The 114,646-nt window shown below is 62.3% G+C and carries 102 protein-coding genes, 4 tRNA genes and 1 pseudogene (1 of these 107 cut by a window edge); 50 read left to right on the top strand and 57 right to left on the bottom strand.

Annotation, left to right across the window (positions count from 1 at the left end; translation table 11 throughout):
* The 8 genes from recF to rnhA form a co-directional block, all read left to right on the top strand.
* Positions 1-731, top strand: partial view of a DNA replication/repair protein RecF gene (gene recF, locus ACZM22_RS00535; protein WP_483267287.1) — the 3' portion only. It extends 373 nt beyond the left edge of the window; the window shows 731 of its 1,104 coding nt (coding positions 374-1,104); its start codon lies off the left edge, out of view; the stop codon is at positions 729-731.
* Positions 731-994 carry an extracellular matrix regulator RemB gene (gene remB, locus ACZM22_RS00530; protein ID WP_483267286.1) on the top strand — a complete coding sequence of 88 codons (264 nt, stop codon included), beginning with the start codon at positions 731-733 and terminating at the stop codon, positions 992-994. Before recF ends, remB begins: the two co-directional genes overlap by 1 nt.
* Positions 995-997: 3 nt before the next feature.
* Positions 998-2,932, top strand: a complete 1,935-nt coding sequence (gyrB, locus tag ACZM22_RS00525) for a DNA topoisomerase (ATP-hydrolyzing) subunit B (RefSeq protein ID WP_489542758.1) — start codon at positions 998-1,000, stop codon at positions 2,930-2,932.
* Positions 2,933-2,947: 15 nt separating this feature from the next.
* Positions 2,948-5,440 (top strand): DNA gyrase subunit A, encoded by a 2,493-nt coding sequence (gene gyrA / locus ACZM22_RS00520; RefSeq protein ID WP_489542757.1) that lies wholly within the window; start codon positions 2,948-2,950, stop codon positions 5,438-5,440.
* Positions 5,437-5,778 (top strand): hypothetical protein, encoded by a 342-nt coding sequence (locus ACZM22_RS00515; RefSeq protein ID WP_489542756.1) that lies wholly within the window; start codon positions 5,437-5,439, stop codon positions 5,776-5,778. Before gyrA ends, ACZM22_RS00515 begins: the two co-directional genes overlap by 4 nt.
* 2 nt (positions 5,779-5,780) lie before the next feature.
* Positions 5,781-6,461, top strand: a complete 681-nt coding sequence (gene tsaA, locus ACZM22_RS00510; protein ID WP_489542755.1) for a tRNA (N6-threonylcarbamoyladenosine(37)-N6)-methyltransferase TrmO — start codon at positions 5,781-5,783, stop codon at positions 6,459-6,461.
* Between the two features lie 189 nt (positions 6,462-6,650).
* Positions 6,651-6,818, top strand: a complete 168-nt coding sequence (locus tag ACZM22_RS00505; RefSeq protein ID WP_489542754.1) for a hypothetical protein — start codon at positions 6,651-6,653, stop codon at positions 6,816-6,818.
* Positions 6,815-7,252: a ribonuclease HI gene (rnhA, locus tag ACZM22_RS00500; protein WP_489542753.1), complete on the top strand. Its 438-nt coding sequence runs from the start codon at positions 6,815-6,817 to the stop codon at positions 7,250-7,252. Before ACZM22_RS00505 ends, rnhA begins: the two co-directional genes overlap by 4 nt.
* Before the next feature lie 186 nt (positions 7,253-7,438).
* Here the strand turns inward: rnhA and nadE are convergent, their stop codons facing one another.
* Both nadE and gpr read right to left on the bottom strand, forming a co-directional pair.
* Positions 7,439-8,209 (bottom strand): NAD(+) synthase, encoded by a 771-nt coding sequence (nadE, locus tag ACZM22_RS00495; RefSeq protein WP_483267280.1) that lies wholly within the window; start codon positions 8,207-8,209, stop codon positions 7,439-7,441.
* A gap of 66 nt (positions 8,210-8,275) precedes the next feature.
* Positions 8,276-9,172, bottom strand: a complete 897-nt coding sequence (gene gpr, locus ACZM22_RS00490) for a GPR endopeptidase (protein WP_489542752.1) — start codon at positions 9,170-9,172, stop codon at positions 8,276-8,278.
* A 200-nt stretch (positions 9,173-9,372) separates the two neighbouring features.
* On the opposite strand from gpr, the gene rpsT reads away from it, so the two are divergent.
* On the top strand, positions 9,373-9,636 hold the full coding sequence (gene rpsT, locus ACZM22_RS00485) for a 30S ribosomal protein S20 (protein ID WP_483267278.1): 264 nt from the start codon (positions 9,373-9,375) through the stop codon (positions 9,634-9,636).
* 132 nt (positions 9,637-9,768) lie between these two features.
* Here the strand turns inward: rpsT and ACZM22_RS00480 are convergent, their stop codons facing one another.
* From ACZM22_RS00480 to ACZM22_RS00460, 5 genes are all read right to left on the bottom strand, one after another.
* On the bottom strand, positions 9,769-9,948 hold the full coding sequence (locus ACZM22_RS00480) for a hypothetical protein (protein WP_483267277.1): 180 nt from the start codon (positions 9,946-9,948) through the stop codon (positions 9,769-9,771).
* Positions 9,949-10,018: 70 nt separating this feature from the next.
* On the bottom strand, positions 10,019-11,752 hold the full coding sequence (locus ACZM22_RS00475; RefSeq protein WP_484438692.1) for a peptidoglycan DD-metalloendopeptidase family protein: 1,734 nt from the start codon (positions 11,750-11,752) through the stop codon (positions 10,019-10,021).
* Between the two features lie 152 nt (positions 11,753-11,904).
* Positions 11,905-12,750 (bottom strand): HAD-IIB family hydrolase, encoded by an 846-nt coding sequence (locus tag ACZM22_RS00470; RefSeq protein WP_489542751.1) that lies wholly within the window; start codon positions 12,748-12,750, stop codon positions 11,905-11,907.
* A gap of 5 nt (positions 12,751-12,755) precedes the next feature.
* Positions 12,756-14,123, bottom strand: coding sequence for a PSP1 domain-containing protein (locus ACZM22_RS00465; protein WP_489542750.1), 1,368 nt, complete (start codon positions 14,121-14,123; stop codon positions 12,756-12,758).
* A complete protein-coding gene (locus ACZM22_RS00460; protein ID WP_489542749.1) occupies positions 14,120-14,971 on the bottom strand; it encodes a DNA polymerase III subunit delta' in 852 nt (283 codons plus the stop codon). The genes ACZM22_RS00465 and ACZM22_RS00460 overlap by 4 nt, the downstream gene beginning before the upstream one ends.
* A gap of 264 nt (positions 14,972-15,235) precedes the next feature.
* Here ACZM22_RS00460 and ppdK point away from each other — a divergent pair, with 264 nt between their 5' ends.
* The 3 genes from ppdK to ACZM22_RS00445 all read left to right on the top strand — a co-directional run bounded on the left by ppdK (position 15,236) and on the right by ACZM22_RS00445 (position 20,212).
* Complete coding sequence (ppdK, locus tag ACZM22_RS00455) at positions 15,236-17,866, top strand: pyruvate, phosphate dikinase (RefSeq protein ID WP_489542748.1); 2,631 nt, start codon at positions 15,236-15,238, stop codon at positions 17,864-17,866.
* Between the two features lie 280 nt (positions 17,867-18,146).
* Positions 18,147-19,676 carry an ASKHA domain-containing protein gene (locus ACZM22_RS00450; protein ID WP_489542747.1) on the top strand — a complete coding sequence of 510 codons (1,530 nt, stop codon included), beginning with the start codon at positions 18,147-18,149 and terminating at the stop codon, positions 19,674-19,676.
* The gene (locus tag ACZM22_RS00445) at positions 19,673-20,212 is read left to right on the top strand and encodes a DUF2284 domain-containing protein (RefSeq protein WP_489542746.1); all 540 of its coding nucleotides are present in this window, start codon (positions 19,673-19,675) and stop codon (positions 20,210-20,212) included. Before ACZM22_RS00450 ends, ACZM22_RS00445 begins: the two co-directional genes overlap by 4 nt.
* 251 nt (positions 20,213-20,463) lie before the next feature.
* Here the strand turns inward: ACZM22_RS00445 and ACZM22_RS00440 are convergent, their stop codons facing one another.
* The 3 genes from ACZM22_RS00440 to ACZM22_RS00430 all read right to left on the bottom strand — a co-directional run bounded on the left by ACZM22_RS00440 (position 20,464) and on the right by ACZM22_RS00430 (position 23,627).
* A complete protein-coding gene (locus tag ACZM22_RS00440; RefSeq protein ID WP_489542745.1) occupies positions 20,464-20,985 on the bottom strand; it encodes a hypothetical protein in 522 nt (173 codons plus the stop codon).
* A gap of 53 nt (positions 20,986-21,038) precedes the next feature.
* Complete coding sequence (lepA, locus tag ACZM22_RS00435) at positions 21,039-22,847, bottom strand: translation elongation factor 4 (RefSeq protein WP_489542744.1); 1,809 nt, start codon at positions 22,845-22,847, stop codon at positions 21,039-21,041.
* Between the two features lie 117 nt (positions 22,848-22,964).
* A complete protein-coding gene (locus ACZM22_RS00430; RefSeq protein ID WP_489542743.1) occupies positions 22,965-23,627 on the bottom strand; it encodes a helix-turn-helix domain-containing protein in 663 nt (220 codons plus the stop codon).
* 142 nt (positions 23,628-23,769) lie between these two features.
* On the opposite strand from ACZM22_RS00430, the gene ACZM22_RS00425 reads away from it, so the two are divergent.
* A complete protein-coding gene (locus tag ACZM22_RS00425; RefSeq protein ID WP_483267267.1) occupies positions 23,770-24,069 on the top strand; it encodes a putative quinol monooxygenase in 300 nt (99 codons plus the stop codon).
* A gap of 3 nt (positions 24,070-24,072) precedes the next feature.
* A complete protein-coding gene (locus tag ACZM22_RS00420; protein WP_489542742.1) occupies positions 24,073-24,837 on the top strand; it encodes a TatD family hydrolase in 765 nt (254 codons plus the stop codon).
* Between the two features lie 63 nt (positions 24,838-24,900).
* On the opposite strand, the gene metG is transcribed toward ACZM22_RS00420, so the two are convergent.
* Positions 24,901-26,865 carry a methionine--tRNA ligase gene (gene metG / locus ACZM22_RS00415; RefSeq protein ID WP_489542741.1) on the bottom strand — a complete coding sequence of 655 codons (1,965 nt, stop codon included), beginning with the start codon at positions 26,863-26,865 and terminating at the stop codon, positions 24,901-24,903.
* Between the two features lie 249 nt (positions 26,866-27,114).
* On the opposite strand from metG, the gene buk reads away from it, so the two are divergent.
* On the top strand, positions 27,115-28,206 hold the full coding sequence (gene buk / locus ACZM22_RS00410; RefSeq protein ID WP_489542740.1) for a butyrate kinase: 1,092 nt from the start codon (positions 27,115-27,117) through the stop codon (positions 28,204-28,206).
* Between the two features lie 65 nt (positions 28,207-28,271).
* On the opposite strand, the gene ACZM22_RS00405 is transcribed toward buk, so the two are convergent.
* The 10 genes from ACZM22_RS00405 to ACZM22_RS00360 all read right to left on the bottom strand — a co-directional run bounded on the left by ACZM22_RS00405 (position 28,272) and on the right by ACZM22_RS00360 (position 37,559).
* Positions 28,272-28,928, bottom strand: a complete 657-nt coding sequence (locus ACZM22_RS00405; RefSeq protein ID WP_489542739.1) for a hypothetical protein — start codon at positions 28,926-28,928, stop codon at positions 28,272-28,274.
* A gap of 109 nt (positions 28,929-29,037) precedes the next feature.
* Positions 29,038-30,039 carry a putative glycoside hydrolase gene (locus tag ACZM22_RS00400; RefSeq protein ID WP_489542738.1) on the bottom strand — a complete coding sequence of 334 codons (1,002 nt, stop codon included), beginning with the start codon at positions 30,037-30,039 and terminating at the stop codon, positions 29,038-29,040.
* 14 nt (positions 30,040-30,053) lie between these two features.
* Positions 30,054-30,491, bottom strand: a complete 438-nt coding sequence (rpiB, locus tag ACZM22_RS00395) for a ribose 5-phosphate isomerase B (protein WP_483267263.1) — start codon at positions 30,489-30,491, stop codon at positions 30,054-30,056.
* Positions 30,492-30,512: 21 nt separating this feature from the next.
* The gene (locus ACZM22_RS00390; RefSeq protein WP_489542737.1) at positions 30,513-31,322 is read right to left on the bottom strand and encodes a histidinol-phosphatase HisJ family protein; all 810 of its coding nucleotides are present in this window, start codon (positions 31,320-31,322) and stop codon (positions 30,513-30,515) included.
* A gap of 8 nt (positions 31,323-31,330) precedes the next feature.
* Positions 31,331-32,479, bottom strand: coding sequence for a molecular chaperone DnaJ (dnaJ, locus tag ACZM22_RS00385; RefSeq protein ID WP_489542736.1), 1,149 nt, complete (start codon positions 32,477-32,479; stop codon positions 31,331-31,333).
* A gap of 65 nt (positions 32,480-32,544) precedes the next feature.
* A complete protein-coding gene (gene dnaK / locus ACZM22_RS00380; protein ID WP_483267260.1) occupies positions 32,545-34,392 on the bottom strand; it encodes a molecular chaperone DnaK in 1,848 nt (615 codons plus the stop codon).
* 53 nt (positions 34,393-34,445) lie between these two features.
* Positions 34,446-34,637: a PspC domain-containing protein gene (locus tag ACZM22_RS00375; protein ID WP_483267259.1), complete on the bottom strand. Its 192-nt coding sequence runs from the start codon at positions 34,635-34,637 to the stop codon at positions 34,446-34,448.
* A gap of 13 nt (positions 34,638-34,650) precedes the next feature.
* The gene (gene grpE / locus ACZM22_RS00370) at positions 34,651-35,223 is read right to left on the bottom strand and encodes a nucleotide exchange factor GrpE (RefSeq protein WP_489542735.1); all 573 of its coding nucleotides are present in this window, start codon (positions 35,221-35,223) and stop codon (positions 34,651-34,653) included.
* Complete coding sequence (hrcA, locus tag ACZM22_RS00365; protein ID WP_483267257.1) at positions 35,220-36,260, bottom strand: heat-inducible transcriptional repressor HrcA; 1,041 nt, start codon at positions 36,258-36,260, stop codon at positions 35,220-35,222. The genes grpE and hrcA overlap by 4 nt, the downstream gene beginning before the upstream one ends.
* Positions 36,261-36,413: 153 nt before the next feature.
* Positions 36,414-37,559, bottom strand: a complete 1,146-nt coding sequence (locus ACZM22_RS00360) for an AI-2E family transporter (protein WP_489542734.1) — start codon at positions 37,557-37,559, stop codon at positions 36,414-36,416.
* 147 nt (positions 37,560-37,706) lie between these two features.
* Here ACZM22_RS00360 and ACZM22_RS00355 point away from each other — a divergent pair, with 147 nt between their 5' ends.
* Positions 37,707-39,209 (top strand): carboxypeptidase M32, encoded by a 1,503-nt coding sequence (locus ACZM22_RS00355; protein ID WP_489542733.1) that lies wholly within the window; start codon positions 37,707-37,709, stop codon positions 39,207-39,209.
* Positions 39,210-39,252: 43 nt separating this feature from the next.
* Here the strand turns inward: ACZM22_RS00355 and ACZM22_RS00350 are convergent, their stop codons facing one another.
* Complete coding sequence (locus tag ACZM22_RS00350; protein ID WP_489542732.1) at positions 39,253-40,431, bottom strand: hypothetical protein; 1,179 nt, start codon at positions 40,429-40,431, stop codon at positions 39,253-39,255.
* Between the two features lie 464 nt (positions 40,432-40,895).
* Between ACZM22_RS00350 and ACZM22_RS00345 the strand changes: the two genes are divergently transcribed.
* The 3 genes from ACZM22_RS00345 (at position 40,896) to ACZM22_RS00335 (ending at position 43,606) form a co-directional block, all read left to right on the top strand.
* On the top strand, positions 40,896-41,468 hold the full coding sequence (locus tag ACZM22_RS00345; RefSeq protein ID WP_489542731.1) for a 4'-phosphopantetheinyl transferase family protein: 573 nt from the start codon (positions 40,896-40,898) through the stop codon (positions 41,466-41,468).
* A gap of 100 nt (positions 41,469-41,568) precedes the next feature.
* Positions 41,569-42,603: a Gfo/Idh/MocA family protein gene (locus tag ACZM22_RS00340; RefSeq protein ID WP_483267252.1), complete on the top strand. Its 1,035-nt coding sequence runs from the start codon at positions 41,569-41,571 to the stop codon at positions 42,601-42,603.
* 76 nt (positions 42,604-42,679) lie between these two features.
* Positions 42,680-43,606 (top strand): ROK family protein, encoded by a 927-nt coding sequence (locus tag ACZM22_RS00335; protein WP_489542730.1) that lies wholly within the window; start codon positions 42,680-42,682, stop codon positions 43,604-43,606.
* Between the two features lie 51 nt (positions 43,607-43,657).
* Here ACZM22_RS00335 and ACZM22_RS00330 read toward each other — a convergent pair whose 3' ends face one another.
* Positions 43,658-44,434, bottom strand: a complete 777-nt coding sequence (locus tag ACZM22_RS00330) for a GntR family transcriptional regulator (protein ID WP_489542729.1) — start codon at positions 44,432-44,434, stop codon at positions 43,658-43,660.
* A gap of 231 nt (positions 44,435-44,665) precedes the next feature.
* Positions 44,666-45,676, bottom strand: a complete 1,011-nt coding sequence (gap, locus tag ACZM22_RS00325) for a type I glyceraldehyde-3-phosphate dehydrogenase (protein WP_489542728.1) — start codon at positions 45,674-45,676, stop codon at positions 44,666-44,668.
* A 307-nt stretch (positions 45,677-45,983) separates the two neighbouring features.
* Here gap and ACZM22_RS00320 point away from each other — a divergent pair, with 307 nt between their 5' ends.
* The 8 genes from ACZM22_RS00320 to ACZM22_RS00285 all read left to right on the top strand — a co-directional run bounded on the left by ACZM22_RS00320 (position 45,984) and on the right by ACZM22_RS00285 (position 55,465).
* Positions 45,984-46,880, top strand: a complete 897-nt coding sequence (locus ACZM22_RS00320; RefSeq protein WP_489542727.1) for a sensor histidine kinase — start codon at positions 45,984-45,986, stop codon at positions 46,878-46,880.
* A 158-nt stretch (positions 46,881-47,038) separates the two neighbouring features.
* Positions 47,039-48,115 (top strand): tRNA 2-thiouridine(34) synthase MnmA, encoded by a 1,077-nt coding sequence (gene mnmA / locus ACZM22_RS00315; RefSeq protein ID WP_489542726.1) that lies wholly within the window; start codon positions 47,039-47,041, stop codon positions 48,113-48,115.
* A 167-nt stretch (positions 48,116-48,282) separates the two neighbouring features.
* Complete coding sequence (locus ACZM22_RS00310; RefSeq protein ID WP_489542725.1) at positions 48,283-50,061, top strand: oleate hydratase; 1,779 nt, start codon at positions 48,283-48,285, stop codon at positions 50,059-50,061.
* A gap of 208 nt (positions 50,062-50,269) precedes the next feature.
* The gene (locus ACZM22_RS00305; protein ID WP_489542724.1) at positions 50,270-50,467 is read left to right on the top strand and encodes a hypothetical protein; all 198 of its coding nucleotides are present in this window, start codon (positions 50,270-50,272) and stop codon (positions 50,465-50,467) included.
* 181 nt (positions 50,468-50,648) lie between these two features.
* Positions 50,649-52,187 (top strand): L-lactate permease, encoded by a 1,539-nt coding sequence (locus ACZM22_RS00300; protein ID WP_489542723.1) that lies wholly within the window; start codon positions 50,649-50,651, stop codon positions 52,185-52,187.
* A gap of 30 nt (positions 52,188-52,217) precedes the next feature.
* Entirely contained in the window at positions 52,218-53,165 is a 948-nt protein-coding gene (locus tag ACZM22_RS00295) for an L-lactate dehydrogenase (protein ID WP_489542722.1), read from the top strand.
* Between the two features lie 12 nt (positions 53,166-53,177).
* Complete coding sequence (locus ACZM22_RS00290; RefSeq protein WP_489542721.1) at positions 53,178-54,239, top strand: branched-chain amino acid aminotransferase; 1,062 nt, start codon at positions 53,178-53,180, stop codon at positions 54,237-54,239.
* A gap of 284 nt (positions 54,240-54,523) precedes the next feature.
* On the top strand, positions 54,524-55,465 hold the full coding sequence (locus ACZM22_RS00285; protein WP_489542720.1) for a helix-turn-helix domain-containing protein: 942 nt from the start codon (positions 54,524-54,526) through the stop codon (positions 55,463-55,465).
* A gap of 61 nt (positions 55,466-55,526) precedes the next feature.
* On the opposite strand, the gene ACZM22_RS00280 is transcribed toward ACZM22_RS00285, so the two are convergent.
* Positions 55,527-56,177, bottom strand: a complete 651-nt coding sequence (locus tag ACZM22_RS00280; RefSeq protein ID WP_489542719.1) for a substrate-binding domain-containing protein — start codon at positions 56,175-56,177, stop codon at positions 55,527-55,529.
* Positions 56,178-56,198: 21 nt separating this feature from the next.
* Entirely contained in the window at positions 56,199-56,435 is a 237-nt protein-coding gene (locus ACZM22_RS00275; protein ID WP_489542718.1) for a LysR family transcriptional regulator, read from the bottom strand.
* A gap of 176 nt (positions 56,436-56,611) precedes the next feature.
* Here ACZM22_RS00275 and ACZM22_RS00270 point away from each other — a divergent pair, with 176 nt between their 5' ends.
* Positions 56,612-57,790, top strand: a complete 1,179-nt coding sequence (locus ACZM22_RS00270; protein ID WP_489542717.1) for a trans-sulfuration enzyme family protein — start codon at positions 56,612-56,614, stop codon at positions 57,788-57,790.
* Positions 57,791-57,853: 63 nt separating this feature from the next.
* Here ACZM22_RS00270 and ACZM22_RS00265 read toward each other — a convergent pair whose 3' ends face one another.
* The 8 genes and pseudogenes from ACZM22_RS00265 to ACZM22_RS00230 form a co-directional block, all read right to left on the bottom strand.
* On the bottom strand, positions 57,854-58,231 hold the full coding sequence (locus ACZM22_RS00265) for a VOC family protein (protein ID WP_444101918.1): 378 nt from the start codon (positions 58,229-58,231) through the stop codon (positions 57,854-57,856).
* Positions 58,232-58,243: 12 nt separating this feature from the next.
* Positions 58,244-59,647 (bottom strand): amidohydrolase family protein, encoded by a 1,404-nt coding sequence (locus tag ACZM22_RS00260; RefSeq protein ID WP_489542716.1) that lies wholly within the window; start codon positions 59,645-59,647, stop codon positions 58,244-58,246.
* On the bottom strand, positions 59,640-60,449 hold the full coding sequence (locus ACZM22_RS00255; RefSeq protein ID WP_489542715.1) for a VOC family protein: 810 nt from the start codon (positions 60,447-60,449) through the stop codon (positions 59,640-59,642). The genes ACZM22_RS00260 and ACZM22_RS00255 overlap by 8 nt, the downstream gene beginning before the upstream one ends.
* 18 nt (positions 60,450-60,467) lie before the next feature.
* Positions 60,468-61,235 (bottom strand): VOC family protein, encoded by a 768-nt coding sequence (locus ACZM22_RS00250; RefSeq protein ID WP_444101921.1) that lies wholly within the window; start codon positions 61,233-61,235, stop codon positions 60,468-60,470.
* Complete coding sequence (locus tag ACZM22_RS00245) at positions 61,232-62,215, bottom strand: ABC transporter permease (protein WP_489542714.1); 984 nt, start codon at positions 62,213-62,215, stop codon at positions 61,232-61,234. The genes ACZM22_RS00250 and ACZM22_RS00245 overlap by 4 nt, the downstream gene beginning before the upstream one ends.
* Positions 62,215-63,117, bottom strand: a pseudogene (locus ACZM22_RS00240) (ABC transporter permease). Before ACZM22_RS00240 ends, ACZM22_RS00245 begins: the two are co-directional and overlap by 1 nt.
* Positions 63,118-63,365: 248 nt before the next feature.
* Entirely contained in the window at positions 63,366-64,436 is a 1,071-nt protein-coding gene (locus ACZM22_RS00235) for a BMP family lipoprotein (protein ID WP_489542713.1), read from the bottom strand.
* 74 nt (positions 64,437-64,510) lie between these two features.
* On the bottom strand, positions 64,511-66,049 hold the full coding sequence (locus tag ACZM22_RS00230; RefSeq protein WP_489542712.1) for an ABC transporter ATP-binding protein: 1,539 nt from the start codon (positions 66,047-66,049) through the stop codon (positions 64,511-64,513).
* 279 nt (positions 66,050-66,328) lie between these two features.
* Between ACZM22_RS00230 and ACZM22_RS00225 the strand changes: the two genes are divergently transcribed.
* From ACZM22_RS00225 to ACZM22_RS00195, 7 genes are all read left to right on the top strand, one after another.
* Positions 66,329-67,228 (top strand): LysR family transcriptional regulator, encoded by a 900-nt coding sequence (locus ACZM22_RS00225; protein ID WP_489542711.1) that lies wholly within the window; start codon positions 66,329-66,331, stop codon positions 67,226-67,228.
* A gap of 608 nt (positions 67,229-67,836) precedes the next feature.
* Entirely contained in the window at positions 67,837-68,394 is a 558-nt protein-coding gene (locus tag ACZM22_RS00220; RefSeq protein WP_176922305.1) for an RNA polymerase sigma factor, read from the top strand.
* Positions 68,391-69,884 (top strand): hypothetical protein, encoded by a 1,494-nt coding sequence (locus ACZM22_RS00215; RefSeq protein ID WP_489542710.1) that lies wholly within the window; start codon positions 68,391-68,393, stop codon positions 69,882-69,884. Before ACZM22_RS00220 ends, ACZM22_RS00215 begins: the two co-directional genes overlap by 4 nt.
* 754 nt (positions 69,885-70,638) lie before the next feature.
* A complete protein-coding gene (locus tag ACZM22_RS00210; protein ID WP_489542709.1) occupies positions 70,639-70,779 on the top strand; it encodes a hypothetical protein in 141 nt (46 codons plus the stop codon).
* Positions 70,780-71,191: 412 nt separating this feature from the next.
* Positions 71,192-72,106 carry a tyrosine-type recombinase/integrase gene (locus tag ACZM22_RS00205; protein WP_489542708.1) on the top strand — a complete coding sequence of 305 codons (915 nt, stop codon included), beginning with the start codon at positions 71,192-71,194 and terminating at the stop codon, positions 72,104-72,106.
* Entirely contained in the window at positions 72,096-72,284 is a 189-nt protein-coding gene (locus ACZM22_RS00200; protein ID WP_489542707.1) for a helix-turn-helix domain-containing protein, read from the top strand. The genes ACZM22_RS00205 and ACZM22_RS00200 overlap by 11 nt, the downstream gene beginning before the upstream one ends.
* Positions 72,285-72,374: 90 nt before the next feature.
* Positions 72,375-73,580, top strand: coding sequence for a tyrosine-type recombinase/integrase (locus ACZM22_RS00195; protein WP_489542706.1), 1,206 nt, complete (start codon positions 72,375-72,377; stop codon positions 73,578-73,580).
* 83 nt (positions 73,581-73,663) lie between these two features.
* Here ACZM22_RS00195 and ACZM22_RS00190 read toward each other — a convergent pair.
* Positions 73,664-73,739: transfer RNA gene (locus tag ACZM22_RS00190), tRNA-Val, on the bottom strand.
* A gap of 111 nt (positions 73,740-73,850) precedes the next feature.
* Here ACZM22_RS00190 and ymfI point away from each other — a divergent pair.
* Positions 73,851-74,585 carry an elongation factor P 5-aminopentanone reductase gene (ymfI, locus tag ACZM22_RS00185; RefSeq protein ID WP_489542705.1) on the top strand — a complete coding sequence of 245 codons (735 nt, stop codon included), beginning with the start codon at positions 73,851-73,853 and terminating at the stop codon, positions 74,583-74,585.
* A gap of 46 nt (positions 74,586-74,631) precedes the next feature.
* Here the strand turns inward: ymfI and ACZM22_RS00180 are convergent, their stop codons facing one another.
* The 3 genes from ACZM22_RS00180 to ACZM22_RS00170 form a co-directional block, all read right to left on the bottom strand.
* Complete coding sequence (locus ACZM22_RS00180; RefSeq protein WP_484440354.1) at positions 74,632-75,387, bottom strand: XRE family transcriptional regulator; 756 nt, start codon at positions 75,385-75,387, stop codon at positions 74,632-74,634.
* Positions 75,388-75,843: 456 nt separating this feature from the next.
* Positions 75,844-75,928, bottom strand: a tRNA-Tyr gene (locus ACZM22_RS00175).
* Positions 75,929-75,937: 9 nt separating this feature from the next.
* Positions 75,938-76,013: transfer RNA gene (locus ACZM22_RS00170), tRNA-Thr, on the bottom strand.
* An 87-nt stretch (positions 76,014-76,100) separates the two neighbouring features.
* Here ACZM22_RS00170 and ACZM22_RS00165 point away from each other — a divergent pair.
* From ACZM22_RS00165 to ACZM22_RS00155, 3 genes are all read left to right on the top strand, one after another.
* Positions 76,101-76,334: a hypothetical protein gene (locus ACZM22_RS00165; RefSeq protein WP_483267614.1), complete on the top strand. Its 234-nt coding sequence runs from the start codon at positions 76,101-76,103 to the stop codon at positions 76,332-76,334.
* Positions 76,315-76,602: a sigma-70 family RNA polymerase sigma factor gene (locus ACZM22_RS00160; protein ID WP_483267615.1), complete on the top strand. Its 288-nt coding sequence runs from the start codon at positions 76,315-76,317 to the stop codon at positions 76,600-76,602. Before ACZM22_RS00165 ends, ACZM22_RS00160 begins: the two co-directional genes overlap by 20 nt.
* A gap of 75 nt (positions 76,603-76,677) precedes the next feature.
* Positions 76,678-77,565: a YitT family protein gene (locus ACZM22_RS00155; RefSeq protein ID WP_489542704.1), complete on the top strand. Its 888-nt coding sequence runs from the start codon at positions 76,678-76,680 to the stop codon at positions 77,563-77,565.
* Positions 77,566-77,776: 211 nt separating this feature from the next.
* On the opposite strand, the gene ACZM22_RS00150 is transcribed toward ACZM22_RS00155, so the two are convergent.
* From ACZM22_RS00150 to ACZM22_RS00135, 4 genes are all read right to left on the bottom strand, one after another.
* Positions 77,777-77,852, bottom strand: a tRNA-Gly gene (locus ACZM22_RS00150).
* Positions 77,853-77,937: 85 nt separating this feature from the next.
* Positions 77,938-78,573: a hypothetical protein gene (locus ACZM22_RS00145; protein ID WP_489542703.1), complete on the bottom strand. Its 636-nt coding sequence runs from the start codon at positions 78,571-78,573 to the stop codon at positions 77,938-77,940.
* A 23-nt stretch (positions 78,574-78,596) separates the two neighbouring features.
* Positions 78,597-80,837, bottom strand: a complete 2,241-nt coding sequence (locus ACZM22_RS00140) for a DNA gyrase subunit A (RefSeq protein WP_489542702.1) — start codon at positions 80,835-80,837, stop codon at positions 78,597-78,599.
* A 13-nt stretch (positions 80,838-80,850) separates the two neighbouring features.
* Positions 80,851-82,851, bottom strand: coding sequence for a DNA gyrase/topoisomerase IV subunit B (locus ACZM22_RS00135; RefSeq protein WP_489542701.1), 2,001 nt, complete (start codon positions 82,849-82,851; stop codon positions 80,851-80,853).
* A gap of 177 nt (positions 82,852-83,028) precedes the next feature.
* Here ACZM22_RS00135 and ACZM22_RS00130 point away from each other — a divergent pair, with 177 nt between their 5' ends.
* Complete coding sequence (locus tag ACZM22_RS00130; protein WP_489542700.1) at positions 83,029-83,322, top strand: hypothetical protein; 294 nt, start codon at positions 83,029-83,031, stop codon at positions 83,320-83,322.
* On the opposite strand, the gene ACZM22_RS00125 is transcribed toward ACZM22_RS00130, so the two are convergent.
* Together ACZM22_RS00125 and rpsO are read right to left on the bottom strand one after the other, a co-directional pair.
* A complete protein-coding gene (locus ACZM22_RS00125; RefSeq protein WP_483267621.1) occupies positions 83,315-85,465 on the bottom strand; it encodes a polyribonucleotide nucleotidyltransferase in 2,151 nt (716 codons plus the stop codon). The genes ACZM22_RS00130 and ACZM22_RS00125 overlap by 8 nt on opposite strands.
* Before the next feature lie 177 nt (positions 85,466-85,642).
* Positions 85,643-85,909, bottom strand: a complete 267-nt coding sequence (gene rpsO, locus ACZM22_RS00120; protein WP_022135710.1) for a 30S ribosomal protein S15 — start codon at positions 85,907-85,909, stop codon at positions 85,643-85,645.
* Positions 85,910-86,156: 247 nt separating this feature from the next.
* Between rpsO and ACZM22_RS00115 the strand changes: the two genes are divergently transcribed.
* The 5 genes from ACZM22_RS00115 (at position 86,157) to ACZM22_RS00095 (ending at position 91,500) form a co-directional block, all read left to right on the top strand.
* Entirely contained in the window at positions 86,157-87,086 is a 930-nt protein-coding gene (locus ACZM22_RS00115; RefSeq protein WP_483267622.1) for a DUF4340 domain-containing protein, read from the top strand.
* A 162-nt stretch (positions 87,087-87,248) separates the two neighbouring features.
* A complete protein-coding gene (locus tag ACZM22_RS00110; protein WP_489542699.1) occupies positions 87,249-87,929 on the top strand; it encodes a response regulator transcription factor in 681 nt (226 codons plus the stop codon).
* Entirely contained in the window at positions 87,926-89,125 is a 1,200-nt protein-coding gene (locus ACZM22_RS00105; protein ID WP_489542698.1) for a sensor histidine kinase, read from the top strand. The genes ACZM22_RS00110 and ACZM22_RS00105 overlap by 4 nt, the downstream gene beginning before the upstream one ends.
* Before the next feature lie 12 nt (positions 89,126-89,137).
* On the top strand, positions 89,138-90,730 hold the full coding sequence (locus ACZM22_RS00100) for an N-acyl-D-amino-acid deacylase family protein (RefSeq protein ID WP_489542697.1): 1,593 nt from the start codon (positions 89,138-89,140) through the stop codon (positions 90,728-90,730).
* Positions 90,727-91,500 carry an inositol monophosphatase family protein gene (locus ACZM22_RS00095; RefSeq protein ID WP_489542696.1) on the top strand — a complete coding sequence of 258 codons (774 nt, stop codon included), beginning with the start codon at positions 90,727-90,729 and terminating at the stop codon, positions 91,498-91,500. Before ACZM22_RS00100 ends, ACZM22_RS00095 begins: the two co-directional genes overlap by 4 nt.
* A 54-nt stretch (positions 91,501-91,554) precedes the next feature.
* Here ACZM22_RS00095 and ACZM22_RS00090 read toward each other — a convergent pair whose 3' ends face one another.
* Both ACZM22_RS00090 and ACZM22_RS00085 read right to left on the bottom strand, forming a co-directional pair.
* Positions 91,555-92,847: a metal-dependent hydrolase family protein gene (locus ACZM22_RS00090; RefSeq protein WP_489542695.1), complete on the bottom strand. Its 1,293-nt coding sequence runs from the start codon at positions 92,845-92,847 to the stop codon at positions 91,555-91,557.
* Positions 92,848-92,851: 4 nt separating this feature from the next.
* The gene (locus ACZM22_RS00085) at positions 92,852-93,802 is read right to left on the bottom strand and encodes a DMT family transporter (RefSeq protein WP_489542694.1); all 951 of its coding nucleotides are present in this window, start codon (positions 93,800-93,802) and stop codon (positions 92,852-92,854) included.
* 431 nt (positions 93,803-94,233) lie between these two features.
* Here ACZM22_RS00085 and ACZM22_RS00080 point away from each other — a divergent pair, with 431 nt between their 5' ends.
* Positions 94,234-95,154 (top strand): LysR family transcriptional regulator, encoded by a 921-nt coding sequence (locus ACZM22_RS00080; protein WP_489542693.1) that lies wholly within the window; start codon positions 94,234-94,236, stop codon positions 95,152-95,154.
* A 79-nt stretch (positions 95,155-95,233) separates the two neighbouring features.
* Positions 95,234-95,719: a DUF4358 domain-containing protein gene (locus tag ACZM22_RS00075; RefSeq protein ID WP_489542692.1), complete on the top strand. Its 486-nt coding sequence runs from the start codon at positions 95,234-95,236 to the stop codon at positions 95,717-95,719.
* Between the two features lie 153 nt (positions 95,720-95,872).
* Here the strand turns inward: ACZM22_RS00075 and ACZM22_RS00070 are convergent, their stop codons facing one another.
* The 4 genes from ACZM22_RS00070 to ACZM22_RS00055 are packed head-to-tail and all read right to left on the bottom strand — an operon-like array spanning position 95,873 to position 100,745.
* Entirely contained in the window at positions 95,873-97,120 is a 1,248-nt protein-coding gene (locus ACZM22_RS00070; RefSeq protein ID WP_489542691.1) for an ABC transporter permease, read from the bottom strand.
* A 13-nt stretch (positions 97,121-97,133) separates the two neighbouring features.
* A complete protein-coding gene (locus ACZM22_RS00065) occupies positions 97,134-98,741 on the bottom strand; it encodes a hypothetical protein (RefSeq protein ID WP_484438659.1) in 1,608 nt (535 codons plus the stop codon).
* Positions 98,734-99,420: an ABC transporter ATP-binding protein gene (locus ACZM22_RS00060; RefSeq protein ID WP_483267634.1), complete on the bottom strand. Its 687-nt coding sequence runs from the start codon at positions 99,418-99,420 to the stop codon at positions 98,734-98,736. Before ACZM22_RS00060 ends, ACZM22_RS00065 begins: the two co-directional genes overlap by 8 nt.
* Positions 99,417-100,745 carry an efflux RND transporter periplasmic adaptor subunit gene (locus ACZM22_RS00055; RefSeq protein ID WP_489542690.1) on the bottom strand — a complete coding sequence of 443 codons (1,329 nt, stop codon included), beginning with the start codon at positions 100,743-100,745 and terminating at the stop codon, positions 99,417-99,419. Before ACZM22_RS00055 ends, ACZM22_RS00060 begins: the two co-directional genes overlap by 4 nt.
* Before the next feature lie 294 nt (positions 100,746-101,039).
* Between ACZM22_RS00055 and ACZM22_RS00050 the strand changes: the two genes are divergently transcribed.
* The 3 genes from ACZM22_RS00050 to ACZM22_RS00040 are packed head-to-tail and all read left to right on the top strand — an operon-like array spanning position 101,040 to position 107,821.
* The gene (locus tag ACZM22_RS00050; RefSeq protein ID WP_489542689.1) at positions 101,040-105,803 is read left to right on the top strand and encodes a nucleotidyl transferase family protein; all 4,764 of its coding nucleotides are present in this window, start codon (positions 101,040-101,042) and stop codon (positions 105,801-105,803) included.
* Between the two features lie 28 nt (positions 105,804-105,831).
* Complete coding sequence (locus ACZM22_RS00045) at positions 105,832-106,776, top strand: lactate dehydrogenase (protein WP_489542688.1); 945 nt, start codon at positions 105,832-105,834, stop codon at positions 106,774-106,776.
* Between the two features lie 13 nt (positions 106,777-106,789).
* The gene (locus tag ACZM22_RS00040; protein ID WP_489542687.1) at positions 106,790-107,821 is read left to right on the top strand and encodes a flavodoxin family protein; all 1,032 of its coding nucleotides are present in this window, start codon (positions 106,790-106,792) and stop codon (positions 107,819-107,821) included.
* 120 nt (positions 107,822-107,941) lie between these two features.
* On the opposite strand, the gene sufU is transcribed toward ACZM22_RS00040, so the two are convergent.
* The 7 genes from sufU to ACZM22_RS00005 all read right to left on the bottom strand — a co-directional run bounded on the left by sufU (position 107,942) and on the right by ACZM22_RS00005 (position 114,390).
* Positions 107,942-108,385: a Fe-S cluster assembly sulfur transfer protein SufU gene (gene sufU / locus ACZM22_RS00035; RefSeq protein WP_489542686.1), complete on the bottom strand. Its 444-nt coding sequence runs from the start codon at positions 108,383-108,385 to the stop codon at positions 107,942-107,944.
* The gene (locus tag ACZM22_RS00030) at positions 108,375-109,589 is read right to left on the bottom strand and encodes an aminotransferase class V-fold PLP-dependent enzyme (RefSeq protein ID WP_489542685.1); all 1,215 of its coding nucleotides are present in this window, start codon (positions 109,587-109,589) and stop codon (positions 108,375-108,377) included. Before ACZM22_RS00030 ends, sufU begins: the two co-directional genes overlap by 11 nt.
* A 1-nt stretch (position 109,590) precedes the next feature.
* On the bottom strand, positions 109,591-110,487 hold the full coding sequence (locus ACZM22_RS00025) for a SufB/SufD family protein (RefSeq protein WP_489542684.1): 897 nt from the start codon (positions 110,485-110,487) through the stop codon (positions 109,591-109,593).
* 19 nt (positions 110,488-110,506) lie between these two features.
* Positions 110,507-111,913 carry a Fe-S cluster assembly protein SufB gene (gene sufB / locus ACZM22_RS00020; protein WP_489542683.1) on the bottom strand — a complete coding sequence of 469 codons (1,407 nt, stop codon included), beginning with the start codon at positions 111,911-111,913 and terminating at the stop codon, positions 110,507-110,509.
* 14 nt (positions 111,914-111,927) lie between these two features.
* Positions 111,928-112,674: a Fe-S cluster assembly ATPase SufC gene (gene sufC, locus ACZM22_RS00015; protein WP_489542682.1), complete on the bottom strand. Its 747-nt coding sequence runs from the start codon at positions 112,672-112,674 to the stop codon at positions 111,928-111,930.
* A gap of 136 nt (positions 112,675-112,810) precedes the next feature.
* Positions 112,811-113,917 (bottom strand): hypothetical protein, encoded by a 1,107-nt coding sequence (locus ACZM22_RS00010; RefSeq protein WP_489542681.1) that lies wholly within the window; start codon positions 113,915-113,917, stop codon positions 112,811-112,813.
* Complete coding sequence (locus ACZM22_RS00005) at positions 113,914-114,390, bottom strand: RNA polymerase sigma factor (protein WP_484424731.1); 477 nt, start codon at positions 114,388-114,390, stop codon at positions 113,914-113,916. The genes ACZM22_RS00010 and ACZM22_RS00005 overlap by 4 nt, the downstream gene beginning before the upstream one ends.
* Positions 114,391-114,646 lie beyond the last annotated feature (256 nt).

The following is a 114,646-nucleotide window of genomic DNA, read 5'->3' as shown; positions in this document are numbered from 1 at the left end:
TCCGGGCGGGAGCGGCGGAACGGCGGCGGTTCATGGATCAGTCCCTGTGCCAGCTGCGGCCACGCTACGCCGAGGCGCTGGCGGAGTACGGCAGGCTGTATGACCACAAGACCCGCATCCTGCGGGACAGCGAGGAGCACCCCCACTTGCTGGATATGCTGCCGGACTTCAACGAGCGGCTGTGCCGCGTGGGCGCGGTGCTCATCGGTTATCGGGCGCGGTACTGCGCGGCGCTGGCGGACTATGCCGGTCAGGCCCACGGAGAATGCTCCGGTGAAAAGGAGGAGCTGACGCTGACATATCAGACCGTCAGGACCGTGACAGACCCCTTTGGGCCGCAGATGGACATCTATCAGGCCCTGCGGCAGCACATGGAGGACCACGCGGCGGCGGAGCGGGCCAGCAGACTGTGTCTCTCCGGCCCCCATAAGGACGATCTGGAGGTACTCATCAACGGCCGCAGCGCCAGACAGTTTGCTTCCCAGGGACAGGTGCGGACAGCGGCGCTGAGTCTGAAGCTGGCGGAGCGGGAGATCCATAAGAACGCCGTGGGCGAATACCCCGTGATGCTGCTGGACGACGTGCTCAGCGAGCTGGACCCCAGGCGGCAGGAGTATGTGCTCAACCGGATACGGGGTGGGCAGGTGTTCATCACCTGCTGCGAGAACGACCGGCTGGATACCATGCTGCGGGGCCGCGTGTTCCATATCCGGAACGGGGAGGTGCTGTGATGGCGTACCTGCATATCGGACAGAACGTGATGCTGGAGGACAAGCGCATCATCGGCATCTTCGATCTGGACAACACGTCTACCTCTAAAATCACACGAGAGTTTCTGAATACGGCGGAGCAGGACAGCGTGGTGCAGACCGCCTGCGAGGACATCCCCAAGTCCTTCGTGGTGTGCGACCACCCCTACCACCGGCAGATCATCTATATATCCCAGCTGAATTCCCAGACGCTGCTCAAGCGCACTCAGGGGAAAGGAGAATAACATATGGCAGATATGGAAAAGACCGTCGCCGCCAACGAATACAACGCGGCGGAAATTCAGGTGCTGGAGGGACTGGAGGCCGTCCGCAAGCGGCCGGGCATGTATATCGGCTCCACCAGCGCCAGCGGCCTGCACCATCTGGTGTACGAGATCGTGGATAACTCCATCGACGAGGCGCTGGCTGGCTTCTGCACCGACATCACCGTCACCATCAACGAGGGCAACACCATCACCGTTACCGACAATGGCCGCGGCATCCCCGTGGACATCCAGGCCCAGACGGGGCGGCCCGCGCTGGAGGTGGTGTTCACTGTGCTGCACGCCGGCGGCAAGTTCGGCGGCGGAGGCTATAAGGTATCCGGCGGCCTCCACGGCGTGGGCGCCAGCGTGGTCAACGCCCTGTCGGAGTGGCTGACCGTGCAGGTACACAAGGACGGCAAGATCTACGAAATGCGGTTCTCCCGGGGACACATCACTCAGGAGATGCGGGTCGTGGGCGAGACGGATCACACCGGCACCACCGTCACCTTCAAGCCCGACCCCGAGATGTTCGACACGCTGGACTACGACTACGAGACGCTGCACACCCGCATGCGGGAGCAGGCGTTCCTGAACGCCGGCCTGCGCATCACCATCACCGATGCCCGGACGGGACAGGAGCAGTCCGAGACCATGTGCTACGAGGGCGGCATCCGCGAATTCGTCACCTATATCAACCGCAACAAGACCCCGCTGCACGAGGAGGTCATCTATCTCTCCGGCGCCAAGGGCGACAGCACCGCCGAGGTGGCCATGCAGTACAACGACGGCTACAACGAGACGCTGGTGTCCTTCGCCAACGACATCCACACGCCGGAGGGCGGCATGCACGAGACCGGCTTCAAGGCGGCTCTGACCCGCGTGCTCAACGCCTACGGCCTGAAGTACGGCCTTATCAAGGAGGGCGATAAGGTGTCCGGCGAGGACGTCCGCGAGGGCATCACCGCCGTGATCTCCGTGAAGCTGACAGAGGCCCAGTTCGAGGGTCAGACCAAGGCCAAGCTGGGCAACGCCCATATCCGCACACTGGTGGACGGTATCGTCAACGACCAGCTGGCGGTGTATCTGGAGGAGCACCCCGTGGTGGCCCGTACCATTCTGGATAAGGCCATGACCGCCAATCGTGCCCGTGAGGCGGCACGCAAGGCCCGGGAGTCCATCCGGCGCAAGACGGTGCTGGGCGGCGCGGCTATGCCGGATAAGCTCCGGGACTGCAACGAGAATAACCCCGAGCTGACAGAGCTGTACATCGTGGAGGGCGACTCCGCAGGCGGCTCCGCCACGTCGGGGCGGGACAGCCGGTTCCAGGCGATCCTTCCCCTGTGGGGCAAGATGCTGAACGTGGAGAAGGCCCGCGTGGACAAGGTGTACGGCAACGACAAGCTCCAGCCCGTTATCATCGCCCTGGGCGCCGGTATCGGCGAGGAGTTCGACGAGAACAAGCTGCGCTATCACAAGGTCATCATCATGGCCGATGCCGATGTGGACGGCGCCCATATCCGCACCCTGCTGCTGACGTTCTTCTTCCGGTATATGCGGCCCCTCATCGAGGAGGGCTACGTCTACTCTGCCGTGCCGCCGCTGTACAAGCTGACCCGCGGCAAGCAGCAGCGGGTGGCCTACTCCGATGAGGAGCGGGACGCCATCTCTGCCGAGATGCGGGGAGGCAACCCCAACGTGACCATCAACATCAGCCGGTTCAAGGGTCTGGGCGAGATGGATGCCCACGAGCTGTGGGAGACCACCATGGACCCCACCACCCGCACCCTGCGGCGCATCACGCTGGACGACGCCGTGAAGGCGGACGCCACGTTCACCGTCCTCATGGGCGAGAAGGTGGAGCCACGCAAGGAATTTATCGAGCGTAAAGCACAGTACGCTGTGAATCTGGACTATTAAGGAGGGCTGGAATCTATGAGCAAAAAGCCCCAATACGACCCTGCGGAGATCCGCTTCCCCGACCAGCACATTGTGGAGTCCCCGCTGGTCCCGGAGATGGAAAGATCCTATATCGAATATGCCATGTCTGTCATCGTGGGCCGCGCCCTGCCCGACGTGCGGGACGGTCTGAAGCCTGTACACCGGCGTATCCTCTACGCCATGTACGAGGACAACCTGACCTCTGACAAGCCCTTTAAGAAGTCCGCCACCTGCGTGGGCGACGTGCTGGGCCGGTATCACCCCCACGGTGACGCCTCCGTGTACGACGCGCTGGTGCGTCTGGCGCAGGACTTCTCCATGCGCTACACGCTGGTGGACGGCCACGGCAACTTCGGCTCCGTGGATGGCGACCCCCCTGCCGCCTACCGTTACACCGAGGCGCGGCTGAGCAAAATTTCCAATGAGATGCTGCGTGACATCGAGAAGGACACGGTGGACTGGGACCCCAACTTCGATGAGAGCCGCAAGGAGCCCCGCGTCCTGCCCTGCCGCTTCCCGAACCTGCTGGTCAACGGCTCCAGCGGCATCGCCGTGGGTATGGCCACCAATATCCCGCCCCACAACCTGCGGGAGGTCATCGGCGCGTGCATCTGCGTGCTGGATGACCCCAACGCCACCCTCAGCGATCTGATGGAGCACGTCAAGGGCCCCGACTTCCCCACGAAGGGTATCATCATGGGCCGCAGCGGCATTCGCGCCGCCTACGCCACCGGACGGGGCCGCCTGATGGTCCGCGCCCGTCACGAGTTCGAGGAGTTCGGAAACGGCCGCACCCGTATCATCTTCACGGAGCTGCCGTATCAGGTGAACAAGCGGATGCTCATCAAGGCCATCGCCGATCAGGTGGAGGACAAGCGCATCGAAGGCATCTCCGACATCCGCGACGAATCCGACCGGAACGGTATGCGCATGGTCATTGAGCTGAAGCGCGACGCCAATCCGCAGGTGGTGCTGAACCGCCTGTTCGCCCAGACCCAGCTCCAGACCACGTTTGCCATCAACATGCTGGCGCTGGTGGAGAACCAGCGGCAGCCGAAGATCCTCTCCCTGCGACACATCATCGACGAGTATCTGAAGTTCCAGGAGGAGATCATCGTCCGGCGGACACGGTACGACCTGAAAAAGGCGGAGGAGCGCGCCCACCTGCTGGAGGGTCTGCTCATCGCACAGGACAACATCGACGAGGTCATCCATATCATCCGCAGCAGCTACGACAACGCCAAGGAGAATCTGATGACCCGCTTCGGGCTGGACGACGTGCAGGCGCAGGCCATTCTGGATATGCGCCTCAAGGCCTTGCAGGGTCTGGACCGCGAGAAGCTGCAGACGGAGTACAAGGAGCTGGAGGAGAAGATCGCCTACTTCCTGCGTATCCTCAACGACGAGAATCTGGTGAAGTCCATCCTCAAGGAGGAACTCACCGCCATTGCCGACAAGTACGGTGACGACCGCAAGACCGAGATCCAGGACGTGGAGGACGAGCTGGACATCGAGGATCTCATTGAGGAGGAGCAGTGCGTCTTTACCCTGACGGAGAACGGCTACATCAAGCGCACACCGGTATCCGAGTACGCCGCCCAGAGCAAGGGCGGCATGGGTAAGAAGGGCATTACCACCCGTGAGGAGGACACCGTGGTGGATGTGTTTACCGCGTCTACCCACGACTATATCCTGTTCTTTACCGACACCGGCAAGGTCTACCGCAAGAAGGGCTATCAGATCCCGGAGAGCGGCAAGACCGCCAAGGGTACCAATATCGTCAACATCCTGCAGGTGGAGACGGGCGAGCGGGTACAGGCCATGCTGCACTTCCGTGAGCAGTCGGAGGACGAGCTGTACCTGTTCATGACCACGCGGAACGGCACCGTGAAGCGTCTGGAGGTCAGCGCCCTGAAGAACCTGCGGAATAACGGCATCCGCGCCCTGACGCTGGATGAGGGCGATGAGCTCATCTCCGTAGTGGAGACCCGCGGCCACGACCGGATGCTCATTGCCACCCACGACGGACAGGCGGTGTGCTTCGACGAGACGGACGTGCGCGCCATGGGCCGCATCGCTGTGGGCGTCCGCGGTATCCGCCTGCGGGACGGCGACTACGTGGTGGGCGCTGCCCGTGCCGACGCGGACAAGACGGTCCTGTCCATCACGGAGCGGGGCTTCGGCAAGCGCACGCCGGTGGAGGAGTACCGCATCACGAACCGCGGCGGTCTGGGTATCCGCAACTACATGGTCACGGAAAAGACCGGGCCTATCGTGGGCATCAAGGTGGTGGACGGCACCGAGGATCTGCTGCTGGTGACGGCGGCGGGCATCCTGATCCGCACGCCGGTGGAGAACATCCGCGTGGCGGGCCGCGCCACGCAGGGCGTTATCGTCATGCGCTTCAAGGAGGAGGGCGACCGCGTCATCTCCATGGCGCTGGCTGACCACGAGGAGAAGGCTGACGCGCCGGAGGAGACGGTATGAGCAGCGCGCCGCGGGAAGCCATGGTGCCCCTGACCCGCTGGCAGTACTTTACCAAGACGCTGTACCACAACGCGGCAGCCAAGACACGGTTCGTGTACAACAAGGTGGTGTATGAGAAGGACGAGACCCTCCAGAAGATCGAGGAGGGCAACGGACGCATCAACATGGGCCTGCTGCTGGTGCTGCTGGCCATGTTTCTGACCGCCAGTACCGTGCAGAATATCTACATTATCGTGGCGGGGATGGTGGTTATCGCCGCCGGTGAACTGGTGCGGCTGCTGCGCCTGCCCAAGGACATTACGGCTCATCTCACCGACACGGGCCTGCGGGAGCGCTGACTATGGCGGACATCACACCGATCGCACACATCGAGACGCCCTTTGCCGAGAAGTTCGGCGTGCCGCGGCAGAGCGGCGTGGCCGACTGCTCCGGACGCATTGTGTTTGCGCCGGCGTACCGCGACCCGGCAGCGCTGCGGGGGCTGGAGGAATTCTCCCATATCTGGCTGATCTGGCAGTTTGACCGCGCCCTGCGGCAGGGATGGTCCCCTACTGTCCGGCCGCCGCGGCTGGGAGGCAACGCCCGCATGGGCGTGTTCGCCACCCGCTCCCCCTTCCGGCCCAACGGGCTGGGACTGTCCTCCGTGGTGCTGGAGCGCATCCAGTGGGACACGCCGGAGGGACCGGTGCTCCATGTGCGGGGGGCCGATCTGGTCAGCGGGACGCCGATCTTCGACATCAAGCCCTATCTGGCATATACCGACAGCCATCCGGAGGCCGCAGGCGGCTTCACGGCGGGGCTGGCCGGTGAGAAGCTGCGGGTGGCGTGCCCAGAGCCGCTGCTGGCGGCGGTGCCGCCGGAGCAGCGGCAGGGGCTGCTGTCCGTGCTGGCCAACGACCCGCGGCCGCGGTATCAGGACGATCCCCAGCGGGTCTACGGTATGGCCTACGGTGGGCGCAACGTCCGCTTCCGCGTGGAGGGCGATGTGCTGACCGTTCTGGGCGTGGAAGAACGCCTATGAAATCGGAGAAACGGCGAGGAGCAGCCATATGAAAACAGTAACTATCTACACCGACGGCAAAGCTGGCTTCGCCGCTTTGAAAAATGTCCCCACTCGCTCGCCGCTGGCGCGGCAACCGCTCGGGGATGACAAGCAAGCGCCGTCGGATAGATGGGACAGGAGAATAGCAGGACGGCGAGGAGCAGCCATATGAAAACTGTAACTATCTACACCGACGGCAAAGCTGGCTTCGCCGCTTTGAAAAATGTCCCCACTCGCTCGCCGCTGGCGCGGCAACCGCTCGGGGATGACAGGCAAGCGCCGTCGGACAAAGCAGGCAAAAGCATGGCGCGGCAGCGAGGAACGATATCTAAATGAAAACTGTAACTATCTACACCGACGGCGCTTGCAGCGGCAATCCCGGGCCCGGGGGCTGGGGAGCCATCCTCCGGTACAAGGACACGGAGAAGGAGCTGTCCGGCGGCGCGGCGGATACCACCAACAACCGCATGGAGCTCACCGCCGTCATCGAGGCGCTGGATATCCTGAAGGAGCCCTGCGTGGTGGAGCTGTATTCCGACTCCAAGTACGTCATCGACGGCCTGTCCAAGGGTTGGGCAAAGGGCTGGCAGAAGCGGGGCTGGATCAAGTCCGACAAGAAGCCTGCGCTGAACCCCGACCTGTGGGAGCGGCTGCTGGCCCTGACGGACCGCCACGAGATGCGCTATCACTGGGTCAAGGGCCACGCGGAGAACGAGAAAAACAACCGCTGCGACCAGATGGCCGTGGCGGAGAGCAAAAAATTCGCGTAAAATCGGGGGAATTCACAAAAAGTTCACGGGTGATTCATGATTCAGCCAATTTTGGCGGGTAATATAGCATCATCCAAAGGAACTTCCCTTCCTTATGTGATTTTCTCTCTCTCCTAACACACAAAACACACAGGAAAAGCCCCGCCGTTCGGCGGGGCTTTTCCTGTGTTGGTTTCCTCACGTTTTTTATTTATAGTAGTCCGTTTCTTCCTCCAGCGCCATGGGGAGCCCATTGTGATACACGGGGATGGTCTGGAACTTGAAGCGGCTGACGCGGTGCCTGTCGTCGATCTGCTCCTTGATGGCGGGATCCACCGTTCCGCGGCGGACGTACTCGTTCACCGCGTGATAGGTGAAGCCCAGATTGTCCTCATCGGTGAGACCGGTAAGACCGTCGGAGGGCGGCTTGATGAGGAACTTCTCCGGCAGACCCAGCTGGCGGCCCAGCGCAATGACCTCCTCGGTGGTGTACATGCCCAGCGGCGAGAAGGCGCCGGCGCTGTCGCCATAGATGGTGCAGTACCCCACCCAGTCCTCCGACAGGTTGCTGGTGTTGATGACCACGCCGGCGTCCAGCGACTGGGCTACGGCATACAGCGTAGACATGCGGATGCGGCTGGGCAGGTTCACGACGGTCTGGCGGCTGGGCGTCAGGCCCGCCCGCTCCATCTCCGTCAGCACGCCCTGCACCGCATCGTGGATATTGATGGTGCAGTGGGGGATCTGCAGGTGCTCTACCAGCGCCTGGGAGTAGTCGATGTCCGGCTGGACGCCGTTGGGCATCAGGACACCGTACACATGATCGCGGCCATAGGCGGCGGCGGCCAGCGCCGCCACGGTGGAGCTGTCCTTGCCGCCGGAGATGCCGATGACGGCGGTGCGGCCGTGGCAGGCTTCCATCTGGGTGTGCATCCACTCCAGAAGGCCGACCAATTGCAGTTGGGGGTTAAATTCCATAAGAGGGTCCTCCCTTCCCTTTTTTTCTGGTGCTATTGTAGCGCGGAAGAGAGGCATTTGCAAGAGTTATCCCAGCAGACCGGTGACATCCTCCAGCGTCAGGCCCCGTTGAAGGGCCAGGGTGATGCCGTAGCCCACTATGCGGCCCAGCTCCGTCACCCGCTGGTCGATGTCCTGGGGCGTCACGAACAGATCTGCGCCGCGGCCGGACAGGTCCTGCTGCGGTCGGCCTGCCTCCTCCAGCAGGTCGGCGCACAGGGTGGCCCCGTCGATGACCGTGGGCACGCCTACGGCGATCACCGGCACGCCCAGAGCGGCACGGTCCACGGCGCGGCGGTGGTTGCCCACACCGGAGCCGGGGATCAGGCCAGTGTCGCTGAGCTGCACCGTGGCGCATAGCCGCTGGCGGCTGCGGGCGGCCAGGGCGTCGATGGCGATGACGGCGGCGGGCCGGATGTGGGCCGCCGCACCCTGTATCAGCTCCAGCGTCTCCAGCCCCGTGCGGGCCAGTACGCCGGTGCACAGGGCAGAGACAGGGGTGAAGCCCTGGAACTGGCGGGGCAGTGCGCGGACCATGTGCCGTGTCACCAGCAGGTTCTCCACGGCGATGGGACCAATGGCGTCGGGGGTCATGGCACGGTTGCCCAGCCCCACTACCAGGACCTGAGAACGGCGCCCCACGTGGGGCAGCAGGGCGCGCAGCTGATAGGCGATACACCAGACGGCGCGGTGAAAAAACGCCTGCTGCCGCTGGAAGCAGGGGGTCAGGTCTACGGTGATATAGCGGCCTGCGGGCTTGCCCAGAGTCCGGGCGCCTTCGCCGGTGACGCGGATGTCGGTGACGGGATAGCCCTCCTGAAGGCTTTCCAGCCGCTGGATACCCTCCGGCAGAGAAAATTTTTTGGCGCGGGCGGCCAGATCGTCGGCAGCCTCCAGCGCCAGATCGGTACGTGGTACGGTCATTTTTGTGGCGGACGCTCCTTTCTGAACACAAAATGTTGTGGCTTACAGGTAGCATGGCCGCCTGAAATGGATTTATGCGAAAACCTGAGCCAAAATTGTAAAAAAGTCTTGCATTTTCGGACCAATGATGCTAAAATATCATCCTGCGTGGAAGTCTTATTTTTCACGCAAAAAAATCTGATGTCGGGGAGGTGTTTGGTTTGCCGAATATCAAGTCTGCTAAGAAGCGTGTTCTGGTGGCAGAGGCGAGAAATGCTCGCAACAAAGCCAATAAGTCCGCACTGAAGACTGCTATCAAGAAGTTCGAGGCTGCTGCCGTTGAAGGCAATCGCACCGAGGCCGAGGGCACTTACAAAGTCGCAGTCAAGGCGATCGATAAGGCTGCTGCCAAGGGTCTGCTGCACAAGAACAACGCGGCCCACAAGAAGAGCGCGCTGACGCTGAAGCTCAACAAGATCGGTTGATGCACCAAACTCAACGGGTATCCGAAAGGATGCCCGTTTTGCTTTGTCCGGAGGGTCTTGCCCCCTGCCGGAAGCTCGCAACAACACAAAAAGACTCCCGCAGCGTAGCTGCGGGAGTCTTTTATGTTTTGATCACCGTTTCTTCTTTTTTCCCATGATGACCAGCACCACCAGAAGCACCACAGCGATGACCACCATGGCGATCCACAGGCCCATGTTGCTGGTATCACCGGTCAGGGGGCTGGCGTAGGCAACGGACAGGCTCATCATCATGCAGCACAGCAGCGCCAGCAGGCAGGACAGCTTTTTCATCATCTCACCTCATTCCAAGTAGCCGTATCTGCGCCCATTATAGCATATTTTCTTCTTTTTGCAAGGGGCATCACAGATAGTTCAGCGGATTGAGGAACGTACCGTTCAGCTGGATGCGGAAGTCGCAGTGGTTGCCGCTGGACACGCCGGTGGAGCCCATGCGGGCGACCTGCTGGCCCTTGTGGACATGCTCGCCCACGGACACCAGCAGCGAGCTGTTGTGGCCGTAATAGGTGACATAGCCGTTGCCGTGGTCGATCTTCACCAGATAGCCGTAGCCGCCCATCCAGCCGGCGTAGATGACGGTGCCGCCGTCGGAGGCGTAGATCGGCGTGCCGTAGCTGTTGGCGATGTCGATGGCCTCGTGATAGGTGCTGGCGCCGCGGATACCGGTGTTGCGCGCGCCGAAGTAGGAGGTGATGACGCCGCTGCAGGGCCAGCCGAAGCTGCCGGTGGGGAACCAGGAGGGACGCTCCTTGGTGCCGCGGATCTGATACTCCGTCACGGGCTGGGACAGCGTGGCGCTGGCCACGATCTGGCGCTCCGTCTCGGTGCCGTTGATATAGGTGACGTTGGCGGTGATGTCGGCCTTGCCGTACACGCCCGGGGATGTGACCTTATACTCGCCCTGATACATGGAGGCATCGTCGGTGTACTCCACGGGGTAGGGCACGTCCTGAACGTAGCGCTGCCGCTCCACGTTCACCACAGTCAGATAGGGTACGGCGTTGCTGATGGTCAGCACATCGCCCACCCGCAGGATCTTGGGATCGTAGCCGGGGTTCAGCTTCATCAGGGCGTCCACCGACAGGCCGTATTCATCGGCGATGCTGTAATAGCTGTCGCCCTTCTTGACGGTGCAGGTGACCTCGCCCTCCTTGGTCTCGTTGAGGATCTCGGCGATGTAGCCCAGGTTCATGACGTAGGAGGAATCCACATACTCCTGCCGTATCTCCACGTCCTCCACGAAGTAGGCGTCCACCGTGTCCTCCGTCTGGTAGCCCAGCTTCAGCTGGTTCAGAATGTCATCCAGCGCGCCGGGGAACGTGGTGGCCACCACCTTTTCCCCGTCCACATACAGGACGTAGGCGTATTCCACCAGCCCCAGCTGGTCAGTGAGCTCGCTGCTGAATTCCTCCTCGCCGATCACGTCCTTGCGGAGGTAGACACCCGTCTCCGTGGTAAGCAGGGACTGGTCCACCGTGTAGCTGCTGTCATGCAGCGTCTCGCGGGTGATGCTCTCCACCTCCGACACCGCCAGCTCCACGGCGTGCTGGGAGGACACGACGCCCAGATCTGTGCCGTCGTAGACGGCGTGGGCGCCCACGGTATAGAGGGACAGCACCGTGGCGGCGGCGGCCAGCCCCATGGCGCTGGCCAGAAAGGCCACCGGATGCAGCTTCAGCTTCTCAAAGTAGCTGCGGCGGCGGTCGCTGGCGCGGATCAGCTTTTTGCGGGCGTTGCGGGCCCGCTCGCGGAGACTGGCTCCCAGGCGGGACAGGCTGTTCCAGAAGAACAGGAACAGCTGGGCCGCGCCGTGCTCCGACTCGGGAAAGCTGCTGTGGCGGTTCTCGTCCACCAGATGGTGGGCGCTGCCCCCCACCTGACGGAACCAGGCGGCGATGTGCCGCAAGCCTGCCTGCAGGTTCAGGGTGAACAGGTCGGGATGCTCGTCGCGGTACTGCCGCCAGCTTTTCAGATTGTCCATCCATAGCTGCCACAGAGCGGACAGCGTCATGTGTTCCCTGTTGGGATCGTGGACGGTATTTTCCTGTTTATTCTCTTGTTCCAATTGCTGTTTCATGGGGTATCACCTAAAGGTTACAAAATCGTTACAAAATGTATCATACCTTGTTTCCTCCTGTGCGTCAAGCAAAAAATTGTGAACAATGCCGCGGCGGGCCGGAAAAAGACAGAAAGGCGGCCCTTCGGGACGCCTTTCTGCGAACGTATCGCTCAGTATTTTTCGTCCAGCACCTGAATCAGGGCGGCGATGGCGTTGTCGCGGCAGTCCGGCAGCTTGTACACCTGGGGCAGGGCCAACACCTGGGGCAGCGCGTTGGCGGGGGCGAAGGCCATACCCGCCCAGTTCAGCATGGAGATGTCGTTGGCGTGGTCCCCTACGCAGGCCACATTCTCCTGCCGGATGCCCAGCAGCTCCGCCAGGCGGCGGACCATGCCGCCCTTGTTGGCGCCCTTGGCCGTCAGCTCCACCAGCGAGGAGCTGCTGGCCACGATCTCGTACCGGTCGTACCAGGGCTGGGCGCGGAGGAAGTCCAGCAGCGCCGGTTGATTTTCCGGCTCCGTGGAGAAAAGGGCCTTGCTGATGGGGGACGGCACCTCCGTCATGCTGTCCACGAACACCGTGGGCGAATGGGTGATGTGCAGGTGGCGGCGGGTCACATCGTTGGGCTGCAAGGCGTGGATGTCGTTGTTGTCGTGATACAGCTCCACCGCCGAGAACGGCAGGGCGCCGATGACCTGCTGGATGCAGTCCTTGGCCTCGTCCGGCAGAAACGCCTCACACAGGTATTTTCCAGCGGGGAAGTCGTAGATGGCTGCGCCGTTGAACAGGATGGTGGGGCCGTTCATGGGCACGTCTGCGGCCACCCGCTCGAAAGCAGGCTTGGCCCGTCCCGTGGCTACGGAGAAGATGCCGCCCTCACTCATGAAGTAGCGGATGGCCTCCTGATTGGCGTCGGGCACCGGCGGCATGGGCTGGCACAGCCGCAGCGCTTCCTCGGTGTAGGTCAAAGTGTTGTCATAGTCACTGGCCAGCAGCAGACCGCTAAATTTTCCCATGGTGATCAAACCTCCGAGCCCGAAGTGGGCTTATTGCCGCCGCTTCCGCCGCGGCGGCGTCCGCCACGATGACGGGGGCGCTTTTTCTGCTCGCCGCTGCCGTTCTGTCCCTCCGGCTGGGGCTTCCTGGGAGGACGGGGCGCTGCGGGCGGGGTATTCGCAATATCAGCACTGGTATTGGCGCCGGCCGGTGCGCCGCTTCCGCCGCGGCGTCCACGGCGGCGACTGCCGCCCTGACGGGAGGACTGCTTGTCCCCTGCCGCAGGTCTATCAGCCTTTTCCGGCTTATCGGGCTTAGCGGGACGCTCCGCCTTGGCGGGCTTGTCCGGACGGGCAGACTTCTCGGTCCGCTTCTCCGGCGCGGCAGCACCCTCGGACTTTTTGCCGCCGCGTCCGCTGCGGTTCCGGCGGCGGCGCTTCTCACCGCCGCCGTCCTCGCCGTGCTCCGACGGAGGCGTGAAGTCGCTGATGAAGCTGATGGGAGGCATATCGTCCTCCTTCTCCGGTTCCACGTACCGCTCCGGCCGCCGGTCGGGGATAACGATGCCGTCGCGGCTGCCCTTGCCGTTGCGCAGGACGCACACCTCGCAGTTGTGGTAGCAGCGGGAGCCGTCGGTTCGGTCGTCCAGCCGGACATTCACCGTCTCCTTCAGCAGGTTCACGTCGCTGACGTTGCCCGGGCCGTCCGGCGTCAGCACGAAGGAATCGTTCTTGGGCATGCGCTTCACGGCGTCCTCGTAGGCGTCCTGCTCGTACTTCAGGCAGCACATCAGGCGGCCGCAGGTGCCGGAGATCTTGGTGGGGTTCAGGGACAGGTTCTGGGTCTTGGCCATCTTGATGGACACCGGCAGGAACTCGTCCATAAACTGGGCGCAGCAGAAGGGCCTGCCGCAGATGCCCAGTCCGCCCAGCATCTTGGCCTCGTCGCGGACGCCGATCTGCCGCAGCTCGATGCGGGCGCGGAACACGCCGGCCAGATCCTTCACCAGCTCGCGGAAGTCCACGCGGCCGTCGGCGGTGAAGAAGAACAGGATCTTGGAACCGTCGAAGCTGCACTCCACCCGCACCAGCTTCATCTCCAGCTTGTGCTGGGCGATCTTCTTCTGGCAGATCTCGAAGGCCTCCTTTTCCCGCCCGCGGTTGTAAGCGGCGGTGTGGCGGTCGTTATCGGTGGCGATGCGCAGTACCGCCCGCAGCGGCTGCACCACCTGCTGGTCCGGCACCTCATGGTTGCCCTGACTGCACTGGGCGAATTCGGGGCCCTGGGCCGTCTCCACGATGATGTCCTGACCGGCCTCCACCGTCAGCTCCCTGGGGTCAAAGAAATAGGTTTTGCAGCCGCTGCGAAAGCGGACGGAAACCACAGTTGTCATAGAAGTTCCTCCCATTCTACGGCGAGGGCACCAAGAACATGGCCCGCGCCCACATTGTATTCACATTCGCCGCTGTATTTCTCCAGCAGCGCCGTCAGCTGCCGGAGCTGTCGGGCCGTCAGGCCACGGGCCAGCGCTTGGGCCGTCTCGCCGCAGGCGGGATCTGGCGTCTGCTTGCCCATCTGCAGCAGCAGTGCCTCCGCCGCGGCGCACCACGCGCTCCGCAGCACGTCCCGCAGTTCCTCCCGCTTCATCCGCCGGTTCTCCAGAGCCACCAGATACGTTGTCACCGGCAGCACCTTTCCCCGGGCGAAGGCACGGCACAGCTGCTCTGCTTCCGGCGGCAGGGCGTCCTCCGACACGGCATCGTACTTCAGCAGCACGCAGCGGGAGCGCACCGTCTCCAGCAGCGCCGAGGGGCTGTCCGTGCAGAAGACAAAGGCGGCGTAGGGCGGCCCCTCCTCCACGATCTTCAGCAGCACGTTCTGGTCCCGCTCGTTGAGCTGATGGCTGTCGGCGATGATGTACACCTTCCGCGCCGCCTCGTTGGGCCGGATGTACACATCCTGCCGCAGGGCGCGTACCGCGTCCACCGTCAGCTCCCGATGCTCCGTGTCGCGTACCACCGTGACGTCGGGGTGGATGCCCTCCAGCACCTTGCGGCAGTGGCGGCATCGGAGACAGGGCTTGCTCTCCTCCTCGCAGACGTGGGACGCAGCGATGAACCGCGCCGCGTCCAGCAGATCGCCGTCGCCGGAGAGCACGATGGCGTGGCTCAGCCGTCCCTGCTCCGCCGCGCGGCGTACCGCCCGGGCCAGTGTGCTGTTTTCTGCCGGAAGCTGGGCCATGGCGCTCTCCTTTCCTCTGCGGGGCCTGACAGCCCTATTATTCTAATGTATCAGTATAACACAGAAAAAGCGGGACAGGCAAGTTTTATTCGCAGGATTGCGGGGAAAATGTTTCCTGTGACCCTCTTTCCCACCATGAATAGAAACCAATTGCAAAAAAACAGAAAAATTTGGGAATAGGCTTGCTTTTGGAGGGAAATATGACTATAATAAGAAACGTTCTCATCGTTTGGTACAACTATATTGATAGATGGAGGGACTACCATGAGCAAGAAGTATTGTTACCTGTTTACCGAAGGCAACGCGAAGATGCGCGAGCTGCTGGGCGGTAAGGGCGCGAACCTGGCTGAGATGACCAACATCGGCCTGCCCGTTCCCCAGGGCTTCACCATCACCACCGAAGCCTGCACCCAGTATTATGAGGATGGCCGCCAGATCAACGCCGAGATCATGGCCGAGATCATGGAGTATATCGAGAAGATGGAGAAGATCACCGGCAAGAAGTTCGGCGATCACGAGAATCCCCTGCTGGTCTCCGTCCGCTCCGGCGCCCGCGCTTCCATGCCCGGTATGATGGATACCATCCTGAACCTGGGCTTGAACGAGGACGTGGTGGATGTCATCGCCAAGAAGTCCAACAACCCCCGCTGGGCCTGGGACTGCTACCGCCGCTTTATCCAGATGTACTCTGACGTGGTCATGGAGGTCGGCAAGAAGTATTTCGAGCAGCTGATCGACGCCATGAAGACCAAGAAGGGCGTGACGCAGGACGTGGAGCTGGACGCCGCTGACCTGAAGGAGCTGGCCATGCAGTTCAAGGCCGAGTACAAGGCCAAGATCGGCGAGGAGTTCCCCACCGATCCCAAGGAGCAGCTGGTGGGCGCCATCAAGGCCGTGTTCCGTTCCTGGGACAACCCCCGCGCCAACGTGTACCGCCGCGACAACGACATCCCCTACTCCTGGGGCACCGCCGTCAACGTCCAGTCCATGGCCTTCGGCAACATGGGCGACGACTGCGGCACCGGCGTTGCGTTTACCCGTGACCCCGCCACCGGCGAGAAGAAGCTGATGGGCGAGTTCCTGACCAACGCCCAGGGCGAGGATGTGGTGGCCGGTGTGCGTACCCCCATGCCCATCGCTGAGATGGCCCAGAAGTTCCCCGAGGCCTATGACGAGTTCGTCAAGGTCTGCAATATCCTGGAGGATCACTACCGCGACATGCAGGACATGGAGTTCACCGTGGAGCACGGTAAGCTGTACATGCTGCAGTGCCGCAACGGCAAGCGGACCGCTCCCGCCGCCCTGAAGATCGCCTGCGACCTGGTGGACGAGGGCATGATCTCCGAGCAGCAGGCTGTCGCCATGATCGATCCCCGCAATCTGGATACCCTGCTGCATCCCCAGTTCGACCCCAAGGCCCTGAAGGCCACCGAGCCTGTGGGTAAGGCTCTGCCCGCCTCCCCCGGCGCTGCCTGCGGCAAGATCGTGTTCAACGCCGAGGACGCCAAGGAATGGGCTGCCCGCGGTGAAAAGGTGGTTCTGGTCCGTCTGGAGACCTCTCCCGAGGACATTGAGGGCATGAAGGCCGCTCAGGGCATCCTGACTGTCCGCGGCGGTATGACCTCTCACGCCGCCGTTGTGGCCCGCGGCATGGGCAAGTGCTGCGTCTCCGGCTGCGGCGAGATCAACATGGACGAGGCAAACAAGCAGTTCACTCTGGCCGGCAAGACCTATCACGAGGGCGACTGGCTGAGCCTGGACGGTTCCACCGGCAGCATCTACGACGGCGCTATGCCCACCGTGGACGCCAGCGTGGGCGGCGACTTCGGCCGCATCATGGCCTGGGCCGACAAGTTCCGCCGTCTGCAGGTCCGCACCAACGCCGATACCCCCCACGACGCCGCCAAGGCCCGTGAGCTGGGCGCGCAGGGCATCGGTCTGTGCCGTACCGAGCATATGTTCTTCGAGGGCGACCGTATCGCCGCCATCCGCGAGATGATCTGCTCCGACACCGTGGAGCAGCGCGAGAAGGCTCTGGCCAAGCTGCTGCCCATGCAGCAGGGCGACTTCGAGGGCATCTACGAGGCCATGGAGGGCTGCCCCGTCACCATCCGTTTCCTGGATCCCCCTCTGCACGAGTTCGTTCCCACCGAGGAGCACGACATCGAGCTGCTGGCCAAGGATATGGGCAAGTCCGTTGCCGACATCAAGGCCATCATCGCCTCCCTGCACGAGTTCAACCCCATGATGGGCCACCGCGGCTGCCGTCTGGCTGTTACCTTCCCGGAGATCGCCGTGATGCAGACCCGTGCCGTCATCCGCGCCGCCATCAACGTGCAGAAGAAGCACCCTGACTGGAACATGGTCCCCGAGATCATGATCCCGCTGGTGGGCGAGGTCAAGGAGCTGAAGTACGTCAAGGACGTGGTCGTCAAGACTGCTGACGAGGAGCTGGCCGCCGCCGGCATGAACATGAAGTACCTGGTGGGCACCATGATCGAGATCCCCCGCGCGGCCCTGACCGCCGACGAGATCGCCAAGGAGGCCGAGTTCTTCTCCTTCGGCACCAACGACCTGACCCAGATGACCTTCGGCTTCAGCCGCGACGACGCCGGTAAGTTCCTGGGCGCCTACTACGACAAGAAGATCTACGAGAGCGATCCGTTCGCCAAGCTGGATCAGATCGGTGTTGGCAAGCTGGTGAAGATGGCTGCCAAGCTGGGCCGCGAGACCCGTCCGGAGCTGCATCTGGGCATCTGCGGCGAGCACGGCGGCGATCCCTCCTCCGTGGAGTTCTGCCACAAGGTGGGTCTGGACTATGTGTCCTGCTCCCCCTTCCGTGTGCCCATCGCCCGTCTGGCCGCCGCACAGGCTGCCATCAAGGACGCGCAGTAATCGCAGCGAAACAAAAAGAGTCCGAGTGTACCGCACTCGGGCTCTTTTTTTACAGGCATCGGCCATCTCTCCTGCAAAGGACCTGCTGAGCGCCCCGCCGACGGCGGGCACTTGTGTTTTTTCCGCCGCCGTGGTAGGATAGGGGCAAAACCGGACACCCCGTGATAAGAGGAACGACCCATAACCGTCCATGAATTCGGTGACAGAGCCGACCCCGTGCTGCTGCTGCTGTATATGAGACTGCCGTGATACGGCGGCAAACGAGAGGAGCTGACCGCCCATGATCCGCATTAGAAGCGGCGATACCGTGACGGAGCTGGCCTGGACCGGTGAGAATATCCCCGCCGCCCGCCTGCTGGCCCAGGCGGGGCTGTACCCTGACTATCCCTGCGGCGGGCAGGGCCGCTGCGGCAAGTGCCGCGTGCTGGCCCACGGCGACCTGTCCCCCGCCGCGCCGGAGGAACTGGCCCAGCTGCCACCCCGGGAGCTGGCCCGGGGTATGCGCCTTGCCTGCCTTGCCCGGATCTGCGGCCCCGACGCGGAGCTGACCCTCCCGCGGGAGGACGGTCTGCTGGTGGAGACCGGCGGCTCCCTGCACCGGCTGGAATGGGACCCGTGGGCCGCCGCTCTGGGCATCTGCGTGGACATCGGCACCACTACCGTGGCCGCTTACCTGTGGGATCTGGACCGCCGCTGCCGCTTGGGCGTGGCCTCCTGCAAAAACCCGCAGGAGCGGTTCGGCGCGGACGTGGTGTCCCGTCTGGACGCCTCGCTGGCGGGTCAGGGCGACGCCCTGCGCGCCTGCATTGTCCGGTGTCTCAGCGACCTGGCCTATCAGCTGTGCCGACAGGCAGGCCGCCCCGTGTCCGATGTGGGCGGCGCGGTCATCACCGGCAACACCGCCATGCTGTACCTGCTGCGGGGCTACGATGTCCGCGACATTGCCCTTGCACCCTTTCAGGCGCGGCATCTGTTCGGCGAATCTGTCCCCGCGCGGGAGCTGGGCCTTGACTGGGGCGCGGACTGTCAGGTGTACCTGCCCCCCTGCCTGTCGGCCTACGTGGGCGCGGACATCACCTGCGGCCTGCTGGCCTGCGATATTCTCCACGCCCGCGGCCCCGCCCTGCTGGCGGACGTGGGCACCAATGGCGAGATGGCCCTTCTGTCGGACGGAACCATCTACTGCTGCGCCACGGCGGCGGGTCCCGCCTTTGAGGGCGTGGGCATCTCCTGCGGCAGCGCCGCCGTCACCGGCGCCATTGACGCCGTGACTGTGGAAAACAACGCCCTGCGCTGTCACGTCATTGGCGGCGGCACGGCCCGCAGCCTGTGCGGTTCCGGCCTGTTGGACGCCGTAGCCGCCCTGCGGCGGCTGGAGCTGGTGGAGGACAGCGGCTACATGGAGGACGACAGCCTGCCCCTGAGCGGCAGCGTGTCCCTGCTGCGGCGGGACATCCGGTCGTTCCAGCTGGCCAAGGCCGCTGTCTGTGCCGGTGTGGACACCCTGCTCCGCGCCGCGGGCCGCGCTGCCTCGGAGGTGGAGACGGTCTGGCTGGCCGGCGGCTTCGGCTGTAAGCTGTCGCCGGACAGCGCCGGCGCCGTGGGCCTGCTGCCCCGCGAGCTGATCCCTGCCGTCCGGCCCTCCGGCAACACGGCGGCCATGGGCGCGGCGCTGCTGCTGTGCTCCCGCCGATTCGAAGCGGAGACGGTGTCCATTGCCGCCGCTGCCCGGCTGGTGGACCTCTCCGCCTCCCCTGTGTTCCAGCAGCGTTTTGTGGAGGATATGACCCTTTCGGAGGTGACATCATGACGGCGCTTTTGGACATGGCCCGCGCCGCGGGCTTTGAGGCGGCAGCCCCCCTGCGGGCGGAGCAGCTGGTTTTCCGGCCGGAGGTGCGGGAGATGTGCCGCGCCGACCGTTGCCGCAGCTATGGCAGAAACTGGTGCTGCCCCCCTGCCTGCCCCTCGCTGGAGGACATGGCCCGCCGCATGGCGGACTACGGCGACGGTGTGCTGGTGGAGACGGTGGGCGCCATGGCCGATGACTTCGACTACGAGGCCATGATGGGCGCGGAAAAACGCCACAAGGAACGGTTCACCGCTCTGACCCGCACGCTGGCGGAGCGGTATGGCCGCGACGCGGTGCTGCCCATGGGCGCGGGGACCTGCCGCCGCTGCGCCGCCTGCACCTATCCCGACGCGCCCTGCCGCTTTCCGGCGGAGCGCATCACGTCCATGGAGGCATACGGCCTGCTGGTGAGTCAGGTGTGTGAGTCCTGCGGCGCGGTGTATTACCACGGCCCCCGTACCATCACCTACGTCAGCTGCGTGTTCCTGCGGCGGTGAATAGAGATACAGGAGAGGGCCCCGGCGAAAATCGGGGCCCTCTCCTGTTATGCTTCCTATGCCTGCACCCTCCCGACAGACCGGCGTCTCCGACGGCCCGCTTTATTTTCTCTCGGCAAGGAGAATTCCGCGCCTACGGGCGTGGGTCACTTTTGGCCGCAGCGGCCCGCTGCACAGACTCTCTCTGTGCCTCCGGCGGCCCCATTTCCTTCAGCAGCGAAAAGGGAAGGTTCCGCGCTTCCGAGCGCGGGTCACTTTTGGCCGCAGCCCCAAAAGTGACCAAAAACGCTGCTTGAAACCGCAGGTTTCAAGACTTCCTGCGCGGCTGGGGTGCGCTGAAAACCGCCGCCGCGTACCACGCGCGACTTAAATTGCCGAACATCGTCGTACAACGAATCGCGTGCAGTCCTCTTATCGCTGCCGCTCCTACGTACCACGCGGAGGTACACTGTTCCACGGCGGTAGGATACGGCATTTTCCTGCGGTACGTGGAAGCGGCAGCGGGGATAGGGGCAGGAGCGATTCGGCGTGGGCCTTTTTGCGGCGTGGCTGTGATCGGACGAAAGGAATTCCAAAAACCATTGGTTTTTGGCGGCGTTCTTTCCCCCATTTCTTTCGCTGCTGAAAGAAATGGGGCCGCCGGAGGCATGAAAGAGAAAAGTTAGCGGGCCGCTGCGGCCAAAAGTGACCCGCGCTCGGAAGTGCGGTGTCCTCCCTTCGAAAAAAAGAATGAGCGGGCCGTCGAGGACGACGCCGGTCCCTGCAAAAAGCATATCGCCCTCCAAAAAGGGATCCCGCGCCCTTGGGCGCGGGATCCCTGTAACCATCAATCGCTGTCCAGCTTGAGGACTGCCATAAACGCCTCGGTAGGTACCTGCACCGTACCGAGGTTCCGCATCTTCTTCTTGCCCTCCTTCTGCTTCTCCAGCAGCTTCTTCTTGCGGGTGATATCGCCGCCGTAGCACTTGGCCAGCACGTCCTTCCGCATGGCCTTCACCGTCTCGCGGGCGATGATGCGGCCGCCGATGGCCGCCTGGATGGGCACCTCGAACAGCTGGCGGGGGATGTTCTCCTTCAGCTTCTCGCACAGGCGGCGGGCGCGGGGATACGCTTTGTCGCGGTGGGCGATGAAGCTCAGCGCGTCCACGCCGTCGCCGTTGAGCAGCAGATCCACCTTCACCAGATCGCTGGTGCGGTAGCCGGACAGCTCATAGTCCAGCGAGGCGTAGCCCTTGGTGTTGGCCTTCAGCGTGTCGAAAAAGTCGTAGATGATCTCGTTCAGCGGCATCTGATAGTGCAGCTCCACCAGATGGGTGTCCAGATACTGCATGTCCTTGAACTCGCCGCGCCGCTCCTGGCACATGGGCATGATGTTCCCCACAAAGTCCTGCGGCGTGATGATGGACACCTTGACGTAGGGCTCCTCCGCGTGCTCGATGGAGCCCGGATCGGGGTAGTTGTGGGGGTTGTCCACCTTCACCATGGTGCCGTCGGACTTATAGACGTGGTAGATGACGCTGGGCAGAGTGGTCACCAGGTCCAGGTTGAATTCCCGCTCCAGCCGCTCCTGAATGATCTCCATGTGCAGCATTCCCAAAAAGCCGCAGCGGAAGCCGAAGCCCAGCGCCACGGAGGATTCCGGCTCAAACGTCAGCGACGCATCGTTGAGCTGCAGCTTCTCCAGCGCATCCCGCAGATCGGGGTACTTGCTGCCGTCCTCGGTGTAGATGCCGCAGTACACCATGGACTGGGCGGGGCGGTAGCCCGGCAGCGGCTCCGTGGCGGGGGCCGCGGCGTCGGTGATGGTGTCGCCCACGCGGGTATCTTTAACGTTCTTGATGCTGGCGGTGAAATAGCCTACCTCGCCGGCCTGCAGGCAGTCCGTGGGCTCGTTGCCCAGCGGCTTGAGATAGCCGCACTCCAGAATGGTGTACTCCGCGCCGCTGGCCATCATGCGAACGGTCTGGCCCTTGCGGATAGTACCCTCCATGATGCGGAACAGCACCACCACGCCCACGTAGGGGTCGTACTGGCTGTCGAACACCAGCGCCCGCAGCGGCGCCTTGGGGTCGCCCTTGGGGGCGGGCACGTTCTGCACCACGTCCTCCAGTACGGCGTCGATGTTGATGCCCAGCTTGGCGGAGATCTCCGGGGCCTCCAGCGCGGGCAGGCCGATGATGTCCTCCACCTCCTGCTTGGCCTTCAGGGGGTCGGCGGCGGGCAGGTCGATCTTGTTGAACACCGGCAGGATCTCCAGATCGTGGTCCATGGCAAGATACGTGTTGGCCAGCGTCTGGGCCTCCACGCCCTGGGTGGAATCCACCACCAGCAGCGCGCCCTCGCAGGCGGCCAGCGACCGGCTGACCTCATAATTGAAGTCCACGTGGCCCGGGGTGTCGATGAGGTTCAGGGCGTAGGTTTCCCCGTCCTGCGCCTTATAGAAGATCTGGACGGCGCGGGACTTGATGGTAATGCCCCGCTCCCGCTCCAGATCCATATTGTCCAGCAGCTGGTTCTCCATCTCCCGCTCCGGCACGGCGTTGCACTTCTCCAGCAGGCGGTCCGCCAGCGTGGATTTGCCGTGGTCGATGTGGGCAATAATGGAAAAGTTGCGGATATGGGACTGGTCAAACATAGTAGAAAGCCTCCTTTGGAAATCCACGCTGCCCGCGTGGAGCGCGTACAAGCGTTTTGCGGGGCAAAACCTTGCCGCAGGCGGAATCCATTTCCGCCGAGGATGTCAAAATTATTTTCACCGCTTCGCCGCCAGGTCGTCCACATTGTGGACCACCTGCGCCGTGCTCTGCCCCACGCCGGGGGCGGCGGTGAGCGCATCGGAGTTCAGCTCCGGCACCTGCTCCGCCTCAGCCAGCGCCCGCAGGTATACCGCGCGGCTGCGCAGCATAGCGGCGTCCACCGTACCCGCATCGAAGTCCACGCTGTCCACGGCGAAGAAATCCTCGTTGCCGCCGCCCCGCCGGTAGTAGTGCCGCAGCAGGGTATACAGCGCCGTGCTGAGATAGTCGCCGGCGGCGGTGATGGCCGTCCGGTCGCCGCACTTGCCCAGCAGGTCGAACAGCACGCCGGTGGTGTTCACCACCAGCTTTTTCTGCAAGGTGGCCAGGATACTGCCCTTCAGCGTTCCCTTTTCGTCGCTGGCGTCATACAGCTCCGCCGCCTCGATGATGGACCCGTCGCGGGAGCTGGTGCGCCCCAGCAGAAAGTCCGCCGACACGTGATAGAAGTCGCAGGCCCGGGCCACGAAGGCCAGTCCGGGCTCGCGGATGCCATTTTCGTAGTGGCTCAGCAGTGCCTGACTGATGCCCAGTGCCGCAGCGGCCTTCCGCTGGCTGATGCCCATCTCCTGCCGCAGCAGGCTCAACGTTCTGGAAAAATCCGTTGCCAATTCTCTCACCCCGTTTATTTTTATACAGCCCGTAAATCATACCCTATATAATACGGATTGTAAATACATTTTTCGCTCCGCGCCCAAAAAATTTGCACCGTCCTCCGGCGTGTGCTACAATAGGTGCAACAAAATCTGGAGGTGCTGAAACATGGAAGAACAACTGATCCTGTACGTGCGCTACACGGCCAAGCCCGGCTGCCGCGAGTCCTTCGTCCGCGACATCGTGGAGGAAGGTATCCTGACCCAGATCCGGCAGGAGGACGGCTGCCTGGCCTATGACTACTACTTCTCCGCTCAGGACGAGAACGAGGTCCTGCTCATTGAGCGCTGGGAGAGCGCGGCCCACCAGCGCGTCCACATGGAGCAGCCCCATATGGCCCGCCTGCGGGAGATCAAGGATAAATACATCGCCGCCACCAAGCTGGGCCGCGTTCACCTGGAGGACTGACCCATGCTGTTCGATACCCACGCCCACTACGACGATGAAGCCTTTGACGCCGACCGCGACGCGCTGCTGACGGCCCTGCCAGACTGCGGTGTAGGGCTGGTCATCGATCCGGGCTGCGACCTCACCAGCTCCCGCAGAGCGGTGGAGCTGGCGGCGGCCTACCCCCACGTCTACGCGGCGGTGGGCATCCATCCCGAGAACTGCGGCGGCTGCACCGACGACGATCTGGCGGCCCTGCGTCCCCTGGCGCAGCAGCCCAAGGTGGTGGCCATCGGCGAGATCGGGCTGGATTACTACTGGGAGGAGAACCCGCCTCGGGAATTCCAGCAGCAGGTGTTCCGCCGCCAGCTTGCGCTGGCGCGGGAGCTTCAGCTGCCGGTGATCGTCCACGATCGGGAGGCCCACGCCGACACCCTCTCCATCGTGCGGGAATTCCCCGATGTCACCGGCGTGTTCCACTGCTTTTCCGGCAGCCCCGAGATGGCGCAGGAGCTGCTGAAGCTGGGCTGGTATCTGGGGTTTGATGGCCCCGTGACCTATAAGAACGCCCGCCGCGCGCCGGAGGTGGCGGCGGTGACGCCGCTGGACCGGATGCTCATCGAGACGGACAGCCCCTACATGACGCCGGTGCCCTATCGCGGCAAGCGCAACGACTCCGGCTATGTCCGTCTGGTGGCAGAAAAGCTGGCAGAGTGGAAGGGCGTCGCGCCGGAGGAGATGGCCCGCCTCACCACGGAGAACGGCAAGCGCCTGTTCCGCATTTCCTGACAACTGGACAAAAAGGACCTGAACGCCATGCGTTCAGGTCCTTTTTATCGTTGTGTCAGATGCTCAGCACAGCTTGGCGCCGGCGGGCACGCTGTCATCGATGAGCATCAGGTGCAGCTTCTCCTCGCCGTGTTCCCGATGGACGGCGGAGATCAGCATGCCGCAGCTGGGGATGCCCATCATCTTGCGGGGCGGCAGGTTCAGGATGGCGATGGCCGTCTTGCCGATGAGCTGCTCCGGCTCATAGTACTGGTGGATGCCGGAGAGAATGATGCGGTCGGTGCCGCTGCCGTCGTCCAGCGTGAACTTCAGCAGCTTGTCGCTCTTCTTCACAGCCTCGCAGTTCTTGATCTTCACGGCGCGGAAGTCGGACTTCAGGAACGTGTCGAAGTCCACCTCCTCCTGCACGAAGGGCTCCACCTCCACGGCGGGCAGCGCCGCCTTCTTCTGAGCCTCCTGCATGGCGTTGAGCTTCTCCAGCGTGGCCTCGGCGTCCACGCGGGGGAACAGATTCTCGCCCTTGGAGACCTGAGTCTCGGTTGGCAGCACGCCCCACACGTTGGCGTTGTCCCAGGTGCGGGCCGCCGCGCCTGCGCCGATCTTGGCAAAGATCTTCTCACAGGTGTCCGGCATCACCGGCATCAGCAGCGTAGTACACACGCGGATGGTCTCCAGCAGGTTATACAGCACCGTGGCCAGCCGGACGTGTTTGCTCTCGTCCTTGCCCAGCGTCCAGGGGGCCGTCTCGTCGATATACTTGTTGGCGCGGTCAATGACCTTGAAGATCTCGTCCAGGCCGTTCTGCAGCTGGAGCTTGTCCATCTCCGCCTCATAGCGGCCCCGCAGGGCACACACGGTCTTTTTCAGGTCGCAGTCCTCCGGCGCGTCCTCGCGGGCGGCGGGCAGCTTGCCGCCGAAGTATTTCTCCACCATGCCGGTGGTGCGGCTCACCAGATTGCCCAGCTTGTTGGCAAGGTCGGTGTTGATGGTGCTGATCAGCAGCTCGTTGGAGAAGTTGCCGTCGGAGCCGAAGGGGAACGTCCGCAGCAGGAAGAAGCGCAGGGCGTCCACGCCGAACATCTCTGCCAGCACGTAGGGGTCCACCACATTGCCCTTGGATTTGGACATCTTGCCGCCGTCGATGACCAGCCAGCCGTGGCCGTACACATGCTTGGGCAGAGGCATACCCATGCTCATGAGCATGGCGGGCCAGATGATGGAGTGGAACCGGACGATCTCCTTGCCCACGATGTGGTAATCGGCGGGCCAATACTTGTCGTAGTCGTTGTAGCGGTCGTTGTCGAAGCCAAGCGCCGTGCAGTAGTTGAACAGGGCGTCCACCCACACATAGACCACATGGCCGGGATCGAAGTCCACGGGGATGCCCCACTTGAAGCTGGTACGGCTGACGCATAGATCCTCCAGACCCGGCTTGATGAAGTTGTTCACCATCTCGTTGACGCGGGTGCGGGGCTGCAAAAAGTCCGTATCCTCCAGCAGGTGCTGCACCCTGTCGGCGTACTTGCTCAGCCGGAAGAAATAGGCCTCCTCCTCGGCATCGTGTACCTCGCGGCCGCAGTCGGGGCACTTGCCGTCCACCAGCTGGCTCTCAGTCCAGAAGCTCTCGCAGGGGGTGCAGTACTTGCCCTTATAGGCACCCTTATAGATGTCGCCGTTGTCATACATCTTCTTGAAGATCTTCTGCACGGCGGCACAGTGATAGTCATCGGTGGTGCGGATGAAGCGGTCGTTGGAAATGTTCATCAGCTTCCACAGATCGCGGACGCCCCGCTCTCCCTCCACGATGCGGTCCACAAAGGCCTGGGGGGTCATGCCGGCCTCCTCGGCCTTGGTCTCGATCTTCTGGCCGTGCTCATCGGTGCCGGTGAGGAACATCACGTCATAGCCCTGCAAGCGCTTATAGCGGGCGATGGCGTCGGTGGCCACGGTGCAGTAGGTGTGGCCGATGTGCAGCTTGTCCGACGGATAGTAAATGGGCGTTGTGATATAAAACGTCTTCTTCTCCATGGGTCTTTATCTCCTTTTCCGCCGCCCCGAATGGAAGGACGGCTTAAAATACTGGCAGTCATTTATACTATTGTAGAGCACGCGGCGGGCTTTGTCAATCTATCCACCATCATGATGGGGAAAACTCCGCGATTTTTGCGTAAAAAGCCATTTACAGACTGAGAAAAATTTTGTATAATGGAGAATAGTGATTTGCGGGGCGCGTGAAAATGCGCCCGCCGGAACAAATGAGCTTAGGAGGAACCCCCCATGTCTTACAGAATTCTCGTCATCAACCCCGGCTCCACCTCCACCAAGATCGGTGTCTATGAGGATGAGCAGCTGCTCTTTGACAAGACCCTGCGCCATAGTGCGGAGGACATTGCCCAGTTCAAAACCATCGCCGCCCAGAAGGACTGGCGCCGCGATCTGGTCATGCGCGCGCTGCGCGAGCAGGGCATCGACGCCCGCACCCTGTCCGCCGTCAGCGGCCGCGGCGGTCTGCTGCGTCCCATCCGCGGCGGCACCTACGCCGTCAACGACAACATGGTCACGGACTGCACCATCGGCATTCAGGGTCAGCACGCCTCCAACCTGGGCGGCCTGATCGCCCGCGAGATCGGCGACGAGCTGGGCATCCCCTCCTACATCGTGGACCCCGTGGTCATCGATGAGATGGCTGATGTGGCGCGCTATGCCGGTCATCCCCTGTTCCAGCGTGTCAGCATTTTCCACGCCCTGAACCAGAAGGCCGTGGCCAAGCGCTTTGCCAAGGAGCAGGGCAAGAAATATGAGGAGCTGAACCTCATCGTCTGCCACATGGGCGGCGGCGTTTCCATCGGCGCCCACATGAAGGGCAGCGTGGTGGACACCCAGAACGCACTGGACGGCGAGGGCCCCTTCTCTCCCGAGCGCTCCGGCTCCCTGCCCACCGGCCAGCTGGTGAAGCAGTGCTACTCCGGCAAGTACACCGAGGCGGAGATGCACCGCATGCTCTCCGGCCGCGGCGGTCTGGTGGCCTACACCGGCTCCAACGACATGCGCTATCTGCTGGCGCAGGCCGAACACGATAAGAAGATCGCCGGTGTGGTGGACGCGTTCCACTATCAGATCGGCAAGGAGATCGGCGCCATGGCCGCCGTTATGCACGGCAAGGTGGATCAGATCATCCTCACCGGCGGCATCGCCTATGGCAAGGAGACGGTGGATGCCATCTCCGAGATGGTCGGCTGGATCGCCCCCATCACCGTCTACCCCGGCGAGGACGAGCTGCTGGCGCTGGCGCAGGGCGCTCTCCGCGTGCTCAAGGGCGAGGAGCCGGCACTGGAGTACCGCCGTCCCCGTCCCGATGACAACAACTGATCTATCCGCAGCTAAAGAGGCCGTCCGGCATACGTCGGACGGCCTCTTTTTTACTATGCTGACGCTTACTGCTCCTGCGCGGGCTTCCCGCACTGGGGGCAAACGCCGTTTTCCAGTCTGCTGCCGCACTCCCGGCAGAACTGGGCGGGCCGGGCAGGCTCCGCCCAAACGGGCTGGGGCTGAATTGGGGGCTGCGGTTCTGGCTGGGGCTGGTACGGCGGCTGAGGCTGAACCGGAGGCTGGGGCTGCGGCTCCTTGCGCTGGATAGCCTTTTTCAGCTCCTCCACATCGGGGGCGGCAAACACATCCCCGCCGGCGCTGCCGGTCTCGTCCGCCAGTTTACGGTTGATGGAGATGACATTCTTCACCAGCAGAATGGCCATCATCATCAGCTCATAGCTGAGGCGAACGGCGATGGGTCCCACGATGATGCACAGCAGGCCGGCACCGCCCATCCATCTGCTTGCGCCGGTCCAGTAATCCCTCTGGACATTGAACAGCTGGAGCACGCCGTAGAGAACGATGAAGGCGGTGGAGAAGATGTACAGCGCTTGCAGGATCTTTTCCACCACGAGGAACTTGAAGGCGCATAAGTCGTGCAGGAATTTGCCGAAGGCGTTCAGCTTCTCCCGGCGCTTTTCCGGCACAATGAAGATAAATGCCAGCACCGTTGCGGCAATGGCGAGAACCACCGCGACGATCAGGAAAATCAGTTGCTTCATGGGACTCTCTCCTTTTCTATGTAATACCATCATGATAACAACGGTTCACGCTGTTGTCAACACAAGAAAGAGGCCGTCCGGCATACGCCGGACGGCCTCTTTTTTACGTTCAGCTGTTGATAACGTAGCTGCCGGACGCCGGCGCCTCCGCAGCCGCTGCCACCAGCCGCGTCTCCGCGTCGTAGCCCTTGGGCAGCTGCCGCTGCACCGCTGCCGCGTCCTCTCCGGACGGGAGATAGATGCGGTCGAACAGCTCCGCCAGCTGGGTCGCCGTCAGGGCGTTGTCCCCGCTGCCGCGCAGCGTCACCGACAGGGCCACGCCCTCCGGCAGACTGCTGCGCAGGCTCTTGGCGAAGTCGGTGAGGATCTGCACATGGTCGCTGCCGCCGTTGGCGATAGCCTCCAGATCTCCCTCTACCGGATAGCAGAACCAGTCCAGCAGGATCTCGTCGAACCCCAGCTCCGCGCACTCGGTGCTCAGCGCCGTGATGTAGCTCAGCACTGCGGGATTGGTAGGATCCAGCCACGCGCCGCCGTTGGCATCGTACCACAAACTGTCGTCCTCCCGCACCAGCGCCGTCTCCGGCAGTCCCTGTGCGTAGGCGCTGTCGCTGAAGCAGCAGATACGCGCCACCGTGTACCGGTCGCTGGCCAGCAGCTGCTTCAGGCAGTCCAGCGGGCGTCCCTGCTCCACGATGACGTTCTGCGGCACCGACACCTGCGTGCCGTAGGTAATGCCGCCGTTCTCGCGCTTCACCGCCAGCACCATGTCCTCCGGCACCAGGGTGTTCATGATGTAGTCCGCGCCCCACCACAGGCAGTCGTCGGGCAGGCGTGTGGCGTGGAGCGCCGTTACCGGCGTCAGCATGCTCTCTGGTTCCAGACGGTCGATGTCCACATCCTCCACCGGCGTCTTATCCGGCGTGGGTGTGCCGTCATGCCGTCCCCAGGGCAGCTCCAGATGGACCTGTCCCGCCTCATCGTAGACCAGATAGTTCTGCACCGCCAGATATCCCACGGCGCCCAGCAGGATCAGCACCAATACCACGATCAGCACAATGCGGCCGGTGGAAACGCGGCCCCGATAACTGTTGTACCCCCTTGTCGCCATAGGCGTACCCTCCCTTAGGGCTGGATGCTGTCCACCAGCGCCACGCGGCGGGCGTGGCGTCCGCCCTCAAACTCTGTGGACAGGAAGATCTCCACCATGCGCTTGGCCAGATTCGGCCCCGTGATACCGGCGCCCAGCGCCAGCACATTGGCATCGTTGTGGCGGCGGGTCATCTCCGCCTGCAAACAGTCGGTGCACAGGGCGCAGCGAACGCCGCCCACCTTGTTGGCGGCCATGGACACGCCGATGCCGGTGGTGCAGATGACAATGCCCTTGCTGCACTCCCCGGCGGCCACGGCCCGGGCCACCTTCTCGGCGTAAACGGGATAGTCCACGCTCTCCGTGGAGAAGCAGCCCACATCCTCAAAGTCGATGTCGTGCTCCTCCAGCCAGATGAGAATGTCCTGTTTCAGCAGATAGCCGCCGTGGTCGCAGCCGATGGCAATTTTCATGGTCGTGTTCTCCTTTTTCTTTTATAGGGGGCGGAAAATGGGCTTCCCACCCTCAAATGTGCAGAAATACCGGAAGCCGCAGTCCCGCAGCAGCTGCTGCCGCTCAAGGATGGCGCAGCCCACCATGTCGCGGGAGTGCGCATCGGAGCCCAGGGTGATGACCTCGCCGCCCATCTCCCGGTACAGCCGGAGGATGTCTCCGGCCGGCAGCGGCGTGTTGCCGCGGTTGGTGTTGCACTCGATGCCCAGCCCCTTGGGGATGATGGTGCGGAAGATGTCCTCCACCTGCGCCATATGGGACTGGAACGTCATGTGCTCACCCAGATTCTCGTTTATGTACCGCAGCGGCAGCGTCAGGTGGCCCAGCACGCTGCACCGCCCCCACTTCGCCAACTCCAGCACATCCTCCAGATAACTGTCGATAAGCTCATGATAATACGTTTCGGAACTTTTTTCAACGTAGTAAAGGTCAAAATATCCGAATTTTTTTCCCGCCATGTGGACGGACCCGATGACGAAATCCAGCTTGGGCGCGTGATCCAGCAGATGCTCCGCCCGATCGAAGGCCATGGGCGCCTCGCCCAGCTCCGCGCCCAGCCGGATGGTGAGCCGGTCGCCGTACAGCCGCCGCGCCTCCGCCAGCTCCGTCTGGGCCTTGTCCCAGTCGAAGTCCCAGCGGGGCTGGCGGCTGCCCCAGCAGATGGTGTCCACATGGTCAGTGATGCAGATCTCGTCCAGCCCGCGGGCCACGGCGGCCTCCGCCATGCGGGCGATGGTTTCCCGCCCGTCGGGGGAGCAGTCGGAATGGGTGTGATAATCAGCCAGATACATACGGCACCTTATTTCTTTCTCAGGAAGTCCAGAAAGCTCTTGCGCTTTTCATAGTTCTTCTCGCCCAGCGTCTCGCTGAATTTCTTCAGCGCCTCCTTCTGCTCGCGGTTCAGGCCGCGGGGCGTCTCGATGACCACGGTGACGTACTGATCGCCGCGTCCCCGTCCGTTGAGCACGGGGATGCCCTTGCCCCGCAGCCGGAACACAGCGCCGGTCTGGGTGCCCTCGGGGATGCTGTACTCCACGGAGTCTTCGATGGTGGGGATCTTCAGCTTCGCACCCAGCACCGCCTGACTGAACGTGATGGGCGCCTCGCAGAACACGTCGTAGCCCTCGCGGCGGAACAGCTCATGGGGCCGCACCATCACGGTGATCAGCAGATCGCCGGCAGGCCCGCCGTTCTTACCGGCGTTGCCCTGCCCACGCAGGGAGATGGTCTGGCCGTGGTCGATACCGGCGGGGATGGTGACCTTGATGGTCTTGCGCCTGCGCACCGCACCGCTGCCGCCGCAGTCGGCGCAGGGCTGGTGGATGATCTTGCCGGTGCCGTGGCAGCGCTGGCAGGGTCTGCTGCTGGCGAACACGCCCATGGGCGTGCGCTGCTGCACCTGCACCATGCCGCTGCCGTGACAGTCGGGGCAGATCTCCGGCGTGGTGCCCGGGGCACAGCCGTTGCCCTTGCAGGTGGGGCATTGTTCGCTGCGCTCGATAGTGACATCCTTCTCACAGCCGTGGGCCGCCTCCAGGAACGTCACGGACACGCTGGCGCGGATGCTCTCACCCCGCTGGGGGCCGTTGCGGCGGGTCTGCCCGCCGCCGCCAAAGCCGCCGCCGAAAAAGCTGCCGAAGATGTCGCCCAGATCGCCGAAGTCGAAGCCGCCGCCAAAGCCGCCGCCGGCTCCGCCTGCCCCTGCGCCGTAGCTGGGGTCCACACCGGCGAAGCCGAACTGGTCATACCGCGCCTTCTTCTCCGGATCAGACAGCACCTCGTTGGCCTCGTTGACCTCCTTGAACTTCTCCTCGGCCTCCTTGTCGCCGGGGTTCATGTCAGGGTGGTACTTGCGGGCCAGCTTCTTATATGCTTTTTTGATCTCGTCCTCGGATGCGCCCTTGCTGACGCCCAGGACCTCATAGTAATCGCGTTTATTTTCTGCCATCGTCGTTCTCTCCGATAATACCACAAGAAGGGACAGGCTGCCCTGTCCCTCTTGTGGGATATGTGTTACTTGTTCTGGTCGTCGTCATCGACTACCTTGTAGTCGGCGTCGTAGTACTGCTGTCCGCCCGCATTGGGGTCGCCCTGGGGCTGACCGCCCATGTTGGGATCGCCCTGGGGCGCCGCCTGCTGGTACAGCTTCTCGCTCATCTTATAGAACAGCTGGGTCAGCTCCTCGGTAGCGGCCTTGATGGCGTCGGTGTCCTCGCCCTTCAGAGTCTCCTTCAGCTTATCCAGACCGGCCTGCACGGGAGCCTTCTCGCTCTCGGGCACCTTGTCGCCCACCTCGCTCAGGGTCTTCTCAGCCTGATAGACCAGCTGATCGGCCTGGTTGCGGATCTCCACCTTCTCCTTGATCTTGGCATCCTCGGCGGCATACTGCTCAGCCTCCTTGACGGCCTTCTCAATGTCATCCTTGCTCATGTTGGAGGAGGAAGTGATGGTGATGTGCTGGGCGTTGCCGGTGCCCAGATCCTTGGCGGACACGTTGACGATGCCGTTGGCGTCGATATCGAAGGTCACCTCGATCTGAGGTACGCCGCGGCGTGCCGGAGCGATGCCGTCCAGATGGAAGCGGCCCAGGCTCTTGTTGGCGGCGGCCATCTCGCGCTCACCCTGCAGCACGTTGACCTCCACGGAGGTCTGGTTGTCGGCGGCGGTGGAGAAGATCTGGCTCTTCTTGACGGGGATGGTGGTGTTGCGCTCGATCAGACGGGTGCAGACACCGCCCATGGTCTCAATGCCCAGAGACAGGGGGGTGACATCCAGCAGCAGCAGACCCTTGACGTCGCCGGTCAGCACACCGGCCTGCAGAGCCGCGCCCATGGCCACGCATTCATCGGGGTTGATGCCCTTGAAGGGCTCGCTGCCTGTGAAGCTCTTCACGGCCTCCACCACGGCGGGGATACGGCTGGAGCCGCCCACCATCAGCACCTTGGCGAGGTCAGAGGGCTTCAGACCGGCATCAGACATGGCCTGACGCACGGGACCCATGGTAGCGTCCACCAGATGGCCGGTGAGCTCGTTGAACTTGGCGCGGGTCAGCGTCACGTCCAGATGCTTGGGGCCGGTGGCGTCGGCGGTGATATAGGGCAGGTTGATGTTGCTGGTGGTGACGCCGGACAGCTCGATCTTGGCCTTCTCGGCGGCCTCCTTCAGACGCTGCATGGCCACCTTGTCGCCGCTGAGGTCGATGCCATCGGTGCGCTTGAACTCGCTGACCAGATACTTCATGATGCACTGGTCGAAGTCGTCGCCGCCCAGACGGTTGTTGCCGGCGGTGGCCAGCACCTCGATGACGCCGTCGTCGATCTCCAGAATGGACACATCGAAGGTGCCGCCGCCCAGGTCGTACACCATGATCTTCTGGGCCTGCTCCTTGTCCACGCCATAGGCCAGCGCGGCGGCGGTAGGCTCATTGATGATACGCTTTACGTCCAGACCGGCGATCTTGCCGGCGTCCTTGGTGGCCTGACGCTGGGAGTCGGTGAAGTAGGCGGGGACGGTGATGACAGCCTCGGTGACGGTGCTGCCCAGATACGCCTCTGCGTCAGCCTTCAGCTTCTGCAGGATCATGGCGCTGATCTCCTGGGGAGTGTAGCTCTTACCGTCGATAGAGACGCGGTGGTCGGTGCCCATCTCGCGCTTGATGGAGGAAATGGTGCGGTCGGGGTTGGTGATGGCCTGACGCTTTGCCACCTGACCCACCATACGCTCACCGGTTTTGCTGAACGCCACCACGGACGGGGTGGTGCGGTTGCCTTCCGCGTTAGGGATAACGACTGCCTCGCCGCCTTCCATCACGGCTACGCAGGAATTGGTCGTACCGAGGTCGATACCGATAACTTTAGACATAATGATTGCCTCCTGAATTTATCTTAATTTCATTTATTTACGGGTTTAAGAGATCAATAGGGCCGGTCGGGCATAATCAGCGCCGCGATGATATACGCCAGCAAGCCGCTGCCGCCCAGCAGGCTGAACAGCACCCAGCCCAGACGCACCAGCGTGGAGTCGATGTTGAAATACTCGGCGATGCCGCCGCAGACGCCGGCCAGCTTCTTGTCCGTACTGCTCTTATACAGCTTCTTTTCGTTCATGGAAATACTCCTTTCAGTTTGCCACCTTCACCATGGCGAAGCGCAGCACCTTATCTCCGATCATGAAGCCCTTCTGGAACACCTCTACGATGGTGTTCTCTCCGGCGCTCTCGTCCTCCGTGTGCATCACGGCGTTGTGCTTTTCCGGATCGAAGGGCTGCCCCAGCGCGGGGATCTCGGTAACGCCCATCTGGCCCAGCACGTCGATGAACTGCTTGCAGATCATCTCCAGCCCCTGCCGGTGGCCGTCACCCTCCTCAAACTGCTGCACGCCCCGCTCCAGATTGTCCAGCACCGCCAAAAACGGCTTGATGGTGTCGGCTTTGGCCGTACCGTACACGTTTTCCTTTTCGCGGGTGGTGCGCTTGCGATAATTGTCGTATTCCGCCGCCAGACGGAGGTACTTGTCGTTGGCATCGGCCAGCACCTTGGCCAGCTGCTCCATCTGCTCCATCTGGGACTTGGTGACGGTGAACGTCTCCTCCTGCACCGCCTCCTCAGCGGGCGCCGCAGTCTGTTCCACCGTCTCCTGTGCCGCCGTTTCTTCGGCGGACGCCTTCTTTTTCTGCTTATCCTTTTCGCTCATTGTATATCCTCCGGTAGCTGTTTTTTACCAAACATACGGCTCAGGCTCTCTGCAAAGTAGCTCAGCCGCGCCGCCACAGCGGCGTAATCCATGCGGGTGGGGCCCACAACGCCCACCAGACCCCGCATGTTGTCCCCGATGTCGTAGCTGGCGATGACCACGCTGCTCTCCTTCAGGGCGTCGTTGACGTTTTCCGGCCCGATAAGGATCTGCATGGGCGCATCGCTCTGGGGCACCGGAAGGTCCTCCTTATTGTCCACCATGAAGCTCATGAGATCGTGAGCCTTGTCGATGTCCCGAAATTCCGGAAACTTCAGAAGCTGGCTGGCGCCGTTGGTAAACACCTGCTGGTGCTGGGTCTCCTCCAACAGCGTGCAGGCATATTCCGTCACGCGGTTGAGAAGCAGGAACCACTGGCCCGACACCTGATCCGACAGGCTCATCAGCGTGGCATTCATCTGTTCCGGCGCCGCCCCCACAAAGTGGGTGTTCAGCAGGTGGCTCAGCTGCGGCAGCGTCTCGGCGTCCACCGGCAGGTCCAACTGCATCAGCTGGCTCTTGACGCGGTTGTCCGACAGCATCACCACGGCGATAAAGCTGCTCTCGCTGACGGAGATGAGCTCGAACCGCTGCACGGTGGCGACCGTCCGGTGATCGGCCACGGCGTAGGTGGGGTAGCCCACAAAGCTGGATACCATCTGTCCGGCCTGACTGATGACCTGATCCACCTGCTTCATCTGGCCGGACAGGGCATCGTTGATCTTGGCCGTCTCCTCCGGCGACAGAGCCTTGCGCTCCATCAGCTCGTTGACGTACAGCCGGTAGCCCTTGGCCGACGGCACACGTCCCGCAGAGGTGTGGGGCTGCTCCAGATAGCCCATCTCCACCAGATCCGCCAGCTCGTTGCGGATGGTGGCGGAGCTGATCTTGCCGGGCATCTGTTCCACGATGGCCTTGGAGCCCACGGGCTCGGCGGTGTTGATGTAGCTTTCCACCACGATCTTCAATATTTGCTTTTTGCGGTCTGTCAATTCCATAGCTTTCTCCGTTTAGCACTCCTGCTTTTCGAGTGCTAAACGCAGTTTACCACCCTCCCCAGATAATGTCAATAGGGGCTATTTTAATTATTTGTAAACACGGCGCGGGAAAAAGCGCCCCGCCGGAAGGCGGAGCGCTTCTGATTGCACGGTTTATTTTGCGGACTCCTCCGCCGGCTTGCCGCGGATGAACTCCTGCACCAGCGAGTATACGATGGAGCACACCGGCACGCCCAGCAGCATGCCCAGCACACCGAAGGCCCCGCCGCCCAAGGTGACGGCGGCCAGTACCCACAGTCCGGGCAGTCCCACGGACTTGCCCACCACCTTGGGATAGATGAGGTTGCCCTCCACCTGCTGCAGGATCAACAGGAAGATCAGGAATGTCAGGGCCTTGATGGGGCTCTGGAACACGATGAGGAACGCGCCGGTGGCCGCGCCGATCCACGCGCCGAAGATGGGGATCAGCGACAGTGCCGCGATGATGACCGACACCGGCAGGGCGTAGGGCAGACGCAGGATCAGCATGCCCAGACAGCATAGGGTGCCCAGAATGAACGCCTCCGTCACCTGACCGGTGACGAAGCTGGAAAAGGCGTTGTTGCTCAGGCTCAGCAGCCGCAGCAGCCGGTCCGCCGCCTTCTGAGGCAGGCTGCGCCGCAGCAGCCGCCTGGACTGGGCGAGGAGCGTCTCCTTCTGGGCCAGCAGGTACAGGGAGAACACCAGCGCCAGCAGGAAGTTCACCAGCGCCCCCACGATGGAGGCGGTGATGTTCACCGTGGTGTTCACCACGCTGTCGCCCTTCTCCTGCAAAAAGCCGGTGATGGTGTTCTTCACGCTGTCCGCGTCCAGCGCCAGCTCCGGCAGGGTCACGCCGTGCTCCGCCCCGAAGGCGCTGAGGTTCTCCCACCACGCCTGGATCTGGGCCACGTAGGTGGGGATGTTGGCCACCAGCGTGGAGCCCGCCTCCTCCAACCGGGGAAGAAGAATAAAGAAGATGGCGAAAATGATGCCGATGAACAGCACCATGGTCAGCGCCAGACAGACGGGCCGCTTCAGCTTCCGGCTCCACCGACTGTCCCATTTGGCCAGCGCACGGTCCCACAGCCGTTCCAGCGCCGCCATCATCAGGTTCAGCACAAAGGCGATGCAGATGCCCAGCAGCAGCGGTGACAGCAGATCCAGCAGCTTCCCCAGCACCTTTGTCACTGCCGAGATGTTGTAAAGCCCCCAGAACAGCAGCACCGCAAAGGTGATGAGCAGCATGATGCGCTGCATGGTCTTTTTGTTGAGTTCCAAGTGTACTCCGCCCTTTCTGACCGTATTTTCTCTATTCTACCATGTTTGCCGCCGGCAGTCTATTAAGATTCTGTATACTTTTTCCCCGCTTGTGTCTTTCCGCTGCGGATGGTATAATCAGAGAAATGACAAACAGGAGGTATGCGCATGACTGTTACCGAAGCATTGGAAAAGCTGAAAACCTATGAACAGACCAGCTTTGCACTGGGCCACGCCATGGGCCTTTTGTACTACGACGGCGTCACCGTGGCGCCCAAGGGCGCTGCCGCCGTCCGCGGCGACACATCGGCGGAGCTGAGCCGTATCGACTATCAGCTCACCACTGCACCGGAGACGGTGGAGATGCTGGAGACCCTGATGGCTGCGCGGGAGGAGCTGGACGCCGTCACCCGCCGCAAGGTGGAGGAGTACTGGCGCAGCTATGACCGTACCCGCCGCATCCCGGAGGAGGAGTTCGTGGCCTATCAGCGTCTGTCGATCAAGGCTGACGATGTGTGGCAGACCGCCAAAGAGACCAATGATTTTGCCCTGTTCGAGCCGTATCTGCAGGAGATGTTCGACACCCTGAAGCGCTTCGCCCTGTACTGGGAGCCGGACAAGGCTCCCTACGAGACGATGCTGGACAACTATGAGCGGGGCCTGACCATTGCCGCCTGCGACGAATTTTTCGCCGCTCTGCGGCAAAAGCTGGTGCCCCTGATCCAGCGCGTCACCGCCCACGCCGACCGGGTGGACGACGCACCGCTCCACGCCGATTTCCCCATCCCCATCCAGCGGGAGTTCTCCGACTTCGTCATGGATGTCATGGGCATCGACAGGAACCACTGCACCATCGGCGAGACGGAGCACCCCTTCACCATCAACTTCTCCCGGGACGACGTGCGCATCACCACCCACTACCACGCCGACATGGTGGCCTCCTCCCTGTTCTCCGTGATCCACGAGGGCGGCCACGCCCTGTACGAGCTGCACACCGGCAGGGAGCTGGCCCGCAGCAATCTGGGCGCCGGCGTCTCCATGGGCATCCACGAGAGCCAGTCCCGCTTCTACGAGAACATCATCGGCCGAAGCCGCGCCTTCTGCTCCATCATCTATCCGTGGCTGAAGGAGCACTTCGCCCCACGTCTGGACCATGTGACGGAGGACGACTTCTACCGTATGATCAACAAGTCCGAGCCCTCCCTCATCCGCACCGAGGCCGACGAGCTGACCTATTGCCTGCACATCATGGTGCGCTACGAGCTGGAAAAGCGCATGTTCGACGGGTCCCTCACCGCCCACGATCTGCCCGCCGAATGGAACCGCCTCTATAAGGAATATCTGGGCATTGATGTGCCCGACGACCGGCAGGGCGTACTGCAGGACTCCCACTGGGCCAACGGCAACATCGGCTACTTCCCCTCCTACGCCATCGGCTCGGCCTACGGCGCCCAGTACCTCCAGGAGATGTCCAAGGATCTGGACGTGGACGCCGTGGTGCGCTCCGGCGACCTGACCCCCATCAACAACTGGCTGGAGGACAGGATCTGGAAGCATGGCTGCATGAAGGACCCCGTGGCCCTGTTCGAATCGGTCTGCGGCAAGTTCGACCCCGACTGCTACGTGGCCTATCTGGAGAAGAAGTTCACCGAGGTCTACGGCCTGTCATAAGACAAAAGGGAACGCGCACATCGTGCGCGTTCCCTTTTTTCCTTTATACGGCGGCTCCGGCGGGGGCATTCTCCGTCTCCGCCTCTGCGGCGGCAGGGATCAGTTCCTTGATGAAGCACCGGCGGCGCTTGTGCTGCTCCGTTTGGAAGTCCTTCCACTGGGACTGCACCTTGTCGTTCATCTCCAGCATGGGGCCGGTCTCCGCCTGCTTGATGCCCATCTTCAGGCAGCCCTTCATGGTCTTGCTGAGGATGACGGCGTTGACGCCACGGGACTGGTAGTCCGGATGCACGGCGATGAGCAGCAGGTCTATGGTATCGTTTTTCCGGAAGGATTTCAGCACGTCCATCCAGCCGGTGGGGAACAGCCGTCCCCTGTGCTTCTGCATGGCGGTGGCCAGACTGGGTGCGCCTACGCCGAAGGCGACCATCCGGTCGTTCTTATCCATGACGAAACAGGTGGTGTGGGGGTTGATCAGCGGCGCGAATTTGGAAGCATACTTTTTGATCTGTTCATCCGTCAGATCCACCGTGCCGTACAGCGGGGCGTAGGCCACGTTCACCAGGTCGAAAAACGGCTTCAGCAGCGGCAGATACGCCAGCCGGCTCTTGGGCTCCACGATGTGCAGATGGTTGCGCTTGAGCACGAAGTCCGACAGCTTCTCCCACCGCTGGATGGTTTTCTCGTCGGTGGGCACGGTGATGAGCTCCTCGATCCAGTCCACGTCCTTCACGTAGCCCAGCGCCGCCATGTGGTCGATGTAGTAGGGGTGATTATAGTATGTAAAGAAGCAGCTGCGGCGGTCGAAGCCCTCCACCAGCATGCCCTCACGGTCCATGTCGGTGAAGCCCAGCGGCCCATGCACCGCGGTGCAGCCCAGCTCCCGTGCCCAGTCCTCCACGGCGGCGAACAGCGCAGCGGATACCTCAGGATCGTCGATAAAGTCCACCTGGGTGAACCGCATCCGGTTGGTGCCCCACTTTTCATTGGCCTTGCGGCTGCGGATGGCGCCGATGCGCCCCACGATCTCCCCGTCCCGTTCCGCCAGCCAGCACCGCGCGTCGCAGTAGGAGAACGCCGGATTTTTCTGACGGTCCCAGTCGGACAGGTCGTCGCCATACGTGGCGGGCACGAACTGCGGCACGCCGCGGTACAGCTGATTGGGATAATCCACGAACCGGCGCAGCTGCGCCTTCGTGGTCACTTCTACAATAGAAACCATAACTGCTCCTCCTGAGCAAGCGTATTATATCCATATGATACCATCGGTTAACAAGGGCAAACACGCCTGCCAGCGCGTCTTTCCGTCGCTTTTTGTCCTTTTCGCCTTGGCGGGCGCTCGCCCGCCTGCGTCTCAAAAGCCAAAAATCGCTCGAATATCCATCGCTGGCAGATGCGGACAGTTTTGCCGGAGCAGAAATGCGTCCAGACAAGGAAAGGCCCGTAGAGAATACTGCCGTATTGTCAAGGGACTTGACGCCGTATGGGCGTATTTCTGCCCGTCAAAACCGTGTCTGCCCTTGTCAACCGATGGTATATATGATGTATGTGTATCCACACCGTAATTCCATACAGTGACAGTGTACCTCTTTCTTTCCGTAAAAGCAAGCGCATAAAATACTGGTATCTTCTGCGGTGTTGTGTTATACTCAACTCAAAAATGAATGATCGGGAGGAGAGGGAAACATGGAACTTCTTTGGTACGACATCCGCACGCTGGACACGGATACCATGGCCCATACCGTGGCCATGATGGATGAGGAGCGCCGCCGCCGCGTCAACGACATCGCCGGCGAGGACGACCGCAGGCGCACCGTGGCCGGTGAGCTGCTGGCCCGCCGCCTGCTGGCGCAGCGCCTGGGCTGCGGCGAGGGGGAGGTCCCCCTGCGCTGGGATGAGATGGGCAAGCCCACCGTGGACGCCGTGGGCGTCTACGTTTCCGTCAGCCATTCCGGGCCCTACGCCGTCTGCGCCATCGCCGATGTGCCGGTAGGCGTGGATGTGGAGGTGGTCCGCTCTGCGGACGAGAAATTCATGCGCCGCGTCTGCTCCGAGGCGGAGATGGCCTACATCCGCGTGGGCGACGATGGCGACTGCGCCCGTTTCTGGGAGACCTGGACCGCCAAGGAGGCCCTGTTCAAGCTGACGGGCAAGGGCCCCCTGCTGGCTCTCAGCCGCCTGGCCCTGCCCCGGGGCGTGGTGCTGGATCACGTCATGCAGAGGGGCTGCGCCCTGACCACGGCCCTGCGTCTTGGTTAAATTTTCTGCAATTTGCGAAAAAAGGCTTTTCACCTGCCCCTGAATTTGTTATAATTTAGACGAGGATGATTTACGAGAACAGTAGAGGAGGAGCTTTTGTATGATTCGAGTTGGTATCATCGGCTGCGGCAAGATCGCGCAGGTGCGCCATCTGCCCGAGTACGCAGCGAACCCCAATGCCCAGGTGGTAGCCTATCACGACAAGAATCGGGCCCGCGCCGAGGAGATGGCCGCCCAATATGGCGGCGTGGTGTGCGACAGCTACTTTGACCTGCTGAACCGCGACGATGTGGACGCCGTGTCCATCTGCGTGGAAAACCGCAGCCACGCGGAGATCTCCACGGCGGCGCTGTACGCCGGCAAGCACGTCCTGTGCGAAAAGCCCATGGCCGTGACGCTGGCGGAGTGCGAGTCCATGGTAGCTGCGGCGGAGCGCAATGGCCGTCACCTGATGGTGGGCCACAACATGCGCTTCGATCCGGTGCACCGCCGGGCCAAGCAGCTGCTGGACAGCGGCGTCATCGGCGATGTCATCACATTCCGCGCCGTGCTGGGCAACGCCGGCCCCGAGGGCTGGTCCGTGGACGAGGGCACCTGGTTCTTCGATAAAAACAAGGCGGCGCTGGGCGCTCTGTCCGATATGGGCATCCACAAGGTGGATCTGATCCAATACCTGCTGGGCCAGAAGGTCATCGAGACCACCGCCAAGGTGGTGACGCTGAACAAGCGCGACAGCGAGGGGAACCTCATCGGCGTGGACGACAACGCCCTGTGTATCCTGCGGATGTCCGGCGGCGCGCTGGGCACCATGGCGGCCAGCTGGACCATCTACGGCAACGAGTGCCAGTCTACCTGCCTGTACGGCACCAAGGGCATTATGCTGATCTACAACGAGGCTTCTGCCCCCATCACAGTCAGCGATCTGGAGGGCAACACCACCAGCTACAACCTTGATGTGCCCCACAACGGCACCGGCGTCATCGACGAGTTCGTGGACGCACTGGTCCACGACCGCGAACCGGAGGTCTCCGGACGGGAGGCGCTGACGGTGATGCGCACCATCTTCGCCAGCATCAATTCCTCCAACATCAGCCGCACTGTGGCGGTAAACAGCGACTTTGTCACCCACTTCTGAGCAAACGCACCATTGCGGGGCGGGCAGACAGCCCGCCCCGCCGTTTTCTATATCACACATGAAAGGGAGTATCCTTATGTATCGCATCGGCATTGATCTGGGCGGAACCAACATCGCCGTGGGCGTGGTGGACAGCGGCTATCACCTGATCTCGGAGGCCAGCGTCCCCGCCGGAGCCGGCCGTCCGGCGGAGCAGGTGGTGGCGGACATGTGCCGCGCCGTGGAGCTGGCACTGGACAAGGCGGGCCTGACGGCCCGGGACTGCGCCTCCATCGGTGTGGGCGCCCCGGGTACCTGCGACCCCCAGCGGGGCGTGGTGGTCTGCGCCTATAACCTGGGCTGGTTCGATGTGCCGGTGTGCCGTATGCTGACGGAGCACTTCGGCCTGCCCGCCCGCCTCAGCAACGACGCCAACTGCGCCGCGCTGGCGGAGACGGTGGCGGGTGCCGCCGTGGGCTGCCGCAACATGGTGCTCATCACCCTGGGCACCGGCGTGGGCGGCGGCATCATCGTGGACGGCCAGATCGTCTCCGGACTGGGCGGCGCCGGCGGCGAGGTGGGCCACAGCCTGCTGGTGCTGGACGGCCAGCCCTGCACCTGCGGCCGCAGCGGCTGCTGGGAGGCGTATGCCTCCGCCACCGCCCTGATCCGTCAGGGCAAGGAGGCCGCCGCGTCCCATCCCGACTCCCTGCTGAACCGCTATCCCGCTCTGACGGGCCGCGACGTGTTCGACGCCGCCGACGACGGCGACGCCGCCGCCAAAGCGGTGCTGGACCGCTACTACGACTATGTGGCCGCCGGCATCACCAATCTGGTGAATATCCTGTCGCCGGAGATGGTGCTCATCGGCGGCGGCATCAGCCGCCAGGGCGAGCGCCTGCTGGCCCCCATCCGCCGCTACGTGGCCGCCAACTGCTTCGGCGGTACGGAGCGTCCCCAGCCGGTGATCCAGGCGGCCCAGCTGGGCAACGAGGCGGGCATCATCGGCGCCGCCGCGCTGTAACAGCACATAAAAAGGAAGCCGTCCCGCGGGACGGCTTCCTTTTTATGTCGTTCAATCGATGGTACGCACAAAGTTCATGCCGCTCTTCTGCATATGTACGTCCAGCCGCACGCGGTCACCGCGGATAAAGCTCCTGGTGTACTCGTAGATGCGCCCGTCCTCGGTACGGGTGAGCCGCTGGTGATAGAAGGCGCAGTTTCCCGCGTTCACGCCAAGCAGCTTGGCCTTCTCCGCGTCCAGCACCACCGCCTCATAGCTCTCGTCGGCGGCGAAGGGCACGATGCCCACATGGTACAGGAGGCTGTAAAAGCTGTGGGTCTGCAGCATGTCCCGTGTCAGATGGGGATAGATGTACTGGGGATAGTAGCTGGTCTCCAGGATCAGCGGCTCGCCGTCCACGTTGCGCACGCGGGTGAAACAGTACGCCGGCGTGCCCTCCCGCAGCTCCATCTTCTCGCACACGGCCTGATTGGGCACGATCACGTCGAAGTCGATCAGCGTAGAGGACGGCACCTTACCCAGCGAGGACACCTCGGTGGTGAAGGAGTACCGCACGCCCCGGCGGTTGGTGGCGGGGTCGGCCACGAAGGTGCCGCGGCCGCGCTTGCGGACCACCAGTCCCTCGTCCTCCAGCTCGCCGATGGCCTGCCGCACGGTGTTGCGGCTGATGTTCATCCAGCGGCACAGCTCCGCCTCGCTGGGCAGCAGATCGCCCACGGCCAGCGCACCGGTGGAGATATTGCGTTTGATGATGCCCACCAGCTGGGCATACAGGGGAATATCGCTGTCCATGGACAGCTTGGCGTTCAAGATCGGATTCTGTTCCATTGTAAGGGGTTCCTTTCCCTCTCCTCTGAGTTGTACCTATTGTACCATACAAATCCGCGGAAAGATAGGCATATTTCTGATAAATATCGTGGGATTCCCGTTTTTGCGGAAAATCACCGGTATCGCCGCCGTAAGTTTCACCAAAAGAATAGAAACAGCGCCGTCCCGGTGGGACGGCGCTGTTTCCGGAACAAAAAAGAAGGAAAACCTTTTTGAAAGGATATTGGCGTTTTACTTGTGATCGACGCTGTACATGTGCTCGATGAGGCACAGGATCTTGTCGGAGTAGCCGATCTCATTGTCGTACCAGCTGACCACCTTCACGAAGGTGTCGGTCAGGGCGATACCGGCCTTGGCGTCGAAAATGGAGGTGTGGGTGTTGCCCAGGAAGTCGGAGGACACCACAGCCTCGTCGGTGTAGTCCAGGATACCCTTCAGCTCGTTCTCGCTGGCCTTCTTCATGGCAGCGCAGATCTCGTCGTAGGTAGCGGGCTTGCTCAGGTTCACAGTCAGATCCACCACGGACACGTCCAGGGTAGGTACGCGCATGGACATGCCGGTCAGCTTGCCGTTCAGGCTGGGGATGACCTTGCCCACGGCCTTGGCAGCGCCGGTGGAGCTGGGGATGATGTTGCCGGAGGCGGCGCGGCCGCCGCGCCAATCCTTCAGAGACACACCGTCCACGGTCTTCTGAGTGGCGGTGGTGGAGTGTACGGTGGTCATCAGACCGTCGGTGATACCGAAGTTATCGTGCAGCACCTTGGCGATGGGGGCCAGGCAGTTGGTGGTGCAGCTGGCGTTGGAGACGAACTGCATGTCGGAGGTGTAGGTGTCCTGGTTGACGCCCATGACGAACATGGGGGTGTCGTCCTTGGAGGGGGCGGACATCACCACGTGCTTGGCGCCGGCGGCGATGTGGCCTGCGGCCTTCTCCTTGGTCAGGAACAGGCCAGTGGACTCGATGACGTACTCGGCGCCCACCTTGGCCCAAGGCAGGTTGGCAGGGTCACGCTCTGCGAACACGGGGATGGAGCGGCCATTGACGATGATGGCGTTCTCGGCGCTGCCGATCTCGCCCTCGAACTTGCCGTGCATCGTATCATATTTCAGCATATAGGCCAGATAATCAGCGGGGCAAAGATCATTGATACCCACGATCTCGATCTCGGGGTGGTTCATGCAGCAGCGCATGACCATACGGCCGATGCGGCCGAAGCCATTGATACCGACTTTAATGCTCATAAAATAAGACTTCCTCTCTGATGGAATATATCAAATGTATGGTATGTTTGTATTATATGCGATATTTTCAGAAATGCAACCCCTTTTTTAAAATTTTTTCCGATTCAGCAAAAAAGGACAAAAAACTTGTTTTTGCAGTTACCGTTTGGTATAGTGTGGATAACCAACCGGTAACTGCCGTGTATGGCGGCGGCCATCGGGCCACATTATATAGTAGTGTAGTGCCGCGCCTTCACAGGCGCGTGAAGGAGACTACCGTGCCGGCAGGCATGCCGGTCTCACAACGACGCAGGAAAGGAAGTGGCACATGAACGAGGAACAGAAGCCGCTGCCGGCAGATATCCAGCCGCCGGTCATCCAACCACCGGACATCCAACCGCCATCGCCGGCCCCTCATCAGCGGGAACAGCTGCTCAATGAGGTGCTGCTCCACGTGGCAGCTCAGATGCGCACGGCGCTGGGCGGCATGCACATGGCGGTGAGCCGTCTGGCTCCGCCCGACCGGCGGGACGGGGATGCCGCGCTGGATCGGGACGCGGCCATGCTGAATCGGGGGTATTATGCCCTGCTGCGGATGGCCAACAACCTGTCAAACGCGCCCATGCTGCTGTCGGACGAACCTTTTTACAAGGAAAATGCGGACGTGGTAGAATGGCTGGCGGGCCTGTGCCATCAGGCGGAGCCCTTGTTTTTGCTGCGGGGCACGACCCTGACGTTCCAGTGCGCCGTAGCGCACCACACCGCGGCCATCCATCGGGACCGGCTGGAGCAGGCGGTGTGGAATCTGCTGTCCAACGCGCTGAAGTTCACACCGGCAGGCGGCCGCGTCACGGTGTCCCTGCGGTTTGAACGGAAGCAGGTGCTGCTGACGGTGACGGACACCGGCGGCGGCATCCCCGTGGAGCGGATGGAGACGGTGTTTGACGGCTACCTCCATCCGGAGCGGCTGGCGGCGCTGCCCTGCGGACTGGGGCTGGGACTGCCGCTGTGCCGCCGCATCGCCGAGGGCCACGGCGGCCGCATGGTGCTGGACAGCCGGCCCGATCAGGGCACGTCTGTGACACTGGCGCTGCCGGACGAGATGGCGGAAGACACCGTGGAGGACGTGCAGTTCGACTATGCGGGCGGCTTTCAGCCGGCGCTGGTGGGGCTGGCGGATGCTCTGCCCTATCAGGCGTTTCTGCAGAAGCACTCCGACGACTGAGAGCATCTGCCCGCCTAACGGGGACATACTCCTGCGGCGGAGCTGACATCCGCATATACCGGCCTCTCCGGCGATCCGCGAGGGAGGCGTTTTCCCGCATTACTATCATTGACAGATATTGCCTGTTTATACCCGTTTTTTTCGTAGGAGCGAAGTTCATGATGAAGAAGAATTCCAAACGCGTACTGATTGCCATGTCCGGCGGGGTGGACAGCGCCACCGCCGCCGCGCTTTTGCAGGAGCATGGCTACGGCTGCGGCGGCGCGATGCTCCGCCTTTACAGGGACCCGGAGGTGGACCGCCTGTCCGCCCGGAACGCCGAGGACGCCCGCCGCGTGGCGGCGCGGCTGGGGATGGAATTCCATTTACTGGATGAAACGGAACGTTTTTCCAGCTGTGTCATGCAGAAATTCATAGACGAGTACTGCGCGGGCCGGACGCCCAACCCCTGTATCGACTGCAATCGGGAGCTGAAATTCGGGGCGCTGCTGGATCGGGCCCTGGAGATGGGTTACGACTATCTGGCCACGGGCCACTACGCCCGCATCTCATACGACGAGGAGGCGGGCCGCTGGCGTCTGCTGCGGGGCCGCGACCGAAAGAAGGATCAGAGCTATGTGCTCTATCAGCTCACTCAGTTCCAGCTGGCCCACCTGCTGCTGCCGGTGGGGGAGTTCGACAAGGATACCATCCGGCAGGAGGCACGGGAGGCGGGGCTGACCGTGGCGGACAAGTCCGACAGTCAGGATATCTGCTTCATCCCCGATGGCGACTATGTCCGCTTTCTGCGCCGGCACGGCGCCCCCCTGATCCCCGGGGATTTTGTGGACAAGGACGGCCATGTGCTGGGCCGCCACAGGGGCCTTCCCTGCTATACTAGCGGCCAGCGGAAGGGATTGGGCGTCTCCGCCGGAAAGCACGTCTACGTAGTGCGGAAAAACGCCGCGGACAACACCATTCTGCTGGGGGACAACGAGGACCTGTTCACCGACACCCTGACAGCCTCGCGTGTCAACTGGATCGCCGGTGCGCCGCCGGAGGCACCGGTACGCTGCACCGCCAAGGCGCGATACAGCCAGCAGGTGGATGCGCCCTGCACCGTGTACCCGCTGGAGGGCCGCGCCATACGGGTGGTGTTTGATCAGCCCCAGCGGGCCGTCACCGCAGGGCAGGCCGTGGTGCTGTATAACGGGGACGAGGTGCTGGGCGGCGGCACCATCGAGAGCACGGAATAAGTGTTTTTGGACACGGACGGAGAAATGCCCAAAAATTAAACACTGAGGCGCCCTGTGGTCGAATTTTGATCACAGGGCGCCTCCTGTTGCTTGCGGAAATTTTGCGGGAGCGGTATGCTTTGGCCAACAAAGGAAAACATAAAGCATGAGCTTAGGAGGTATCCGTTATGTATTATTCCAGTGGTAACTATGAAGCGTTTGCCCGTCCCAAAAAGCCCGAGGGCGTGGACAACAAGTCCGCCTATATCGTGGGCAGCGGCCTGGCGGCCCTGACCGCAGCCTGCTATCTGGTGCGCGATGGCCAGATGAAGGGCGAGAACGTCCACATTCTGGAAAAGGGCACCACCGCCGGCGGCGCCTGCGACGGCTGGAGGTTCGAGAACATCGGCTACGTCATGCGCGGCGGCCGCGAGATGGACAACCATTTCGAGGTCATGTGGGATCTGTTCCGCTCTATCCCCTCTATCGAGACCGAGGGCGTCAGTGTGCTGGACGAGTACTATTGGCTGAACAAGGCCGATCCCAACTACTCAATGTGCCGCGCCACCGAGAACCGCGGCCAGGACGCCCACACCGATGGCAAGTTCAACATCTCCGACAAGGGCGCCATGGAGATCATGAAGCTGTTCTTCACCCCCAATGAGGATCTGCAGGACAAGCGCATCACCGATTTCTTCGACGATGAGGTGTTCAACTCCAACTTCTGGCTGTACTGGCGGACCATGTTCGCCTTCGAGAACTGGCACAGCGCCCTGGAGATGAAGCTGTATATCCAGCGGTATATCCACCACATCGGCGGTCTGCCCGACTTCACGGCTCTGCGCTTCACCAAGTACAACCAGTATGAGTCCATGATACTGCCCATGGTGAAGTATCTGGAGGGCTTCGGCGTGAAGATCCACTTCGGTGTGCAGGTGACCAATGTGGAGTTCGACTGCTCCGACCCCAAGCACAAGCTGGCCAAGCGCATCGACATCATCGAGAACGGAGAAAAGGGCGGCATCGACCTGACGGAGAACGATCTGGTGTTCATCACCAACGGCGGCTGCGTGGAGAACTCCTCCATGGGCAGCCAGGACAAGCCCGCCCCCTACAACACCGAGATCAAGGAGGGCGGCGGCTGGGACATGTGGCGTAAGATCGCCGCGCAGGACCCCGATTTCGGCCATCCCGACAAGTTCTGCTACGACCCTGAGCAGACCAACTGGATGAGCGCCACCGTGGAGACTCTGGATCAGCGCATCATCCCCTATATCACCGGCATCTGCAAGCGTGACCCGTTCAGCGGCAAGGTAGTCACCGGCGGCATCGTCACCGTCAAGGACTCCAGCTGGCTGATGAGCTGGACCATCAACCGCCAGCCCCAGTTCCGTGACCAGCCCAAGGATCACTGCCTGGTGTGGGTGTATTCCCTGTTCACCGACAAGCCCGGCGACTTCGTGAAGAAGCCCATGCGGGACTGCACCGGCAAGGAGATCTGCATGGAGTGGCTGTACCACCTGGGCGTGCCCGAGGAGCAGATCGAGGACCTGGCCGAGAACAGCGCCAACACCGTGCCTGTGATGATGCCGTATATCGACGCGTTCTTCATGCCCCGCGCCTACGGCGACCGGCCCAAGGTCGTGCCCGACGGCAGCGTGAACTTCGCCTTCCTGGGCCAGTTTGCCGAGACGCCCCGCGACACCATCTTCACCACCGAGTATTCCATGCGCACCGGCATGGAGGCCGTATACACCCTGCTGAATGTGGATCGCGGCGTTCCCGAGGTCTGGGGCAGCGTGTACGATGTCCGCGACCTGCTGGATGCCACGGTGAAGCTGCGGGACGGCAAGTCCCCCGCCGACATGGAGTTCAGCTTCATCGAAAAGCTCGCGCTGAAGAAGGCGCTCAGCAAGATCCATGGCACCGATCTGGAGAAGCTGCTGAAGGAGTACCACATCCTGTAAGGCAGTCCGATACGCAAGAAAAAAGAGACGGGCGCGCCGCGCCCGTCTCTTTTTTGCGGACGGAAGATTTCACCAAACCATACAGGGCACGGACGGGGATTTCTGTATATTTGAATGATTCTTCTTGCGATAATAAATTTTCCTCTTGCATGGCGCATGCATTTATGCTATGCTCCCTTCAACGTTAAGGGAAAGGAAGTGTGCGGCGATGACGACTGCCATGACCATGAATACCGCCGCATCTGCACAGGACACCTGTGCCGCTTTCGCCTGCGCTGCGATGAACAACTGCATGATCATTATTCTGGACGCCGTTCTGCTGGCGTCCATTTTTGTTCTGCTGCTGGACCTGATTACCGGTAAGCGGACTGCGGTGCATCGCTCCCCTATCTGCCGCCTTTTCTGAAAGGCCAACGACAGACAGATGAGACGAGAGGCTCCGCCGTCCGGCGGAGCCTCTTTTTTTGATAAACGCGACCTCCTGCGTCCGGCCAGCGCAGGGGCGGCGCGGCCCCTATCGGCAGGCAGGCCGTGTGTGATCTGACCGCTGATCGTTACATTTATGCATAGAAAGTGAGAAAGCAACCATGGGTTTCCTGAATTTTGTGATGGCACTGAGTCCGATCATTGTTGTGTTGGTGGGTATTCTGGGGTTTCGCCAGTCCGCCAGGCGCGTCGCCCCTGTGGCGCTGATCTGGACGCTGGTGCTGGCCTTTACATACTTCAACGTGACCGGCGCGACGTTCAAGGAGAACGTGGCCGTGTATGACGCCCTGCTGTGGAAGGGCATCAAGGAGGGACTGAAGATCGTGCTGATGGTGTTCGGCGCCTTCGTGATCCTGAACCTGCTGCGGGCCACCGGCGCTATTGACGAGGTCAAGGGCACCATCGCCCGCATCAGCGACGACCGCCGCGTGCAGGTGGTCATCATCGGTATGATGCTCCCCATCTTCCTGGAGGGCGCGGCCGGTGCAGGCGCACCGGCGGCTATCGCGGCCCCGTTCCTGGTGGCGCTGGGCTTCGACCCCATCACGTCCATCGCTCTGGCCCTGCTGGGCGACGCCACGCCGTGCTCCTGGGGCGGCGCGGGCCTGACCACCATCAACGGCGGCGCGGCCCTGACTGACGCGGGGCTGAGCACCGTGGCGCTGAACTCCGCCATGGTGGGACGCATCCACATGTTCGGCGTGCTGGTCATCCCCTTCATTATGGTGGCTATGACCTTCGGACGCAAAGGCTTCAAGGGCATCGTGCCCTATCTGACCTTTGCCGGTGTGACCACCGGCGCGGTGATGTTCGTACTGTCCAACTTCGTGGGCGCGGAGGTCACCTCCATGGGCACCGGTGTGCTGTCCATCCTGCTGAGCGTGGCCTACGTGAAGACCGTGGGCGTCAAGACACCGGAGGAGTACCGCTACCACGTTGACCGCGAGGAGAAGAAGTACGGTGCGTTCCGCGCCCTGTCCCCCTACGCGTACATGCTGGTGCTGCTGCCCGCCGTGCGTTACGGCGTGCCGGCCCTGGTGCCCAACGGCTTTGCCGTCATGTGTACCTTCGGCTACATCGTGTGGGTGGACGTGGTCATCCTTATCTGCGGCTTTCTGGGCGCAATGACGCTGAAAACCGGCTTCAAACAGTACGGCGAGATCTGCAAAAAGACCGTGAGCCACGTGATGCCGGTGCTGGTGACGATGGGCAGTCTTCTGGTGGTATCCTACATTATGCAGTCCTCCAACACGGGCATGATGAATCTGCTGGCCTCCGACGTGGCCGCCGTGGTGGGACGCTTCTACCCCGCCGCCGCCGTGGTCATCGGCGCCAGCGGTTCCTTCATCACCGGTACGGGGCTGGGCTCCAACATCATGTTTGCCGACATGCATATCCAGGCGGCGCAGGCGCTGGGGATGAACCCCATCACCGTGTTCGCCGGGCAGAACGCCGGCGCCTCTCTGGGCAATCTGATCTGCCCCAACAACACGGTGGCCGCCAGCGCTACGGTGGATCAGATCGGCAACGAGAACCTGGTCATGAAGCGGACGCTGCCCGCCTTCGCCATCATTCTGATGATCTACATGGTGCTGACCATGCTGTATACCTGTGTATTGTTCCCCCATTTTGGCATGTAACGGAAAATAAATGCAAAGGAGTGTTTTTAAATGACGAAAAAACGTATTGTGGGTGTGATCGGCCTGGGCCACGTGGGCGCGCATGTGGCCTACGCCCTGGCGGTGCAGGGTATCGCCGACGAGCTGGTCCTGGTGGACCAGAAGGAGCAGAAGCTGGCCAGCGAGGTGCAGGATCTGCGAGACGCCGCGGCCTACCTGCCCCACCGCGTCACGGTACGGGCCGGTGACTTCGCCGATCTGGGCGAGTGCGATGTCATCGTCAACAGCGTGGGCAAGATCGAGCTGCTGGAGACCCATGACCGTCTGACGGAGATGGATTTCACCATTCCCGCCGTGCGGAGCTATGCCCACAAGATCAAGGAGAGCGGCTTTGACGGCGTGCTTATCAACATCACCAACCCCTGCGACATCGTGACCCGCGAGCTGGCGCTGGGCGTGGGTCTGCCCCGGGGCCGCGTGTTCGGCACCGGCACCGGTCTGGACACCTCCCGCCTGCTGAGCGCACTGGCGCGGCAGACCGGCATCGACCACAAGTCCATCACCTGCTACATGCTGGGTGAGCACGGCAGCCAGCAGTTCGCGCCCTGGTCCTGCGTCAGCTTCAAGGGCATGCCTTTGGACAAGTGGGCCGAAACCGACGAGCGCTTCCGCTTCGACCGCGCCGCCCTGCAGAAGGAGTCCATCGGCGGCGGCTGGGTGACTTACATGGGCAAGCAGTGTACCGAGTACGGCATCGCCACCACCGCTGCGCGTATGGCTCACATCGTGCTCCACGATGAGAAGGCCATCATGCCCGCCAGCATGGAGCTGTGCGGCGAGTATGGCGAGAGCGGCCTGTTTGCCGGTGTGCCCTGCGTCATCGGCGCCAACGGCGTGGAGCAGGTGGTGGAGCTGCCCCTGACCCCGGAGGAAAAGGCCACATTCCACCAGTGCTGCGAGGGTATCCGCCGCAATATGGAGCATCTGAAGGAAATCTGAGGAGGTAGAAGCATGAATATCACTGTAACGAAAACCACCCATCCCGGGACGCTGCCGCCGGCGGACACGCTGGGCTTCGGCTCGGTGTTCACCGACCACATGTTCGTCATGGATTATACGGAGCAGGCAGGCTGGCACGATGCCCGAATCGTACCCTACGGGCCGCTGAGCCTCTCCCCCGCCGCCAGCGTGCTGCACTACGGTACAGAGGTGTTTGAGGGCATGAAAGCCTATCGCCGTCCCGACGGCGGCGTGCAGCTGTTCCGCCCCTGGGACAATGTGGAGCGGCTCAACAAGTCCTGCGAACGGCTGAGCCTGCCTCAGCTGGACCCCGACGATGCGCTGGAGGCTATCCGGAGGCTGGTGGAGGTGGATCAGGACTGGGTCCCCTCCGCCCCGGGCACCAGCCTGTATATCCGGCCGTTTCTGTTCTCTACCGATCCGGATCTGGCGCTGCACGGTGTGCATCAGGCCATGTTCGTGGTGATCCTGTCCCCCGTGGGCAGCTACTTTAAGAACGGGCTGGAGCCGGTGAAGATCATGGTGGAGACGGAGGACGTCCGCGCGGTGCGCGGCGGCACCGGCGAAGCCAAGTGCGGCGGCAACTACGGCGCGGCCAACCGCGCCGGTGACCGCGCCATCGAGAAGGGGTTCTCCCAGGTGCTGTGGCTGGACGGCGTGGAGCGCAAGTACGTCGAGGAGGGCGGCGGCATGAACGTCATGTTCAAGATCGCCGGTAAGGTGGTGACGCCCATGCTCACCGGCTCTATCCTCAACGGCGTTACCCGCCGGTCCTGTATCGCCCTGCTGAAGAGCTGGGGCATGCCGGTGGAGGAGCGGCTGCTCAGCGTGGACGAGCTGTTCGACGCCGCCAAAGCCGGTACGCTGGAGGAGGCATGGTGCGTGGGCACCGCCGCTGTGGTCTCCCCCATCGGCGAGCTGTACTATCAGGAGCAGGGCTATGTGGTCAACGGCGGCCGCATCGGCGAGCTGTCCCAGAAGCTGTACGACGAGCTGACGGGTATCCAGTGGGGCGAGCGGGACGATCCCTTCGGCTGGACGTACCGCGTATAAATAAGCTAACTTCCATGTGTGTGTACGAGTACCCCCAGGGCCGGAAGGCTCTGGGGGTACCCGGCGTTCCGGGACAGAACGCGGCGTTGAGAAACGGAGTGGAAAATTGTATAATGTGTCCATCCGCAGAGAGGACGCGGAGGCGAAACAACCCCGAACAGAGTGCGCGGACCGGCAAAAAACGGCCATGTCTACGCTCCGCAGACTCTTTTCCGCAGCGATGGGATAGACGTTCGCAGGGCCGGTGCGGCATACTGTGACCACACAGAAAGGAGCGTGACCACTTGGACACTGCAAAGACCGGCGCCTATCTGGCGTCACTTCGAAAGGCGGCGGGCATGACCCAGCAGGACGCCGCCGACCGTCTGGGCGTTTCCAACAAGACCGTCAGCAAATGGGAGAGCGGAGGCGGATTTCCGGACATCACCGTGCTGCCCGCGCTGGCGGAGCTGTACGGCGTCACCGCCGACGATATTCTGGCCGGTGAGCCTGTGCGGCCCGGCAGCGGCGGCGGGCGGGTGGAGCAATATCTGGCCCGGCGGGGCGAGCTGCGCTGGCGCATCGGCTTCTCCGCCGCGGCGCTGTTCCTGCTGGCGGCCATCGTGTTCCAGGGCTACGTGTGGTCGTGGCTGCTGGCGGCAGGCGGCGCGGCCGCGATCTGGATCGGCTGGGGCCGGTGCGGCGGTGAGGAGATCCGCCGCCGTCTGGTGCTGCTGCTGCCCTGGGCCGTGGGGCTGGTGTGGTATGTCCTGTGCTATTTCCAGTGGGCGCTGCGGCTGGCCACGGCGCTGACGGAGGACTATGCAAATGGTTACAGCGTCATCTACTATCTGGCGTATATGCTGCGGTGGGATATGCTGCTGGTGCTGCTGCCGGCGGTCTACGGCCTGCTGCGGGCCGCGGCGGTGCGGTGGAGTGGGCAGGGGCATCTGCTGAACCGGCCCTATTTTCAGGTCACGGGCATCCTGTGGCTGGTCTCGCTGGCGGTGGAGGCGGTTCACTGGATCGTGACGCTGCCGCCCATGCAGGCGTTTGCCGCCACCGTTCTCCCCTCCTACTTCAAAAGCTATCAGGCGCTGTGGGATAAGTTTGCCGCCACCCTGCCCTTCCTGTACGTGCCGCGCATCACTGCGGCGGTGGTGCTGACGGTGCTGGCAGTCACGGCGCTGGCGGTCAGGCGGAAGAATGGCGCGGGAGCGGCCCAGAGCAAGGACGAAGCTGCGTAAACCCTCAATTTCACAAAACCCCTCGGAACTCTTTAAGGTTCCGAGGGGTTTTACAGGCAGGTCACGGGGCAGGCTGCGTCAAGGCGTCCGCCAGCGCGCGGCTCAGCTCCGACAGGAAGCCCTCGATCTGGGGCGTCAGCACCTTGCTGCGGTGCAGCACCATCTGCACCGACTGGGTAATATCCCAGCCCGTGACGGACAGCAGCTTCAGCCGTCCGGCCTCCACGTCGGCGCGGACGGTGTACCACGGCAGCAGGGAGAGATACGAACCGCCCAGCAGCAGATCCCGGGCGGCGCTGGCGCTGGGCAGGCGCAGAAACGGCTCGCATTCCACCTGATGCTGGGCCAGCAGGGTCTCGAAGCGCCGGTTGTAGGGGGCGTTCTGCTCCATCATGATCAGCTCGCTGCCGGAAAGCTCCCGCAGGGGTACTTCGCTGCGTCTGACCAGCGGGTGGGACGGGCTGGCCGCCAGCACGATGGGCACCTCCGTCTGCTGCCGGATGTGCCACTGGGCGGGCGGCAGCGGGTCGTCGATGACGCACATGGCGTCGATGGAGCCCTGCTGCAGGAGCTGGGTGAGGTTCACAGTGGTATCCACCAGCAGCTCCACCCGTACCTTGGGGAAGCGGGCGTGGTAGGCGGGCAGCAGGGGCTTCATCAGCAGCTCGAACAGGGAGTCCGTGATGCCGACGCGGATGGCGCCGCCCAGCACGGCGTCGGATTTGCCGAAGTTCTACACCGCCGCCACGGCTGCCACGGCGCTGCGGGCGTAGGGCACCAGAGAGCGGCCGAAATCCGTGAGGTATACGTTCTTGCCGATGCGGTCAAACAGCGGCATCCCCAATTCCTGCTCCAACTGGCGTATCTGGACGCTGACTGCCGACTGGGAGTAGCCCAGCTCCGCCGCGGCTCTGGTGATATTTTGCAGCGACGCCGCATGCAGGAACGTATTCAGGTTGCGTATCTCCATGGTGAACGCCCTCCTTTCCTTCATCGTACCATAGATCGCGGGAAAATCAATGATATTTTTTAATAAATATAATAGAAACAATTCGTTTTACAAAACTATCCTCCTGCGCTACAATGCAGACAACAAGAGCGGTGCGGACGGCGCCGCCGTATGATGATCGAGAGGAGTGCATCACCATGGAAGGAAAGCTGCACATCAACACCACCGCCGTACACGGCGGCGGACGGAAGGACGACTGCTTCGGCGCCATTAACGAGCCTATCTATATGACCTCCAACTACCGCATTCCCACCGACGGCACGCCGGTGGACTGGAGCGGCATCCACAGCAACATTTATCAGCGCAACCGCAATCCCAACCAGATGGTGCTGCAGGACAAGCTGTGCGCCCTGACCGGCGCGGAGGACGGCGCGGTGTTCGCCAGCGGCGTGGCGGCGCTGGCCGCCGTGTTTACCACCACGCTGAACTCCGGCGACCACGCCATCGTCTCCGAGGTGTGTTACAGCGCCACGAACCTGCTGTTTCGGGAGTATCTGCCCAAGAAGTACGGCGTGGAGGTGACACTGCTGGATACCACCGACACGGAGGCTGTCCGCGCCGCTGTCCGTCCCAACACCAAGCTCATCCATGTGGAGACACCGGGCAATCCCACCACCGGCATCAGCGACATCGACGCCATCGCGGACATCGCACACAAGGCCGGCGCACTGCTGAGCGTGGACGCTACCTTTGCCGGCCCCATCTGCATCCGGCCCCTGAGCCACGGCGCGGATCTGGAGATCCACAGCATGACCAAGTACATCAACGGCCACGGTGACTCGCTGGGCGGCTGTGTACTGGGCCGCACGGCGCTCATCGACCAGATCAAGGAGCTGGCCATGGTGAACTACGGCGGCATCCTCAGCCCCTTCAACGCATGGCTGGTCGCCCGCGGTCTTTCCACCGTGCCGCTGCGGATGAAGCAGCACAGCGCCGTGGCCATGAAGGTAGCGGAGTTTCTGGAGTCCTGCCCCGCTACCCGCTTCGTGTGGTATCCCGGCCTGAAGATCCATCCCCAGCATGAGCGGGCGGAGAAGCTGATGCACGGGGAGTACTCCGGTATGATCTCCTTCGACCTGAAGGGCGACGAGAAGCAGCACGAGAAGTTCCTGGACGCGCTGAAGCTGGTGACTCACGCCGTGTCGCTGGGCGATATTGAGACCCTGATCGTCTACTACGACCGGAACAGCGACAAGCTGCCCCACTACCCCGCCGTCTATCAGGAGGGCTTCTTCCGGTTCAGCATCGGTCTGGAGGACGCCGAGGACATCATTGCCGACCTGACCCAGGCCATGCAGGCGGCAGGGATGCTGTAAGTCTGACATATATTGTAAAACCCCTCGGGACCTCAAAGAGTCCCGAGGGGTTTCTGCGCGCAGTCAGGGGGTGGACTGCGGCACGGTGTAGATGTTGATGTGGTTGCCGGCGGGGTCCTTCATGCGGAACATGTGCCAGCCGTAGGGGCGGAAAAAGGGCTCCTGCGTCACGGCGCCGGCGGCCCGGGCGCGGCGGAAGATGTCCTCCAGCGACGGCACCTCCAGCTGGAAATGCACGGCGCCGTAGGTGGGGAAGGGGTCCTCCTGGGTCAGCAGGACCAGCTTTGCACCGGCCAGATCGTACTTGACGCCGCGGTCCTCCGGCCCCTCATCCCAGCCGTAAAACGGCTGAACGGCAAATACTTGCTCGTAAAAGGCGCGGCAGGCTTCGTAGCGCTCCTGGGGCACGTAGAGAAGCAGCTGAAAATCCAGATAGTTCACGGTGGTTCCTCCTTACTGATGACGGCGATAGGGGGCGAATGCGCCGCAGGTGTCCCGCAGCACGCGGTCGCAGACATCCTCGCCCTCGCGCAGCAGCTTTTCCTCGTCCACGCCGGTGAGGCGGTCATTCTGATAGACAACGCGGCCATTGATCATGGTGAGCCAGACAGGACCGGTGACGCCCAGCTTGGCCAGCATGGAGGCGGGGTCGTGGAGCGCGCCGGCGTACTCCAGGCGGCGGACATCCACCATAAAGAGGTCCGCGGCCTTTCCGACGGCCAGACGGCCCAGCTCCGGACGGCCGATCATGTCGGCGCCGCCGGCGGTGGCCAGCTTCAGCATGTCGTAGGGCGAGGGGCAGCCGCCCCGCTGCTTGCTGAGGAACGTCTGCATCAGGTATGCCAGACGCAGGGTGTCCAGCATATTGGAGCCGTCGTTGGTGGCGCAGCCGTCCACGCCCAGACCCAGGGGAATGCCTGCCTTCCGCATGCCGGGGATGTCCAGTATCTCGCTGCCGCCCAGCATGGTGGGGGCGGGGCAGTGGGAGATGCCCATGCCGCTTTCCGCCAGCAGAGGGTACTCCTCCGGCAGAGTCTCCCGCCCGTGGGCCAGCCAGATGTCGCTGCCGGTGAAGCCGATGCGGCGGCACCACTCCAGAGAGCGGACGCCGAAGCGGCGTACCATGCTGCTGTTCTCCCCCTCGCAGAGGTGGGTGTGCATGTGGACGCCGGCGCTGCGGGCCAGGCGGATGGTCTCCGTGAAGGTGTCCTCGGTGCAGTTGATGGGCTGGCAGGGGGCCAGCACGATCTGCCGCATGGAGAAGGGTGCGGGGTCGTGGTAGAGGGCCAGCAGGCGCTGGCAGTCGTCCAGATAGGCCGCCGTGGTCTCGCACATCTCATCGGGGATAGTGCTGCCCTGCCAGCGGGGCAGCGTGTTGGTGCCCCGGGCCGCCACGAAGCGGAAGCCCATCATATTGGCGGCCTCCATCTGGCGGTCCACCGCGGTGATGCCGGTGGCGGGGGTGTAGCAGTACTGGTGATCCACGGAGCAGGTGCAGCCGTGCTTGATGAGGTCGGCCATGCAGGCGGCGCTGGCGTAGAAGATCACGTCGCCGTTGATGCGGACAAAGACCTTGTAGATATCGTCCAGCCACTGCATCAGGGTCAGGCCCGGGCGGTCGATGGTCATCAGGTTGCGCACGAAAGCCTGAAAGAAGTGGTGGTGGGTGTTGACCAGCCCGGGGTAGACGTACTTGCCCGCAGCGTCGATGACCTGCGCGCCGCCGGCGCTGAGGTCACGGCCTACGGCTTCGATGCGGCCGCCGGAGAGGAGGATGTCGCTGTGGCAGAGGATGCGGTCCGCGTCGTCGCAGGTGACGATGGCGTCGGCGTTCCGGATCAGTATTTTCTCACTCATGGCGCTCCCCTTGCGGCGGGGTGTTCCGCTCCTTCATGTTGCGGCGGTAGGCCAGCACCTCCACCACATTCTTCTCGGCATCGCAGATCTGGAAGATGCGGTCGCCGTACCAGGTGTCGGTAAGGCCCAGCAGCACCTCCACGTCGGGGCGGCTTTCCAGCCAGGTGAAGCAGGCGTTGACATCTTCGGCTTCGATGGTGGTCAGGGCAGGGCCCTGGGGGGTGTTCTCCGTCTTTTGGCGGATGTCGGTAAAGCCGCCGGCGGAGCGAAGGCGGCAGCCCCGATCCTCGGGGCCGCGGTCCCACTGGGCCACCACGGGCATCTGCATAGAGTCACGGTAGAAGGCGGTGATCTTTTCCAGATCCTCCGCAAAGAGGATGGCAGTATACTCGTCGGTGAAATAGCAGCCGCCGTCATCCGGCCCTGCCGGATGGTACTGCTCGGCCCGCTGGTAGACCTCCACCCAGTTGCCCACGGGGTCCTTGATGCAGAAGCTGTACTCGCCCCAGGGGCGGAGCGCCAGTGGGCTGATGACGGTGACACGGGGTTCTTTTTTCAGATTGGCATAGCACAGCTCGATGTCCCTGGCCTCCAGCCGCATGCCGGCAGGGCCCTGGGGCAGCGTGGGATGGCGGCAGATCAGCTCCAGACGGTTGTCGCCGATCTTGAACTTGCAGCCGCGGTCCACGGGACTGGTGTACCAGCCGTACATCTGAGGCAGACGCAGCAGGTCGCGGTAAAAGGACTGGAGGGTGTCAAACTCCCAGGAATAATAGACGATTCGGTATTCTTTGCGCCACATAGCTTTCCCTTTCTGCTTTCAGTGCATCAAAATTTCTTCCCGCACGTTGCGCAGGTAGGCGTATATCTCCACCACGTTGCCGCTGGGGTCGTACATCTGGAACAGACGCCGCGCGTCAAAGTCCGTGTCCCGCAGGACGCCGGCCTCCCGATAGTCGGGACGGCTGCTGAACCGGTCATACAGCTTGTTGACGCTGCTGGCCTCCAGACCGATCATGGACGGACCCATGGCGCAGTCCGCCGTGCGGCGGCGCAGCAGGAGCTGCGCGTCCCCTGCCTGCAGAAGCAGGGAGTCCGCCTGCTCCTCCAGCAGCGGAAGGCCCAGCTGCTCGCAGTAGAATTCCCGCGCCGCGGAGAGGTCGTCCTCGTAGAACACACCGGTGAAGGTACCGGTAAACATGTCCGTTTTGTCCACGTCGCCGCCGCAGGCGGCACTGTCGCCTTGCAGCAGATGGATCAGATTGCCGCCGCTGTCCCGCAGCGTCACCTGCCGGGCGTCGCGGGAGAGGATGTCGATGTCCGGCATCTCCTCCAGAATGCGCTCCATGCACAGGGGGAGGTCGATGCACTGGGCCAGAAATTCGCTGCGGCCCTGACGGGGCGCGAAGGGGATCTGGGTGATCTCCAGACGGCCGCTGCCCATGTAGAAGCGGTAGCCCTTCCGGTCCGGCACGATGGACCAGTTGTAGTTGGGCTGGAGGCCCAGCACCTCGCGGTAGAAAAAGACGCCGCTGTCGTAATCCTTCAGGTGCAGGATGTAGCGACATTCGTGAAATGTGATGTTCATGCTTTCGGTCCTTTCGTTGATGCTGCCGCCGCGGCCTTTCGGCGCACGCGGGGCGCGGAGAGCGGATGGGGATAGGGAGCGCCGTTGGCCGCCGGTGCGCGCATGCGCATACCGGTGAGCTTGATGCCGATCAGCGCTGCCAGATAGGGCAGCATCTGGGTCAGCTGCGTAGCCACGCCGAAGCTCTGAAGCCGCATGCGCAGCGCGGACATCACGCCGAACAGCAGCGTGGCCAGATACCCGCCTACCGGCGACCACTGACCGAACTGGTTGGCGGCAAAGGCCATGAAGCCGGTGCCGGCGGACATGTCGTTGACAAACACGTTGGCGGAGCTGAGGCACATGACGGCACCCGCCATACCGGCGAACACGCCGCCCAGCAGCACCGCCCGCAGCCGCAGGCGGTAGACGTTGATGCCCAGGGTGGCCACGGCGGCGGGATTCTCGCCCACGGCGCGGATGCGCAGGCCCCAGGCGGTGCGGCGCAGGAGATACTGCATCACCGCCACGGCCAGCAATCCCAGATAGACGCAGGATGGGTAGCCGCTGAGCATGGTGCCCAGCACGGGGATGTTGGATAAAACGGGGATATTGACGGTGTGGAAGCCCTCCACCCAGGGGGAGATACCGGTGGTATCCCACAGGGCACGCATCAGCATATAGGCAAAGCCGGGGCCGAACAGGTTCAGGCCGATGCCGATGACGATCTGCTGGCCGTTGCAGTAGATGGCCAGCACGCCCAGGATCAGGGCCAGAAACGCGCCGCCGGCACAGCCGCACAGCAGACCCACCCAGGGACTGCCGGTATAGTAGGAGCCTACGGCGGCCAGAAAGCCGCTGAAGATCATGGAGCCCTCGATGCCGATGTTGATGACGCCGGCCCGCTCACTGATGGTGCAGGCCAGGGTGCCGAGGGCGATGGGGGCGGTCAGCCGGATGGCGGAGGCGAAAAAGTTGGCAAATGAGATCCAGAAGTCCATTACTCAGCAGCTCCTTCCTGTTTCCGTCGGATGCCGATGCGCTGGCACAAGCGGCCCAGCACGTTCCACACGTCCGGCGAGGCCACCAGCATGACGATGAAGCCCTGCAGCACGGAGATCATCTCCGTGGTGACCTGGCTGGTGAGGCTCATGCTGATGGAGGCGGAGCGCAGCATACCGAAGAGGAACGCGGACAGCAGCACGCCGACGGGGGAATTCATGGCCAGTGTGGCCACGGTGATGCCGTCCCAGCCGTATCCCGGTGAGAAGCCCATGACAAAGCGCTTGTACACCGCCAGACACTGGATGGCGCCGCCCAGAGCAAACAGACCGCCGCTGATGCACATGGCCGCCAGCGTCCGCCGGTAGATGGGCAGGCCCGCCTGCTGCATGGCACGGGGGTTCTAGCCCATGGCCCGCAGGGAAAAGCCGAAGGGCGTTTTATAGAGCATCCACGTGACGGCTGCCACGCAGAACAGCGCCACGAAGATGCCGTAATTGAACTGGGTGCTGGGGAAAAAGCGGGGCAGGATGCTGCCCTCGTTGACCACCACGGTCTCCGTGTTGCTGGCGTCGGGACGCTGGAAAAAGCTCTTGACGATGTACTCGGTCAGCAGGGCGGCGATGGAGTTCATCATGATGGTGGCCACGGACAGCGAGGTCAGGTTCCGTCCGGCGAACAGCGTGGGCAGCACAGCCCACAGCGCGCCGGCGGCAAAGCCGGCCAGCAGGGCCAGCAGCCAGCCCCAGGGCGCGGGCAGCGGTACGGTCAGGCCCACGATGACGGCGGCGAGACCGCCCACCAGCACCTGCCCCTCTCCGCCGATGTTGAACACGCCGCTCTGAAACGCCACCGCCGCGCCCAGACCGGTCATGATCAGCGGCAGCGTGTAGGCCAGCACGTTCAGAAAGCTCTTGGTACTGCCGAACGAGCCGGCCAGGATGCTCCAATAGACGCTGAAGGGTTCCCGACCGGTAGCGCAGATGGTCAGTCCGAACAGGACCAGCGCCAGTACCAGCGAAAACAGCGACAGCCGTATCCTTGTCTTTTTCACAGTGTCCCTCCTTGAGAAGATGCCATAGCTCCGCGGATAAAGCGCGGGGCTGAAAGCCGCGGAGACCTTCAGCCCTTTGCCGTATGTTCAGTGGGTCACGCAGCGGCCTGCCACGCCTTGGCGTCCTCGATGGTGCTGGGGACCACGATGGTGCCGTCCTTGATGGCGGCCACCACGGCGTCATACTGCTCCATCACCTCAGCGGGGATCTCGTAGGCGGAGCCGTCAAAGTCCAGATACAGGCTGTCCTCCGCGATGCCCTTCTCGATGGACCCGGCGGTGAACTTGCCGTCGATCACGGCCTGAATGGCCTCCTTGGCGCAGGCGGGGAAGTCACGGATGGCGCTGGCGATGTTGGTCTCGGGGGCGTCGGCGTTCAGGTTGCCGTCGAAGAAGATGGTCAGGAAGTTGTGATCCTTGCCGGCATTGAGGATGCCCAGGCCGCCGGCGCTGGCGGTGTGGTAGATGAGGCTGGCGCCCTGCTGGTTCATGGAGGTGGCCAGCTCATAGCAGCCGTTGACCTCGGCCCAGCCGTTGGCGTAGTCCACCAGCACCTCGCAGGTGGGGTCCGCGTAGTGGGCACCGGCGATCATGCCGGCAGCGCCCAGGTTGCACAGGGGGATGTCGTGAGCACCGATAAAGCCCAGCTTATGGGTCTCGGACAGGCTGGCGCCCAGGAAGCCGGCCAGGAAGCCCAACTCCTGATCGCGCCAGGTGTAGCTGCGGATGTTGTCGCCCTCCACCACGGCGTCCAGGATCACGAACTTCTGCTGGGGATAGTTGGGAGCCACGTTCTCCAGACTGGAGCTCTGGCTGCCGCCCAGACAGATGATGAGGTCGCAGTCGCCGCTGTCGGCGTAGCCGGAGATGAGCCCCTCATACTCGGCGTCATCCTTGGGCTCGGAATATACCCACTCGATGCCCATGGTGCTCTCGGCATCCTTCATGCCGTTGAACAGCGCGTCGTTAAAGGATTTGTCGCCCAGACCGCTGGAGGCGAACACCACGGCGATCTTGGCGGCGGAGCTGCCAGTGTCGCCGGTATCGCCGGTGTCACCGCCGGTGGTGCCGGTGTCGTCCGCGGTCTTGCCGCAGGCCGCCAGGGCCATCACCATGCAGGACGCCAGCAGCAGGGCCAGCCACTTTTTTACAGTTGCAAATTTCATTTTGGTTCCTCCTTGCATACTTGCACATTCAGGTGTGAGCCGCCCTTTTACCGGCGGCAGGATCAATAAGAAAATCAGTGGGCCTCGCCCAGCATCATGCGGCCCAGCCCCTCGCGGGTGGCCTCGTCCGCGTCCACAAAGCCCATGATCCGGCCGCGGAACAGGACCATGATCCGGTCGGATACCTTTATCAGCTCGTCCAGATCGCTGGAGATCAGCAGCACGGCGCAGCCCTCTCTGGCGGCGTCCAGAATGCGGTTCTGGATGTTATCCGCCGAGGCGATGTCCACGCCGCGGGTGGGCTGTGCGGCCACCAGCATCCGGCAGCCCCGGGACAGCTCCCGCGCCACTACGATCTTCTGCTGGTTGCCGCCGGAGAGCGTACCCACCACCACAGAGCCGTCGGCGGCGGCGATGCTGTACTCGGAGATGCGGGCCTGCGCGTCGCGGCGGGCGGCAGCCCAGTCCTCCATCAGGGCGTTTCTGGCGTAGGGCTTTTCGTCGTAGGTGTTCAGCAGCAGGTTTTCAAATATCCGCATGCTGAGGATCAGGCCCATGCCCTGCCGGTCGTCTGGGATGCTGCCCACACCGGCGTCGCGTATCTGCTTGGCGGTGCGGCGGCTCAGCTCCTGTCCGCTCAGCAGGATACTGCCGGAGGCGGGGCGGCACAGCCCTAAAAGCGCCTGTGCCAGCGGCGTCTGGCCGTTGCCCTCGATACCGGCAACGCCCAGCACCTCGCCGGCGCGGATGGAAAAGGTGATATCCTGCAAGGCGATGCCGGCGCGGCTGCGGACGGAGAGGTCCTGCACCCGCAGTACCTCCTCGCCGATGGGATGGGGCTGGCGCCGTCCGGCGGGGACGGTCTTGCCCACCATCATCTGCGTCAGCTCCGCCATGCCGGTCTCCTGCGGCGTGGTGGTGCCGATGATCCGGCCCTGCCGGATCACGGTCATGCGGTCCGCGATCTGATAGACCTCGCGGAGCTTGTGGGTGATAAATATGGTGGATTTGCCCAGATCGCGCAGGCGGCGCAGCACGTCGAACAGCGCGTCGGATTCCTGGGGCGTCAGCAGTGCGGTAGGTTCATCGAAGATGAGAATATCCGCCTTGCGATACAGCAGCTTGACGATCTCCACCCGCTGGCGCTGGCCGATGGTCAGCTTGTCCACCAGCGCGTCGGGGTCTACCTCCAGGCCGTAGGACGCGGCCAGCTCGCGGATACTGCGGGAGGTCTCCTGTTTTTTCAGGCGGCCGCCGCGGGTCTTGATCTCCTGACCCAGGGTGATGTTCTCCGCCACGGTCAGGTGGGGGATCAGCATCAGCTCCTGATGTACCATGCCGATGCCATGGGCAATGGCGTCGGCGGGGCTTTTCAGCGTCACGGGCTGGCCGGAGAGGTACAGTCGGCCCTCATCGGGCTGCTCGATGCCGTAGAGCATCTTCATCAGCGTGCTTTTCCCCGCGCCGTTCTCTCCCAGAAAGGCGTGGACCTCGCCGCGCCGCAGGGTGAAGTTGACGTGGTCGCTGGCCTGTACGACGCCGTTGTAGCACTTGCACAGGTCCACACACTGCAAGACGGTATCCGGTGCGGCGGCGTGAGGGCATTCAGCCATGGTGGAGTCCTCCCTTCAGGGGCATTACCCGTTTCTCGCGCTCATTATACGCCTGCACCCGCAGGATTTGAAGAACAAATAAACGATTCAAACTCATCGGTTTAACCGATGGACAATGTGATGCCGGGGCGGACCTGAGAAAGGAGCGGGACGTCTGCGGCGATTGCTTTTTCCCGCGGAGGGTGATAAAATAAGGAAAAACAGGCTTGTCTGACGGCGGCGTTCCGGCGGGCGGCGCGGCTCCGTCATCTGCGGCGGAACGGGTATGAGGTGAAAACGATGACATTAAAGCAAATACTATATGTGCGGGCCGTCAGCAAGGCCGGTTCCATCGGCAAGGCTGCCGAGGCTCTGTTTATTTCGCAGTCCAGCCTGTCCGAATCCATCCAGAACCTGGAACGAGAGTACGACATGGTGCTTTTCGAGCGTACCAGCAGAGGTATCTCCCTGACCCGTCAGGGGGAGGAGTTCCTGAAGGACACGCAGCTGCTGTCCAACATCTATCAGGATCTGGACGACAAGTATAAGAACCGCAAAAGCGACCGCGAGCACTTCTGCGTATCCTCGCTGCACCATGTCTCCGGCATCGATGCCTTTGAGCATATCGTGTCCCAGCCGAAAAACCAGAAGTACCATCTGGGGTACTTTGAGGGCAACATGGATCAGGTGCTGCAGGACGTGGAGACCAACCGTTCCGATGTGGGGGTACTGTTCTTTACCAGCGACAGCCGCAGCACCATCATCAAGGCGTGCAACCGGCGGAACATCTTTTTCCAGCACATGAAGTACGATCTGCTGCACATCTACGTCCACAAGACCCACCCGCTGGCCGGACGCGGGAGCGTGACGCTGGCAGAGATCCAGCAGCACCCGTTCATCTCCTACGAGGAGTGTCATCCCTCGTCCGCCCGCTTTACGCCCACGCGGCGGCAGTGGGACCCGCAGCAGCAGATCATCTCAGTGTCTGACCGCGCCATGGCCTATTCGGTACTGGCGCTGGGCAGCGCGTATGTGACCGGTTCGGGGTATCTGACCCAGGAGGACTGCCGGCGAGCTCTGGTCACGGCGCCCATCACGGATCTGGGGCAGATCGAGATCGGCTACATCTGCAACCCTGCCCGCGCCCTGTCGGAGCTGGCGCTGGAGTACATCGAGTGGCTGAAGAAGATCACGGTGTGACGGAGAGGAGAGGAAAAGCCCTGAAGCCGCAAGGCTTCAGGGCTTTGTTGTGGCAAGAAAGAAAGATCCCACCCCGAATGAGGTGGGATCTGGTGCGCGGTACAGGACTCGAATTGACCCGACACCATATCAGCCTGTACTATCCGGTATCGAAAAGTACCGCGAATAAAACCTCGGTCGAGGTGGTTCATGTTAGGCAGTGTTAAAACAGATTACCCGAGTTTACCGCCATAAGGCTAAAAATAAGGCTAAATTTTGTGGCCGCGCGGAATGTACCTGTGCCTTTAGCTCAGAAAACGCGGTGGACGGATGACTCACCCTTACCGAAAAGCCGTGGATGCTTTTGCGTTATACCCATTCATACCGAGGAAGAACCTCCAATCCCTTGTGCTACAAGGAATTGGAGGTTCTTCTTGTGATAGTGCGTTTTAGTATATGCCGGGATATTTTGCACAGATGTCGGAAAGCCGAGCAAAACACTTGCTGACAGAGACGGTTTTCTTCAAATTGAATGATTTTTCAACGTATGCTAAAATATCTGTAACCTTTCTGCGTTTTTTGCGAGTAGATAGATGATGGATATTTCCCTTAAAGGAAAGGAGCAAGGTATGAACGATGATAAAATAGTCGATCTTTATTGGATAAGGTCGGAAGACGCCATTACCGAGACATCAATCAAATATGGGAAATATTGTTACGGCATTGCCTACAACATTCTCGCGGATGCAGAGGATGCAGAGGAAAGTGTCAACGATACATACTTTGACGCATGGAATACTATGCCTCCGCACCGCCCGTCCGCGTTATCTGCGTTTTTGGGAAAACTGACCCGCCGCATCTCTATCGACCGGTGGAGAAAGCGTAGCGCAGCAAAGCGAGGCGGTGAGCTCGCCGCTGCTTTGGATGAGCTAAACGAATGCGTTCCCTCCCATGAAAACGTTGAACAGGATGTCCTTGCCGCTGATCTGGAAAAGAGGATCAACACATTTGTCAACGATCTACCCACCGCAGAGCGGCGTGTGTTTCTCTGCCGGTACTGGTATCTGGATTCTATTTCCGCGATATGCGAGCAGTTTGGCTATTCTCAAAGTAAAGTAAAGGTCATGCTTCATCGGACTCGTAAGGCGCTGCATAATTGTCTGGTAAGTGAGGAGTATGTGTTATGAACAGCAATCAACTGATAGATGCCATCGGCGCGGTGAATGATGCCGCTGTATTGGACGCAAAAGCTTTTCACTATAGGGGAGATGCTGCTGCTGCGAGAGCGCGATTCAGAAAAATGACAGTGGGTGTTGCCGCTGTGCTGGCCGTCCTTCTGTGCATTGTCGCCGTCGCCTTTGCCGTGGATCAGGAGTTCCGTGCAGCAGTCCTGTCCTTCTTTCATATCTCCGCAGAGGATCATGTGGAACGCGTTCCGGTAGAGGATCAACCCCTCACAGGCGATGACGCGGCTGGGAAAAATATCACCGTCACAAGAGTGCGTGTTCCCAACAACGGTCACGCCGCAAATGGGTTATTTGCGATCTGCTCCGATGAGATCGAGTACAAACAAGGGAGTCACTACGATCTATATAAGCAAGAGGGTGGTGAGCTGGTCAAACTCGAGCTGCAAAGCACCCGCAGAGACTTTTCGTACAACGGAACGGCTTACGGTGTATATCTGGAGTGGGCGGAGGATGAAGAGGGGCGCTGCGCTCTCGGCTATGTGGAGCTTCCCGACAGCGTGACGGGTCAATATGCGGTGCTGCAATTTGTACCCGGCACGGGCGAAAAGCTACTCCTGCTTCTGGATGGTAAATATCCCGTTATCATCGACCTGTATGAGGATGGCGTGCAGGAGCTGATTCCCGCCGCAGTAATGGATGAACTGCCGTTCCTCAAAGCTGTTCATATAACGCGTGATGGTAAATACCTCCTTTTGAATGCAGGAAGGTATTACTGTGCAGCGATCGGTACGGAACCGCTCACCTGCCTTGATGAACTGTGCGGTGCGGCACTGACTGGGTGCAGCTACATCGGTGAAGGCATCTTTTCCTGCCATTCGCTGACCGGCGGCGCGGTGGATGAGGCAGACCTTGCGGCGTATGTACGTGGAGAGACACCTGCATCGCCGATAGACTTCGGCATGATTACAACGTGGAACGTTGACATCCAGCGGCAGGCGGCCGGCGTCGTTGGCAGCACGGCGGCCACGGCGTTCACAAACCCTGATGCCCTCTGGCATGGCACCGAACGAACGGAGCCATTTTCACCCGGACTGGTATATGTGCCGCACGATGAAGGTGCATATATGCTGGAGGTGGACGGAGAACGCCATATCTATGTCGTTGATCTGCGAAGCGGAGAGCGGAATATGATAGAGGGAGCTTTGTGGCCCGATGTAGATTGGCCATATGCGGAACTTGTGGGCAGCCCGGAGGGCGATAAGCTTGCACTTATCCAGCGGGACGCTACCAATGGCAGCCTGTGCCACCTGTCCGTCATAGATTTCAAAAAGATGCGGCTCTTCGCAATAGAACGCGATACGAAAGAAGTCGGAAATGAGCATTATGCGGACTGGTTTGATAACGACACCATCATGGTGGACAACAATGTAACCGATGAGACGGGGCACAACACCGGCGACAGCTGGTATTATCTATACAGGATCTATTAGTGGATAGAAAGGAGGAAAATTCGTCGACCTATAAGCTGGCGTATGAGTTAATTTCTACCGATGGTAGAATCGCCTATGTTGATGCTGCGAATGGGGCGGTAGTCAATTATGACTATTGATTTGGGTGTTATGAACCGGGAGATTTAGTTGCCCTGAGAGTTTGGCACTGAAAGGAAAATAGCACGGAGTTTGATTTCAAAAGAATAAAAGCACAGGCGCGGGTCAACCGCGCCTGTGCTTTTATAATAACAGATTTGTTGTATATTCATTGTGAGCAATACTGTTTTAGTGGTTTAATGGTATCCGGGCAACGGGAAATGATGTTATCAACACTTGAGTACATATATGCATACAAGTGTTGACAGCTACAATATATTGTGGTATATAAGAATTATTCAGTTGTTTGTGCACCATTTGCAGGTCTGTGATCTGCATCGCACACGTTGTTAAGTTTGTACTTGAGGAGCACCATGCTCCCGTTTGAGATCAGGGCCATTGCGCCCTTATATTCCAATGACTATGCTGCGAGAAGGTTTCTTGCGGCAGTTTCCACCTGTACGCCGCCCTGCCGCCGTGCTATGATGTGCCTGTACTTAAGGCGTCAAGCATTTAGGTCGGAGCAGAGCAGGCACGGGTGGAAAGCATTATTAGCAGCTTTTCGCTCTGATTAAGAACCCGAAGTATGTCAAAATGCGCCCCCGAAAAACGGGCGGCCACCAGAATTGAACAATACTGCAAACGCAGGAAGGATCGTATGAAGCCGAAATGGCAGGAAGATTCTTCCTGCGTTTTTGCGTACTATTTTGTTGCGGCACTTGCCACCGCCGCGATACCGCAGGAAAAGAAAGAGCACCGAAATCAATTCGGCGCAGATCAGGAAAAAGAAGTTTTGTAAAAGCCGTCAGGACGACACGGCAGGAAAATCGTCAAGGGAGAGGCAAGCTCCCGCCCCTGTATGCCGCAGTCAGAGTGCGGTGCCGGTCGTACGGGGTATCGCGTATCCATCGATCCGTCGCCGGGCGGATCACAGGACACCGGCGGAGCCTTCCGCAGCCGAGTTCAGCGGCCTGGTGTCCGCGGTTGTTCACACGAGCAGAGGTCAAAGACCTCCACACCGCAGCGTACTGACCTGGCACAAGTAAAGAGAGACAGACATGCAAGCAAGCCGCGAAAAGCACGCAGCACCAAGGCTTTCCGCCTGCGGCAGTCTATCAGTTTTGCGGAGATACGCCGGAAACGGCCCTCCGTGCCAGCGGGTGAAGTGCGCCCATCTGAACATGACTACGATTACAAGGAGATTTCTTGATATGACCACAAAAGGCATTTACAACACCCTCGTTACCCAGTTGGACAAGCTGGCGCGGCACAACCGTCAGGGCAGCTTCCGCACGAAGGATCGCTACTACGAGGCGTTCAAGCGGTTCTGCGCCTACCTCGCTGTCCACTACCATCTACAAAAGCTGGAGAACCTCAGCGGCAAGCATCTGGTGAGCTATGTTCTCTATTTGCAGGCGCAGGGCAAGTCCGCCAGCACCATCAAAACCGACCTCTCCGCCATCCGATTTTTCCACGACAAGATGTCCTACCCAAAATACACGCTGCCGGACAACGAAGAACTGGGCGTCGCCTTGGAACGCCGCCGCTTCGGACAGCAGGATCGCACATGGACGAACCCGGAGTTCGGCAAGCTGATTGGCCGCGCCATGGCGGAGGAGCGGGAGGACTACATCCTCGCCCTGTATCTGGCACGCTACGCCGGTCTGCGTATCCATGAGTTCTTCCGCATGGACACCGCCGCAGCGGAGCGTGCGCTGCGGGAAAACGCCCTCACCGTAAAGGGCAAGGGCGGTAAGGTGCGTATTGTTCCCATCGAGGACGACCGTATTACCATGATGCTGCAAAGGCTGCTGGAGAAAACGGAACGCGGCCACAAGCTGTTGGTGCCGGATGGCGTTCCCACCGACCGGGCTATCAGCGGCATGCAGCAGTTCATCCTCCGCCACCGTGACGCCATCTGTGACCCTACCGTACCGGGCAGGCGCATTACCTTCCATGGGCTGCGGCATACCTACGCCGCTGAAAAGTACACTTCCCTCGTCGATGGCGGCATGATGCCTCTGGATGCCCATTTCACCGTGTCCCGCCTGCTGGGACATGAGCGCCCTGATGTGACAAACATCTATTTGGCGTCCGTGAAGGGAGGGACTGCCCGTGGAGAATAAGTACCGCGACCCGCATGACCTCCCCATGACACTGCGGGTGGAGGACTTGATGCCCCTCCTCGGCATCGGACGCAACACCGCCTATGAGCTGATCCGCAGCGGACAGATACGAAGCGTCCGTATCGGCAGGCAAATACGCATTCCGAGAGATGCCCTACTGGAGTTTCTGCGGAAGTAGAGAGCTTTGTCACGGAAATTAAACTTGCACAACAGCCGCGCGGGATATATCATAGAAGTGGTACATTCCGTGCGGCGGAAAGGAGCGTATATGCCGCGTATAAAAACAGGAAAAGGAGCCGGCGGTGCCGGCTCTATCAGAAAAATCACAACAACAAGGAACGGAAAAACCTACACCTACTGGCAAGGTCGCTACACGGAGGGCTTCGACCCCGGTACAGGCAAGCAGATCCAGCGCAGCATCACCGGAAAGACGCAGAAGGAAGTGGCACAGAAGCTGCGCCAAATCACCGCGTCGCTGGACGATGGCACCTACAAAGCACCCTGCAAGCTGACGGTTGGAGAATGGCTGGACATCTGGACGCAGGACTATCTCGGCGGCGTGAAAGCGTCTACGGCGTATCTCTATAAAAAGAATGTGGAGTTATATATTGCACCGCGTCTTGGGAACATCAAGCTGGAAGCCCTGAACGCCCATACAGTACAGCACTTTTACAATCGGCTTGTCTCTCCGACCGATCCAGCAGTCAATCCTCTTTCGGCAAAGACGGTAAAGAACATTCACGGGGTTTTTCACAAGGCCATGCAGCAAGCAGTGCTGATCGGTTATCTGCGCGTCAATCCGACGGATGCCTGTGCGCTTCCCCGCGTTATCAAGAAAGAAATGCACCCGCTGGAGGAAGATCAAGTCGCTGCATTTCTGAAAGAAATACAGGGAAGTCCCCACGAATACCTTTATAAAATCGCGCTGTTTACTGGGCTGCGCGAGGGTGAAATACTTGGGTTAAGCTGGGAGCATATTGACCTTGAAAACGGAATTCTGACAGTGAAACGACAACTCCGCAAAGAGCAGAAAAAGGGCGGGCAATATTACTTCTCTCTGCCGAAGAATAACCGTACCCGCTGCCTCTCTCTTGCTCCCTCGGTGGTGTTTCTGTTTCGCTTGCAGAAGCTGAAACAAAACGGTATGAGGCTGGAAGCGGGCGATGCCTGGCAGGAGAATGGTCTTGTCTTTTCCAATCAAACCGGCGGCTATCTATCCTATCGCACGGTGTATGACTGCTTCAAGCGCATTATGAAAAAAATAGGCGCTCCAGCTACCCGCTTTCACGACCTGCGCCACACATACGCAGTTGCCTGTATCAAAAGTGGTGACGACATTAAAACCGTGCAGGAAAATCTTGGACACGCTACCGCTGCGTTCACGTTGGACGTGTATGGTCATGTGACGAAACAAATGAAGCAGGACAGTGCCCAACGGATGGAGCAATTTATCCAGTCTGTTTCTATCAGGTGACTTCATAAGGCTAAAAATAAGGCTAAATCCACTTTTGGGCAAAGCAAAAACCCTTGAAACCAAGTGGTTTCAAGGGTTCCCGATGGTGCGCGGTACAGGACTCGAACCTGTGACCCCATGCACGTCAAGCATGTGCTCTACCAGCTGAGCTAACCGCGCAGACAACAATGGTATATTACCGCAAAGTACCGCGATTGTCAACACTTTTCTTGCCATGCCGCCGAAAATTTGTTATACTGGCGGCAAGACTACGCAAGGAGATGGTGCTACATGGAAAAGATCGCACTGGTGACGGGCTCCTCCCGCGGCATCGGACGCGCCGCGGTGCGGAAGCTGGCAGCGGCGGGCTACGCCGTCTGCATCAACTATCGGGAACGGCAGGACTGTGCTGACGCGCTGGTGGAGGAGCTGACGGCGGCGGGACAGCGGGCCATGGCCGTGCAGGCCGACGTGTCCGTCCGGCAGCAGGTCAACGACATGGTGTGGCAGGTGGAGGACGCCTTCGGTCCCGTGTCGCTGCTGGTGAACAACGCTGGTGTGGCGGGACAGGCGCTGTTTCAGGACATCAGCGACGAGCTGTGGCACCGATACTTCTCCGTCAACGTGGATGGCGCGTTCCACACCATCCAGGCCGTGCTGCCCCGGATGCTGCATGAGCACGAGGGCTGCATCGTCAATATCTCCTCCATCTGGGGGCTGCGCGGCGCCAGCTGCGAGGTGACGTATGCCGCCACCAAGGCGGCGCTGATCGGGTTGACCCGTTCACTGGCGGCGGAGCTGGCGCCCTCCGGCATCCGCGTCAACTGCGTGGCGCCCGGTGTTATCCGCACCGATATGCTGAACGCCCTGCCGCCCGCGGTGCTGCCGCAGCTGGCGGAGGAGACGCCGCTGGGACGGCTGGGTACGCCGGAGGACATCGCCGAGGCGGTGGCATTCCTGGCGGACCAACGGGCGTCCTTCATCACGGGACAGGTGCTTACCGTCGACGGCGGCTTCATTTTGTAATTCACAACAATGCAAAGGCGTACGGCTTGGCCGTGCGCCTTTTTCTTTACATATGCTGCTGGGGCAGGGGCTGGCCGTGGATCATGACGCGGCCGAAGCAGGTGAGGCTGCGGCCGCTGTCGCGGTGGAACGTTACGTCCATATCGGCCCGGGCGCGGTTCAGAGAGAACAGATAGACCATGCCGAAGCCATCGCGGTAATACTGCTTGCACAGCATGTCGCCGTCCACGCAGAAGATGCCTACGTCGCCGTTCTGCAGGGGATCGTGATTCACGTAGACCACGTCGCCGTCGGCGATCTGGGGCATCATGGAGTCACCCTGGATGCGGACGGCGAGCTCTGCGCCGGGGGGCACGTCACCTTCCACGGGGACGAGGGTATAGTCCTCGCCGAATACAGGGGCGGCAAAGCCTGCCGCCGCCGGAGACTGGTACAGCGGGATGGTACGCCGCTCCTGACGGGGACGGAGCCGCTGCTCCTCTGCCACCATGATGTCCAGTGCGTCCACCAGCGTGTGGACCGTCTGACGACCGGACAGCGGCAAGCGGCGGTATTTCTCCAGCAGCTTCCGCTCCTCATCGGACTGGATGCCGCCAATGTGGCGGAAGCTGCCGCGGTACAGGTAGTTGGGGTCCACCTCCAGCGCGTCGAACAGCCGCAGCAGTACCTCCTCCTTAGGGGCGCTGACGCCGGTCTCGTAGTTGCCCACCGCTGAGGGGGAAACGCCCAGGCGGGCGGCCAGCTCCGTGCGGCTCAGGCCCAGCTCCTTCCGCCGCTTCTGCAGCTGCTCACAAAAACTCATGGGAAACGCCTCCTCGCCAGATTTCGACAAATTCTGTCCCTATCCTAACCCAGATCCTTGGTTTTGTCAATCTATTTTAACAAGAAACTTGAAAAAATAGACTTGACATTACAAGATTCTTGTGATACGCTGTACAAGTCAACAAGAAAACTGGTTTTCGAAATAGAAGAGAACCGCTGCGCCGTGACGGGCGCAGCGGTATTGGGAGGGGAAAATAAAAATACCGACCGCACAGATGCGCAATCGGTATTTTTGACGAGGATGGTGGATTTACCCCTGCGGGGCATAAACTTCGACTCCACCTATCCCCACCAAAAAAATATCCCCGCCGGCCAGACGACCGTCGGGAATATTTGGTGGGGGATGGTGGATTTACCCCTGCGGGGCATAAACCTCGACTCCACCTATCCCCACCAAATAAAAAGTACCAACCACCTGACGGTGATCGGTACTTTTTGGTGGGGGATGGTGGATTCGAACCACCGAAGGCGTTGCCAGCAGATTTACAGTCTGTCCCCTTTGGCCACTCGGGAAATCCCCCATATTCACTTGGAGCTGGTGGACGGATTCGAACCCCCGACCTGCTGATTACAAATCAGCTGCTCTACCAGCTGAGCTACACCAGCATCTCCATCAGCGCAGTTTATTCTAACAGAACTTTCGGGGTTTGTCAACACATTTTTTACGCAAGAAATGAAGGAGAGTGATCGCGCGTGAAACTTGCCGAACTGTCACCGCTGTATGAGGACAGCGCCCAGCGCATCCAGAGGCGCATGGAGCAGCTGCGGCTGGACCTCCGGACCGCCGACGATCCGGACAGCGCCCGCCAACTGCGCCGCCGTTTGACAGAGCTGCAGCCCATGCTGCGCCAGTGCCGCCAGCTGGCACGGCTGACGGCCCATTACTACGACAGGAGTGACCGGAGTTATGATCCATTCCGCCTTTGATCCCATGGACATCGCCGGCCTGCACCAGTGGATGCAGCAGCAGGCCGGCGACAACAGCCAGCGGCGGCAGCGGCTGCTGCACAACCTGTCCCGTGCCATGACGGAGGAATTAACACCCCGCCAGCAGGAGATGCTGCATCTGTACTACTACGAAAAGCTGAATATGGCCCAGATCGCGGGGCGTCTGGGGGTCAACAAGTCCACCGTGTCCCGCACCTTGTGCCGTGCGCGGCACAGATTGCATCACATCTTGCAATATAGCCTGTAATTTTCAAAAATATCCCTTGACTTTGCAGGCTCTCGTGCATATAATGCCTTTTGTTACCGGAGAGGAGGGAACAAAGTGTCCGTCTATAATAAGATCCTGCATGAGCGCGGGCTGCGCCTGCTGGGCGGCATCGTGGGCGCCGCCATCATGGCGTCGGCCATCAACCTGTTCATCGTGCCTCAGGGCTTCTACGCAGGCGGCGCCTACGGTCTGTGCCAGGTGATCCGTACCCTGCTGGTGACGCGGGCGGGGGTGAATGTGCCCTTCGATCTGGCGGGCCTGCTGTACCTGCTGGCGAATCTGCCCATGTTCTATCTGGCCTATCGGGGACTGGGGCGAACGTTTTTCGTCAAGGCCACCATCGTCACCGTGTGCAACTCCATCTTTTCGGCGCTGATTCCCTCCCCCGCCGTGCCCATCATCGCAGACCCGCTGACCAGCTGCCTTATCGGCGGCCTGGGCGTGGGCTTCGCCGCGGGGCTGGTGCTGAGCTGCGGCTGTTCCACCGGTGGCCTGGACATTCTGGGATTGTACCTCAGCAAGAAGAATCCCAAGTTCACCGTGGGCCGGTTCTGCATCTGCTTCAACGTATGTCTGTACATGCTGTGCCTGTTCCTGTTCAACGCCACCACGGCCATCTACTCCGCTATCTACAATATCCTGAACAACCTGTTTCTGGATAAACTGCACCAGCAGAACGTCAACGTGGAGATGCTGATCTTCACCAAGAAGAATAATCCGGAGCTGGTCCGCTTCATCATCGAAAAGCTGGACCGCGGCGTGACGTACTGGACGGCCCACGGCGCCTATACCGGCGACGAGGTACAGGTGCTGTGCGTGTGCCTGAGCAAGTACGAGATCGGCACGCTGCAGCAGGTGATGCAGGAGATGGATCCCAAGGCGTTCTTCATCGTGCAGGAGGGCGTCCACACCGGCGGCAACTACCGGAGGCATCTGAACTGACGCAGCATACGAAAAGGCTTCCATCTGGCAGATGGGAGCCTTTTTTTGCATGGAGGAAAGCGCCGAAGCGCCGCCTGCTGCGGATGAAGCGAGGCGGTTTCGAGGAAGTGTCCCGACTGCCGGCCGCGGCAGCGGCTGGGAGTTGGTTGACACGGCGGTGAGCGCCGAGGAGCACGCGAAAAAGATCACCACCCAAATGGGTGGTGATTTATGGAGCGGGCGACGAGGCTCGAACTCGCTACCTCGACCTTGGCAAGGTCGCGCTCTACCAGATGAGCTACGCCCGCAAACGCAAGGTTGATTATAGCGTATAAGCGCCGGTTTGTCAACCCTGCATTTTCTGTTTTTCCGTTTTCTTCGGATGTGGTCCGCTCAGTGTACCAGCAGGATCTCCACCAGACCCACGCTGTCCCAATCCGGATAGAAGCGCACCAGCCAGTCTGCTCCGCCTGCGGAGCGCTCCACCTCACGGATCAGCCGCTCGATATCGGCGGCGGAGCTGTCGGTGCTGCTGAACTGCACCACCAGCTCCGTCAGACCCTCGTCCTGAGCCTGAGCCAGCAGGTCCCGCAGGGCCGAGGTATTGGTGACGTGGGCGATGCTTGCCATCTGCTGGGCAGTGCAGCGGTAGCTGATGGTGACGGTGATCTCGCTGTAATTGCGGGCGGAGTCGTCCAGCGTGTATTGCAGGTACTCCACGGCGTAAGAGCCCAGGGGCGTGTCATGCTCCACCTCGCGGCAGGCCATCTCCGCCGCGTCCGTGGCGTCCAGGCCCTCCCCTCCATAGTACAGGCGGATGGTACCCTCCTCTGTGTGGTTGCCCACCAGAAGGAGAATGTCGTTTACCAGATCCTGATAGGTGTCGGCCTGCAGCACGCCGCGGCCGCTTCCCTCATAATAGGAGGAGCTGTGGTCCTTGACCTCGTACCACTCCCGCTGGAGAAAGCTGCCGCAGCCCGTCAGGCACAGCAGCACCGCCAGCAGCAGCGGCAGCGCTCTTTTCTTCATGGGATATCCTCCTTTCCGGCGTTTTACAGAAGCTCCAGCTGCTTTTCCTCACTGTCCTCCGGCCGCAGCAGGGCGCCGGCGGCGGGGATGGTGCGGGTACGGTAGCGGGCCTGGTTGGTGATGCCGGTGTCGGCCACATCGGCCAGCCGCTCCAGATGGTATTTGGGCTTGATATTCATGACCTGCACACCCTGGGTGCCGCGGGTGGTCTTGGGCGCCAGCAGTGCCGTGTGTACCAGCAGAGCCCGGGGCTCATTGGTCAGCAGCGCCAGCTCGCGATCCTCCGTCAGGGGCAGGATCTGTACCAGCGGGAACTTTTCGCAGTAGGCGCCGGTGAGCTTGCGGCGGTTGGAGGTGGTGGCGTAGGCGCTGAGGCTGACGCGGGCCACGCGGCCGTTCTCAAAGGCAAACAGCAGGCTGCCGCTGTAATCCCCGGGCAGGCACAGGAAGATCACATTCTCCCCTGCATCCAGCCCCAGCTTGGCGGGCAGATAGTCGCCCAGCAGCGAGGCTTTCGTCTCGCCGAACTCGCTGGCGCGGGTCTTGTAGACCTGCTGCCTGTCGGTGAAGAACATCAGCTCCGTGTTGTTGGTGGCCTCGAAGTACTGGCTGGGGCCGTCGCCCTCCTTGTACTTCTGGTCGCCGGACATCCGCAGGGACTGGGGCGTGATCTTCTTGAAATAGCCCTCACGGCTGAGGAACAGGTGGACGGGATAGTCCTCCGGCGCGTCCTCCGCCGGCTCCTCCGGCAGCTCGTGGCTGTATACGATCTCGGTGCGGCGGGGCACGGCGTACTTCTTCCGCACCTCTGTCAGTTCGTCGATGATGATGCGGCGGATGCGTCCGGGTTTGGCCAGCGTGTCCTCCAGATCGTCGATCTCATCGGCCAGCGCCGCCGTCTCCTGCACCCGCTTGAGGATGTACTCCTTATTGATATTGCGGAGCTTGATCTCCGCCACGTACTCCGCCTGCACCTGGTCGATGCCGAAGCCGATCATCAAGTTGGGGATGACCTCGGATTCTTCCTCTGTCTCGCGGATGATCCGGATGGCCTTGTCGATGTCCAGCAGGATGCGCTTCAGGCCCTGCAGCAGGTGGAGCTTTTCCTTCTTTTTGCTGAGGATATAGTACACGCGGCGCTTGACGCAGTCGGTGCGCCACGCTGTCCACTCGGTGAGGATCTCCCCCACTCCCATGACCCGGGGCATACCGGCGATGAGGATGTTGAAGTTGCAGCTTACCGTGTCCTGCAAGGGCGTCAGGCGGAACAGCTTGGCCATCAGCTTGTCAGGGTCCACGCCCCGCTTCAGGTCGATGGCCAGCTTCAGGCCGCTGAGGTCCGTCTCGTCCCGCATGTCACTGATCTCCTTGACCTTGCCGGCCTTCACCAGCTCCGCCACCTTGTCCAGAATGACCTCGATGGTGGTGGAATAAGGGATCTCGTAGACCTCGATGACGTTCTCGCTCCTGTCATAGCGCCAGCGGGCACGGACCTTCAGGCCGCCGCGTCCCGTGGCGTAGATGCTGCGCAGGTCATCGCCATCGCAGATGATCTGGCCGCCAGTGGGAAAGTCCGGCGCCAGCAGCGTGGAGGAGATGTCGTGGTCGGGATTTTTCAGAAAGGCGATGGTGGTGTCGCACACCTCGCCCAGATTGAAGCCGCAGATCTGGCTGGCCATGCCCACGGCGATGCCCTGATTGGCGGACACCAGCACGTTGGGATACGTGGTGGGCAGCAGCGACGGTTCCTTCATGGTGTTGTCGTAGTTGTCCACAAAGTCCACGGCGTCGCAGTCCAGATCCCGGAACAGCTCGGCGCAGATGGGGGCCAGCTTCGCCTCCGTGTAGCGGCTGGCGGCGTAGGCCATGTCCCGGGAGTACACCTTGCCGAAGTTGCCCTTGCTGTCCACGAAGGGGTGCAGCAGGGACTCGTTGCCCTTGGCCAGACGCACCATGGTCTCGTAGATGGCCTGGTCGCCGTGGGGATTCAGGCGCATGGTCTGGCCCACGATGTTGGCGGACTTGGTGCGTCCGCCGGTGAGCAGGCCCATCTTGTACATGGTGTACAGCAGCTTGCGGTGGGAGGGCTTGAAGCCGTCGATCTCCGGTATGGCGCGGCTGACGATGACCGACATGGCGTAGGGCATATAGTTCTCGTCCAGCGTACGGGTGATGGGCTGCTCCACCACCGCGCCCCGCAGGCCCATCACGTTGGGGTCGGCGGGACGGTGGACGGTTTTTTCTTCCGTTTTCTTTTTTGCCATCAGGGTTCCTTTCTCAGCTGACGTCGATCATGTCCAGGTAGCGGCAGCCGTTTTCCGCGATATAGTCCTTGCGGCCGGACAGGTTGTCGCCCAGCAGCAGGTCAAAGACGCGGGCCGTCTCCTCAGCGTCCTCCGGCAGCACGCGGATGAGCCGCCGTGTCTCGGGGTTCATGGTGGTCATCCACATCATCTCCGGATCGTTTTCGCCCAGTCCCTTGGAGCGCTGGACGTTTACCTTTTTGCCGGACAGCTCCTTGAGGATGTCCGCCTTCTCCCGCTCGGAGTAGGCGAACCACGTCTTTTCGCCGCCCTTTTCCCTGCAGGTGATCTCAAACAGCGGCGTCTCCGCGATGTAGACGTAGCCCTCCCGGATCAGGGTGGGGCACAGGCGGTACAGCATGGTCAAAATCAGCGTGCGGATCTGGAAGCCGTCCACATCGCCATCGGTGCAGATGACCACCTTGCTCCACCGCAGATTGCTCAGGTCGAACTGGTTCAGATCCTTCACCGCTTTGCCGCTGACCTCCACGCCGCAGCCCAGCACCTTCATCAGGTCGGTAATGACGTCACTTTTGAAGATGCGGGGATAATCGGCCTTCAGACAGTTCAAAATCTTGCCGCGGACGGGCATCAGGCCCTGGAACTCCGCGTCGCGGCTCTGCTTGCAGGCGCCCAGTGCGGAGTCGCCCTCCACGATGTAGATCTCCCGGCGCTCCACGTCCTTGGTGCGGCAGTCCACGAATTTCTGGACGCGGTTGGCAATGTCGATCTTCTCCGTCAGCTTTTTCTTCTGGTTGATGCGGGTGCGCTCCGCCGTTTCGCGGCTGCGCTTGTTGATGAGCACCTGAGCTGCGATCTTCTCCGCCGCCTCCTTGTTCTCAATGAAGTAGATCTCCATGCGGCTGCGGAGGAATTCCGTCATGGCCTCCTGAATGAACTTGTTGGTGATGGCCTTCTTGGTCTGGTTCTCATAGCTGGTCTGGGTGGAGAAGTTGTTGCTCACCAAAATGAGGCAGTCCTGTACGTCGGGAAACGTGATCTTCGATTCGCCTCTGGTGTATTTGTTGTTGTCCCGCAGGTATTTATCGATGGCGGACACCATGGCCGAGCGGGTGGCCTTCTCCGGACTGCCGCCGTGCTCCAGAAAGCTGGAGTTGTGGTAGTGCTCGCATAGGGCCACGCGGTTGGAAAAGCACAGTGCCACGCTGAGCTTCACCTTGTACTCCGGCTTGTCCGCGCGGTCGCGGCCACGGCGCTCCGCCTCCCAGAACACCGGCTCTGTCAGGGAGTCCTCCCCCGCCAGCTCGCGGATATAGTCGGCGATGCCGTTTTCATACAGAAACTCCTGGGTCTCAAATTTCCCGGGGGCCGTCTCATTGCGCAGACGGAACGTGACACCGGCGTTCACCACTGCCTGCCGCTTCATCACGTCCTGATAGTATTCCAGCGGCACGGCGATGTCGGTAAACACCTCCAGATCCGGCAGCCAGCGAATGGTGGTGCCGGTCCGCTTTTTATTGGTGGTCAGCTCCGTGCTCTCCAGCTGGCCCGCGATCTCGCCCCGCTCGAAGTGCAGGCGGTACTCCCGGCCCTCGCGCCACACGGTGACGTCCATGTAGCGGGAGGCGTACTGGGTGGCGCAGGAGCCAAGGCCGTTGAGACCCAGAGAGAACTCGTAATTCTCACTGTTCTCGTTGTCGTACTTGCCGCCGGCGTACAGCTCGCAGAACACCAGCTCCCAGTTGTAGCGCCCCTCCTTCTCGTTCCAGTCCACGGGGCAGCCGCGGCCCATATCCTCCACCTGTACCGACCGGTCCAGAAAGCGGGTGACGGTGATGAGCTTTCCGTGGCCGCCGCGGGCCTCGTCGATGGCGTTGGACAGGATCTCAAACACCGCGTGCTCGCAGCCCTCCAGCCCGTCGGAGCCAAAAATAACACCGGGCCGTTTCCGGACCCGATCCGCGCCCTTGAGACTGGAGATACTCTCGTTGTCGTATACGTTTTTCTTTGCCATATTATTCCTCCGGCATACACCGAGCCAATCGTTTTCTGTTATTCTACCGTATTTTTCCCGTCAATGCAAGTCTCGCCGCCGCGGTATGCGCCGCACTTCGTCTAAAAGATCCTCCGACCCAAAAAGGTTTACAGATTCCCGCAAAAAATAACAGGAGCGCAACTGGGAAAACCCTTGGTGGAAAAAGGCTTTCCACAGTTTCCACATGGTTTTCCACAACTGTTATGTCAACATAAAGCCGGTAAAAAAGTGCGCAAAACCGTGGGATTTACCATAATTGCCGGAGAAATCACCATTTTCTGGTTTTCCGGCGGAATGGGTATTGTTTCCCCTGTTTCCCACAGTTTCCCGCACTTTTCGACAGGGCCTCTTTTCCCCACGACATTGGCCGCAGGAGAAAGTGCCGCGGCAAGCGAAAGGACCGCCAACAGGCGGTCCTTTCGGAAAAACCGGATAAACGGACTTACTTGATGGGCTCGCCGGCGGCTTCCTTGGCGGCGATTTCCTTCATGGCGTCCTTGTGGCTCAGGTTCACGCGGCCCTTCTCGTCGATCTCCGTGACCTTGACCCACATCATGTCGCCGATCTTGCAGGCATCCTCCACCTTCTCGATGCGGTGGTCAGCCAGCTTGGAGATGTGTACCAGACCATCCTTGCCGGGAGCCAGCTCCACGAAAGCGCCGAAGGTCATCAGGCGCACCACGCGGCCGTAGTACAGCTGACCCACCTCGGGCACGAACACGATGTCGTCAATGCACTTCTTGGCGATGGCGCAGCTCTCCGCGTCAGGGGAGGCGATGTGGATGGTGCCGTCGTCGTCGATGTCGATCTTGGCGCCGGACTCGGCCACGATCTTCTGGATGACGGAGCCGCCCTTGCCGATGACGTCGCGGATCTTATCGGGATCGATGTGCATGGTCAGCATCTTGGGCGCGTACTTGCTCACCTCGGCGCGGGGCTCGGCGATGCAGGGCAGCATCACCTGGTCCAGGATCTGCACACGGGCGTCGTAGGTGATATCCAGCGCGTTCTTGATGATCTCCATGGTCAGACCGTCATTCTTCAGGTCCATCTGGATGGCGGTGATGCCCTTCTTGGTGCCGGCCACCTTGAAGTCCATCTCGCCGTGGAAGTCCTCCACGCCTTGGATGTCGATGAAGGTGGTGAAGCTGCCGTCGTCGTCCTGGATCAGGCCGCAGGAGATGCCGGCCACAGGGGCCTTGATGGGCACGCCGGCGTCCATCAGGGCCAGCGTGGAGCCGCAGATGGAGCCCTGAGACGTGGAGCCGTTGGAGGAAACCACCTCGGACACCACGCGGATGGCGTAGGGGAACTCCTCCACCGGAGGAATGACGGGCAGCAGAGCGCGCTCAGCCAGCGCGCCGTGGCCGATCTCGCGGCGGCCGGGGCTGCGGGCAGGCTTGGCCTCGCCCACGGAGTAGCCGGGGAAGTTGTAGTGGTGCATGTAGCGCTTCTCCGTCTCCTCCCAGATGGTATCCAGCTTCTGGTTGGCGGACAGGGTATCCAGCGTGGCCACGCTCAGCACCTGGGTCTGGCCGCGGGTGAACAGGCCGGAGCCGTGGACACGGGGCAGCACGCCCACCTCGGCGTCCAGCGGGCGGATCTCGTTCTTCTGGCGGCCGTCCACGCGGTGGCCCTCCAGCAGCCAGGCCTTCACGATCTTCTTCTGGAACTTGTAGGTGATCTCGTCCAGATACTGATCCATGTTGGGATAGTCCTCCAGGAACAGCTCGTGCCACTTCTCGATCAGCTGGTTCCAGCGGGCCTCGCGGACGTTCTTGTCGTCGGTATCCATGGCGGCCTTGGCATCGTCCATGGTGGCGGCCACGATCTTGTCGAACAGCTCCTGATCGAAGTCGGCGTGGGGGTAGTCGAATTTGGGCTTGCCGATCTCGGACACCATCTGGTTGATGAGGGCGATCTGCTTCTGGTTCTCCTCGTGAGCGGAGCGGATGGCCTCGAACATGACATCGTTGGGCACCTCGTTGGCGCCGGCCTCGATCATGACCACCTTCTTGGCGGTGGACACCACGGTGACGTCCAGATCGCTGACCTTACGCTGCTCGGCGTCGGGGTTAAAGACCAGCTTGCCGTCCACCAGGCCCACCTTCAGGGCGGCCACAGGGCCGTTCCAAGGGATGTCGGAGATAGCCAGGGCGGCGGAGGTGCCGATGAGGGCGGCGATCTCCGGAGAGCAGTCGTGATCCACGGCCATGACGGTACACATCACGGACACGTCGTTGCGGAAGTCGTAGGGGAACAGGGGGCGGATGGGGCGGTCGATGACGCGGCTGGTCAGGATGCCCTTCTCCCCGGGACGGCCCTCGCGGCGGTTGAAGCTGCCGGGGATGCGGCCCACGGAGTACATCTTCTCCTCAAAGTCCACGCTGAGAGGGAAGAAGTCGATACCGTCACGGGGACGGGGCGCGGCGGTGACGCAGCACAGCACGCGGGTATCGCCGTAGCCCACCATGACGGCGGCGTTGGCCAGCTCGGCCAGCTTGCCCACCTCCAGCGTGAGGGGACGGCCTGCCAGATCCATGGTGTACTTGTGATAGTGGGGGAATTGACGCTTGGTGATGATCGTTGACATGACATTTCTCCTTTTTTGTGAATTAGCATCCTGTACCGCGATCCGTCGCCGTTAGCACTTGAAAATGCCCCGAAGCCGCCGGTTTCGACGCATTTTCAACTGCTAAGGGTGAGGATACAGACTGGTACAGAATGTGAAAGAAGGGTGATGCGCGCACGCACATCACCCTGTTTCAACTTACTTACGCAGACCCAGCTTGGCGATCAGGGCACGATAACGCTCGATGTCCTTCTTGGCCAGATAGTCCAGCAGACGGCGGCGCTTACCGATCATCATCTGCATACCGCGGCGGCTGTGGAAGTCGTGGGGATGCACCTTCAGGTGAGCGGTCAGCTGGTTGATGCGCTCGGTCAGGATAGCGACCTGCACTTCGGGGGAGCCGGTGTCGGTCTCATGGGTACGGTTGGCCTCGATGATGGAGGTCTTCTGGTCTTTCAGCATCATAGTTGTGTTTCCACCTTTCTTGAATTACGCCCGCATCCTGAGCCGTGGGAGAGATGGATCGCTCCGCGCAGCTAAGGCAAGGGGCAGTGCGACGTAGTCGCGTACCTTGAAATGCTACCATAAAAAAACCGGTTTGTAAAGTGGATTTTTCCGTAAAATCGCATTTGTTCACGTTTTGTTCTTCACTTTTTCAGGTAGAACTGTTATACTGTCGGGGTCTCAGAGCAGAAAGGGGAGAATTTTTCCAATGAAACGCTATGTATCCATCATCGCGCTGCTGCTGACGGCGGCGCTTTTGACCGCCTGCGGCAGCGGCGCGGACACCCAGAGCAAGGAGGCGGACGCCGCCGTCCAGACGGCGCTGCCGCCGGAGGGCATCACGGCGCTGGTGCTGTCCGACGACAGCCAGGTGCTGCGGTTCAGCCGCGAGGACGAGACCTGGTACTGGCAGGACGACACCACCTTCCCGCTGGATCAGGAGGCCATGCCGGCGCTGGTGGAGGCGGCTGCCGCCATGACGGCGGCCTCGCCGGTGCGGGTGGCGGAGGAGGATCTGGCCGACTACGGGCTGGATGACACAAAGATCACGCTGGCCGTCACGGCGGACGGCGAGACCCTGACCTTCGCCCGGGGCGATCAGGCGGAGTCCGGCGACTGGTACATGCGCTGCGCCGAGGATGGCACCGTGCGCCTGGTGTCCGATAACGCCGTGAAGATCTTCCAGCTGCTGGACGGCAGCATCTACGACATGGCGGCGCTGCCGGTGCTGCCGGTCATTACCGAGGAGAACCTGCTGTCCGCCGCGGTACAGGGCGGGGAGAACGTCCTGGTCAACATCCGCGTGGTGGACGGCGTGCGCAAGGTGGGCAGCCGCGATGTCACGGAGGCCACCGCCGCGCTGGTGGAGGAGCTGGGCCGGTTGTCCGTCACCGCCTGCGTGGACTATGATCCCGCCGAGGGCGCCGCCGCTATCTGCGGGCTGGATGCGCCGGACGCTCAGGCGCTGGTGACCTATACCAACGAGCTGGGCACCGAGTCCACCCTGACGCTGACTGTGGGTCTGCCCGATGGCAGCGGCGGCCGCTACGTCACCGTCAACGACGATCCCACCATCTACCGCATGGAGGAGACGTCGCTGGTGCAGTTGCTGACGCTGGCGGAGACCGGCCTGAACTGAAAAAATCCAGGGATACCCCCATGCGTCAGCATGGGGGTATCCTTTCGGCCGCATTTCAGCCGAATAGACGCCGGCAGGACCGCGTGCCTTCACATGCGGAGCCGGCCTTGCAAAACGCACCCTTTTGTGGTATAAATCAAGGCGAAAAAAGGAGGGCTGCCTGTGCGTATTCTGATCGTGGAGGATGAAAAGCGTCTGGCGGGCACGCTGGCGGAGCTGCTGCACCGGCGGGGCTACGCCGTGGATGTCAGCTATGACGGCGTGTCCGGCCTGGACAACGCCCGCAGCGGCATTTACGATCTGGTGCTGCTGGACGCCATGCTGCCGGAGCTGGACGGCTTTTCCCTGCTGCAGCAGCTCCGCGCCGGCGGCGAGACGGTGCCGGTGCTGATGCTGACGGCCCGCAGCGATCTCAGCGATCGGGTGCGGGGTCTGGACTGCGGCGCGGACTACTACCTGACCAAGCCCTTTGAGACGGAGGAGCTGCTGGCCTGCATCCGCTCCCTGCTGCGGCGGGGCGGCGAGACGGCGGACAGCGGCGCCACCGTCTTCGGTGACCTGCATCTCCAGCAGTCCACGTTTCTGCTGTCCTGCGGCGACCGGTCCGTCCGGCTGAGCCGTCGGGAGTACGACCTCATGGAGCTGCTGATGAAAAACGGCAGCCAGATCGTATCCAAGGAGCAGCTGATCTTAAAGGTATGGGGCTACGACTCCGCCGCCGAGGATAATAATGTGGAGGTCTACATCTCCTTCCTGCGGCGGAAGCTGGCCCATCTGCGCTCCCGCGTACAGATCAAAACACTGCGCATGGTGGGCTACTGCCTGGAGGAGGCGGTATCATGATCCGCCGTCTCCGCTGGAAGGTGGTGGGCCTGAACATGGGTATGGTGTTCTGCGTACTGCTGGCCGTGTTCGCCGCCGTGTTCTTCTTTGCCCGCTCCGCCCTGTCCCGCAGCGTCCGCCAGCAGATGGAGGAGGCCGTCCGGACCGGCGTTTACGACCTGTCCCAGCCGGACGGGTCCACCCTGCCCTGCTTCGTGGCGGAGGTCTACGCCAGCGGCACCGTCCGCGTCTCCGGCAACGGCTACTACGACCTGACGGACAAGTCAGCGCTGGCGGACATCGTCACCGCCGCCCTGTCGGCTCAGGAGGACGAGGGCGTGCTGGCGGACTACCACCTGCGCTATCTGCGGAGCGTGGGGCTTCTGTCCACCCGCATCGCCTTTACCGACAGCACGCTGGAGCAGGCCACCCTCCGCGGCCTGCTGACCGGCAGCCTGCTCATCGGATTTGTGGCGCTGGCGGTGCTGTTCGCCTGCAGCTATGTGCTCAGCGGTGCGGTGACGCGGCCGGTGGCCCGTGCGTGGCAGCAGCAGAAGCAGTTCCTGTCCGATGCCAGCCATGAGCTGAAAACGCCCCTGACGGTGGTGCTGTCCTCGGCGGAGCTGCTGGACCAGTCCGCGTTGCCGGAGCAGAAGCAGTATGTGGATAACATCCGCGCCGAGTCCCACCGCATGAAGCGGCTGGTGGAGGATATGCTGACCCTGTCCCGGGTGGAGCGCAGCGGCGCGCACCTGCCGGACGCGGCGGCGGACCTTTCCGACATCGCGGCGGACGCCGCCCTGCGGTTCGAACCGGTGGCCTTCGAGGCAGGCCATACCCTGTCCTACGACATCGCGCCGGACCTGACGGTGCGGGGCGACGGGGAGAAGCTGGCTCAGGCGGTGGCCGTCCTGCTGGACAACGCCATCAAATACGCCGCGCCCCACACGGAGATCCGGCTGGACGCCCTGCGGCAGGGCCGGAACGCCTGTGTACAGGTGGAGAACCGGGGCGCAGACATCCCCGCCGACAAGCTGCCTCATATCTTCGACCGGTTCTATCGGGCCGACGAGTCCCGTACCGGCGGCGACAGCTTCGGTCTGGGCCTGCCCATCGCCAAGGCCATCGCGGAGGCCCACCACGGCGCCATCCGCTGCGACAGCAGCGGCGGCATTACCCGCTTTACCATCACCCTCCCCTGCCAGCAGGGGAAATAGAAAGGCGAAACCATGTTTGACACCATTCTCCGCGGCGGCACGGTGATCGACGGCACCGGCCGTCCCGCCTTCCCCGCCGACGTAGGCATTACCGGCGGGACCATCACCGCTGTCGGCGACCTGTCCGCCGCCGCGGCGGGCCGTACTATGGATGTCGCCGGCCGCACCGTGACCCCGGGCTTCATCGACATCCACCGCCACGCCGACGCCGCAGCCTTTCGCCCCGATTACGGCTCATTGGAGCTGCGGCAGGGCCTGACCACCATCGTCAACGGCAACTGCGGCCTGTCCGCCGCCCCCTTCGGGCCGGACCACGCCGCCACTATCCGCGCCTACCTGCGGCCCATCACCGGCGATATACCGGATACCCTGCCCTCAGCGTCTCTGGCCGCCTATCTGGCAGCGCTGCGGGACCTGCCCCTGCACACCGGCATGCTGGTAGGCGCGGGCATTCTGCGGGCGGACACCGCCGGTTACGAGCTGGAGCATCTGGACGAAGCGCACTACCGCGCCATCCACCGCGCCATGGAGCGTGCTCTGGGCGACGGCGCTCTGGGCGTATCGCTGGGACTTGGCTACGCGCCGGAGTGCTTCTGCACCACGGAGGAGCTGATCCATACGCTGGAGCCCCTGCGGGGGCAGGACATCCCCCTCACCGTCCATATGCGGCAGGAAGGCGCCGGTGTCTGCACCTCCGTGGAGGAGATGCTCACCGTGGCGCGGACACTCCGCATCCCTCTGCACATCAGCCATCTGAAAGCCATGGGGCGGGACAGCTGGGGCAAAAAGATCCCCCGTGCGCTGGCGCTTTTAGAGCAGGCGCGGCAGGAGGGACTGGACGTCAGCTGCGACGTCTACCCCTACACCGCCGGCTCCACCCAGCTGCTGCACATCCTGCCGCCGGAGTTTCTGGAGGGCGGCATGGACGCGGTGGTCCGCCGTCTGAGAGACCCCACTGCCCGTCGGGAGCTGGCCCGGCGCATCGAAAGCGGCAGCGGGTTTGATGACATCGCCCGTCTGGCCGGCTGGGACGGCATCTACCTCACCAGCCTTCACTGCCCCGAGGATCACCCGTTCCTGGGCAAGAGCCTTTCCCAGATCGCGGCCCTGACGGGGCAGGACCCGCTGGACTGCTGCTGCGACCTGCTGGTGCGGGAGGACGGCCAGATCACCATGATCGACTTCATGGCGTCGGAGGAGGACATCATCGCCATCCTGCAAAGTGACCTGTCCAACCTGATCTCCGACTCCACCTATCCCACGGAGGGCATGCCCCACCCGCGGGTCTACGGCACGTTCCCCCGGCTCATCCAGCACTTTGTCATGAAAAAACATGCCCTGACGCTGGAGCAGGCGGTGCGGAAGATGACGGCTTTGCCCGCCCGGGCCCTGCGCCTGCGGCACAAGGGCGTCATCGCGGAGGGGATGGACGCGGACCTCTGCGTCTTTGATCCCGCACAGCTGCGGGAAAACGGCGATTACCGGTGTCCCTGCCGGATGGCGTCCGGACTGGACGCCGTGCTGGTGGCGGGGCAGCCGGCGGTCATACACGATACACTCACCGGCGCACACGCCGGTACGGTCATCAGGAGGGAACTCATATGAGAACAGATATGCTGCATCAGCTGGAGGGCGTCGTCCGCCGCGCCGGCGACATCGTCCGCGAGGCTCATGACATCGAGCGGGCCACCATGGAAAAGCACGGCGCCGCCGACCTCGTCACCAAGTACGACGTGGCGGTGCAGGGCTTTCTGCAGCGGGAGCTGCTGGCCCTGCTGCCGGAGGCGGACTTTCTGGGCGAGGAGGGGGATCACACGACCCTGACCCGTCCGTGGACCTTCATCGTGGACCCCATTGACGGCACCACCAACTTCGTCCGCCGCCTGCATTACAGCGACATCTCCGTGGCGCTGGCTCAGGACGGCCAGACGCAGTACGCCGTGGTCTACGACCCCTTTGCCGACGAGCTGTTCTCCGCTCAGAAGGATGGCGGTGCGTTCTGCAACGGCCTGCCCATCCGGGTCAGTGAGCGGGACATGGCCCACGCCGTGTTCCTCTGCGGCTCCACCATCTACGACCGCAGCCTGACGGAGCAGAACTTCTCCCTGATCCGCCAGCTGTACGAAAAGGGGCTGGACTTCCGCCGCTTCGGCGCGGCGGCTCTGGACCTGTGCCAGGTGGCGGCGGGACGGGTGGAGGTGTTCGGCGAGTGCTGCCTGTCTCCCTGGGACTACGCTGCCGGCAGCCTGGTTATCACGGAGGCCGGCGGTATCGTCACCGACTTCTCGGATACCGCGCCCAATGTGCTGCGGCCCTCGTCGGTGTTCGCCAGCAACGCCAGGTGCCACAGCGTCCTCAAGGAGCTGGAACTGTAACGACGAAAGAGGGACGGCCCGCAGGGTCGTCCCTCTTATTTTCCGTGGAAGCGCTTACAGGAACTTGTCCAGCTCCCGCTCCACCTCCGGCATCTTCTTCACAGTGGGGTTTTCGAGGCGCCAGCCGTCGCGGATGACCATGGACAGCCTGCGCAGGGCCGTCAGATCCGCCAGCGGGTCCGCAGGGCACACGATAAGGTCCGCGGCCTTCCCGGCCTCCACGGAGCCGGTAACGTCGGCAATGCCCGCCAGCTCCGCGTTCAGCAGCGTGGCGCTGTGCAGCGCGAAGGCGGGTGTCACGCCGCAGTACTTCACGAAGTAGCACAGCTCCCGCCACATGTCATAGTGGGTGATGTAGGGGCAGCCGGTGTCGGTGCCCAGTCCCACGGGGATACCCTCCGCCAGACACGCCTTGGCCAGCGCCACAATGCCCTCGAACACCACAAGGCCGTTGGCCTGCTGCTCGTAGGTGGCGTGGGAGATGCTGCGGTCAAACAGGGCGTAGGGCACGGCGGGGGAGATGGTGGATACCTGGAACGCACCCCGCTCCTTGAACAGCCGCAGGATATCCGCGTCCGGTCTGGCTCCGTGCTCAATGGAGTCCACGCCGTTTTCCAGCGCCACGCGGACGCCCTCGGGGCTCTCCACATGGGCCGCCACCTTCATGCCCAGAGCGTGGGCCTTATCGCAGGCGGCCTTCACCAGCGCCGGCTGCATCCGCAGCACCCCGGGCTCACCCACCACCTCGGCGTCCATGACGCCGCCGGTGATCATCAGCTTGATGAGGTCGGGCTTCTCCGCCGCGATCTTCTCCACGCAGGCCGCAGCCTCCTCCGGCGTGCGGGCCTCGTAGGCCAGGGAGCCTGCCATGTGGCCTCCGGGCACGGATACCGCCATGTTGGACGCCACCACGCGGGGGCTCAGGATGGCCCCTGCCGCCGCCTGATCGCGGATAATGGTGTCAAAATCCGCCACACCGCCCACCGTGCGGATGGTGGTGACGCCGCTGAGCAGCTCCATCTTGGCGTAGCCCTCGCACAGGCGGATGCCCACGCGGCGCATCAGGCCGTTGGAGGTGATGAGCTTCACCAGCTTTTTGGGGTCGGAGGGCTTCTTTTTGGGCTTGCCGGAGGCCGGCAGGTGGACATGCAGGTTGATGAGCCCGGGCAGCACGTACTGCCCGCCCAGATCCACCGTCTCGTACCCCGCGGGCGCCGCTCCGTCGGTGACGACGGCGATACGGCTGCCGTCCACGCAGATGACCTTCCCCGTCTGGGGCGCCATATCACGGGTGCCGTCCAGCAGCACGCCGTTTACCAGCGCATAGCGTTTTTCATTCTTATACATTGTCTCAGACCTCCTGAGAGTGAGATCTTGTTTCTTTTCCGGATACATTGGCCACGAATACGCACACCAGAATGATGACCACGCCCAGCATCTGCCACACACTGAAGGATTCCTTCAGCAGCACCACGCCCGCCAGCACAGACACCACCGTGGTGACGTTGGAAAAAAGTGATGTCTCCGACACGGACAGGTGGCTGTTGGCGAAATTCAGCAGTCCATAGGCCATTACCGAGGACAAAAGCCCCAGATACAGCACTGCCAGCCAGAACTGCCCGTCCTGCAAGGGCTCCAGGATCATGGGGCTGGTCAGCCCTCCGGCGTGGAGCAGCGCCAAGGGGATGAACACCACCATGCCTACCACGAACATGACGTAGGTCATCTCGAACGGGGTGAACAGCTTGGCGGCGCTGTGGCTGATGCCGTAGTACAGCGTGTCGCTGAGCATGGTCAGCAGCAGGAACAGCATGCCCAGCGCCGAGACCATCACCGCCCCTCCGGCGGAGATCAGCGCCACACCGCCGATAGCGCACACGGCGCACAGTACCTGCTTCAGCGTCACCTTCTCGTGGAGCACCAGCACGTCCATCAGGATGCAGCACACCGGCACCGCCGCGATGATGGTGCCCGCCACCGCTGACGAGGTGTACAGGATACCGTAGTTCTCGAAGATGAAGTAGGCCACCGGCTGCACGATGCCCAGAAGCAGCAGCTGATACACCGGCTTGCCCCGCAGGGAGAAGGTGAACAGCGGCCGCCCCCGCAGCTTTCCCACCAGCGCGTTGACCAGGATCACCAGCGTCATGGCCGCCACCGCCACGGTGAATCGCACCGCCAGCAGCACTGTGGGGGCCGCCTTCTCCAGCGCCAGCTTGGAGAACATGAAGCTCATGCCGAAGATGACGGCTGCGGTGATGGCCGCCAGCAGCGACAGCGTATGGATCCTTTTCTGTGTCATGATAAGCTCCTTTTGCCCGCGGTGTGCGGGATCTTAATGCCGCTCACTATACCATAAAAGTGAAAAAGATGCAAGATTTCCCGCCCCTCTGGTAAAAAATACGCCCGCCCGCAGGAAGCGGACGAGCGTACCGGCGACAGGGAGATGGTGCCGCCACGGGGGGAGGTGAAACCTGAAAAAACGGAAAAGACTTACTTGCTGGTGACTTTGCTGACGATGCCGACTACCACAAGAAGACCGGCCAGAGCGGCCATCACGAAACTCGGACCCATGCTTCAGCGCCTCCTTTCTGCGGTTTTTCTTAACGTGTCTTTAATGTACCACAAGTGCGGGGATTTGTAAAACGCATCATAATCATCAAAACCATGAAAAAAACTTTGCACAGGGCTGACGGATATGCTATACTTGCATCGGGAAAGGAGCGTGCGCCCATGAGCGTTGCGAAATATCAGATATTCCTCAAGACCGTGGAGTGCGGCAGCTTCACTGCCGCGGCGCGGGAGATGAACTTTACCCAGTCCGGCGTCAGCCACGCCATCGGCTCACTGGAGGAGGAGCTGGGTGTGCCCCTGCTGATCCGCAGCCACGGCGGCGTCACCCCCACGGCGGACGGACGGGCGCTGCTGCCCTACTTCGAGAAGATGTGCGCCATGCAGCACCAGCTGGAGCAGCAGGCCGCCGACCTGCGGGGTCTGGAGACAGGTCTTGTCAAGGTGGCTACCTTCACCAGCGTGTCCGAAAAGTGGCTGCCCAACATCCTCAAGACCTTTCAGACCCACTACCCCCATATCGAGTTTGAGCTGCTGCCCTCCAACTTCAACAGCGAGATTGGCAACTGGGTGCTGAACGGACGGGCGGACTGCGGCTTCATCAGCCTCCCCGCCCCTGTTGAAAAGTATCTGGACTGCTGGATTCTCCAGCGGGACCAGTGGAAGGTCATCGTCCCCTGCGACCACCCGCTGGCGGGTGCGAACCCCTTCCCGCCTGCGGCGCTGGAGCAGTATCCCCTGATCCTGCTGGACGAGGGCGACGACTATGAGATCCAGGCGGTGTTCGACACGCTGGGCATCACGCCGAAGATCCAATACACCGTCCAGCAGGATCAGACCATCTTGGCCATGGTGTCCAGCGGGCTGGGCATCAGCATCATGGAGGAACTGATGCTCTACCGCTGTGCCTATCCGCTGGTGTCCTGCTCTCTGCCCCAGCCGTTTTACCGGAACATCGGTATCTGCGTCAAGGACAGGAACGCCCTGTCCAACAGCACCCGGGCCTTCATTGACCACACCCGCCGCTGGGTGCTGGCCAATTTTCCCGACGGCTGGAACGCCCCGCCCCCCACTGTCCGCTGAATGCGGAACGAAACGCCGCCCCGTGCCGTCAGAAATGGCAGAGGCGGTGTTCTGCCGCCCGATGAAAGGAGTGTTTTCGATGAAAAAACTGTGTGTATTCTGCATGGCCCTGCTGATGCTGGCCATGACCGCCTGCGGTAAGGACACGTCCGGCGGCGGTCAGTCCGTGGATCTGCGCGCCGCCTATGAAGCAGCCATCGCCCAGGTCAACGAGGAGCTGGGCGACAACGCCCCCGCCCTGCTGGAGGAAACGGCGGTGGAGATGCTGAACGGCTACTACCCCGGCATCGCGGACATCCAACTGAAGCAGTCGGTGTTCTTCCTCTCCCCCACTGCCACCTCCTGCGAGGTAGCCATGGTGGAGGTGGCTGACAGTGCCGACGCAGCCAAGGTGCGCGACATCTTCCAGGCCCGTGTGGACACCATGGCCAACGATACCATGTATCCGGACGAGGCCGCCATGTGGAAAAACAGCGCCACTGTGTCCGTCAACGGGAGCTACGTGGTGCTGGAGGTGCTGCCGGAGGGCTGCACCGTGCCCGACGCATTTCTGGCCAGATTTTGACGTTACGCTGCATTTTCCCGCCCTATGTGGTATGAAGAAATGTCTGGTCGTCCGCGCCTTCGTCCCTGCATAGGATGATGCAGGCGGAATCCATACAAAAAGAGAGAGGTCCTGCACAGCAGGACCTCTCTCTTTTTGTATATTTCGCGTCTCTTACTCGCGGCGCAGGGCCTCAATGGGGTTGAGCTTGGAGGCCTTCACCGCCGGTACGAAGCCGAACACCACGCCGATGACCATAGAGAAGGCCACGGCGATGATGCAGGCCGGTACGCTGATAGCCACCGGTGTGCCCATGATGTGGGACATCATCTCCGCCAGGCCGATGCCGCAGGCCACGCCCAGGATGCCGCCCATGCTGGTGAGCACGGCGGCCTCCGTCAGGAACTGCCAGCGGATACGGCTCTGCTGCGCGCCGATGGCGATCTTCAGGCCGATCTCGCGGGTACGCTCCGTCACAGACACCAGCATGATGTTCATGACGCCGATGCCGCCCACCACCAGGGAGATGGCGGCGATCCAGATGAGCTGCCGGTTGGAGCTCTCGGACAGGCTCTGCAGCTGGCTGGCCTGCTGCAGCAGGTCCTTGGACTGGTACTTGTAGGTGTCGCCGGAGATAACGTGGCTGTTGAGGTACTCCGCCACATTGTTGCCGGCGGTGGTCATGTCGTTGGTGGACACCGCCCGCACCGCCGCATACTGGGGCTCATCGTAACGATAGACGATGGGCCAGCAGCTGTCGGGGATGAAGATGGTGCCGGAGGTACTGCCGGAGTACATGTAGTAGTCATTGATGTTGTTGATGACCGGCTCCGAGGACACGCGGGAGGACACCACGCCCACCACGGTGAAGGGCTCGCCGCTGATCTCCAGAGTGCCGCCGATGGGATTCTCGCCCTGAAACAGGCTCTGGGCGCTCTTGGTGTCGATGAGCGCCACCTTCCGGCAGCTGGCGAAGTCCGACTCCACAAAGGATCTGCCGTAGTTGACGGCGTAGTCCGCCGCAGACAGGAAGTGGCTGTCGATGCCGTACAGACTGCCGCTGAAGGACGTATCGCCCACGTACACGCCGTCGGGCCACTGCCGCTGGTGGTACAGGGACACATCCGCCACGCTGCCCAGCTGGCTCATCTCGCTGCGCATGTCCTCCGTGATGGTGCTGACGCCCTGGGGAATGTCGGAGTAGTCCAGGCTTATCTCATTGCCGTCCTGGGTCAGCTGCACGCGGACCACGTTGTTGCCGGCGCCGATGAGGTTCTGCTTGATCTGCTCGTTGGTGCCCTGAATGGTGGATACGATGGTGATGATGGCCGCGATACCGATGATGATGCCCAGCATGGTCAGGAACGACCGCATCTTGTGGCTCCACACGCCCTGAAAGGCGAGATTGATATTTTCTAACATCGCTTCGCCCTCCTTACAGTCCGTTGTATAGCTCGTCGGCGTTGGCTTCCACCGTGGCGGCGCCCTCCCGCACGTCCTTCCCGTAGGGGAACGCCACATAGTCCTCCAGCGACAGTCCGCCGCGGATCTGGGTGTAGCTTCCCCACAGGTCGCGTCCCGTCTGGACCCAGCGCTTCTCCAGCCTGCCGTTGTCGCCGCGGGCCATTACGTAGCTCTTGCCGTTCTCCGTGCGGATGAACATGGTCTGGAGATAGATGGTATTGCCGTCGGTGGTGACGGTCTTCTGATAGGACATATCCACATAGTCTCCGGGCTGCAGGTTGGCGTCCTCGGAGACGAATACCTTAAAGGGATAATAGGACACATTGCTGTTGCCGTCGCCCCAGCTGCTGCTGTTGTCCGTGGGGAAGTCGCTGATCTCCACGATCTCACCCTGACAGCTGGCGCCGGTCATCCAGCTGCTGATGTCCACCGTGTCGCCGAGCTTCACCTTACCCAGGTCCAGCTCGCCCAGTGCGCCGGTGATGTAATAGCCGCCGCCGCCGGAGACCTCCACCACAGGCTCGCTGTTGTTATAGGCCTCGTCCGCCGGCCGCACGGCCTTGACCACGCCGTCGATCTCGCTGTATACGGTGCCGTCGCCCAGCTCCTTCTTTTTCTTGTCCAGCCCGATCTGAGCCTGCTTCACGGAGCGCTGGCCGTCGTAGACCTGCTTTTCCGTGGTGGCGATGAGGGACTTCAGCTCTTCCTTGGTCAGGGACTCGTTCAGCAGCTTCTCGATGGTGGCCAGCTGCTCCTCGCGGTCCTTGATCTCCGCGGTGGTGGGGGTCACATAGCCGTCCTGATAGGCGGGCAGGTCGTTCATCACCTTCAGCTTCACCGGCGTCTCCGTGTCCTCGGCCACGATGTACATGCCGTAGCAGGTGATGGCGCCGTTGTTCACGTTGCCGGCTCTGGTCACCAGCACCACGTAGGCGCTGTTCCGGCTCTTGGGCAGGATGTCGTTCCGGATGATTTCGTCCGTCAGGTAGTACTCCTTGGTGCGGGTATCCTCCAGCCACTGGTAGTACAGGGGCTTATCCTTGCTCTGGCCAAGGCTGTCGCCCAGACGGCCCTGCTTCACGGGGGAGCCCCGTCCGGCCAGCTGGTCCTGCTGGGAGCGCAGCTTCTCCAGAATGGCGGCCACGCGGTCATATTCCTTCTGCAGCTCCTCGCGGTTCTCCGCCTTGCGGTACAGGGACAGGTTATTCTTGGCTGTTTCCAGCTCCAGCTGCATGCGCTCCAGCTGGATCTGGGCGCCCTCCACCTCCGCCTGAGACAGCGTGGTGTCGTAGGCCAGCAGCTTGTCGCCCTTCTTTACATTCTGCCCCTCTTTCACGTACACCTGACTCACCGTCTGGCTCTGGGAGAGGTAGATCTTCTGCAATTTATCGGTGCTCACCGTGCCGCTGGTGTTGGCGGTGTCGCCCCAGTAGTCGGTCATGGCGAAGCTGGGCACGTCGAACACCTTCACGTCGCCGCGCTGGGCGTTCCGCGCCAGCGTCAGGCCGCCCCATACGGCGGCGCACACGGCTGCGGCAATGCCCACGATCAGCAGCGTCTTTTTCAGGGATTTACTCATGGAACGCACCTCCTGACAGCACACCGTCGCGAATGTTCATAATGGTGTGGGCATGCTGTGCGATGCCCTGATCGTGGGTGATCATGATGATGGTGGAGCCGCTCTGGTGCAGCTGCTGGAACAGATCCATCACCTGTGCGCCGCTGGCGGAATCCAGCGCGCCGGTGGGCTCGTCAGCCAGCAGCAGCTTGGGCCTTCCCACGATGGCCCGGGCGATGGCCACGCGCTGGCACTGTCCGCCGGACAGCTGATCCGGCCGGTGATCCACGCGGTCGGACAGGCCCACCGTCTCCAGCGCCTGACGGGCACGCTCCAGCCGCTCCGCCTTCTTCACCCCGCCGTACAGCAGGGGCAGCGCCACATTCTCCACCGCTGTCAGCTTGGGCAGCAGGTTGAAGGACTGGAACACGAAGCCCAGCTCCTTGTTCCGCACCTCCGCCAGCTGCTTGGGACTGCACTTGGTGATATCCTGCCCGTTCAGCAGGTAGCTGCCGCTGGTGGGCACGTCCAGGCACCCGATCAGGTTCATCAGCGTGGTCTTACCGCTGCCGGAAGGCCCCATGATGGCAAGATACTCCCCCTCCTCCACCTCAAGGTCGATGTGCTTGAGAATGTGGTTCACGGATTTTCCCATGGGGTAGTCCTTGCAGATGTCGTGCATTTCCAGGATCATACTCAGCCCTCCACCGGTGCGTCCGTGACGGCGCCGTCCGCAGCGGGCGCGGTCACGTCGCCGCCGTTATCCGCGCCGGACATATCCGCCATGCCGCCGTCCGCCATGCCGCCGTCCGCCATGCCGCCGTCCGTCATGCCGCCGTCCGTCATGCCGCCGTCCGTCATGCCGCTGCTGCTATCGGGATCGAAGGTGCTCTCGTCGTAGGGCACGCAGGTCATGCCGGCCTTCAGCGTCTCGTCGGGGAAGGCGATGTAGTCCGACGCCGTCAGCCCGTCGGTGACGACGTAGGTGTCCAGCTCCGCGTCATGCTCCCCCAGCGTCACGCTGCGCTTTTCCAGCTTGCCGCTGCTGCTCTGGGCCCACACCCAGGGGGAGGAGTCCGCGTCGTTGATGAAGTAGGCCGGCAGGTGGATGGTGTTGGCGTCCTGTGCGCCCTGTCCCAGATCCGGCTCGATGTACACGTGCTGGCCCATCAGCAGCCCATCGCTGCTGCTGAGCTCCACATAGAACGGGTATTTGCTGGAGTTACCGGTGTCGCTGCTGCCGCTGTCGTAATAGTTGCTGCCGCTCTGGGCAGGGTTGTTCCAGTCGATGCTGGAGATGGTGCCCTGCCACGTCTGGTCGCTGACACGGGAGCGGATGATGACGCTGATGCCCTCGCTGAGCACCGATGCGTTGTTCTCGTTGACGTAGCCCTTCACGCGGTAGCCGCCGGTCTGCACGATGGAGATCAGGGGCAGAGGATTGTTGTTGCTGTCGGTGCTGCCGTTGGCGTTGACGCTCTTGACCTCGCCGGCCACCTCCGCCTTCACGGAGCTGTTCTGCATGTTCTTCTGCAGCTTCTCGATGTCGCGGTTCTTTTCGGCGATGCTGCGGTTGGTTTTCTGCATCTCGTTGTTATAGCCCCGAATGTCCAGCAGCAGCCGACGGCGCTCGGTGTCATCCGTGGTTTCGTCCAGCGCGTCCTCCGCCTGCTTCTTCTCTTCCTGCTGTGTTTCCAGCTGAGACTTCAACTCCTCCAAAGACAGTTGGGCATCCTCTAAATCGATTTCAAGCTGGCTCATATCATAGGTGAACAGCACGTCGCCCACGTTGACGGCGTCGCCCGCCTTGACCTTGATCTCGCCGATGGTCATGGAGTCGTCCTTTTTGATGTTGGTCTCGCCCAGCGCGCTGACCACGCCGGCAAAACGGTCCGTCATACCGGCGGAGCCCAGCCCGCAGATCATGGAGACGGATTGCACGGATGCTTCGCCGGCGCTCTGACCGCAGCCGGCGGCCACGCCCAGCAGCATGGCCAGCGCCAGAATGAAAGCAGCTTTCTTCATGGTGTTATCTCCTTTGCCTTTCCTCTGCGGTGCGCCGCAGTATTCCACATACATGTATGACGGCGCACCGCGGAAAAATGTTCCGCAGAATTTGTGAAAAAGCGTCGTCAGATGCTTGATTCCATCTTACCATGGCGGCCCTATGCAAATGTGAACGGAATATGAACAGAGCATTAAGGCCCGACTAAGATTGCCGCCGAAAATGTTGACAGCGCGGCGGCCCATGGCATACAATATCACCATTCCCATACGCCGCCTCTGTCTGCGCGGCGTCTGAAAGCGGGAGGGATCTCTATGACGAAAAAACGCATACGTCAGATGAACAGCGCCCTGCGCCGCCGCCTTACCGGCCGCCCTGCGGCGGACTGGCTGCCCCAGGGAGAGTCGTTTGCCCGCCGTCTGGAGACGGAGGGCTATATGCAGCGCTTTGTCCCCCTGTTTCAGGGGCGGCGCCTGCGCTGCGCCGACGTGCTGGCCCTGTGCCGTCCGGAGCTGGACGCTCTCAGCGGCGGAGCTGCGCCGCAGCAGGGCTGGCTGGCCTATACCTACGACTTTGCCCGCCGCCTGCTGTATCCGGAGCGGGACACGCCGGAGCCCTTCGGCCCCGGAGCCGTGTTTTTCCTGTCGGTGCTGCAGGTGCTGTTCGCCGCGGAGAACGAGGTGCTGCCGCCGAACCCCGCCTGGACGTTCCGGCTCCTGACGGAGGCGGAGCTGTCCGGCAGCGCCTGCGCCGTCAGCTACGTCCAGATGCTGCGCTGTTGGAAGCGGGAGTACGTCTATGAGCTGATGCGTCTGGGGCTGGAGGCCACGCCCTACCGCACGCTGGAGCACATCGCCGGCGTCCACCACGTGGCCATGACGGCGGGCCGCGCCCTGCACCGCGCCGGTATCCCCGTGGATCTGGCGCTGGTGTCCGGCAGCGCCGCCGGACACGATATCGGCAAATTCGGCTGCCGTCCCGGGGAGCGGGTGCCCTACCTGCACTATTACTATACGGACCTATGGTTCCGCCGCCGCCGTCTCACCGACATTGGCCACGTGGCCGCCAACCACTCCGTCTGGGATCTGGAGCCGGACTACCTGTCTGTGGAGTCGCTGCTGCTGATCTACGCGGACTTCCGCGTCAAGCAGAGCGTAGGCCCCGATGGGCGGGAGATCACCCGCATCTCCTCCCTGTCGGAGGCTTTCGACGTGATCCTATCGAAACTGGACGCCGTAGACGATGCCAAGCGGCAGCGCTACATGCGGGTCTACGCCCGCCTGCGGGATTTCGAGCAGTTCATGGCCGACAAGGGCGTGGACGTGACGCTGCAGGGCCATGACACGCCGCCCCACCCGCAGAAGCAGACGGCCCTCATGACCGACGAGGAGGCTCTCCACGCCCTGACCATGCAGTGCGTGGGCCACAACATGGAACTGATGAGCCGTCTCACCGGCCAGCGCAGCTTCGCCCAACTGCTGGAGCTGGCCCGGGGCGAGACCAACTGGCGCCGCCTCCGCGCCTATCTGGGCGTGTTCGAGTCCTACTCCCTGTATCTCCATATTCCCCAGAAGGTCCAGACGCTGGCCTTCCTCTACGAGCTGCTGATGCACCGCGAGGGCGACATCCGCCGTCAGGCGGCGGCGCTGCTGGGCGAGATCATCGGCGGCTTCCACGCGGGCTACGCCAAGGAGCGCCCTGCGGGCCGCCGCCCCGACCCCCGCGCCATCACCGATCTGGACCAGTGGAAGCTGTATCTGGAGAAGATCATCTACCCCGACCACAAGCTGATGCCCCAGCACCGCCGCTGGATCGGCTATACCCTGAAATTCGCCGTTAACTCCCTTCTGCAGCACAGCGCGGGACGGGAGGAGCGGTTCCTCTCTCCCCTCTTTGCCTACTATCGCCACCCCGAACAGGTGGCGGACACCGTGGCCTTCCAGCTGCTGGACACGGCGGCGGCTCTGCCTGCGGCAGCCTATTCCCGCCGCCACACGGCCCTGCTGCTGCACTTCGCTCAGGAGCTGTCCACCCACGACTCAGTGGAGGTACGCACCGCCGCCGTGCTGCTGCTGGACCGGCTGCACCGGCTGTCGCCCCGCTCCGCCGCGCCCCTGCGGGCGCTGGAGCACATCTCCTGCAACGGCAGCAGCACCCTGCGCCTGCTGCGGGAGGACGTGCTGTCCGGCGGCGCCCCCGTCATCCTGGCGGATGACGCCGTGTCCGAGATCTTTCTGGACAACCTCAAGACCGCCACGCCGTGGCTCACCAAGCAGGCCAATATCCGCCTGCTGACGGATTTTGCCCGCAGCGGCGCCAGCCCTGTCCTCCACATCGCCACCCACCTCTCCAACCTCATCAAGGTCAGCGACCGCGTCACCGTGCGCCATAGTGCCGGTAATGCCCTGCTGGAGCTGGCGCCCCGCCTGACGGCGGACCAGCGCAACGAGGTGGCGGTGGAGCTGTGCCGCGGCCTGGAGCTGGGGCAGCAGGAGTTCACCAAGTATATCCCTGACTATCTGGGCCGCTTTATGCTGTGGCTCCCCCCTGCCGAGCTGGATGAGCTGCTGGACGACCTCTGGGTGAACCTCAGCGCCGCCGACAGCCGCGTGGCCGCCTCGGTGCTGGATACCGTGGGCGTGGTCTACGAGGCCTACGACACCTATCGTACCCGCTTTCCCGAGGCGGACGAAGCCTATCGCCGCCGCCGTCAGCGGCTGCTGGGCATGCTGATGCGGGGTCTGTACGGCATCGACGACGCCGTGCGGCAGGAGGCGCTGTACGTCCTGGGCCGCAGGGTGTTCGGCTCCGCGGAGCTGGGCGACCACGAGAAATGCCGCGCCTTCGTGCTGACGGAGCGGAAGCTGCTGGCCGCCTACGACGAGGAGCCGGATCACGGCCTCACATTCTACTACCGCGCCGCCATGCTGGGGCGGCTCTACCGCTTCATGACGGAGGAGCAGCTGTTTCGCGAGGGCTTCGATTTCGGCTCGTCCCGTCCCATCGCCTTCTTCCCCGGCACCTTTGACCCCTTCACCCTGTCTCATAAGGGCATCGTCCGCGCCATCCGCGACGCGGGGTTTGAGGTGCTGCTGGCCATCGATGAATTCTCGTGGTCCAAGCGGACCCAGCCCACCCGTATCCGCCGCCGCATCGCGGCCATGTCCGTGGCCAACGAGTTCCACGTCCACATCTTCCCCGAGGATTTTCCGGTGAACATCGCCAACCCCGCCAACCTGCGGCAGCTGCGTCAGGCGTTTCCGGACCGCGGCGTCTCCATCGTGGTGGGCAGCGACGTGGTGGCCAACGCCTCCTCCTACCGCAAGCCGCCGCAGCCGGACTCCATCCACACCTTCGACCACGTGATCTTCCGCCGCACCGAGCCGGACGCCGCACCGGCGGATTACACCTGCATCACCGGCCATGTGCTGGAGCTGACGCTGCCGCCCCAGCTGGAGGAGATCAGCTCCACCCGCATCCGCGAGGCGGTGGACGCCAACCGCGACGTGTCCAACCTTATCGACCCCATGGCTCAGGAGTTCATCTACCGCAGGGGCCTGTACCTGCGGGAGCCCCAGGATAAGCCGGTGCTGCGGACAGAGGATCTGGCCTTCCTGCCCTGCCCCGCGCCGGAGAGCCGGACGGAGCAGCTGCTGCGCCAGATCTTCCCCGATGACGGCGGCCCCATGCTGGAGCGTCTCCGCGCCAGCGGCGACGAGCTGCTGCTGCTGACCGACGGCGTCAGCGGCCATGTGCTGGGCGCGGCGTCCTACCGCTGCCTGGACTCCCAGCACCTGTTTGCCCGCCTGAACGATGCCGCCCTCAGCGCCGTGGTCCGGCAGAATGCCGGCGGCCGCACCCTGCTGGTCAGCGGCCTGTTCGTCCCCCGGGGCGACCGGCAGCTGGACTTCGGCCAGCTGCTGCTGACAGAGGTGCTGACCACCGCTCTCAGCCGCGAATATACCTACGCACTGTACTGCCCGCTGGAGGGCGCCGTTTCCGGCTATGGCCGTCAGCTGGCGCAGCTCCAGGGCTTCGTGCCTGTCCAGCATCGGGAGGGCTGCGACGTCCTGGGCGTGGACATGCGCTGCCCCATCGTCCTGAGCCGCAACGTGGAGACGGCCATCAAAGCCCCCCTCAGCACGTCACCGCGGGTGCAGGCCGCCATCGCCGAGGCCCACCGCCGCCTGCAGAGCATGCTGACGCGGCTCCAGCCCGGCTCTCTGGTGCTGAGCCTGTCTGCCGGCGTCATCTACCACCGCCTGCTCCAGCGCATCACCCAGTGCAACAGCGTGCCGGCAGAGCCCACGACGCCCCGGGTGCTGGGCCCCGACATCTGCGTGCCCTACGGCAAGCTGCTGCGCGGCGTGGCGGTGCCCAACACCGTCACCAAGACCCTGCGCACCGACAAGGTCTACGAGGCGGACCTCAGTACCTATTCCATCGAAGCCTATCCCGATTACTCGCCGCTGCCGGATCAGGTCCGCACCATCCGCGCCTTTGACCGCCCCGTCATTCTGGTGGACGACATGCTCCACGACGGCAAGCGCATCCGCCGCCTGGCTCCCCTGCTGGAGGAGACCCACACACCGGTACACCAGGTGCTGGTGGGCTACCTCACCGGCATGGGCCGCGACCTCATGGAGCAGTTGGGTTATCCGGTGGACGGCATCTACTACCTGCCCAACCTGCGGATGCGGTTTGTGGAATCCACGCTGTATCCCTTCATCGGCGGCGACACCGTCCGCCGCGCCGAGCCGCTGTCCGGCGGACTGCAACCCTCGGTGAACCGCATCCTGCCCTACGCCTCGCCGGAATTCGGCCCCATGGACGGCCGTACCGCGTGGGAACTGAGCCTTTGCTGCCTGGAAAACGCGCGGGACATCCTGCTGGCGCTGGAAACGGAGTTCCGCAGCCTGTACGCCCGCACCCTGACGCTGAACCGTCTGGGCGAGGCGGTGATCCTGCCCCTGTGCCCTGATAAGGGCGGCTGCATCGCCTACGATGCCAGCCGTGCCGCCTCCGCCTGTCTGGAGGGGGACATCGAGGTGCTGAAGCGGATGCGCCCCGGCGACTGATACGAATGGATACGAGAGGAGAACGACCATGGAGCTTTTCAACAAGGTTACGGCAGGGCGTCTGGCCCTGCCGGAAAAAGTGCGCGTGAACCTGCTGGCCCTGGGCGATGTGGGCAGCACCCTGCTGCTGGGCCTGCGGCTCATGGGCGGGGATGTCATCTCGTCCATGGGCATCTGCGATGTGCGGGAGAATGCGGCCCTGCGCTGGGAGTTCGAGCTGAACCAGATCCAGCCGCCCTCCGGCGCGGCCCTGCCGCCGGTGGAGATCATCTCGCCGGAGCAGCTGTTTGACGGGGACGTGTTCCTGTTCTGCGCCTCCCGCATGGTGCCGGACACCTCCGTCACCGGCGGCGACGTGCGCATGGCCCAGTACGGACTGAACCGTGAGCTGGCGGCATCCTACGCCCGCATGGCGCGGGACAGGGGGTATCAGGGCCTGTTCTGCGTGGTCAGCGATCCGGTGGACCCTCTGTGCCGCGCGGTGCTGCGGGCGGGCGGCGGGCCGGACGGTACGGGCCTGCGGCCCTGTCAGGTGCGGGGCTTCGGCTTGGGCGTCATGCACGCAAGAGCGCTGTACTTCGCCCGCAAGGACCCCCGCTTTGCCGCCTACCTCACGGAGGGCCGCGCCTTCGGACCCCACGGGGAGGATCTGGTGCTGGCCAATTCCATCGGCCGCTATGACGACGCCCTCTCCCGTGAACTGACGGAGCGGGTGGCCCACGCCAATCTGGAGATGCGGAAGCTGGGCTTCAAGCCCTACGTGGCCCCGGCCCTCAGCTCCGGTGCGCTGAGCCTGCTGGCCCTGCTGCGGCGGGAGTGGCACTACTCCTCCGTGTATATGGACGATATTTTCATGGGCTGCCGCAACCGGCTGACACCGGACGGCACCATCGAGACGGAGCATCTGACCCTGCCGCCGGCACTGGAAGCGCGGCTGGCGGAGACGGCGGCGCGGCTGCGCGCCATCGACTGAGGAGGTGCGGGCCATGCTGACGGTGTTATTGCCGGAGAACCGGTACAGCCCGCCCCTGCGGGAGCTGCTGGAGCCCCTGCTGCCAGAGGGCAGCGTGTTCCGCGACCCCGATGCGGGGCTGGAGGGCCTGACGGGGCAGCGGCTGCTGTTTGCCGTGGCGCTGGATGAGGGCGGCTGCAGCGAAGCGTATTACCGGATGCTCTCCCGCCTGCGCCGCAGCACCACGCTGCTGCGTGGCTGCGTGGCGGGTCTGGTGGTCACCGGCGTGGGGGAGTTTTACACAAAGGACGTGGCGCGGGACATGGTGTTCGCCGCCAACCAGTCCGGCTGCGCCTTTCTGGGGCGGCCGCTGGTGGAGGCCACCGGCTCCCTGCGGAACTTCCGCACCCAGGCCCAGATCGGCGGCACCGATGAGGTCACAGCCTTTCACGCCGCCGTGGCCGAGCTCATCGGGCGTCTGGCGGACTGGGAAAAGCCCGCCCCCATCCGGCACATCCTGGCGCTCCACGCCTCCCAGCGCAGCACCTCCAACACGCTGGCGCTGTGGGAGCTGGTGAAAAGCGCCCTGCCGGACACGGTGACGGTGGAGGAGATCTGCCTGCGCAACGGCACCATGGCGGATTGCAACGGATGCAGCTACACCGCCTGTCTCCACTTCGGCGAGCAGGGCGGCTGCTTCTACGGCGGGCCCATGGTGGAGGAGGTGTATCCCGCCATCCGGCGGTGCGACGCACTGGTGATGCTGTGCGCCAATTATAACGATGCGCTGGCCGCCAATCTCACGGCCTGCGTCAACCGGATGACGGCGCTGTTCCGCCAGAATCGCTTTTACGACAAGCGTTTGTTCGGGCTGGTGGTGTCCGGCTATTCCGGCGGCGACCTGCTGGCACGGCAGCTGATCTCGGCACTGAATATGAACAAATCCTTCTTCCTGCCGCCCCACTTCTGTCTGCTGGAGACGGCCAACGAGAGGGGGAGCCTTGTGAAGCTGCCCCACATCGCCGACGAGGCGGCGCAGTTTGCGCAGCGCATGATGAAGAATTAAAAAAATCCTCCCGATTTGTCAGGAAAAATCGGGAGAACGGGGAAAAGCAGAACAGGACAAGGGGCGGATATGCGAAAAACGCATATCCGCCCCTTGTCCTGTTGGGGAGAAACGATCACGTCAGGAATTTGGCTTGTCATGTTTGCTGCGGAGGGCCTCGTTCAGCGTCCGCCAGCCCAGCATGGCGCACTTTACCCGCGCCGGCATGTGGGCCACGTCACGCAGAGCGCCGGCCTCCTCCAGATGGTCGATCTCATCCTCCGAGGCCTCGCCGCGGATCATCTTCTGGAACAGCTCACAGAGGCGGAGCGCCTCATCCTGCGGGCGTCCGATGACCATGCCCAGCATGATGTCCGCCGACGCCTGGGATACGGCGCAGCCGCTGCCCACGAAGGCCCCATCGGTGATGGTCTGGCCGTCGGTCTTGAGCTTCAGGCGGATCTCATCGCCGCAGCTGGGGTTGACGCCGGCCAGCTCGATGTCCGCATCCGGCAGGTCGTGCTTGAACTCCGGATGGAGGTTGTGCTCCGTCAGGATCTCGTTATAAAAGCGGTTAGTTTCCATAGCCCATACGCTCCCTGATGGTGGACAGGCTCTGCAGCAGGCGATCCACCTCGTTTTCCGTGTTGTAGAAGGCGAAGCTGGCCCGCACCGTGGCGCTGTATCCCAGATGCTGCAGCAGCGGCTGGGCGCAGTGGTGTCCGGCGCGGACATCCACACCGTCGCAGGCCAGAATTTCGCTGACATCGTGGGGGTGGACGCCCTCCACGGTGAAGGTGACGATGCCGTTATGCTCCTCGGCTCTGTCGGAGCCGACGACGTGGATATGGGGCATATCGGCCATGCCGGTCAGCGTCCGCTGCGTCAGGGCCAGCTCCTGCCGGTGCATGGCGTCGAAGCCCACGGACTCCACATACTCAATGGCGGCGCGGAGCCCCGCCGCGCCGGCGGCGTTGACGGTGCCGGCCTCGAATTTATGGGGCAGCTCGGCAAACACCGCGCCCTCACGGGTAACGGACTCGATCATCTCGCCGCCGGTGAGGAAGGGGGGCATCTCCTCCAGCAGGGCACGCTTGCCGTACAGCACGCCGATGCCCATGGGGCCGTAGACCTTATGGCCGGAGAAGGCCAGGAAATCCGCGTCCAGCGCCTGCACGTCCACAGGGATGTGGGGCGTGCTCTGGGCGCCGTCCACCACGATGACCGCGCCGTGCCGGTGAGCTATGTCGGCCAGCTGTCGGATGGGGTTGACGCGGCCGATGACATTGGAGACGTGGGTCACGGCCACCAGCTTCGTCTTGTCGGTAATGACGGCCTCGGCCCTGTTCAGGTCCAGACTGCCGTCAGGCTCACACTCCAGAAACTTCAATGCCGCGCCGGTCTGGCGGCACACCATCTGCCAGGGCAGCAGGTCGCTGTGATGCTCCAGAATGGAGACCACCACCTCGTCACCGGCCCTGATATGGCTGAGACCGTAGCTGTATGCCGCCAGATTCAGACCCTCGGTGGTGTTGCGGGTGAACACGATCTCCGACGTGCTTCCGGCATTGAGGAAGCGGCGCACAGCGGCCCGGGCGTTCTCATAGGCATCGGTGGCCGCCACGCTCAGGGGGTACAGGCCCCGCAGGGGGTTGGCGTTCTGCTCGCAGTAAAAGCGGTTCACCGCGTCCAGCACGCACTGGGGCCGCTGGGCCGTGGCCGCGTTGTCCAGATAGGCGATGTCCTGCGCCATCAGCAGGGGGAAATCCTTTCGATAGGCGTTGGTCATGTCACATACCTCCGTTCAATTCATGCTGCACCGCCTCGGCGGTGGCATCGTCGCCCAGATCATGGGCCAGACGCTCCACGGCGGCACGGGCCATCAGGCGTTCCGCCGCATCGCGGTCGAAGCCGCGGCTCTCAAAGTAAAACAGGGTGTCGTCATCCAGCGCGCCGATGGTGGCGCCGTGGGTGCCCTCCACGTTTTCCTCGGCGCAGAGGATCAGGGGCACGGTCCTGTTCACCACATCATCGCCCAGCAGCAGCACCGTCTCCTGCTCGCTGCCGGTGGAGCCGGCGGAGCCGTTCTTGAAGTCGATGGTGCCGCGGAACACCTTTTTGGCGCTGTCGGACAGAGCGCCGGACACGTCGATGTCGCTGCGGGTGTTCCGGCCCACATGGTCCACGGCCAGATTCAGGTCGATGACCTGCTGCTTCCGGCCCAGATAGCCCATGGCGGCCTTCAGGGACGCACCGTCGGCCAGCGTCAGCCGGTCGTCGGCGTAGGTGTCGCCCCGGCCGGGAAGCAGACGGTACAGCTCCACGGAGCTGCCCTCCGGACAGTGGGCCGAGACCTCGCTGCGCAGGACGGCGTGCTCATCCATGACCTGCACCTGCACCAGACGGATGACCGCGCCCCTTTCGGGCCGCAGCACCGTCCGGACATGGAGGTGATCGCCGCCGCGGAACATCTCGTACACGGTGACGCGCTGGCCCCGGGCGGCGGTGATCTCCACCGTTCTGCGGGCGTAGGGGGCATCGGCGGACAGCTCCAGCCGTCCGTCGGCGGACAGCACCTCCGTGCCGCCGTCCACGGCGCCCGCTTCGTCCCAGAGGAGGGCCGTTTCGTTGACGCCCAGCCGGTTCCAGGTGCGGGTGGGCAGTTTATTTACCAGAATCGTTTCCATTTACAGACTCCTTTCCCGCTTAGCCGATGCTGCCCTTCATCTCAAGGCGGATGAGGTTGTTCATCTCCACGGCGTATTCCACCGGCAGCTCCTTGGAGACGTTGTCGGCAAAGCCGCTGACGATCAGGGCCCGGGCGTCCTCCTCCGTCAGGCCGCGGCTCATGAGATAGAACACGGCGTCGCCGCTGATGCTGCCGATGCGGGCCTCGTGGCCGATGGCGGCGTCACGGGTGCGGACATCCATGGCGGGGATGGTGTCGGAGCGGGACTCCGAATCCAGCATCAGGGACTGACAGGATACCGAGGACTTGGCGCCCCTGGCGGTTTTTTCCACCACCACGCTGCTGCGGAAGGTGCTGACGCCGCCGCTCTTGCTGATGGAGCGGGTGTTCATATACGAACTGGTATTTTTGCCGATGTGGACCACCTTGGCGCCGGTGTCCAGATCCTGCCCCGCGCCGGCGAAGGTGACGCCGGTGAACGTCATGCGGGAGCCGTCGCCCTTCAGGACGCTCATGGGGTAGAGACAGCCGGTGTGGGAGCCGAAGGAGCCGGACACCCACTCGATGACGCCGCCTTTCTCTACCAGCGCCCGCTTGGTGTTGAGGTTATACATGTTCTTGGACCAGTTTTCGATGGTGGAATAGCGCAGCTTGGCGTTCTTCCTGACGTACAGCTCCACGCAGCCGGCGTGGAGGTTGGCCACGTTGTACTTGGGGGCGGAGCAGCCCTCGATGAAGTGGAGGCTGGCCCCCTCGTCCACGATGATGAGGGTGTGCTCGAACTGGCCGGCGCCCTTGGCGTTCAGCCGGAAGTAGGACTGGAGAGGGATGGACACCTGCACGCCCCTGGGGACGTACACGAAGGAGCCGCCGGACCACACCGCGCCGTGGAGCGCGGCGAACTTGTGGTCGGTGGGGGGCACCAGCTTCATAAAGTACTTGCGCACCATGTCGGCGTACTCGCCGTGGAGCGCGCTCTCCATGTCGGTATAGACCACGCCCTGAGCTGCCACCTCGGCGCGGACATTGTGGTACACCAGCTCGGAATCGTACTGGGCGCCCACGCCGGCCAGAGACTTGCGCTCCGCCTCGGGAATGCCCAGACGCTCAAAGGTATCCTTGATGTCCTGAGGCACGTTTTTCCAGTCGTTCTGCATTTTTGTGTTGGGCCGGACGTAGGTGGCGATATGGTCCATGTCCAGACCCTCCAGCGACGGGCCCCAGTCCGGCAGCGGCGTCTCGTTGTAAATTTGCAGGGAGTGGAGACGGAACTGCTGCATCCAGACGGGGTCGTTCTTCTCCCGAGACAGCTTTTCCACGATGGCGGGGGTCAGGCCCGCCTCCATGCGGTAGGCATCGTGCTCCGCGTCCCGGATGTCGTATACGCTGCGGTCGATGTCGTCTACATAGGTCTTTTCGCGCATGACGGCACCTCCGTTCACTGCTGCTGAAGGCCGGTGAAGCCCTTTTCGTTGATGGTGTCCACCAGCTCCGGCCCGCCGTTCTTTACGATGACGCCGCTTTCCATGACGTGGGCGGCGTCCACCGGCAGGGATTCCAGAATGCGGGTGCTGTGGGTGATGATGAGCAGCGCGCCATGCTGCTGCTCGCGGTAGAGGCGGACGCCGTGGGACACGGTGCGTACCGCGTCCACATCCAGGCCGGAGTCCGTCTCGTCCAGAATGGCCAGGCGAGGCTCCAGCATCAGCATCTGCAATATCTCGGCCTTCTTCTTCTCACCACCGGAGAAGCCCACGTTCAGGTCGCGGTCGGCGTAGCTCTCGTCCATATCCAGCAGGGCCATGGCGTCCTTCAGCTTTTTCTTGAAGTCCCACAGGCGCAGGCGGCTGCCGGTCTTTTGCTCCAGCGCCGTGCGGATGAAGGCGCTGAGGGTGACGCCGGGGACCTCCAGCGGGTTCTGGAAGGACAGAAAAATGCCGCGTCTGGCACGCTCGTTGACGGGAAGCTGGGTGATGTCCTCGCCGTCGAACAGGATGCGGCCGACGGTGACGGTATAGGCGGGGCTGCCGGTGATGGCGCAGCCAAGGGTGGACTTGCCGGTGCCGTTGGGGCCCATCAGGACGTGGGTCTCCCCTGCGCCGATGGTGAGGTCCACGCCGCGGAGGATCTCCTTGCCCTCGACGCCGGCGTGCAGGTTTTCTATGGTAAGAAGCGGTTTTTGCATGTTCGTTGCCTCCTGTGTACAATTTACCTACTAATCTACTGGGGATTATAGGACGAATAGCCTATCTTGTCAATAGGGAAATGGAAAAAGAAAAGCGGAGCGGCAAAAGCCGCTCCGCAGGGAGGTACGCAGGGGGTCAGGGCAGGTAGGTCAGCTGCACGGGGATGTGCTGCTCGGCGGTGAAGTCGAACCAGCGGCCGTCGAGGGACACGGAGGTAACGGTCTCCACGTCCACCATACGGTTGAAGATGTATACCGCGTGGGCGAAGGGGGCGGCGTCACTGTCGCCGTAGATGTAGCCCAGCACCCAGTTCATCAGGTTCTGGCTGTCGCTGCTCACCACATAGGAGGAGCCGTCGGCATAGTGCAGGGTCAGCTCCTGAACGGTCAGCTCCTGCGCGGGGGAGGCATTGTCCATGGTGATGCCCACGGCGGAGATGCGGGCCGTTTCGCCGTTGGCGGCGGTGAAGGTCCGGACGGGGGCGTAGGCGCGGGGCTGGATGGCCACGGCGTAGGGCTCCTTGCCCTCCGCGCCGCCGTCGTAAACGGTGAAGTAGAGGTTGTCGCCCTTCTGATACGTCTCGCCGGCGGCAAAGTAGGCCACCACGTCCAGATGGGTGGCGGTGCTGGTGGTCTTGTCCACGTGGAGCTTGACATTGACGCTGCCGCCCTGCTGGTAGTCGGGGGAGCGCAGGTACATGCGGGGCTCCAGCGGCAGGCCGTAGACCTCGCCGTAGCCGGCCTCCTCATAGGACACGCCCTCGGGATCGTCCACGGCGTAGGTCAGGATGCCGCAGCCGCTCTCGTCGATGAGGAATGTCCCCAGTGTGATGGTGGTGCTGCCAACGGTGAGGCCGGCGTCCAGCTTGGACAGGTAGTCGCCCACCAGGCGCTGCACCGTCTCCACATCGCCGGGGATACGCTCCATGTCCGGTACGGTGATGAGCTCACCGGAGTTGCCCTCCACCGTGGGGGTGGAGGCGTCCATATCGTCGGTGAAGGCGTGGAGCGTGGTGTCGCTGACGCCGTCGGCGGGAGTCACGTCCGCCTTGATGAGATGCACTACGCCGGCTGCTGCGGCCACCGTCAGCATCAGGGCGGCGGCGATGGCGATGACCACACCCTTGCGCAGGGTGCGGTGGGTCTTTTTGCTGTTCTCCATGGTTTTCTGAACCTCCATCAGTGTGTCGGGGGAGGCGTGCAGTGTGGAGAAGGTCTTTTGGAAAAGTTCATGCTCTGTCATGTCTGCGGCACCTCCGATAAAATGTACTTCAGCTTCTCTCTGGCGCGGGCCAGCCGTGTGCGCACCGTTTCCTCCGGTATGTCCATGAGGCCGGCGATCTCCTTCTGGCGGTAGCCCTCGTAATAGTACAGCAGCACCGGCACGCGGTAGCGCCGGTCCAGAGCCATCACCGCCTCAAACAGCTCCTGACACTGAGGCTCCTCAAAGGTCAGGCTGTTTTCATAGTCGGCGATGTCCTCCGTCCTGTGCCACGGGGCGCGGAGTATATTTTTGCACCGATTGACCGTAACGCGGATCAGCCAGTTCTTCACATGGGCGTCGTCATCGAACGCCTTGTCCGTTTTGTACAGCTGCAGCAGCACGTCCTGGGTCACATCGTCGGCGTCGGCGGGGGAGCGCAGATAGCTGTACGCCACCCGGAACACCGTATCCATATATCGCTCTGCCAGAGGGGAAAACTGTTGCTCTGTCATAGATCGATCTCCTTGCTGTCTGAAAGGCCCTTCATACTACATACACGCGGGGGCGGCGAAATGTTTCATCGACAAAAAATTTTTTATTCCCGGGAATGAGGATATCATGTGGAAAACGAAAAGCACGGCATGGCGCGGGGCATTCGCGTCATGCCGTGCTTTTTACGCTTCCGATGGCGGCTCCGTCTCAGGGAGTCTGCGCGTGGGGGACGGATGCTTTCTTCTTACGGACACGGGGGGGGGGACAAATTTTCGT

This window comes from Vescimonas sp. (assembly GCF_057856985.1).
This window is presented reverse-complemented; position numbering and strand designations above follow the sequence as displayed.

Coding starts and splice junctions, on each gene's coding strand:
- sufU (WP_489542686.1), bottom strand. CDS start 108,385: ATGGAAACTAACCGCTTTTATAACGAGATCCTGACGGAGCACAACCTC.
- ACZM22_RS00145 (WP_489542703.1), bottom strand. CDS start 78,573: ATGAAGAAAAGAGCGCTGCCGCTGCTGCTGGCGGTGCTGCTGTGCCTG.
- ACZM22_RS00005 (WP_484424731.1), bottom strand. CDS start 114,390: ATGACAGAGCAACAGTTTTCCCCTCTGGCAGAGCGATATATGGATACG.
- ACZM22_RS00195 (WP_489542706.1), top strand. CDS start 72,375: ATGCCGCGTATAAAAACAGGAAAAGGAGCCGGCGGTGCCGGCTCTATC.
- ACZM22_RS00095 (WP_489542696.1), top strand. CDS start 90,727: ATGAGAACAGATATGCTGCATCAGCTGGAGGGCGTCGTCCGCCGCGCC.
- ACZM22_RS00305 (WP_489542724.1), top strand. CDS start 50,270: ATGACGACTGCCATGACCATGAATACCGCCGCATCTGCACAGGACACC.
- ACZM22_RS00460 (WP_489542749.1), bottom strand. CDS start 14,971: ATGGCCCAGCTTCCGGCAGAAAACAGCACACTGGCCCGGGCGGTACGC.
- buk (WP_489542740.1), top strand. CDS start 27,115: ATGTCTTACAGAATTCTCGTCATCAACCCCGGCTCCACCTCCACCAAG.
- ACZM22_RS00210 (WP_489542709.1), top strand. CDS start 70,639: ATGAAGCCGAAATGGCAGGAAGATTCTTCCTGCGTTTTTGCGTACTAT.
- ACZM22_RS00255 (WP_489542715.1), bottom strand. CDS start 60,449: ATGTGGCGCAAAGAATACCGAATCGTCTATTATTCCTGGGAGTTTGAC.
- ACZM22_RS00105 (WP_489542698.1), top strand. CDS start 87,926: ATGATCCGCCGTCTCCGCTGGAAGGTGGTGGGCCTGAACATGGGTATG.
- ACZM22_RS00230 (WP_489542712.1), bottom strand. CDS start 66,049: ATGGCTGAATGCCCTCACGCCGCCGCACCGGATACCGTCTTGCAGTGT.
- ACZM22_RS00400 (WP_489542738.1), bottom strand. CDS start 30,039: ATGGCGACAAGGGGGTACAACAGTTATCGGGGCCGCGTTTCCACCGGC.
- tsaA (WP_489542755.1), top strand. CDS start 5,781: ATGGCGGACATCACACCGATCGCACACATCGAGACGCCCTTTGCCGAG.
- ACZM22_RS00080 (WP_489542693.1), top strand. CDS start 94,234: ATGAGCGTTGCGAAATATCAGATATTCCTCAAGACCGTGGAGTGCGGC.
- ACZM22_RS00045 (WP_489542688.1), top strand. CDS start 105,832: ATGGAGCTTTTCAACAAGGTTACGGCAGGGCGTCTGGCCCTGCCGGAA.
- ACZM22_RS00140 (WP_489542702.1), bottom strand. CDS start 80,837: ATGGCAAAAAAGAAAACGGAAGAAAAAACCGTCCACCGTCCCGCCGAC.
- ACZM22_RS00160 (WP_483267615.1), top strand. CDS start 76,315: ATGATCCATTCCGCCTTTGATCCCATGGACATCGCCGGCCTGCACCAG.
- ACZM22_RS00450 (WP_489542747.1), top strand. CDS start 18,147: ATGATCCGCATTAGAAGCGGCGATACCGTGACGGAGCTGGCCTGGACC.
- gpr (WP_489542752.1), bottom strand. CDS start 9,172: ATGACCGTACCACGTACCGATCTGGCGCTGGAGGCTGCCGACGATCTG.
- metG (WP_489542741.1), bottom strand. CDS start 26,865: ATGGAGAAGAAGACGTTTTATATCACAACGCCCATTTACTATCCGTCG.
- ACZM22_RS00290 (WP_489542721.1), top strand. CDS start 53,178: ATGAATATCACTGTAACGAAAACCACCCATCCCGGGACGCTGCCGCCG.
- gap (WP_489542728.1), bottom strand. CDS start 45,676: ATGAGCATTAAAGTCGGTATCAATGGCTTCGGCCGCATCGGCCGTATG.
- ACZM22_RS00245 (WP_489542714.1), bottom strand. CDS start 62,215: ATGGACTTCTGGATCTCATTTGCCAACTTTTTCGCCTCCGCCATCCGG.
- ACZM22_RS00445 (WP_489542746.1), top strand. CDS start 19,673: ATGACGGCGCTTTTGGACATGGCCCGCGCCGCGGGCTTTGAGGCGGCA.
- ACZM22_RS00275 (WP_489542718.1), bottom strand. CDS start 56,435: ATGGAGATACGCAACCTGAATACGTTCCTGCATGCGGCGTCGCTGCAA.
- hrcA (WP_483267257.1), bottom strand. CDS start 36,260: ATGGAATTGACAGACCGCAAAAAGCAAATATTGAAGATCGTGGTGGAA.
- ACZM22_RS00090 (WP_489542695.1), bottom strand. CDS start 92,847: ATGTATAAGAATGAAAAACGCTATGCGCTGGTAAACGGCGTGCTGCTG.
- ACZM22_RS00405 (WP_489542739.1), bottom strand. CDS start 28,928: ATGAAGCAACTGATTTTCCTGATCGTCGCGGTGGTTCTCGCCATTGCC.
- ACZM22_RS00420 (WP_489542742.1), top strand. CDS start 24,073: ATGCTGTTCGATACCCACGCCCACTACGACGATGAAGCCTTTGACGCC.
- ACZM22_RS00215 (WP_489542710.1), top strand. CDS start 68,391: ATGAACAGCAATCAACTGATAGATGCCATCGGCGCGGTGAATGATGCC.
- rpsO (WP_022135710.1), bottom strand. CDS start 85,909: ATGATGCTGAAAGACCAGAAGACCTCCATCATCGAGGCCAACCGTACC.
- ACZM22_RS00440 (WP_489542745.1), bottom strand. CDS start 20,985: ATGCTTTTTGCAGGGACCGGCGTCGTCCTCGACGGCCCGCTCATTCTT.
- ppdK (WP_489542748.1), top strand. CDS start 15,236: ATGAGCAAGAAGTATTGTTACCTGTTTACCGAAGGCAACGCGAAGATG.
- ACZM22_RS00375 (WP_483267259.1), bottom strand. CDS start 34,637: ATGAACGAAAAGAAGCTGTATAAGAGCAGTACGGACAAGAAGCTGGCC.
- ACZM22_RS00225 (WP_489542711.1), top strand. CDS start 66,329: ATGACATTAAAGCAAATACTATATGTGCGGGCCGTCAGCAAGGCCGGT.
- ACZM22_RS00075 (WP_489542692.1), top strand. CDS start 95,234: ATGAAAAAACTGTGTGTATTCTGCATGGCCCTGCTGATGCTGGCCATG.
- ACZM22_RS00220 (WP_176922305.1), top strand. CDS start 67,837: ATGAACGATGATAAAATAGTCGATCTTTATTGGATAAGGTCGGAAGAC.
- dnaK (WP_483267260.1), bottom strand. CDS start 34,392: ATGTCTAAAGTTATCGGTATCGACCTCGGTACGACCAATTCCTGCGTA.
- ACZM22_RS00050 (WP_489542689.1), top strand. CDS start 101,040: ATGACGAAAAAACGCATACGTCAGATGAACAGCGCCCTGCGCCGCCGC.
- ACZM22_RS00465 (WP_489542750.1), bottom strand. CDS start 14,123: ATGACAACTGTGGTTTCCGTCCGCTTTCGCAGCGGCTGCAAAACCTAT.
- ACZM22_RS00125 (WP_483267621.1), bottom strand. CDS start 85,465: ATGTCAACGATCATCACCAAGCGTCAATTCCCCCACTATCACAAGTAC.
- ACZM22_RS00010 (WP_489542681.1), bottom strand. CDS start 113,917: ATGACAGAGCATGAACTTTTCCAAAAGACCTTCTCCACACTGCACGCC.
- mnmA (WP_489542726.1), top strand. CDS start 47,039: ATGATGAAGAAGAATTCCAAACGCGTACTGATTGCCATGTCCGGCGGG.
- ACZM22_RS00270 (WP_489542717.1), top strand. CDS start 56,612: ATGGAAGGAAAGCTGCACATCAACACCACCGCCGTACACGGCGGCGGA.
- gyrA (WP_489542757.1), top strand. CDS start 2,948: ATGAGCAAAAAGCCCCAATACGACCCTGCGGAGATCCGCTTCCCCGAC.
- ACZM22_RS00390 (WP_489542737.1), bottom strand. CDS start 31,322: ATGTATCTGGCTGATTATCACACCCATTCCGACTGCTCCCCCGACGGG.
- ACZM22_RS00310 (WP_489542725.1), top strand. CDS start 48,283: ATGTATTATTCCAGTGGTAACTATGAAGCGTTTGCCCGTCCCAAAAAG.
- ACZM22_RS00350 (WP_489542732.1), bottom strand. CDS start 40,431: ATGGTTTCTATTGTAGAAGTGACCACGAAGGCGCAGCTGCGCCGGTTC.
- lepA (WP_489542744.1), bottom strand. CDS start 22,847: ATGTTTGACCAGTCCCATATCCGCAACTTTTCCATTATTGCCCACATC.
- ACZM22_RS00135 (WP_489542701.1), bottom strand. CDS start 82,851: ATGGCAAAGAAAAACGTATACGACAACGAGAGTATCTCCAGTCTCAAG.
- ACZM22_RS00040 (WP_489542687.1), top strand. CDS start 106,790: ATGCTGACGGTGTTATTGCCGGAGAACCGGTACAGCCCGCCCCTGCGG.
- ACZM22_RS00055 (WP_489542690.1), bottom strand. CDS start 100,745: ATGAAGAAAGCTGCTTTCATTCTGGCGCTGGCCATGCTGCTGGGCGTG.
- ACZM22_RS00180 (WP_484440354.1), bottom strand. CDS start 75,387: ATGAGTTTTTGTGAGCAGCTGCAGAAGCGGCGGAAGGAGCTGGGCCTG.
- gyrB (WP_489542758.1), top strand. CDS start 998: ATGGCAGATATGGAAAAGACCGTCGCCGCCAACGAATACAACGCGGCG.
- grpE (WP_489542735.1), bottom strand. CDS start 35,223: ATGAGCGAAAAGGATAAGCAGAAAAAGAAGGCGTCCGCCGAAGAAACG.
- remB (WP_483267286.1), top strand. CDS start 731: ATGGCGTACCTGCATATCGGACAGAACGTGATGCTGGAGGACAAGCGC.
- ACZM22_RS00250 (WP_444101921.1), bottom strand. CDS start 61,235: ATGAACATCACATTTCACGAATGTCGCTACATCCTGCACCTGAAGGAT.
- ACZM22_RS00345 (WP_489542731.1), top strand. CDS start 40,896: ATGGAACTTCTTTGGTACGACATCCGCACGCTGGACACGGATACCATG.
- sufC (WP_489542682.1), bottom strand. CDS start 112,674: ATGCAAAAACCGCTTCTTACCATAGAAAACCTGCACGCCGGCGTCGAG.
- ACZM22_RS00320 (WP_489542727.1), top strand. CDS start 45,984: ATGAACGAGGAACAGAAGCCGCTGCCGGCAGATATCCAGCCGCCGGTC.
- ACZM22_RS00100 (WP_489542697.1), top strand. CDS start 89,138: ATGTTTGACACCATTCTCCGCGGCGGCACGGTGATCGACGGCACCGGC.
- ACZM22_RS00515 (WP_489542756.1), top strand. CDS start 5,437: ATGAGCAGCGCGCCGCGGGAAGCCATGGTGCCCCTGACCCGCTGGCAG.
- ACZM22_RS00260 (WP_489542716.1), bottom strand. CDS start 59,647: ATGAGTGAGAAAATACTGATCCGGAACGCCGACGCCATCGTCACCTGC.
- ACZM22_RS00295 (WP_489542722.1), top strand. CDS start 52,218: ATGACGAAAAAACGTATTGTGGGTGTGATCGGCCTGGGCCACGTGGGC.
- ACZM22_RS00330 (WP_489542729.1), bottom strand. CDS start 44,434: ATGGAACAGAATCCGATCTTGAACGCCAAGCTGTCCATGGACAGCGAT.
- ACZM22_RS00235 (WP_489542713.1), bottom strand. CDS start 64,436: ATGAAATTTGCAACTGTAAAAAAGTGGCTGGCCCTGCTGCTGGCGTCC.
- ACZM22_RS00505 (WP_489542754.1), top strand. CDS start 6,651: ATGAAAACTGTAACTATCTACACCGACGGCAAAGCTGGCTTCGCCGCT.
- ACZM22_RS00030 (WP_489542685.1), bottom strand. CDS start 109,589: ATGACCAACGCCTATCGAAAGGATTTCCCCCTGCTGATGGCGCAGGAC.
- ACZM22_RS00085 (WP_489542694.1), bottom strand. CDS start 93,802: ATGACACAGAAAAGGATCCATACGCTGTCGCTGCTGGCGGCCATCACC.
- ACZM22_RS00070 (WP_489542691.1), bottom strand. CDS start 97,120: ATGTTAGAAAATATCAATCTCGCCTTTCAGGGCGTGTGGAGCCACAAG.
- sufB (WP_489542683.1), bottom strand. CDS start 111,913: ATGCGCGAAAAGACCTATGTAGACGACATCGACCGCAGCGTATACGAC.
- rnhA (WP_489542753.1), top strand. CDS start 6,815: ATGAAAACTGTAACTATCTACACCGACGGCGCTTGCAGCGGCAATCCC.
- ACZM22_RS00025 (WP_489542684.1), bottom strand. CDS start 110,487: ATGGAAACGATTCTGGTAAATAAACTGCCCACCCGCACCTGGAACCGG.
- ymfI (WP_489542705.1), top strand. CDS start 73,851: ATGGAAAAGATCGCACTGGTGACGGGCTCCTCCCGCGGCATCGGACGC.
- rpiB (WP_483267263.1), bottom strand. CDS start 30,491: ATGAAAATTGCCATCGGCTGCGACCACGGCGGCTATCTGCTGAAACAG.
- ACZM22_RS00115 (WP_483267622.1), top strand. CDS start 86,157: ATGAAACGCTATGTATCCATCATCGCGCTGCTGCTGACGGCGGCGCTT.
- ACZM22_RS00340 (WP_483267252.1), top strand. CDS start 41,569: ATGATTCGAGTTGGTATCATCGGCTGCGGCAAGATCGCGCAGGTGCGC.
- ACZM22_RS00480 (WP_483267277.1), bottom strand. CDS start 9,948: ATGAAAAAGCTGTCCTGCCTGCTGGCGCTGCTGTGCTGCATGATGATG.
- ACZM22_RS00335 (WP_489542730.1), top strand. CDS start 42,680: ATGTATCGCATCGGCATTGATCTGGGCGGAACCAACATCGCCGTGGGC.
- ACZM22_RS00355 (WP_489542733.1), top strand. CDS start 37,707: ATGACTGTTACCGAAGCATTGGAAAAGCTGAAAACCTATGAACAGACC.
- dnaJ (WP_489542736.1), bottom strand. CDS start 32,479: ATGGCAGAAAATAAACGCGATTACTATGAGGTCCTGGGCGTCAGCAAG.
- ACZM22_RS00300 (WP_489542723.1), top strand. CDS start 50,649: ATGGGTTTCCTGAATTTTGTGATGGCACTGAGTCCGATCATTGTTGTG.
- ACZM22_RS00205 (WP_489542708.1), top strand. CDS start 71,192: ATGACCACAAAAGGCATTTACAACACCCTCGTTACCCAGTTGGACAAG.
- ACZM22_RS00065 (WP_484438659.1), bottom strand. CDS start 98,741: ATGAGTAAATCCCTGAAAAAGACGCTGCTGATCGTGGGCATTGCCGCA.
- ACZM22_RS00470 (WP_489542751.1), bottom strand. CDS start 12,750: ATGGGAAAATTTAGCGGTCTGCTGCTGGCCAGTGACTATGACAACACT.
- ACZM22_RS00425 (WP_483267267.1), top strand. CDS start 23,770: ATGGAAGAACAACTGATCCTGTACGTGCGCTACACGGCCAAGCCCGGC.
- nadE (WP_483267280.1), bottom strand. CDS start 8,209: ATGGAATTTAACCCCCAACTGCAATTGGTCGGCCTTCTGGAGTGGATG.
- ACZM22_RS00475 (WP_484438692.1), bottom strand. CDS start 11,752: ATGAAACAGCAATTGGAACAAGAGAATAAACAGGAAAATACCGTCCAC.